Source organism: Micromonospora sp. NPDC051543, assembly GCF_044454415.1.
Classification (GTDB): Bacteria; Actinomycetota; Actinomycetes; order Mycobacteriales; family Micromonosporaceae; genus Micromonospora.
The window spans coordinates 1-111764 of sequence record NZ_JBITDT010000007.1 but is presented as its reverse complement, the minus strand read 5'-3'; the positions used below and the strand labels follow the sequence as shown (position 1 = coordinate 111764).

At 71.6% G+C, this 111764-nt stretch carries 106 protein-coding genes, 1 tRNA gene and 1 other RNA gene (1 of these 108 running past the window's edge); 48 read left to right on the top strand and 60 right to left on the bottom strand.

What is annotated here, in order from left to right; genetic code table 11:
- The 3 genes from ACIA3K_RS14710 to ACIA3K_RS14700 form a co-directional block, all read right to left on the bottom strand.
- A protein-coding gene (locus tag ACIA3K_RS14710; protein WP_396801444.1) for a glycoside hydrolase family 15 protein crosses the window boundary here: on the bottom strand, positions 1-1761 show its 5' portion. It extends 36 nt beyond the left edge of the window; 1761 of the gene's 1797 nt are visible here — the first part of the coding sequence; its start codon is at positions 1759-1761; the stop codon falls past the left edge of the window.
- A gap of 42 nt (positions 1762-1803) precedes the next feature.
- Positions 1804-2196, bottom strand: a complete 393-nt coding sequence (locus ACIA3K_RS14705; protein WP_355051904.1) for a cupin domain-containing protein — start codon at positions 2194-2196, stop codon at positions 1804-1806.
- 321 nt (positions 2197-2517) lie between these two features.
- The gene (locus tag ACIA3K_RS14700; protein ID WP_396801442.1) at positions 2518-3411 is read right to left on the bottom strand and encodes a sulfotransferase domain-containing protein; all 894 of its coding nucleotides are present in this window, start codon (positions 3409-3411) and stop codon (positions 2518-2520) included.
- Between the two features lie 92 nt (positions 3412-3503).
- Between ACIA3K_RS14700 and ACIA3K_RS14695 the strand changes: the two genes are divergently transcribed.
- The gene (locus ACIA3K_RS14695) at positions 3504-4574 is read left to right on the top strand and encodes a hypothetical protein (protein ID WP_396801440.1); all 1071 of its coding nucleotides are present in this window, start codon (positions 3504-3506) and stop codon (positions 4572-4574) included.
- Between the two features lie 6 nt (positions 4575-4580).
- Here ACIA3K_RS14695 and ACIA3K_RS14690 read toward each other — a convergent pair whose 3' ends face one another.
- Positions 4581-4862 carry an adhesin gene (locus tag ACIA3K_RS14690; RefSeq protein WP_396801438.1) on the bottom strand — a complete coding sequence of 94 codons (282 nt, stop codon included), beginning with the start codon at positions 4860-4862 and terminating at the stop codon, positions 4581-4583.
- Between the two features lie 273 nt (positions 4863-5135).
- Here ACIA3K_RS14690 and ACIA3K_RS14685 point away from each other — a divergent pair, with 273 nt between their 5' ends.
- Both ACIA3K_RS14685 and dacB read left to right on the top strand, forming a co-directional pair.
- Complete coding sequence (locus ACIA3K_RS14685; RefSeq protein ID WP_396801436.1) at positions 5136-5870, top strand: MIP/aquaporin family protein; 735 nt, start codon at positions 5136-5138, stop codon at positions 5868-5870.
- Between the two features lie 51 nt (positions 5871-5921).
- The gene (dacB, locus tag ACIA3K_RS14680) at positions 5922-7505 is read left to right on the top strand and encodes a D-alanyl-D-alanine carboxypeptidase/D-alanyl-D-alanine-endopeptidase (RefSeq protein WP_396801434.1); all 1584 of its coding nucleotides are present in this window, start codon (positions 5922-5924) and stop codon (positions 7503-7505) included.
- A 12-nt stretch (positions 7506-7517) separates the two neighbouring features.
- Here dacB and ACIA3K_RS14675 read toward each other — a convergent pair whose 3' ends face one another.
- The 3 genes from ACIA3K_RS14675 to ACIA3K_RS14665 form a co-directional block, all read right to left on the bottom strand.
- Positions 7518-7841 (bottom strand): hypothetical protein, encoded by a 324-nt coding sequence (locus ACIA3K_RS14675; RefSeq protein ID WP_355051910.1) that lies wholly within the window; start codon positions 7839-7841, stop codon positions 7518-7520.
- Positions 7842-7927: 86 nt separating this feature from the next.
- The gene (locus tag ACIA3K_RS14670; protein ID WP_396801432.1) at positions 7928-8893 is read right to left on the bottom strand and encodes a hypothetical protein; all 966 of its coding nucleotides are present in this window, start codon (positions 8891-8893) and stop codon (positions 7928-7930) included.
- A gap of 176 nt (positions 8894-9069) precedes the next feature.
- Positions 9070-9663 (bottom strand): pentapeptide repeat-containing protein, encoded by a 594-nt coding sequence (locus ACIA3K_RS14665; RefSeq protein WP_396801430.1) that lies wholly within the window; start codon positions 9661-9663, stop codon positions 9070-9072.
- Positions 9664-9746: 83 nt separating this feature from the next.
- Between ACIA3K_RS14665 and ACIA3K_RS14660 the strand changes: the two genes are divergently transcribed.
- Complete coding sequence (locus tag ACIA3K_RS14660) at positions 9747-10979, top strand: serine hydrolase domain-containing protein (RefSeq protein ID WP_396801428.1); 1233 nt, start codon at positions 9747-9749, stop codon at positions 10977-10979.
- Positions 10980-11025: 46 nt separating this feature from the next.
- On the opposite strand, the gene ACIA3K_RS14655 is transcribed toward ACIA3K_RS14660, so the two are convergent.
- Positions 11026-12072 (bottom strand): hypothetical protein, encoded by a 1047-nt coding sequence (locus ACIA3K_RS14655; RefSeq protein WP_396801427.1) that lies wholly within the window; start codon positions 12070-12072, stop codon positions 11026-11028.
- Between the two features lie 133 nt (positions 12073-12205).
- Here ACIA3K_RS14655 and ACIA3K_RS14650 point away from each other — a divergent pair, with 133 nt between their 5' ends.
- Positions 12206-12847, top strand: a complete 642-nt coding sequence (locus ACIA3K_RS14650) for an NAD(P)-dependent oxidoreductase (RefSeq protein WP_396801426.1) — start codon at positions 12206-12208, stop codon at positions 12845-12847.
- Positions 12848-13129: 282 nt separating this feature from the next.
- On the opposite strand, the gene ACIA3K_RS14645 is transcribed toward ACIA3K_RS14650, so the two are convergent.
- Both ACIA3K_RS14645 and ACIA3K_RS14640 read right to left on the bottom strand, forming a co-directional pair.
- Positions 13130-13594 (bottom strand): PPOX class F420-dependent oxidoreductase, encoded by a 465-nt coding sequence (locus ACIA3K_RS14645; protein WP_396801425.1) that lies wholly within the window; start codon positions 13592-13594, stop codon positions 13130-13132.
- A gap of 45 nt (positions 13595-13639) precedes the next feature.
- Positions 13640-14278, bottom strand: coding sequence for a DUF6642 family protein (locus ACIA3K_RS14640; protein ID WP_007456059.1), 639 nt, complete (start codon positions 14276-14278; stop codon positions 13640-13642).
- Positions 14279-14582: 304 nt separating this feature from the next.
- On the opposite strand from ACIA3K_RS14640, the gene ACIA3K_RS14635 reads away from it, so the two are divergent.
- Positions 14583-15371, top strand: coding sequence for a D-Ala-D-Ala carboxypeptidase family metallohydrolase (locus ACIA3K_RS14635; protein WP_396801423.1), 789 nt, complete (start codon positions 14583-14585; stop codon positions 15369-15371).
- A gap of 112 nt (positions 15372-15483) precedes the next feature.
- Here the strand turns inward: ACIA3K_RS14635 and ACIA3K_RS14630 are convergent, their stop codons facing one another.
- From ACIA3K_RS14630 to ACIA3K_RS14620, 3 genes are all read right to left on the bottom strand, one after another.
- Complete coding sequence (locus ACIA3K_RS14630; RefSeq protein ID WP_355051918.1) at positions 15484-15975, bottom strand: hypothetical protein; 492 nt, start codon at positions 15973-15975, stop codon at positions 15484-15486.
- A 145-nt stretch (positions 15976-16120) separates the two neighbouring features.
- Positions 16121-16891, bottom strand: a complete 771-nt coding sequence (locus ACIA3K_RS14625) for a response regulator (protein ID WP_396801743.1) — start codon at positions 16889-16891, stop codon at positions 16121-16123.
- Entirely contained in the window at positions 16870-18123 is a 1254-nt protein-coding gene (locus tag ACIA3K_RS14620; protein WP_396801422.1) for a sensor histidine kinase, read from the bottom strand. The genes ACIA3K_RS14625 and ACIA3K_RS14620 overlap by 22 nt, the downstream gene beginning before the upstream one ends.
- 132 nt (positions 18124-18255) lie before the next feature.
- Here ACIA3K_RS14620 and ACIA3K_RS14615 point away from each other — a divergent pair, with 132 nt between their 5' ends.
- Genes ACIA3K_RS14615 through ACIA3K_RS14600 form a run of 4 tightly spaced genes read left to right on the top strand, consistent with a single transcriptional unit; the run spans position 18256 to position 21281 of the window.
- Entirely contained in the window at positions 18256-19152 is an 897-nt protein-coding gene (locus ACIA3K_RS14615; RefSeq protein WP_396801421.1) for an ABC transporter ATP-binding protein, read from the top strand.
- The gene (locus ACIA3K_RS14610; protein WP_396801420.1) at positions 19149-19946 is read left to right on the top strand and encodes an ABC transporter permease; all 798 of its coding nucleotides are present in this window, start codon (positions 19149-19151) and stop codon (positions 19944-19946) included. The genes ACIA3K_RS14615 and ACIA3K_RS14610 overlap by 4 nt, the downstream gene beginning before the upstream one ends.
- A gap of 2 nt (positions 19947-19948) precedes the next feature.
- Positions 19949-20677 carry a hypothetical protein gene (locus ACIA3K_RS14605; protein WP_396801419.1) on the top strand — a complete coding sequence of 243 codons (729 nt, stop codon included), beginning with the start codon at positions 19949-19951 and terminating at the stop codon, positions 20675-20677.
- A 40-nt stretch (positions 20678-20717) separates the two neighbouring features.
- Entirely contained in the window at positions 20718-21281 is a 564-nt protein-coding gene (locus tag ACIA3K_RS14600) for a heme-binding protein (protein WP_355051924.1), read from the top strand.
- A 28-nt stretch (positions 21282-21309) separates the two neighbouring features.
- Here ACIA3K_RS14600 and ACIA3K_RS14595 read toward each other — a convergent pair whose 3' ends face one another.
- On the bottom strand, positions 21310-23739 hold the full coding sequence (locus ACIA3K_RS14595; RefSeq protein WP_396801418.1) for an FtsX-like permease family protein: 2430 nt from the start codon (positions 23737-23739) through the stop codon (positions 21310-21312).
- Positions 23733-24482, bottom strand: a complete 750-nt coding sequence (locus tag ACIA3K_RS14590; protein WP_396801417.1) for an ABC transporter ATP-binding protein — start codon at positions 24480-24482, stop codon at positions 23733-23735. The genes ACIA3K_RS14595 and ACIA3K_RS14590 overlap by 7 nt, the downstream gene beginning before the upstream one ends.
- 169 nt (positions 24483-24651) lie before the next feature.
- Between ACIA3K_RS14590 and ACIA3K_RS14585 the strand changes: the two genes are divergently transcribed.
- From ACIA3K_RS14585 to ACIA3K_RS14575, 3 genes are read left to right on the top strand one after another with little or no spacing between them, the layout of a single operon-like run.
- A complete protein-coding gene (locus ACIA3K_RS14585) occupies positions 24652-25809 on the top strand; it encodes a sensor histidine kinase (RefSeq protein ID WP_396801416.1) in 1158 nt (385 codons plus the stop codon).
- On the top strand, positions 25806-26474 hold the full coding sequence (locus ACIA3K_RS14580) for a response regulator (protein WP_396801415.1): 669 nt from the start codon (positions 25806-25808) through the stop codon (positions 26472-26474). Before ACIA3K_RS14585 ends, ACIA3K_RS14580 begins: the two co-directional genes overlap by 4 nt.
- A gap of 29 nt (positions 26475-26503) precedes the next feature.
- Positions 26504-27043, top strand: a complete 540-nt coding sequence (locus tag ACIA3K_RS14575; protein ID WP_396801413.1) for a DUF1697 domain-containing protein — start codon at positions 26504-26506, stop codon at positions 27041-27043.
- A 33-nt stretch (positions 27044-27076) separates the two neighbouring features.
- Here the strand turns inward: ACIA3K_RS14575 and ACIA3K_RS14570 are convergent, their stop codons facing one another.
- A complete protein-coding gene (locus tag ACIA3K_RS14570) occupies positions 27077-28051 on the bottom strand; it encodes an MBL fold metallo-hydrolase (protein WP_396801411.1) in 975 nt (324 codons plus the stop codon).
- Between the two features lie 153 nt (positions 28052-28204).
- Positions 28205-29089, bottom strand: coding sequence for a serine hydrolase (locus ACIA3K_RS14565; RefSeq protein WP_396801410.1), 885 nt, complete (start codon positions 29087-29089; stop codon positions 28205-28207).
- 48 nt (positions 29090-29137) lie between these two features.
- Here ACIA3K_RS14565 and ACIA3K_RS14560 point away from each other — a divergent pair, with 48 nt between their 5' ends.
- Together ACIA3K_RS14560 and ACIA3K_RS14555 are read left to right on the top strand one after the other, a co-directional pair.
- Positions 29138-30097 carry a LysR family transcriptional regulator gene (locus ACIA3K_RS14560; RefSeq protein WP_396801409.1) on the top strand — a complete coding sequence of 320 codons (960 nt, stop codon included), beginning with the start codon at positions 29138-29140 and terminating at the stop codon, positions 30095-30097.
- Between the two features lie 97 nt (positions 30098-30194).
- Entirely contained in the window at positions 30195-31046 is an 852-nt protein-coding gene (locus tag ACIA3K_RS14555) for an aldo/keto reductase (protein ID WP_396801407.1), read from the top strand.
- A gap of 57 nt (positions 31047-31103) precedes the next feature.
- Here the strand turns inward: ACIA3K_RS14555 and ACIA3K_RS14550 are convergent, their stop codons facing one another.
- Complete coding sequence (locus ACIA3K_RS14550; RefSeq protein WP_396801404.1) at positions 31104-31946, bottom strand: helix-turn-helix transcriptional regulator; 843 nt, start codon at positions 31944-31946, stop codon at positions 31104-31106.
- Positions 31947-32049: 103 nt separating this feature from the next.
- Between ACIA3K_RS14550 and ACIA3K_RS14545 the strand changes: the two genes are divergently transcribed.
- Positions 32050-32802 carry an SDR family oxidoreductase gene (locus ACIA3K_RS14545; protein ID WP_396801403.1) on the top strand — a complete coding sequence of 251 codons (753 nt, stop codon included), beginning with the start codon at positions 32050-32052 and terminating at the stop codon, positions 32800-32802.
- Positions 32803-32826: 24 nt separating this feature from the next.
- On the opposite strand, the gene ACIA3K_RS14540 is transcribed toward ACIA3K_RS14545, so the two are convergent.
- Positions 32827-33342 (bottom strand): GNAT family N-acetyltransferase, encoded by a 516-nt coding sequence (locus ACIA3K_RS14540; RefSeq protein ID WP_396801402.1) that lies wholly within the window; start codon positions 33340-33342, stop codon positions 32827-32829.
- A 175-nt stretch (positions 33343-33517) separates the two neighbouring features.
- Here ACIA3K_RS14540 and ACIA3K_RS14535 point away from each other — a divergent pair, with 175 nt between their 5' ends.
- The gene (locus tag ACIA3K_RS14535) at positions 33518-34531 is read left to right on the top strand and encodes an ATP-binding cassette domain-containing protein (RefSeq protein ID WP_396801400.1); all 1014 of its coding nucleotides are present in this window, start codon (positions 33518-33520) and stop codon (positions 34529-34531) included.
- The gene (locus ACIA3K_RS14530) at positions 34528-35391 is read left to right on the top strand and encodes an ABC transporter permease (RefSeq protein ID WP_396801399.1); all 864 of its coding nucleotides are present in this window, start codon (positions 34528-34530) and stop codon (positions 35389-35391) included. The genes ACIA3K_RS14535 and ACIA3K_RS14530 overlap by 4 nt, the downstream gene beginning before the upstream one ends.
- A gap of 426 nt (positions 35392-35817) precedes the next feature.
- Here the strand turns inward: ACIA3K_RS14530 and ACIA3K_RS14525 are convergent, their stop codons facing one another.
- Positions 35818-39234 (bottom strand): ATP-binding protein, encoded by a 3417-nt coding sequence (locus ACIA3K_RS14525; RefSeq protein WP_396801397.1) that lies wholly within the window; start codon positions 39232-39234, stop codon positions 35818-35820.
- A gap of 103 nt (positions 39235-39337) precedes the next feature.
- On the opposite strand from ACIA3K_RS14525, the gene ACIA3K_RS14520 reads away from it, so the two are divergent.
- The 5 genes from ACIA3K_RS14520 (at position 39338) to ACIA3K_RS14500 (ending at position 43296) form a co-directional block, all read left to right on the top strand.
- Positions 39338-39877, top strand: a complete 540-nt coding sequence (locus ACIA3K_RS14520; protein WP_396801395.1) for a PadR family transcriptional regulator — start codon at positions 39338-39340, stop codon at positions 39875-39877.
- Complete coding sequence (locus ACIA3K_RS14515; RefSeq protein WP_396801394.1) at positions 39874-40590, top strand: ABC transporter ATP-binding protein; 717 nt, start codon at positions 39874-39876, stop codon at positions 40588-40590. The genes ACIA3K_RS14520 and ACIA3K_RS14515 overlap by 4 nt, the downstream gene beginning before the upstream one ends.
- Before the next feature lie 2 nt (positions 40591-40592).
- Positions 40593-42377 carry an FtsX-like permease family protein gene (locus tag ACIA3K_RS14510; protein ID WP_396801393.1) on the top strand — a complete coding sequence of 595 codons (1785 nt, stop codon included), beginning with the start codon at positions 40593-40595 and terminating at the stop codon, positions 42375-42377.
- A gap of 105 nt (positions 42378-42482) precedes the next feature.
- On the top strand, positions 42483-42935 hold the full coding sequence (locus ACIA3K_RS14505) for a helix-turn-helix domain-containing protein (RefSeq protein WP_396801391.1): 453 nt from the start codon (positions 42483-42485) through the stop codon (positions 42933-42935).
- On the top strand, positions 42928-43296 hold the full coding sequence (locus ACIA3K_RS14500; RefSeq protein WP_396801390.1) for a DUF4180 domain-containing protein: 369 nt from the start codon (positions 42928-42930) through the stop codon (positions 43294-43296). Before ACIA3K_RS14505 ends, ACIA3K_RS14500 begins: the two co-directional genes overlap by 8 nt.
- A gap of 5 nt (positions 43297-43301) precedes the next feature.
- On the opposite strand, the gene ACIA3K_RS14495 is transcribed toward ACIA3K_RS14500, so the two are convergent.
- The 3 genes from ACIA3K_RS14495 to ACIA3K_RS14485 all read right to left on the bottom strand — a co-directional run bounded on the left by ACIA3K_RS14495 (position 43302) and on the right by ACIA3K_RS14485 (position 45576).
- Positions 43302-43937, bottom strand: coding sequence for a hypothetical protein (locus ACIA3K_RS14495; protein WP_396801389.1), 636 nt, complete (start codon positions 43935-43937; stop codon positions 43302-43304).
- A gap of 170 nt (positions 43938-44107) precedes the next feature.
- The gene (locus tag ACIA3K_RS14490; RefSeq protein ID WP_396801388.1) at positions 44108-45013 is read right to left on the bottom strand and encodes a hypothetical protein; all 906 of its coding nucleotides are present in this window, start codon (positions 45011-45013) and stop codon (positions 44108-44110) included.
- 215 nt (positions 45014-45228) lie between these two features.
- Positions 45229-45576, bottom strand: coding sequence for a beta/gamma crystallin domain-containing protein (locus ACIA3K_RS14485; protein ID WP_396801387.1), 348 nt, complete (start codon positions 45574-45576; stop codon positions 45229-45231).
- Positions 45577-45706: 130 nt separating this feature from the next.
- Here ACIA3K_RS14485 and ACIA3K_RS14480 point away from each other — a divergent pair, with 130 nt between their 5' ends.
- Positions 45707-46585 carry a fibronectin type III domain-containing protein gene (locus ACIA3K_RS14480; protein WP_396801386.1) on the top strand — a complete coding sequence of 293 codons (879 nt, stop codon included), beginning with the start codon at positions 45707-45709 and terminating at the stop codon, positions 46583-46585.
- A gap of 207 nt (positions 46586-46792) precedes the next feature.
- Here the strand turns inward: ACIA3K_RS14480 and ACIA3K_RS14475 are convergent, their stop codons facing one another.
- On the bottom strand, positions 46793-47899 hold the full coding sequence (locus tag ACIA3K_RS14475) for an FAD-binding oxidoreductase (RefSeq protein ID WP_396801385.1): 1107 nt from the start codon (positions 47897-47899) through the stop codon (positions 46793-46795).
- A gap of 215 nt (positions 47900-48114) precedes the next feature.
- Between ACIA3K_RS14475 and ACIA3K_RS14470 the strand changes: the two genes are divergently transcribed.
- The 6 genes from ACIA3K_RS14470 to ACIA3K_RS14445 all read left to right on the top strand — a co-directional run bounded on the left by ACIA3K_RS14470 (position 48115) and on the right by ACIA3K_RS14445 (position 55771).
- A complete protein-coding gene (locus ACIA3K_RS14470; protein WP_396801384.1) occupies positions 48115-48633 on the top strand; it encodes a flavoprotein in 519 nt (172 codons plus the stop codon).
- 108 nt (positions 48634-48741) lie between these two features.
- Positions 48742-50259, top strand: coding sequence for a helix-turn-helix domain-containing protein (locus tag ACIA3K_RS14465; RefSeq protein WP_396801382.1), 1518 nt, complete (start codon positions 48742-48744; stop codon positions 50257-50259).
- Positions 50259-50798 carry a GNAT family N-acetyltransferase gene (locus ACIA3K_RS14460; protein ID WP_396801381.1) on the top strand — a complete coding sequence of 180 codons (540 nt, stop codon included), beginning with the start codon at positions 50259-50261 and terminating at the stop codon, positions 50796-50798. Before ACIA3K_RS14465 ends, ACIA3K_RS14460 begins: the two co-directional genes overlap by 1 nt.
- 17 nt (positions 50799-50815) lie before the next feature.
- The gene (locus ACIA3K_RS14455) at positions 50816-51505 is read left to right on the top strand and encodes a DUF4433 domain-containing protein (protein WP_396801380.1); all 690 of its coding nucleotides are present in this window, start codon (positions 50816-50818) and stop codon (positions 51503-51505) included.
- On the top strand, positions 51502-52581 hold the full coding sequence (locus tag ACIA3K_RS14450; RefSeq protein ID WP_396801379.1) for a macro domain-containing protein: 1080 nt from the start codon (positions 51502-51504) through the stop codon (positions 52579-52581). The genes ACIA3K_RS14455 and ACIA3K_RS14450 overlap by 4 nt, the downstream gene beginning before the upstream one ends.
- Before the next feature lie 106 nt (positions 52582-52687).
- Positions 52688-55771, top strand: coding sequence for a DUF3427 domain-containing protein (locus ACIA3K_RS14445; RefSeq protein ID WP_396801377.1), 3084 nt, complete (start codon positions 52688-52690; stop codon positions 55769-55771).
- A gap of 177 nt (positions 55772-55948) precedes the next feature.
- Here the strand turns inward: ACIA3K_RS14445 and ACIA3K_RS14440 are convergent, their stop codons facing one another.
- Positions 55949-56713 (bottom strand): alpha/beta fold hydrolase, encoded by a 765-nt coding sequence (locus ACIA3K_RS14440; RefSeq protein ID WP_396801376.1) that lies wholly within the window; start codon positions 56711-56713, stop codon positions 55949-55951.
- A gap of 93 nt (positions 56714-56806) precedes the next feature.
- Here ACIA3K_RS14440 and ACIA3K_RS14435 point away from each other — a divergent pair, with 93 nt between their 5' ends.
- Positions 56807-57244: a VOC family protein gene (locus tag ACIA3K_RS14435; protein WP_396801375.1), complete on the top strand. Its 438-nt coding sequence runs from the start codon at positions 56807-56809 to the stop codon at positions 57242-57244.
- A gap of 35 nt (positions 57245-57279) precedes the next feature.
- Here ACIA3K_RS14435 and ACIA3K_RS14430 read toward each other — a convergent pair whose 3' ends face one another.
- From ACIA3K_RS14430 to ACIA3K_RS14410, 5 genes are all read right to left on the bottom strand, one after another.
- Positions 57280-58500 carry a hypothetical protein gene (locus ACIA3K_RS14430; RefSeq protein WP_396801374.1) on the bottom strand — a complete coding sequence of 407 codons (1221 nt, stop codon included), beginning with the start codon at positions 58498-58500 and terminating at the stop codon, positions 57280-57282.
- 96 nt (positions 58501-58596) lie between these two features.
- Complete coding sequence (locus ACIA3K_RS14425; protein ID WP_396801373.1) at positions 58597-58992, bottom strand: VOC family protein; 396 nt, start codon at positions 58990-58992, stop codon at positions 58597-58599.
- On the bottom strand, positions 58989-59738 hold the full coding sequence (locus ACIA3K_RS14420) for a MarR family transcriptional regulator (protein ID WP_396801372.1): 750 nt from the start codon (positions 59736-59738) through the stop codon (positions 58989-58991). Before ACIA3K_RS14420 ends, ACIA3K_RS14425 begins: the two co-directional genes overlap by 4 nt.
- A 39-nt stretch (positions 59739-59777) precedes the next feature.
- On the bottom strand, positions 59778-60323 hold the full coding sequence (locus tag ACIA3K_RS14415; protein WP_396801371.1) for a hypothetical protein: 546 nt from the start codon (positions 60321-60323) through the stop codon (positions 59778-59780).
- A 45-nt stretch (positions 60324-60368) separates the two neighbouring features.
- The gene (locus ACIA3K_RS14410; protein ID WP_396801370.1) at positions 60369-61517 is read right to left on the bottom strand and encodes a hypothetical protein; all 1149 of its coding nucleotides are present in this window, start codon (positions 61515-61517) and stop codon (positions 60369-60371) included.
- Positions 61518-61655: 138 nt separating this feature from the next.
- Between ACIA3K_RS14410 and ACIA3K_RS14405 the strand changes: the two genes are divergently transcribed.
- A complete protein-coding gene (locus ACIA3K_RS14405) occupies positions 61656-63206 on the top strand; it encodes a gluconokinase (RefSeq protein ID WP_396801368.1) in 1551 nt (516 codons plus the stop codon).
- Positions 63207-63380: 174 nt separating this feature from the next.
- Positions 63381-64796 carry a serine hydrolase gene (locus ACIA3K_RS14400; RefSeq protein WP_396801366.1) on the top strand — a complete coding sequence of 472 codons (1416 nt, stop codon included), beginning with the start codon at positions 63381-63383 and terminating at the stop codon, positions 64794-64796.
- A 7-nt stretch (positions 64797-64803) separates the two neighbouring features.
- Here ACIA3K_RS14400 and ACIA3K_RS14395 read toward each other — a convergent pair whose 3' ends face one another.
- From ACIA3K_RS14395 to ACIA3K_RS14360, 8 genes are all read right to left on the bottom strand, one after another.
- On the bottom strand, positions 64804-65562 hold the full coding sequence (locus ACIA3K_RS14395) for a MerR family transcriptional regulator (RefSeq protein ID WP_396801365.1): 759 nt from the start codon (positions 65560-65562) through the stop codon (positions 64804-64806).
- Between the two features lie 50 nt (positions 65563-65612).
- Complete coding sequence (locus tag ACIA3K_RS14390) at positions 65613-67868, bottom strand: putative bifunctional diguanylate cyclase/phosphodiesterase (RefSeq protein ID WP_396801363.1); 2256 nt, start codon at positions 67866-67868, stop codon at positions 65613-65615.
- 207 nt (positions 67869-68075) lie between these two features.
- Positions 68076-68249 carry a hypothetical protein gene (locus ACIA3K_RS14385; protein WP_396801361.1) on the bottom strand — a complete coding sequence of 58 codons (174 nt, stop codon included), beginning with the start codon at positions 68247-68249 and terminating at the stop codon, positions 68076-68078.
- Positions 68250-68256: 7 nt separating this feature from the next.
- Positions 68257-68490, bottom strand: a complete 234-nt coding sequence (locus ACIA3K_RS14380) for a zinc-ribbon domain-containing protein (RefSeq protein ID WP_355051967.1) — start codon at positions 68488-68490, stop codon at positions 68257-68259.
- 169 nt (positions 68491-68659) lie between these two features.
- On the bottom strand, positions 68660-69529 hold the full coding sequence (locus tag ACIA3K_RS14375) for an SRPBCC domain-containing protein (protein WP_396801359.1): 870 nt from the start codon (positions 69527-69529) through the stop codon (positions 68660-68662).
- Positions 69522-70079, bottom strand: a complete 558-nt coding sequence (locus tag ACIA3K_RS14370) for a helix-turn-helix domain-containing protein (RefSeq protein ID WP_396801357.1) — start codon at positions 70077-70079, stop codon at positions 69522-69524. Before ACIA3K_RS14370 ends, ACIA3K_RS14375 begins: the two co-directional genes overlap by 8 nt.
- A gap of 116 nt (positions 70080-70195) precedes the next feature.
- Complete coding sequence (locus tag ACIA3K_RS14365) at positions 70196-71539, bottom strand: class I SAM-dependent methyltransferase (protein ID WP_396801355.1); 1344 nt, start codon at positions 71537-71539, stop codon at positions 70196-70198.
- Positions 71536-72933 carry an FAD-binding oxidoreductase gene (locus ACIA3K_RS14360; RefSeq protein WP_396801353.1) on the bottom strand — a complete coding sequence of 466 codons (1398 nt, stop codon included), beginning with the start codon at positions 72931-72933 and terminating at the stop codon, positions 71536-71538. The genes ACIA3K_RS14365 and ACIA3K_RS14360 overlap by 4 nt, the downstream gene beginning before the upstream one ends.
- Positions 72934-73026: 93 nt before the next feature.
- On the opposite strand from ACIA3K_RS14360, the gene ACIA3K_RS14355 reads away from it, so the two are divergent.
- On the top strand, positions 73027-73497 hold the full coding sequence (locus ACIA3K_RS14355) for an aminoacyl-tRNA deacylase (RefSeq protein ID WP_396801351.1): 471 nt from the start codon (positions 73027-73029) through the stop codon (positions 73495-73497).
- Positions 73498-73558: 61 nt separating this feature from the next.
- Positions 73559-74269 carry an RICIN domain-containing protein gene (locus ACIA3K_RS14350; RefSeq protein WP_396801349.1) on the top strand — a complete coding sequence of 237 codons (711 nt, stop codon included), beginning with the start codon at positions 73559-73561 and terminating at the stop codon, positions 74267-74269.
- On the opposite strand, the gene ACIA3K_RS14345 is transcribed toward ACIA3K_RS14350, so the two are convergent.
- Complete coding sequence (locus ACIA3K_RS14345) at positions 74266-75621, bottom strand: MFS transporter (RefSeq protein WP_396801347.1); 1356 nt, start codon at positions 75619-75621, stop codon at positions 74266-74268. The two genes, ACIA3K_RS14350 and ACIA3K_RS14345, sit on opposite strands and share 4 nt — an antisense overlap.
- Before the next feature lies 1 nt (position 75622).
- Between ACIA3K_RS14345 and ACIA3K_RS14340 the strand changes: the two genes are divergently transcribed.
- Positions 75623-76630, top strand: coding sequence for a GlxA family transcriptional regulator (locus ACIA3K_RS14340; protein ID WP_396801346.1), 1008 nt, complete (start codon positions 75623-75625; stop codon positions 76628-76630).
- 116 nt (positions 76631-76746) lie between these two features.
- Here ACIA3K_RS14340 and ACIA3K_RS14335 read toward each other — a convergent pair whose 3' ends face one another.
- From ACIA3K_RS14335 to ACIA3K_RS14305, 7 genes are all read right to left on the bottom strand, one after another.
- A complete protein-coding gene (locus tag ACIA3K_RS14335) occupies positions 76747-77250 on the bottom strand; it encodes a hypothetical protein (RefSeq protein WP_396801344.1) in 504 nt (167 codons plus the stop codon).
- A gap of 77 nt (positions 77251-77327) precedes the next feature.
- Positions 77328-79280, bottom strand: a complete 1953-nt coding sequence (locus tag ACIA3K_RS14330; RefSeq protein ID WP_396801342.1) for a VWA domain-containing protein — start codon at positions 79278-79280, stop codon at positions 77328-77330.
- 2 nt (positions 79281-79282) lie between these two features.
- Positions 79283-80734: a magnesium chelatase gene (locus ACIA3K_RS14325; RefSeq protein WP_396801340.1), complete on the bottom strand. Its 1452-nt coding sequence runs from the start codon at positions 80732-80734 to the stop codon at positions 79283-79285.
- Positions 80735-80799: 65 nt separating this feature from the next.
- Complete coding sequence (locus ACIA3K_RS14320; RefSeq protein WP_396801339.1) at positions 80800-81876, bottom strand: hypothetical protein; 1077 nt, start codon at positions 81874-81876, stop codon at positions 80800-80802.
- 72 nt (positions 81877-81948) lie between these two features.
- Positions 81949-82599, bottom strand: a complete 651-nt coding sequence (locus tag ACIA3K_RS14315) for a response regulator transcription factor (protein WP_396801337.1) — start codon at positions 82597-82599, stop codon at positions 81949-81951.
- Positions 82596-83840 (bottom strand): histidine kinase, encoded by a 1245-nt coding sequence (locus ACIA3K_RS14310; protein WP_396801336.1) that lies wholly within the window; start codon positions 83838-83840, stop codon positions 82596-82598. The genes ACIA3K_RS14315 and ACIA3K_RS14310 overlap by 4 nt, the downstream gene beginning before the upstream one ends.
- 55 nt (positions 83841-83895) lie before the next feature.
- Positions 83896-84393, bottom strand: a complete 498-nt coding sequence (locus tag ACIA3K_RS14305) for a hemerythrin domain-containing protein (RefSeq protein ID WP_396801335.1) — start codon at positions 84391-84393, stop codon at positions 83896-83898.
- Between the two features lie 103 nt (positions 84394-84496).
- Here ACIA3K_RS14305 and mgrA point away from each other — a divergent pair, with 103 nt between their 5' ends.
- Positions 84497-85492, top strand: a complete 996-nt coding sequence (mgrA, locus tag ACIA3K_RS14300) for an L-glyceraldehyde 3-phosphate reductase (RefSeq protein ID WP_396801333.1) — start codon at positions 84497-84499, stop codon at positions 85490-85492.
- Here mgrA and ACIA3K_RS14295 read toward each other — a convergent pair.
- Positions 85386-86579 (bottom strand): lytic polysaccharide monooxygenase, encoded by a 1194-nt coding sequence (locus ACIA3K_RS14295; protein ID WP_396801741.1) that lies wholly within the window; start codon positions 86577-86579, stop codon positions 85386-85388. The genes mgrA and ACIA3K_RS14295 overlap by 107 nt on opposite strands.
- 153 nt (positions 86580-86732) lie before the next feature.
- Here ACIA3K_RS14295 and ACIA3K_RS14290 point away from each other — a divergent pair, with 153 nt between their 5' ends.
- Both ACIA3K_RS14290 and ACIA3K_RS14285 read left to right on the top strand, forming a co-directional pair.
- Entirely contained in the window at positions 86733-86855 is a 123-nt protein-coding gene (locus ACIA3K_RS14290; protein WP_091591861.1) for a 50S ribosomal protein L36, read from the top strand.
- Positions 86856-87062: 207 nt separating this feature from the next.
- Entirely contained in the window at positions 87063-88304 is a 1242-nt protein-coding gene (locus tag ACIA3K_RS14285) for a hypothetical protein (RefSeq protein ID WP_396801332.1), read from the top strand.
- 56 nt (positions 88305-88360) lie between these two features.
- Here the strand turns inward: ACIA3K_RS14285 and ACIA3K_RS14280 are convergent, their stop codons facing one another.
- Positions 88361-89734, bottom strand: a complete 1374-nt coding sequence (locus tag ACIA3K_RS14280; protein WP_396801330.1) for a class I adenylate-forming enzyme family protein — start codon at positions 89732-89734, stop codon at positions 88361-88363.
- Positions 89724-91262 carry an NAD(P)-binding domain-containing protein gene (locus tag ACIA3K_RS14275; RefSeq protein ID WP_396801329.1) on the bottom strand — a complete coding sequence of 513 codons (1539 nt, stop codon included), beginning with the start codon at positions 91260-91262 and terminating at the stop codon, positions 89724-89726. Before ACIA3K_RS14275 ends, ACIA3K_RS14280 begins: the two co-directional genes overlap by 11 nt.
- A gap of 63 nt (positions 91263-91325) precedes the next feature.
- Here ACIA3K_RS14275 and ACIA3K_RS14270 point away from each other — a divergent pair, with 63 nt between their 5' ends.
- From ACIA3K_RS14270 to ACIA3K_RS14240, 7 genes are all read left to right on the top strand, one after another.
- Positions 91326-92843 carry an aromatic amino acid ammonia-lyase gene (locus ACIA3K_RS14270; protein ID WP_396801328.1) on the top strand — a complete coding sequence of 506 codons (1518 nt, stop codon included), beginning with the start codon at positions 91326-91328 and terminating at the stop codon, positions 92841-92843.
- Positions 92836-94398 carry an FAD-dependent oxidoreductase gene (locus ACIA3K_RS14265; protein ID WP_396801740.1) on the top strand — a complete coding sequence of 521 codons (1563 nt, stop codon included), beginning with the start codon at positions 92836-92838 and terminating at the stop codon, positions 94396-94398. Before ACIA3K_RS14270 ends, ACIA3K_RS14265 begins: the two co-directional genes overlap by 8 nt.
- A 1-nt stretch (position 94399) precedes the next feature.
- On the top strand, positions 94400-95401 hold the full coding sequence (locus ACIA3K_RS14260; RefSeq protein WP_396801327.1) for an alpha-hydroxy acid oxidase: 1002 nt from the start codon (positions 94400-94402) through the stop codon (positions 95399-95401).
- Entirely contained in the window at positions 95398-96651 is a 1254-nt protein-coding gene (locus ACIA3K_RS14255; protein WP_396801326.1) for a cytochrome P450, read from the top strand. The genes ACIA3K_RS14260 and ACIA3K_RS14255 overlap by 4 nt, the downstream gene beginning before the upstream one ends.
- Positions 96648-97907 (top strand): cation:proton antiporter, encoded by a 1260-nt coding sequence (locus tag ACIA3K_RS14250; RefSeq protein ID WP_396801325.1) that lies wholly within the window; start codon positions 96648-96650, stop codon positions 97905-97907. The genes ACIA3K_RS14255 and ACIA3K_RS14250 overlap by 4 nt, the downstream gene beginning before the upstream one ends.
- 70 nt (positions 97908-97977) lie before the next feature.
- Positions 97978-98634 carry a response regulator transcription factor gene (locus tag ACIA3K_RS14245; RefSeq protein ID WP_396801323.1) on the top strand — a complete coding sequence of 219 codons (657 nt, stop codon included), beginning with the start codon at positions 97978-97980 and terminating at the stop codon, positions 98632-98634.
- Complete coding sequence (locus ACIA3K_RS14240; protein ID WP_396801321.1) at positions 98631-99866, top strand: sensor histidine kinase; 1236 nt, start codon at positions 98631-98633, stop codon at positions 99864-99866. Before ACIA3K_RS14245 ends, ACIA3K_RS14240 begins: the two co-directional genes overlap by 4 nt.
- A 59-nt stretch (positions 99867-99925) precedes the next feature.
- Here ACIA3K_RS14240 and ACIA3K_RS14235 read toward each other — a convergent pair.
- A tRNA-Ala gene (locus tag ACIA3K_RS14235) sits at positions 99926-99998 on the bottom strand.
- Positions 99999-100085: 87 nt separating this feature from the next.
- Positions 100086-100676 (bottom strand): YqgE/AlgH family protein, encoded by a 591-nt coding sequence (locus ACIA3K_RS14230; RefSeq protein ID WP_396801320.1) that lies wholly within the window; start codon positions 100674-100676, stop codon positions 100086-100088.
- 172 nt (positions 100677-100848) lie between these two features.
- On the opposite strand from ACIA3K_RS14230, the gene ACIA3K_RS14225 reads away from it, so the two are divergent.
- Both ACIA3K_RS14225 and mdlC read left to right on the top strand, forming a co-directional pair.
- Positions 100849-101649 (top strand): S-methyl-5'-thioadenosine phosphorylase, encoded by an 801-nt coding sequence (locus ACIA3K_RS14225; RefSeq protein WP_396801318.1) that lies wholly within the window; start codon positions 100849-100851, stop codon positions 101647-101649.
- 123 nt (positions 101650-101772) lie between these two features.
- Positions 101773-103368, top strand: coding sequence for a benzoylformate decarboxylase (mdlC, locus tag ACIA3K_RS14220; RefSeq protein ID WP_396801317.1), 1596 nt, complete (start codon positions 101773-101775; stop codon positions 103366-103368).
- 19 nt (positions 103369-103387) lie between these two features.
- Here the strand turns inward: mdlC and ACIA3K_RS14215 are convergent, their stop codons facing one another.
- The 9 genes from ACIA3K_RS14215 to pruA all read right to left on the bottom strand — a co-directional run bounded on the left by ACIA3K_RS14215 (position 103388) and on the right by pruA (position 111483).
- Positions 103388-104341, bottom strand: coding sequence for a hypothetical protein (locus ACIA3K_RS14215; RefSeq protein WP_396801316.1), 954 nt, complete (start codon positions 104339-104341; stop codon positions 103388-103390).
- 69 nt (positions 104342-104410) lie between these two features.
- Positions 104411-105052, bottom strand: a complete 642-nt coding sequence (locus tag ACIA3K_RS14210; protein WP_396801314.1) for a hypothetical protein — start codon at positions 105050-105052, stop codon at positions 104411-104413.
- Between the two features lie 82 nt (positions 105053-105134).
- Positions 105135-105510, bottom strand: a transfer-messenger RNA (tmRNA) gene (gene ssrA / locus ACIA3K_RS14205).
- Between the two features lie 103 nt (positions 105511-105613).
- On the bottom strand, positions 105614-106093 hold the full coding sequence (gene smpB, locus ACIA3K_RS14200; RefSeq protein WP_387112079.1) for an SsrA-binding protein SmpB: 480 nt from the start codon (positions 106091-106093) through the stop codon (positions 105614-105616).
- A gap of 140 nt (positions 106094-106233) precedes the next feature.
- A complete protein-coding gene (gene ftsX, locus ACIA3K_RS14195) occupies positions 106234-107109 on the bottom strand; it encodes a permease-like cell division protein FtsX (RefSeq protein ID WP_396801313.1) in 876 nt (291 codons plus the stop codon).
- Between the two features lie 68 nt (positions 107110-107177).
- Positions 107178-107858, bottom strand: coding sequence for a cell division ATP-binding protein FtsE (ftsE, locus tag ACIA3K_RS14190; RefSeq protein WP_007455859.1), 681 nt, complete (start codon positions 107856-107858; stop codon positions 107178-107180).
- Between the two features lie 118 nt (positions 107859-107976).
- Positions 107977-109098, bottom strand: a complete 1122-nt coding sequence (prfB, locus tag ACIA3K_RS14185; RefSeq protein ID WP_396801312.1) for a peptide chain release factor 2 — start codon at positions 109096-109098, stop codon at positions 107977-107979.
- 64 nt (positions 109099-109162) lie between these two features.
- A complete protein-coding gene (locus ACIA3K_RS14180) occupies positions 109163-109678 on the bottom strand; it encodes a PadR family transcriptional regulator (protein ID WP_266249116.1) in 516 nt (171 codons plus the stop codon).
- Positions 109679-109854: 176 nt separating this feature from the next.
- A complete protein-coding gene (pruA, locus tag ACIA3K_RS14175; protein ID WP_396801311.1) occupies positions 109855-111483 on the bottom strand; it encodes an L-glutamate gamma-semialdehyde dehydrogenase in 1629 nt (542 codons plus the stop codon).
- Between the last annotated feature and the right edge of the window lie 281 nt (positions 111484-111764).

Sequence of the window (111764 nt, the reverse complement as noted above, 5' to 3'; positions counted from 1 at the left end):
GTTGATCAGCCCGATGTGGGACAGCGCCTGCGGCATGTTGCCGAGCTGCGCCCCGGTGGTCAGGTCGATCTGCTCGCTGAACAGGCCCACGTCGTTGGCGCGACCCACCACGCGCTCGAACAACTCCTCGGCCCGCCGCGGCTCACCCGCCATCGCCAGACACTCCACCAGCCAGAACGAGCACAGCAGGAAGCCGGCGGGGTCGGTCGTCCAGCGCCGGACGAGGCCGTCCTCCGTGCCCAACTCACGCTCCACCATCTCGATGGTCGAGCGCATCCGGGGATCGGTCGCCGGCAGGAAGTGCGCCACCGGCAGGGCGAGCACCGAGGCGTCCAGCTCGGCCGAGCCGAACGAGCCGGTGAACGCGCCGATCCGGTCGTTCCAGCCTTCGCGCAGCACCGTCTCACGTATCTCGTCGCGGATGCCGGTCCAGCGGCGTGGGTCGGCCCGCTCACCGAGCCGGTCGGCGAGCCCCACCGCCCGATCCATGGCCAACCAGCAGGAGACCTTCGAGGAGAGGTAGTGCCGCTCGTCGTCCCGGGTCTCCCAGATGCCCCGGTCCGGCAGGTGCCAGGTCGCGGCCACCTGCTCGGTCAGGCCGAGGACCATCTCCCGCAGCTCCGACTCGAACGTCGCGCCGAGGTAGTCGCGCAGCCGCCACACCGCCGACAGCACCTCACCCGGCACGTCGAGCTGCCGCTGCTTCCAGGCGTCGTTGCCGACGCGCACCGGGCGACTGTCGTGGTATCCGCGCAGGTGGTTGCAGTGGTGCTCGGAGAGGTCGCGTTCACCCTCCAACCCGAAGAGCACCGGCACCGGCTCGTCGCCGAACTGACCGATCGACCGGGCCACCCAGGCGAACAGCCGCGACGTCTCGTCCGGACAGGCGGCCACCCAGAGCGCCCGCATCGTCAGCGAGAAGTCCCGCAACCAGGAGTACCGGTAGTCGTAGTTGCGGTCACCGCCGATCTGCTCCGGCAACGAGCTGGTCAACGCCGCCGCCACCGCGCCACTGCGGGCGTACGTGAGGCCGGTCAGCACGGTCGCGCTGTGCCGCACCAGCTCCGGGTACCGGCCCGAGTACGTGTGCGTGTCCCGGAACGCCTCCCAGGCCCGTGTCGTGTCGGCGAGGGCGGTCAGCGGGTCCATCTGGACCGGTGGCTTGCCGTACGTCTGCCCGAACGCCACGTCGATCCCCACCACCTGACCGGAGGAGACCTCGAACTCGTGGGTCACCCGGTCCCGGCCCGCCCGCAGCGGCATGCCCCCGGCCCGCAGCACCAGCCCCACCGGGCCGGCATCGGCCACCACCGCGCCGTCGGGCTGCTCGTGCAGGTACGGCGTGAGCAGGCCGTACTCCGGGCGGGGGGCGAAGTCCAGTGCCATCCGTACCCGCCCGGACAGGCCCTCGACCACGCGGACGAGTACGGCGGGCGAGTTCATGCCCAACTCGTGCGCGCGGGCACCGGGCTCGGCGGCGAGCGCGTCCGTCACCGCCACGCTGCCGTGCGGCGTGTGGTGCACCGTCCGCAGGATGAGCGTGTCCGGTCGGTAGGCGCGCTCGACCCGGTAACCGGGGCCACCGGCGTCGGCCGGCGCCAACCGGAAGTGCCCGCCGTCCGGGTCGAGCAGCCTGCCGAAGACGGAGGCGCCGTCGAACCGGTGCGGACACCACCAGTCGATCGAGCCGTCGACACCGACAAGCGCTCCGGAACGGGAGTCCGAGAGGAACCCGTAGTCGGAGATCGGCGGCTGCGTCACCAGCCGGGCGTACCCGGATCGGCCCGATTCAGGCCAACGCCGTCACGCGGTCGGCGGTTCGTCCTCGCCGGCCTCCTCGGCCCGGTCGGCCTCCTCCTTGGTGTGGTGCACCGCCTGGTCGGCGTGCTCCGGAGGGCCGTAGACGGTGTAGAGCACCAGCGGATTCGGACCGGTGTTGACGAAGTTGTGCTTCGTGCCGGACGGGACGACGACCAGGTCACCCGCGACGACCTCCCGCTTCTCGCCGGCGACCCGGGCCTCACCCGTCCCGCTGACGAACGTCAGGATCTGGTCGATGCCCTCGTGCACCTCCTCGCCGATCTCCCCGCCCGGCGGAATCGTCATGATCACCAACTGGGTGTGCTCGCCGGTCCACAGCACCCGCCGAAAGTCCGGGCTCTTCTCGGCGACGGTCGCGATCGTGAAATGCTCCATGGCCCGCTCATACCCCGTTCGGTCACGCGTCACGCCGGGACTGGCAGATGGTGGAATTCCCCACGGTCGGCAGGTTTGGATCCGCCCCGAGCGGGGATCGACAACGCTGACCGGCGCGAACGGCCGGTCGAGCCAGGTCCCCGCTGGCGTACCGCCGAACGGCTGCGGTGGTGGGAGACGGCCAGAGCGCGGCGACGTTGCGATCACGATCGCAGCGGCGCCGCGCGCTCGTTTCCGCGTACGGCGTCGCGGGGTGCGCCGCCAGCGTCGCGGTACGTCGCAGATGTCGCGGGGTACGCCGCCAGCGTCGCGGTGTACGTCTCAGATGTCGCGGTGCAGCCAGGCGAGCAGGTCGGGCGGGGTCAGCGCCCGCGCCCGCCGCTCGTAGCGGGCCAGCGCAGTCGAGTCGAGCAGGTCACGCCCCTGCCCCGAGCCGCCGCGCCGGAAGAACGCCTGACGGTCCCGCAAGACGCCGAGCGTGTCCGGGGCGAGTTGGTCGGCGCGTTCGCGCATCCGGTCGAACGTGGCCGCCTCGACCAGTGCGGGCCACCGTCCGGCGGGCACCTCGACACCCCAGCGGTCGGCCAGCAGTCGCATCTGTGCGCCCAGGTCGGCGCGGAGGTCGTCGTAGTGCACCAGCGCGATGTTCGGCTCGTGCCGGCGGGCCCAGGCGTCGCGCAGGTGCCAGAACACCCCGGGCAGCGAGTCCAGCTCGACGCGCGGGTCGACCTCGTGGTCGACCCAGCTCGCCAGCCATTGCCCGAGCGATGGACGGTCACGCGGCGGTCCCGCCGGCGCGGGTTGGCCGGTCAGCTCCGCGACTCGGGTCCGGTCCAGGTTTCCCGCCTGGTGGTAGAGGGAGACGGCCATGTCCAGTGGATGCCGCGCCACCACCACATAGTGCGCCCGAGGATCGAGCGGTACCCCGTCCAGCGGGGTGTGCGTCTTGATGAACCGGCGGTGCGGCTGCGCGGCCAACCGCTCGTACACCACGTCCCGGGGCTCGCCCAACCAGTCCAGCCAGGGCGACAACTCGGACAGCGGCGCCGGCAGCTCCGGACTGCCCAGCACCAGCAGCGCGCAGATCATCTGCATCCAGGTGGTGCCGCTCTTGGAGCGGGTGCTGATCACGATGTCGCCGTCGCGAAACGGAAAGCCGAGCCAGCGGGCGCTGTCCTCGTCGGTGGAGCGGTAACGGTACGGCGACGCGGACATCGGGCGAGCGTAGTCGCCGAACCGACAGCCAGGCAGCGGATTTTCGGTACCAGAAAGTGGGGAGGCATGCGAATGCCTGACTAGATTGAAGTATGGTGCCCGCCCACGGGGGCCGGGCGCTGGAGCCGGTCTACCGCCCCATCCTCGCCAGCCGCCGACGCGGCGAGCTGGAAGCCCTCACCCACCTCGATCCCGCAGCCGCCCCGCTCGTCGCGCCGATCCTGGAGGTCGACGCCGTCGACCGTTCCACGAGGGACGGCCTGCGCCGACTACCGGTCGGCCTGCTGCCGGCCGTCGACGTGACCGCCCAGGCCGACTCGGTCGACACGGAGTTGGTCCGGTGGGGCGTACCGCTGATCCCGGTCATCGGCCTCGCGGAGAGTGAGCGGCGGCTCGTCGCGCACGGCGCGGCGGCCCGGGCCTACGCCCGACGGGCGCTGATCCGGGTGCGGGTCGCGCACGACCGGGCGGGCCCGGACGCGGACACGACCGCCGTCGAGCGGATCTGGCGGTACACCGGCCTCGCGCCGGAGGAGTGCGACCTGCTGGTGGACGCGGGTGACGTCTGCTGCCCGGCCGACGTACGGGTGGCCGAGCCCCGGGTACGGCGGCTGCTGGACTGGGCCCGTCGCCACGCCTGGCGCTCGGCGACGGTGGCGGCGGGCGGCATGCCGCCGACGCTGTCCCGGTTGCCCACCGACGAGCCGGTCCGGTTGGAACGCTGGGACTGGCAGCTCTGGCAGCGGCTGGCCGACGTCGGAGTCGACTACGGCGACTACGGCGTCGGTTCGGCGCTGCCCGACTCGGGAGACCCCGCCGACCGGCTACCCACCGTGCGGTACACCGCCGACGACGGCTGGTGGGTCTACCGCTGGTCGCGCCGGGGCGGCCGGGGCGACGACCGCTTCGCCGACCTGTGCCGAACGCTGGTGACGGCACCGCACTGGTCGGGCGTCGGCGCGGCGTTCTCCTGGGGCGACCACGAGCTGCTGCGCCGCGCACGGCGAGGAGCCGGGGCCGGCTCCGCCGCCAACTGGACGGCCTGGAGCACGTCGCACCATGTGGCGCACGTGCTCGCCGCACTGCTGCGACCCGACGACCCCGACCGGTCGGGTTGGGACTCCCGGCCGGGGCCACCGCAGCGGGGGCGACCGCCCCGGTGAGCGCCCCTACTGCTTCTCGGTGAAGCCGAACTGGATGATGCCCTCGTCGTCGACGGTGGCGTCCACCGCGGCGTCGCCGAGCAGTTCGGCGGCGTCCGGGTCGAGGAAGATCCGCGCGCCCTGGTTGTCGACGACCTGGTCACCCTGCTCCGGCTCGGGCACCAGCTCCACGGTGAGCGATCCGGCGTCGGTGTCGGCGGCGATCCGCACGCCACCGTCCTGGGCCACGTCCTGCTGGTTGGCGAGGTCGCGGATGACGAGCACAGCGTTGTCGGTCATGGTGAGCATTGGTGGAACTCCTCGTGGTTTCTCGGCTCGCGGTCGCTTCTCGCGCAGAGGCGGACGAACGGCCCGCGTACGAGCACGCGTGGGAGGCGACGGGAGATACGGACGGTCATCGCCGTCGCGTCGAATCGGGGCGACTGACGGCCCCTTCCAGCCCACGGTGCCCGCTACCGAGCGATACGTCAAATAGAGCCGGATCAGTCCCGCTCTCGCTTCCGCGCTGGTCACGGCGCTGTTTTGCCCACCTGCGAGCGGAACTATCCTTACGCTGGGTGAATGATGGATGACGCCCGCCGTGCGGCTGCCGAATTCCTCGGCACGCTGCTGCTGGTCTTCTTCGGCGTAGGCGCCGCCGTCGCCGCGCGGGTCCAGGGCGGCGTGGTGGTCGTCGCGCTGGCCTTCGGGTTCGTCATGCTGGCCCTCGTCTACACGATCGGCCCGCTCTCCGGCAGCCACGTCAATCCGGCGGTGACGCTCGGCGTCCTGCTCTCCGGCAAGATCTCGGTGATCGGCGCCGTCGCCTACTGGATCGCCCAGTTCGCCGGAGCGACCGTGGCCGGCTTCCTGCTCTGGGCACTGACCCGGTGGGGTGACGTCGCGGACCAGACCGGGGCGCTGGGCTCGAACGGGTACGGCGCGCACATCAACCGGGGTGGCGCGGCCGTACTGGAGATCGTGCTGACGTTCCTCTTCGTCCTGGTCGTGCTCGTCGTGACCAGTCGCAGCGAGAACCCCGGCATCGCGGGAGTTGCCATCGGTCTGGCCCTGGCCGCGACCCAACTCGTCGGCGTGACGCTGACCGGCGCGGCGGTCAACCCGGCCCGCGCCTTCGGTCCGGCCGTCTTCGAGGGCGGGGTGGCGCTCCGCCAACTCTGGGTGTTCATCGTCTTTCCGCTGCTCGGTGGGGCGCTCGCCGCGTTGGTGGCACCGCTGGTGATGGGCGGACAACGGCACTACTGGGGCGGCCACGAACGGTCGCTCGGCCGCCCGGGACATCGCGAAGGGCAATAACCTTCGTACGAGAGTCTTCTCCGGCGATTATCTTCATGGCAGCATCGGCGCATGCATCGTCGTCTCTTTCCGCGCGCCGTCGCCCTGCTCGCGCTGGTCGCCGCCGTGGCCACCGTGGGCGCGTCCGGCGCCACCGCCGAGTCGCCCACCCCCGCGACGACCCGACTGCGCGCCACCATCGACGCGATCCTCGCCGACAGCCGGCTGGCCGGCGCACAGACGTCGGTGGTCGTCGTCGACACCAGCACCGGGCAGACCCTCTACGACCGCAACGGTGACCGGCGGCTGATCCCGGCCTCCAACACCAAGCTGCTGACCTCGACCGCCGCTCTGGGGCTGCTCGGTCCCGGCCACCACTTCCGCACCGACGTGCAGACCACCGGCCCGCGCCGCGGCGGGCTGCTCTCCGGCGATCTCTACCTGCGCGGCGGCGGCGATCCGACCATGCTGGCGGCCGACTACGACGCGCTCGCCGCGCAGGTCGCCGCCGCCGGTGTCCGGGTCGTCACCGGCAACCTGGTGGCCGACGACACCCGCTACGACCGCGCCCGGTTGGGCCCGGACTGGACGTGGGACGACGAGCCCTACTACTACGCGGCGCAGGTCTCCGCGCTGACCGTCGCCCCGGACACCGACTACGACGCGGGCACCGTGATCGTGCACGCCGCGCCGGCCGACCGGACCGGCGCCCGGCCGGTGGTCACCACCACACCACCCACCAGCTACGTCCGCATCGACAACCGGGCCGAGACGGTCAGCGAGGGCGAGACCTCGATCTCCATCGAGCGTGCGCACGGCGGCAACACGGTCGTGGTGACCGGCCAGATCGCCGTCGGCGACGAGCCCACCAGCGACTGGGTGACCGTCTGGGAGCCCACCGGCCTCGCGGCCGAGGTCTTCCGGGCGGCGCTGCGTCGGCACGGCGTACGGGTGCTCGGCCGGACCGTGCTCGGCGAGCCCACGCCGGAGACGGCCAACCCGGTGGCCAGACACGACTCGATGAGCCTGGGTGAGCTGATGACGCCCTTCCTCAAGCTCTCCAACAACGGGCACGCCGAGGTGCTGACCAAGGAGATCGGCCGGGTGCTCTCCGGCACCGGCACCTGGTCCGCCGGTCTCACCGGGATCAGCGAGTACGTCGCCGACACCGGAATGGACACCGGAACGCTGCGCCAGCGCGACGGCTCGGGCCTGTCCCGCCGCGACCTGGTGCCAGCGGCGGAGTTCGTCGACCTTCTGGCCGCCGTGCGAGCCCAGCCCTGGTTCCCCACCTGGTACGCGGCGCTGCCCATCGCGGGGCAACCGGAGCGGTTCGTCGGCGGCACGCTGCGCAGCCGGATGGCCGGCACCCCGGCGGCGGGCAACGTCCACGCCAAGACCGGCAGCCTGACCGGCGTATCGGGGCTGTCCGGCTACGTCACCAGCGCCGACGGCCACCTGCTCGCGTTCTCCATCCTGCTCAACAACTACCTGACGGCGTCGGTGAAGGCGCTGGAGGACCAGATCGCGGTGACGCTGGCCGGCCACCGCGAGGACGGCGCGAGCACGGCCCGGGTCGCAGCGCCCGAGGTGCCCCAGGCTCCGCGTACGCCGGAGGGTGTGGAGTGCTCCTGGGTCAAGCCGATCACCTGCTGATCAGCAGGCGGGTCAGGCGGGTCGCTTCGGTGTGGGGGGTACCGCCGCGGGGTCGCCGCGCTCGATGAGCGCGGCGATCTCGGCGGCGTGCAGGCCGCGGAGCGTCAACACCCGGGTGCCCCACCGGTGCAGCCGGCACGGGTGGGGGCTGGCGTCGTTGCGACAGACCACCCCACCGGACCAGCGCCGGGGCGCGTGTACCACCACCGCGCGTACCGCGAACTGGGCATCCTCGCCCGTCACGTACGGCGGCAGGGGGATGTCGCGGAGCACCTCCGGCTCGTCGACGCCGGGAGAGACGGCAGGACGGACGCGGTGGGCGGTACTGCTGCTCATCTGAGCTGCCTCCACAGTGGAAGGTGGACGGGGACAGCAGAAAGTTACGTCGTCACCGACGGAGGGCGACGGACAAACTGTCCCGCTCAGCGCAGCGCGACGGCTTGGAGGCCGACGTTCCCGCAGTGCTCGGTGTAGACCTTCTCGACCGTCCAGCTCACCACCAGCCGGGCGTCCTTCGGCGCCGCGAACCGGATGACGAACTGGGCGCTCTGACTGGTGTACGGGTCCTCCAGGCGGAGGGTGCTGACCGGCCCGCCCGTCGACAACCGCACGTCGAGCCGGCCACGCGCCATCCAGATTCCGGCGTACACCTGCACCGTGCGCGGCGCACCGCTGCCGACGACCGTCAGGCTGAACCCGTTGCCCACGCCGCAGGTGTAGACACCGTCGGAGCTGCCCCGGTCCCACCGGTCGGGCGCGCCGTCGGACCAGCGGACGACCTCCTGGTTGCCGTCCCAGCCGATCCGGCGACCCTTTCCGCCCCCGTCGACGATCTCCCCGGAGCCGGACTGCTTGCGGACCGTCGAGTTGCCGCCGCCCGGCCCCCAGTGCATCCAGTCCCGGGTACCCACGGCGGTCAGGTCGACCTCGGCGGGCACCTCGGCGCGGGTCACCGACAGCAGCGACGCGGCCGGCTTCTCCGACACCGGGGTGGGTGGGCTGGTCGACGGGGTCGGCTCGGGTGAGGGTGGCCGCTGCCGGGGCCGCAGACCCGGCAGCGCCGGGCCGGCCTCGCCGGTACGTCCGTCCGCGCCCGGCAGGCCCGTCGGACGGGCGGCACCGGCGGGCACGCCGCCCGGGCCGCCGACCGTCGCGTCACCCGAATCCGGGCCGGACCGCGAACCGAGGTACGCCACGAGCACCACGAGGCAGACGACCGCGCCGACCCCTTCCAGCGCCCAACGCCGCCGCTGGCGGGCGCGGGCGAGCCGGCGCAGCGCTCGGTGACTCAGTCCGGCCGCGGCGGATCGCGGCCGGTGCGACGCGGGTCGCGTGGCCGGCTCGTCCCCGGCCCGCGAACCATCCCGCGTACGGTCCTCGTCCGCCACCGACTCCTCCACGTTGCCGCCCGACCGCCACCGCACGGGACGGATCGACCGTCCACTGTGTCTCGTTCACGATTGCACCGGCGTGGTCGACACGCTAAATCGGGACAGCATGACGTGTCCAGTCCGGATCGGGACGGTATGGGGCGGCCGTCTCACCGTCCGGTGGTCACCCCGGGTCAGCCGATGCGGAAGCCGAGCGCCTGCGCGATGACGAGAGCCTGCTCGGCGTCCACGAGCGCGCCGGCTCGCTCGACCGACGTCGGGTCGAGCGCGGTGAGATCACTGCGCCGCAGGTCGGCGCCGCCGAGGCGGCAGCGCTGGAGTTGCGCCCCGGAGAGGTCGACGCCGGTCACGGTGGCGCCGGTGAGGTTCGCCCCGGTCAGGTCGGCCTCGCGCATCCGCACGTCGGTCAGCCGGACGGCACGCAGGTCCGCGCCGGGTAGCGCGACGAACGACCAGTCGCCGCCGTCGACGCGCAACGGGCGCAGCTCGCACTGGACGAAGGTGCTGCCCACCAGCTTGCAGCCGGTGAACTCGGCCTCGAAGAAGTTGCAGCGCTTGAAGGCGCAGCGGGTGAACGCGGAGTCGAGGTGCCGGGACGCGTTGAACCGCACGTTGCCGAACGTGCATCCGGTGAAGACCGCGCCCCGGGTGACCGCCTCGGTCAGGTCCACGTCGAAGAACTCGCAGGCGACGAAGTGACGGTCGGCCAACTCCTCGCCGTACCAGTCCTCGTTGCGGAAGGTCACGTCCTCGGTCAACTCCGGCATTCGGCCAGGCTAGTGCCGCCGACCGACACCACCGGGAACCCGCCCCTTCCGGTAGCGGCGTACCGGCGAGTAGTTTCGGCGGCGTGAGTGTGGCGCGGAGCAAGGACCCGGATGAGATCGGCTTCGACCCGGAACGGCTGGCCCGGATCGACGAACACTTCGGCAGGTACGTCGACGACGGCCGGCTCGCCGGGTGGCAGGTGGTGGTCACCCGCCGCGGCGAGGTGGCGCACTCCTCGACGTACGGCCTGCGGGACCGCGAGTCGGGTGCGCCGGTCGGGGCGGACACGCTCTGGCGCATCTACTCGATGACCAAGCCGATCACCTCGGTCGCGGCGATGATGCTGTGGGAGGAGGGCCGCTTCGAGCTGACCGACGAGATCAGCCGCTGGCTGCCCGAGTTCGCCGACCTGCGGGTCTATTCGAAGGGCTCGACGCTCAAGCCGTACACGGTGCCGGCGACCGAGCCGATCCGGGTCTGGCACCTGCTCACCCACACGGCCGGCCTGACGTACGGCTTCATGCAGACGTCGGTGGTCGACGGGCTCTACCGGGCCGCCGGCTACGACATGTACCCGCCGGCGGGCGTCGACCTGGCCACGGCCTGCGCGGCCTTCGCCGAGTTCCCCCTGCTCTTCGAGCCCGGCACGGCCTGGGGTTACTCGGTCGCCACCGACGTGCTCGGTCGGCTGGTCGAGGTGATCTCCGGGCAGAGCCTCGACGCCTTCTTCGCCGACCGGATCTTCGCCCCGCTGGGCATGACGGACACCCGCTGGTGGGTGGAGGGCGACGAGGCCGAACGACTGGCCGCGCTCTACGCGCCGGATCCGCGCACCGGGCAGGCGTTCCGCTACGACCGGCTCGGCGCTCTGGCACACCACAAGCCCGCCTTGTTCTCCGGTGGCGGCGGCCTGATCTCCAGCGCCGCCGACTACCACCGCTTCACCCAGATGCTGCTGCGTGGCGGCGAGTTGGACGGCGTACGTCTGCTCGGGCCACGCACGGTGCGTTTCATGGCCCGCAACCACCTGCCCGGCGGGCAGGACCTGGGCACCCTGTCCACCGGCGGCTTCGCCGAGAGCACCCTGGACGGGGTCGGCTTCGGCCTCGGCTTCGCGGTCGTCGAGGACCCGATTCCGAGCCGGGTGCCGAGCAGCGTCGGTGAGTACTACTGGGGCGGGGTCGCCAGCACCGCCTTCTGGGTGGACCCCACCGAGGAGATCACCGCGATGCTCTTCACCCAGCTCCTGCCGTCGAGCACCCATCCCCTCCGCTCCCAGCTGCGCCAACTCGTCTACGCCGCCCTCATCGACTGAGGGTGTGGGGTCCGTCGCCCACGGCTGACGGACCCCACACCGCAGCTCAACCGAGCTGCTGCGCCTGGAGCGCGCGGATCTTCGCGGGCTTGCTGACGGAGAGGTTCGAGATCAGGTACGCCCGCACGCTGCCGTCGGGGAACACCGCCCACAGGTCGGCCACACCGTCGGCGTTCAGGTCGGCGGCGAGGAGACTGCTGACTGCCACGCCGGTGTTCCAGCCCGAGGCGAGCCGATACTGGGTGTAGGCGAGCGCGCCGGTCCCGTCGCCGTTGTCGGTCATCGTCACGCCCTGCCACAGGTACAGGTCGCCGGTCGTGGCGTTGCGCAGGACCAGGGCCACGCCCGACGCCAACTGGGTGCTGGCCAGGGTCCAGTTCTGCCAGTCACTGCCGCCGGTCGGGGTGGCGGTGTTCAACGAGACTCGGAAGTAGAGTCCCGCCGCCCAGACGCTCGGGTAGTAGGACAGTCGGTAGCCGTTCGTCGTGTCGCCGACGATTCCGATCAGGTCAGGGATGTAGTCGCCGACCCCGTCCGCCACGTACCCGTTGACGAGCTGGATCGGGGAGTTGTCGTGGTCGTCGGCCAGGAATTCGCGCGCGAGGCTGACGTTGGCGTTGTAGGGCCTGGACATCGTACCGTCGCCGAGACCCTTGATGATGACGCCGCCACCGGCGTTGTCGCCACCCGGGTAGTAGGCCAGGAAGTCCTGGTTGGCGGTGCCCCAGAACGTGCCGGTGATCATCTGGGCGCCGTCGAAGTCGGCCGGCGATTCGTTGCCGGTGACGCCGTTGCCGTAGATGCCGATGTTCACGGCAGGGACCTTCACCCGGCCGGTGCCGACGCCGGTGGTCGCGTTGATCCGGCCCCGCGCTGTCCAGACGCCGGAGTCGAGGCCCGTCGTGGTGCCGCCGGCGGTCACCAGGTCCGGTACGCCGTCACCGTTGAGGTCCTTGTCGACCGGGCCGGCGACGGCGGTGGTCGGCGTGTTGACCGGTGCGGCCTGGGCCGGCAGGGCTGGGACGACGGCGAGCGCCAGGGTGGCCGGCACCGTCCAGGCGAGCAGCCGGCGACGGGCGGAGAGGTGCTTCATGGATTCCCCGTTCAGTCAATGGATCTTGTTCGGCTCACCGTAGTGGACCCATGCCAGTCGGCCGCTGCCCTGAACGCCCGACCGGGTTCGTCATAACGGCATCTCCAGGGCGAGCCGGCCCTAGCCTGGGCTGGTGAGCACCATCGTCGTGTTTGGCGCGGGCGGCACCGCCGGGTCGCGGATCGCCGCCGAGGCCGTCGACCGGGGACACCGGGTGATCGCCGCGGTCCGTCGTCCGGAGGCGACCTCGTACCTGCCGGACGGGGTGCGGACGGTCACCGGCGACGCCACCAGCGAGCGCAGTGTCCGGGACTTGGCGCCGGACGCGGACGCGCTGGTGGTGGCCATCGGCGGCGGCGAGCGCGGGCTCTGGCGCACGGCCGCCGAGACCCTGGTGACCACCCTGCGGCCCATGCCGGCCGCGCCCCGGATCATCCATCTGGGTGGCGGGTCCACCCTGCTCACCCCGCGCGGCACCCGCTTCCTCGACGAGCCGGACTTCCCCGAGCAGTACCGGGACTCGGCGATGGGCCAGGCCGACGCTCTGGACTACTACCGCAGCTCCGCCGACGGGGTGCGCTGGACCTACGTCTCGCCGCCGCCGCTGGAGTTCCACCCCGGCGACCGCACCGGGCACTACCGCACGGGCACCGATGAGCCGGTCACCGATGACCAGGGCCGGTCGGTGCTCACCTACGAGGACCTCGCGGTAGCGATCGTCGACGAGATCGAGCAACCCCGATACCTGAACACACGCTTCACCGCCGCGTACTGACCGGCGCGGCGGTCGGCGGTCGACCTACCCCTCAGCCCCTGTCGAGCTGCTCCAGATATGGGGCAGACGCCGCGAGAGGCGCAAGGAGAGCTTGCGGTAGACAGCACCGCACCCCCGCACCCTCGCACCCGGCGGATGGCGGATGGAACGGCACCGTCGTCGCCCGCCGCCCCGCATCCGGGGCAGCTCGACAGCGCACACCACCGCGACCGCCCGCCCCACATTCGGGGCAGCTCGACAGCGCAACCACCTGGCGGGTGCGAACGCGTTCGGAGCGCGCGCTCAGTCGGCGAGGCGGGCCGGGAAACCGCCGGTGGCGATCGGACCCCAGGCGTCGATGGTCACCCGGATCAGCGACTTGCCCTGGCGCACCATCGCCGCCCGGTAGTCGTCCCAGTCCGGGTGCTCGCCGGAGATGCTGCGGAAGTACTCGACCAACGGCTCCAGCGCCTCGGGCAGGTCCAGCACCTCGGCCGTGCCGTCGATCTGCACCCACGGGCCGTTCCAGTCGTCGGAGAGGACGCACGCCGAGACCCGGGGGTCGCGGCGGATGTTCGTCACCTTCGCCCGCTCGGGATACGTGGACACCACCAGCCGACCCGCGCCGTCGATGCCGGCGGAGACCGGAGAGGACTGCGGCCGCCCGTCGGCCCGGGTGGTCATCAGCACGACACGGTGTCGCGGCCGGAGGAAGTCGAGCAGGGTGTCCCGGTCGACCCGGGTGTTCTTCGCGATGCTGCGTGCCATCACTCGTTCCTACCAGGCCGGCGGCGGGTCCGCGGGCGGTGGGGGTCAGCGGGGGTCGGCGGCCGCCCGGTGCACCGCCTGGGTGGGCACGCGAGGCCGGCCGGCCGGGCGCCACGCCCGGCCGTTGGCATAGATCACCCGAAAGCCGAGGTACGAGGCGAGTGGCGCCCAGTGCGCCGAGCCCATCCGCAGTTCGGCGGCGTTGTGCCGTTGCCCGTTGGCCAGCACGTCGAGCAGGACGGTTTCGAAGGCGGCCGATTCAACCCAGTCGACGTCCCGGGTGAAACCGCAGATCAGGGCGGCGCCGGTGACCTCCAGGAACTCGCGCAGCACCGCGTCCGACGCGCGCAGCACCGAGCAGCTGCCGAAGTAGAGCCGCCGCCCCTCGCAGCGGCCGGCCATCAACTCGGCCACCTCGTTCAGCTCCACCGACTGCCAGTCGGTCAGGCAGAGCCGGCTCGGCTCGCCGTGCATGGCGAAGAAGCCGACACGGTGGTCGGCGTACTGCTTGAGCAGCCAGCGGTCCAGGAAGTAGAACAACTCGTCGCGGGTGGCGGCGTCCTTGTGAATGAAGCGGATCTTGCCGAGTCGTTCCAGCAGTTCGAGGGTGGGCAGCACGGAACCGCGTTCGTTGAGGTCACGGTGCCACTGACCCTCGACACAGAAGACGCCACCGCGTGCCACGTGCACCTCCGCCAGTTCGCCGCCCGGGCCTGACGTTACCGCCCGCCCAGCGGGGAGCAACATCACCCTGGGTGCGACCGAATGCGACGTTCGGTGCCGTTCCCGCGTTCCCGGGCCGATCGGGAGAAATGGCTGTTTCGCAAATCAGCCGAATTCACAGACGGTGCCCAGGAACGGGCTAATCATGAGGACAATTCTCGTTATTGCCGCCAACCGCACTGATCAGTGCGATGGTGGAAATCGCGGGACGTCCCGGTCGATGTCCCAGAGCCACCCCAATCGCTCTCCTACCGGGAGGACTTCTGTGCGCGTAAACACCTTGAAGCGAGTTGCTGTCGCTTTCGCCCTGGCGTTGCCCGGGGCAGCGATCGCCTCGGTGGTCGCCGCGCCGGCAGCGTACGCGGACGGCTGTTACACCTGGAACCGCAACCTCTACCAGGGGCGCTCGGGCGACGATGTCCGTCAGCTGCAGATCCGGGTCGCCGGCTGGGCCGGCTCCCGGGACATCGTCGAGAACGACGGCCGCTACGGACCGAAGACCGCCGCCGCGGTGAAGCGGTTCCAGCAGGCGTACGGGTTGCGCGCCGACGGCATCGCCGGCCCGCAGACGTACGCGAAGCTGTACCAACTTCAGGACAACGACTGCACGCCCGCGCATTTCAGCTACAACGAGCTGGACAACGGGTGCGGGGGCAGCGGGTATAGCGGCGGTCCGCTGTCGGCGGCCCAGACCAAGCAGAACGCGCTGCGCACCATGTGGAAGTTGGAGGCGTTGCGCAAGAGCCTCGGCGACAAGCCGCTGAACGTGACGAGCGGTTTCCGCAGCCGTGCCTGCAACAACCAGGTCGGCGGCGCGTCGGACAGCCAGCACCTGTACGGCCACGCGGCCGACGTCACCTCACGGACGTCGTCCCTGTGCACGGTCGCGCGGGACGCCCGTAACCACGGGTTCAGCGGGATCTACGGGCCCGGCTACCCCGACCACGACGACCACGTGCACGTCGACTCGCGGCGCGAGAACAACAGCGACAGCAGTTCGAACACGACGAACTGGTCCGCGCCGGACTGCGGGATCGGCGCTGGCAACGACTGAACCAGCCGGTCGGCGTGACGTCGGCCCGGCGCGGTGGGGAAACCCTCCGCGCCGGGCCGACGCCCTGTCGCCCCGGGCAGAGCGGGCCGAGCGGGCCGTGGGGTGACGCCGCTCAGCTCGCCCGGGGCCAGCGCGGCGCGGTGACACCGGGGCTCACCGGGCGGCTGGCAGGCGCGGGTCGTACCCCCGTGGGGGTGGCCCGCGCGGCCTGGTGTCGCGAGGGCAGTCCGGCCCGGCCGGGGGGCGGCGCCGGATAGCCGGCAGGCGTGGCCGGCCGGACGCCGGCGGGACGCGCGGACGACGGCCCGGTCGCGGTGAACGGGAACGGCACGTGCACGAACGGGTTGCCGTGCCGGATCAGCGCCTCGATCTGCCGCTCGTTGAGCCCGTGCGCCTCCAGGACCCGACGCCCCCAGCGGTGCAGGCGGCACGGGTATGACGCGCCGTCGTTGCGGCACAACGGTCCGGTCGGCCACTCCTCGGCGGTGTGTACGACCACCGCCCGGACCGCGAGCCGGACATCCTCGGGGGTCAGTGGCGCCGGCATCGGCACCTCACCCAGCACCTGGTCGATGGGATCCGTCGACTGCTCACCAACACGCACGGCAGGCCTCCCGCAGCTCGGCAGCGGTACGGCGGACTGACCGCACCGACATCCTCGGGCATTGGTACGGCCGGCATCGGACGAAGGTTCAATTCCGGTACGCGGTAAGCAGATCCTCTGGAACAAGCACCCCTACGGTCGACGCTCAGACGAGATCGGCGTCGTGCACGAGCAGGGCCACCTGCACCCGGTTGTTGAGGTCGAGTCGGGTCAGCAGCCGGGACACGTACGCCTTCACCGTCGCCACGCTCATGAACAACTCCCCCGCGATCTCGGCGTTGGTGTAACCCCGACCCAGGGCGATGGCGACCTGCCGTTCCCGCTCGCTGAGCGCGGCGAGCAGGCGCAGCGCCCGTTCGCGTCGCGGATCGGGGCCCGACGGGCCCGGGTTGGCGGCGGTCACGTGATTGATCAACGTACGCGTCACCGACGGGGAGAGCATCGCCTCGCCCCCGGCGACCCGGCGTATCGCGTGCACGATGTCCACCGGCGGGGTGTCCTTGAGCAGGAAACCGGCCGCTCCGGCGCGCAAAGCCCGGAGCACCTGCTCGTCGGCGTCGAAGGTGGTCAGCACCAGCACCTCGGGCGGGTTCGGTTGCCCACGCAACGCCTCGGTGGCGGCCAGCCCGTCCACCCGGGGCATCCGGATGTCCATCAGCACCACGTCCGGGGCGTACGCGGCGACCGCGGCGGGAACCTGACCGCCGTCGGCCGCCTCGCCAACCACCCGCAGGTCCGGCAGGCCGCCGAGGATCATCGAGAGCCCCGCCCGGACCAGCGCGTCGTCGTCCACGATCAGCACCCGCACCGGCTCCGGCCCCGCCCCGCCGGTCGGACCGGCGCCGTCGTGGGCGCTGGGCACGTCCGGAGAGCCAGGCCCGCTGTGCGGCGCGGTCACGCCGGCCACGGCAGCCAGGCCGCCAGCCGGAAGTCGCCGGTGTCGTCCCGCCCGTAGGCGAGCCGGCCGCCGGCCAGAGCGACCCGTTCGCTGATGCCGACCAGGCCGGTGCCCGCGCCCGGGAGCGTGCCGCCGACCGGAGTGCCCACCGGCCACCGGTTGGCGATCGCCACGGTCAGCCCGGCGCCCGGGCCACCGGTCACGTCCACGGTGACGGCCGCGCCGGCCGCGTGCTTGCGGGCGTTGGTCAGACCTTCCTGCACGATCCGGTAGGCGGCCCGGCCCAGCGCCGCCGGCACCTCCGCCGGCCGGCCCACACTGTCGCTGACGTTGACCCGCACTCCGGCCGTCCGCGACTCGTCGATCAGGGCCGGCAGGTCGGCGAGGGTGGGCTGGGGCGGCTCGGGCGCGTCGCCGGTGCCGTCGCCCTCGGCCCGGAGCACCCCGATGACCTCCCGCAGGTCCTGCAGGGCCGCGTGGGCGCTGCCCCGGATCACCCCGGCGGCGCGCGCCACCTCGTCGGCGGGTGCGTCGGGACGGAACTCCAGCGCTCCCGCGTGCAGGCTGAGCAGGGAGATCCGGTGGGCCAGCACGTCGTGCATCTCGCGGGCGATGCGGGTGCGTTCGAGGTGGCGGGCCTGGGCGACCCGCAACTGCTGCTCGGTCTCGGCCCGTTCGGCGCGTTCGCGCAGCGAGACGATCAACTGTCGCCGGGCCCGCACGAACATCCCCCAGGCCAGCACGGCCAGGGTGATCACCACACCCCAGGACACGGTGAGCCAGTACGGCATGGCCGGATCGGGACGCGCCCAGCTGAAGACCAGGTTGGTGAGCAGGCCGACACCGGTCACCGCCACCGCGACGGCGGTCCGGCGGTGCACCACGACGGTGAAGTACACGATCAGCAGCGGGATCGCGGCGGCCATCGAGAACGTGCTCAACGGCAGGGTGGCCAGTGCCAGCCCGAGCGGCCACCGCCGACGTACCCAGAGCAGGCCGCAGCAGACCAGCCCGATCAGCGCGTCCACGCCGACCATCCAGTCGTGCGGAAGCGGGACGGCCGCCTCAGGAGTGGGCGAGAGGCTGTCGACGGTGGCGAACAGCACCCAGAGCAGGCTGATGAGGAAGGCCAGGCTGTCCACCACCCAGTCGCGGGTGGTGCGACGCGGGCGGGAGCGCTCGGGCTCCGCCGGCACCACCAGCTCCCCGGGCAACAGCCAGGGGTGCTCGGGGACGGCGATGCTGGTCACGCGCCCATGCTAGGCAGCTACCGGCCCGGACAACCAGCTACCAAAGTCTCGACCCGGGCGTCGACCAAGGTAGCTGCAGCACCGACCAGCGGCCGCAGCGGATGGCCGGGCGGCGGCGGCAGGCTCGACCGCATGATCACCGTGGACAACCTCACCAAGCGGTACGGGCCGCACCCGGCGGTGGACGACGTGTCGTTCCACTGCGAGCCGGGCACCGTCACCGGCTTCCTCGGCCCCAACGGGGCCGGCAAGTCGACCACCATGCGCATGATCTGCGGGCTGACCACGCCGACCGCCGGCCGCGCCACCGTCGCCGGGCACCTCTACCGCGAGCTGCCCAACCCGGGACGGGAGGTCGGTGTGCTGCTGGACGCCTCCGCCCAGCACGCGGGCCGCACGGGCCGCGAGGCGTTGACGCTGTCCGCGTACACCATGGGTTTGGACAAGCGCGAGGTCGCCGCGAAGCTCGACCTGGTCGGGTTGAACGCGGTGGCGGCGAAGCGTCGGGTACGGGCGTACTCGCTGGGCATGCGTCAGCGGCTCGGCCTGGCGCAGGCGCTGCTCGGTGACCCCCGGGTGTTGATCCTCGACGAGCCGGCGAACGGCCTGGACCCGGAGGGGATCTTCTGGATGCGGGGTCTGCTGCGCGACTTCGCCGACCGGGGCGGCACGGTGCTGCTCTCCTCCCACCTGCTGCGCGAGGTGGAGGCGGTCGCGGACCGGCTGGTGGTGATCGGGGGTGGCCGGATCGTGGCCCAGGGCCGCAAGGACGAGCTGCTGGCCGGCGGCGGCACGGTGGTGCGGGCGCGTGACGACGTGGCGCTACGTCGGGCGCTGGAGGCGGCCGACCTGAGCCCCACCGACAGCCCCGACGGCCTGCTCGTGCAGGCGGACGCCGAGACGGTCGGCCAGGCCGCGGCCGACGCCGGCGTCGCGCTGGCCGAGCTGCGTCCGGCCGGCAGCGGCGGCCTCGAACAGCTCTTCCTCACCCTGACCGCCGGCGAATCCACCCGAGAGGCCGTCCGATGACCACCGCCACCGCACCCACCGCCGGCGTCGTCGCGCCCCGGCACCATTCCCCGGTACGCCGACCGTCACTGCTCCGGCTCACCGCCGTCGAACTGCGCAAACTCGTCGACACCCGGGCCGGCCGCTGGTTGCTGATCACCATCGGCCTCGTCGTCGTCGCGGTCGTCACCCTCCTGCTGATCTACGCGGAGGACGCCGAACAGACCTTCGGCACCTTCTTCGTGACCTCGCTGCTGCCCGCCAACGTGCTCCTGCCGGTGCTGGGCATCCTGTCGATCACCAGTGAGTGGTCCCAGCGGACCGCCCTCACGACGTACGCGCTGGTCCCCCGCCGGGAACGGGTGGTGACCGCGAAGCTGATCGCGGTGGTGCTGGCTGCGGTCGCCTCCGTGCTGGTCGCCCTCGCCGTCGCCAGCATCGGGACGCTCGTGGCATCGGCCACGGGCGGTGCGGGCACCTGGCAGGTCGGCGCGACGCTGATCGTCAACGGGGTGATCGTCCAGGTGGCCGTGGTGCTGATGGGTGCCGCCTTCGGCCTGCTGCTGCTCAACACGCCGTTGGCGATCGTCGGCTACCTGCTGCTGCCGACGCTCTGGTCGGTGCTCGGCGGAATGGTCCGGCCCCTGCGCGGTCCGGCCGGGTGGCTGGACACCAGCCGGACCATGGACCCGTTGTTCAGCAGCGATGCGCTCACCGGCGAACAGTGGGGTCGGCTGGCGGTGTCCCTGCTCGTCTGGATGGTCGTTCCGTTGGCCGCCGGCCTGGTCCGGACGCTGCGCCGCGAGGTGTCCTGACCATGGATGCGGCCGACTACCGCCCCCGCACAGTGGTCACCGGTGGTCCGCTGGAACTGGTCGTCCTGTGGGGTGGCTTTCCGCTGCTCGGCGCGGGCGCCGGTTGGCTCCTCGCCGCGTCGACGGGGTGGCTGGCCCGGTTGTCGTGGGTGCCGTTCGGCGACCTCATCAGGTGGTTGGACCGGCTGCCCGAGCCGCAGGCGACCCTCGGCGCGGTGGCCGTCGGCGTCCTGGCCGGCCTGGTCGTCGCCGGGGTCGGCACCGCCGAACGGCTGATCGTCACCGTGGACTCCACGCAGGTCCGGCTGCGCCGCGCCGACCAGGTACGCACCGTCGCGCGGGCCGACACCCGGGTCGCCTTCCTGGCCGACAAACACCTGGTGCTGCTCGACGGCGACGGCGCGGAACTCGTCCGGGAGTCGACGGACCTCCCGGCGGCCCACCTGGCGACGGCGTTCCGCGCGCACGGCTGGGCCTGGACGGACGACGACCCGCACCGCTCGGCGTACCGGCTGTGGGTGCCCGACCTGCCGGGGCTGCCGGTCGGCGCGGACGCCCTGCTGCGCGCCCGCGAGCGGGCTCTCGAACGGGACCGCCGCGACGACGTACGGGAGCTGCGCCGCGAACTCGGCCGGCTCGGAGTGGTGCTGCGCGACGAGGGCAGACGCCAGTACTGCCGGACCGTCGCCCGGCGGGCGGGACGGCCGACTTCGACCGGGCGGGAGCCGTAGGGGAGGTAGCGTCAGTCCCAGGAGATCCTGGGAGCGCGCGATGACCGAGCAGCAGCCGTACCGGGTGGTGTCCCGACACCCCGGCTTCGAGCTGCGCCGCTATCCGGCTCACCTGGTGGCCGAGATGCGCATCCAGGCGTCGTTCACCCGAGCGCCGATGGAAGCGTTCCGGCCGCTGGCCGCGTACGTCGGGGGTGCCAACCGGGCCCGCCAGCCGGTCGGGTCGGCGGTGCCGGCGACGTCCACGGCCGACGGCGCGGCGAAGATCCCGATGACGCTGCCGGTCGTCCAGGTCGAGGGCGAGCGGCCGGGCGCGTACCTGATCCAGTTCGTTCTGCCGGCCACCGTGACCGCCGCGACGGTGCCCGAGCCGGTGGACGCCCGGGTACGAATCCACGAGGTTCCGGCCCAACTGGCGGCGGCGATGCGGTTCTCCGGCCGGTGGACGGAGCGGGCGTTCAGCCAGCGGGCCACCATGCTAGGCCGGTCGGTGACCGCCGCCGGGCTGCAACCCACCGGCGCCATCCGGTACGCGCGTTTCGACCCGCCGTGGAAACCGTGGTTCCTGCGCCGCAACGAGGTCGTGCTGCCGGTCGTGGAGTGACCGGCCACGAGGCCGATCCTGCGCGCGGTCATCCGACCGAGCCGAGCGGTGCCCGCGTGGGGCCGAGCCGCAGCGAGCGCCACGTCGGCAGGACGCTGGCAAGCACGGCCAGCAGCAGGCACAACCCCACCACCACGCCGACGACCGTCCACGGCACCACCAGGTCGACCGGGGCACCGACCTGCTCGGCGAGGCCGGCGCGGATGCTGAGCAGGCCGACGAACGCGACCGCGCCACCGAGCAGCGCGCCGATCAGCACCACCAGGGCGGATTCCGCCGTGACCAGCCAGACGACCTGCCGTCGGGTGGCCCCGGCCAGCCGGATCAGCCGCAGGTCCGCGGCCCGACCGGCGGCGGCCAGCAGCAACGTGTTGGCGACCGCGATCGCGCCGTAGCCCGCGGACACCCCGATCAGCAGCACCGTGAACAGCCAGACCAGGCGGTCCTCGGCGGCGTCCGCCTCGGCGGCCCAGGTGGCGACGTCGACAACCCGCGCGCCGAGGGGCGGTGCGATCCGGTCCCGGACGTAGACCGTGGACGTCAGGGCCGAGGGGTCGTGCGTCCGCACCACCTCCCGGGGCAGCAGCAGGTCGCCGGGGAGCGAGTCGTTGGTGACCACGGCCACGACGCGCAGCGACACCGCCGTCCCGTCCGCGAAGGTCGCTCCGTACGACGCGGACGGGCGCAGGTTCGTGGCGGCGGTGACCACCACCGTGTCGTCGCCCCGCAGGTCGTCCAGCGAGCCGGCGACGACGGTGAGCACACGGTTCGCGGCGGCGAAGCCCACCGGGTCCACCCCGAGGGCGGTGAGTGGACGGTTCGCCGGCAGCCTTCCCGGGTCGGTGCGGTAGACCGTGGTCGGCAGGAGGGCGGTGCCGCCGGTTTCGGCGACCGCCGCGTCCGACAGACCGGGCCCCGAATCGGGCACGACGATCCAGCCGGCGTTGACGTTGTCCGCCCGACCTGCCGCGTACGCGGCGCTGGTGGTGCGCACCATTCCGGACACCAGCACCGCGAAGGCGACCGTGAGCAGCACCGGCGCGGCGATGGCGGCGGTCCGTCGGGTGGCGGTCAACGCGCTGCCCCGGACCAGCATCCCGATGGCTCCCCCGCGTCGTCGCACCGGGAAGCGTAGGAGCCGTACGACCGGCCGGACCACCGCTGGCGCGAGCACGGTGGCGCCGGCCACCAGGGCCATCACGGCGTACAGGGCGTACTGCGCGGCGATCCGGGCCTCGTCGGCGGTCGCCGTCCCGACGCTGAGCGCGATCCCCGTGGTGACGAGCAGCGCCCCGGTGCCGACCCGCGCCCGCCCGATCGGCCGCTGCTCCACCGCTGCCTCGCGCAACGCCTCCAACGGGCGGACCCGGGCCGCCCGGCGGGACGCGGACCAGACGGCCAGCAGCGCGACCACCGGCCCGGTGACGAGCGAGACCACGATCGGCCAGAGGTTGTAGTGGACCGCGTAGGTGGCCGGCTCCAGACCGGTGTCGACCAGCAGCCGACCCAACGCCGGGGCGAGCGCCGCACCGACCAGCAGGCCGACGACTCCGCCACCGGCCCCGACGGCGAGCGCCTCGGCGTACACCAGGCGGCGGACCTGGCGGCCGGTGGCGCCCACCGCGCGCAGCAGGCCCAGTTCGCGGCGGCGCTGCGCGATGCTGAACGCGAACGTGGACGCCACCACGAACACCGTGACGAAGCCGGCGAGGGCGGCCGTGGCGGTGAGCACCTGCATGCCGATCCACCGGCTTCGGGCGTCAGCGCGAGGCTCCAACGCCCCGCGCGCATCGCCGGTCAGCACCCGCCCGTCGTCGCCGACGATCCCCCGCGCCGCCACGGCGACCCGTTCCGGGTCGGCGTCGGGTGCGAGCAGCAGACCGATCGCCCGTACGCCGGGGGCGAGGTTCGCCGCGACCTCGTCCGCGACGTGGACGCCGGGCGCGTCGACCAGACCGCTCACGGTGTACGGCTCCGGACCCGAGGCGGTGAGGAGGGTGACCGACTTGCCGATCGGCAGCCCGAGCGCACGGTCGACGACCACTTCGCCGGCCCTGCGGGGCGGACCGCCGGCCGTGGTGCGCAGTGCACCGAGTTGGGCGCTGGACCAGCCGTGCCCCTGGTGGGCGTCCTCGCGCCGACTGTCGACGGCCACGGGGTGACCGTCGACGAGCGGCTGGGCGTAGAAGGTCCGGTCCGGAACCGCCGCCACGACGCCCGGCAACTCGGTCAGCTTGCCGACGAGGTCCGCCGCGACCTCGGCGGACCAGGGGCGGGTCGGCACGAACGAGTCCGGGGAGGCGCCCGCCTCCGGGCTCTGCACCACCACGGCCGTCCGCGCCAGCCGGTCCGGCACCTGCGGCCGTCCGGAGGCGAGCAGCAGACTGGCCGCCGCGACCAGCGTGACCCCGATGGCGACGGCCACGAACGCGCTGGCCGAACGCCGGATGCTCACCACGACGGCTCCCCGGCGGTCTCCCGCTCGGCGATCCGGGCCGCGACAGCGGTGGCGGTGATCCCGTCGGTCATCTCGTCGACCACCCGCCCGTCGGCGAGCAGCAGGACCCGGTCGGCGTACGCGGCGGCGCTGGGATCATGGGTCACCATCACCACGGTCTGCCCGTGGTCGTCGACCAGCCCCCGTAGGAGCCGCAGCACCTGCCGGGACGCCGCACTGTCCAGCGCTCCGGTGGGCTCGTCGGCGAAGAGCACCGCAGGGCGGGTGATCATCGCTCGGGCCACCGCGACGCGCTGCTGCTCGCCACCCGACAGCTCACTGGGTCGGTGCCCGGCCCGGTCGGCGAGGCCCACGGCGTCGAGCGCGGCGACGACGTCCCGAGCCGGTGGACGGCGGCCGGCGAGGCGGGACGGCAACTCGACGTTCTGCGCGGCGGTCAGCGTGGACACCAGGTTGAACGCCTGGAACACGAAGCCGATCCGGTCCCGCCGTAGTCGGGTCAGCTCGTCCTCGCCGAGGTCGTTCAGACGTACGCCGGCGATCGTGACGACACCCTCGGTCGGGCTGTCCAGCCCCGCCGCGCAGTGCAGCAACGTGGACTTTCCCGAGCCGGAGGGTCCCATCACCGCCGTGAACGTGCCGCTCGCGAAGCTGGTCGTCACGCCGTCAAGCGCCGTCACCGGCCGGCCCGCAGTGCCGTACACCGCGCGCAGCCCCGTCAGGGTCACCGTGTCTGTGGTCATGGCCGTCACAGTGCCGCTTCTGGCAGGTGTCACGCGTCGTGCCAGCGCCGACACTTTCCGGCCCGCCCCTGGGCGGACTTCGGGCGCGGCAACCGACCCGCAGTCGTACCCGGGGATGACGGCCCACGGGTGGACGCGCCCGCCGCCGCTGGTCGATACCGTTCGTGGCGTGATCGCTCACCTGCTGTCCCGGCGACTTCGGCCGGCGGACCTGTACGTCCTGGACGCCGTCCTGGCCGCGGCGGTCGGCGGGCTGCTCTGCCCGTACGCGGCGTTGGAGTCACCGCTGCACGGCGGTGTCCGCGAGCCGCTCTGGATCTCCGTGCTGGTCGGAATGGCCCTCGGGCTGCCGTTGGCCGTCCGGCGACGCTGGCCGGTCACCGTCGCCGCCGTCATCAGCGCGGTCACCACCGTCGCCCTCATCACCGGCGTGATTCCCAACTTCGCCGCTGCCGCGCCCGCCCTCGCCATCGGTCTGTCCTTCTACACCGTGGCCGTGTCGGCGACCACGCGCCGGTCGATACTCGCCGCCGGTTGTTGCCTCGCCCTGGTCAGCGTCGCGCTGGTGTTCACGGCGGGCGACCTCTGGTCGCGCACCGGGGCGGTCGCCTACGCCCTCGTCATGATCGCGCCGGCCTGGCTGATCGGCTGGCTGATCCGGGAGCGGCGTGCCCTGGCCGCCCGGCAGAGCGACCACCTGGTCCGGCAGGCGGCCACCGAGGAGCGCCTGCGGGTGGCCCGGGAGCTGCACGACGTGGTGGCCCACACGCTGAGCCTCATCGTGGTGCAGGCCTCGGTCGCCAACCACGTCGCCGAGGCGGACCCCCGACAGGCGGGCGCCGCCCTGCGGGTCATCGAGGAGACCGGCCGTGGCGCGTTGACGGACGTGCGTCGGGTCCTCGGCGTCCTGCGTGAGGGAACCCCGTACGCCCCGACACCCGGCCTCGACGAGCTGCCCGTGCTCGCCGAGCAGGCGGCGATCGGAGGTGTCGACGTGCGGCTCGACGTACGGCGGGAGGAGCCGGTCGGCGCGGTCCCGGAGTCGGTGGGCCTCGCCGTCTACCGGATCGTGCAGGAGGCCGTGACGAACGTGGTGAAGCACGCCGCGCCGGCCGCCTGTCGGGCGACGGTGACCGTCCTGCCCGACGAGGTACGCGTGGAGGTGACCGACGACGGCCGGCGACCGGTGTCGACCGTTGGCCACGGGCACGGGTTGATCGGCATGCGGGAGCGGGTGGCGCTGCACGGCGGCGAGTTCGAGGCCGGTCCCGGTTCCGACGGTGGCTTCGCGGTGACGGCCCGCCTCCCCTACCGGGTGACCGCGTGATCCGGGTACTGATCGCCGACGACCAGGCCCTGCTGCGCGGCAGCTTCCGGTTGCTGGTGGACCTCAGCGGGGACTGTACGACCGTGGCCGAGGCCGGCAACGGCGTCGAAGCCGTCACGTTGACCGGCCAGCACCGGCCGGACGTGGTGCTGATGGACATCCGGATGCCGGAGATGGACGGCATCGAGGCGACCCGACGGATCTGCGCCGAACCGGCCACGGCCGGCACCCGGGTCATCATCCTGACCACTTTCGACCTGGACGAGTACGTCTACGGGGCGCTGCGCGCCGGGGCGAGCGGGTTCCTGCTCAAGGACACCCCGCCGGCGGACCTGTTGACCGGCATCAAGGTGGTCGCCGCCGGTGAGGGGCTGCTCGCGCCCACGGTGACCCGCCGGTTGATCGACGAGTTCGCCCGGCGGCCGGAGCCGAGCCGACCGCTGCCCCGGCAGCTCGACGGGGTGACCGAGCGGGAACGCGAGGTGCTCACGCTGATCGGCCGTGGCCTGTCGAACGCGGAGCTGGCGGGACACCTCAATCTCAGCCCCGCCACGGTCAAGACCCACGTGGGGCGGTTGCTGACGAAGCTGGCAGCGCGCGACCGGGCGCAACTGGTCATCGTCGCGTACGAGACGGGCCTCGTCGGGCCGGGCGGCCTACGCTGAGCCGGTCCGCCGTACACCCAGGAGGAGCCATGACCCGGTACGTCGCCCTGCTGCGCGGGGTCAACGTCGGCAGCACCCGCCTCGCGATGGCCGACCTGCGCCGGATCGTCACCGACCTCGGCCACGACGACGTCACGACGTACCTGCAGAGCGGCAACGTGGCCTTCGGTAGCACGGTGGGCGACGCGGAGAAGCTCGCCGCCGGCATCGAGCGGGCGCTCACCGACGAGCTGGGGCTCACCGTGCCGGTGCTGGTACGCAGCGGCCGGGAGTTGGCGGCGGTGGCCGGCGGAAACCCGTACGCCGAGATCGACGACGACCCGAAGAGGCTGCTGGTCGCCTTTCTCGCGACCGCTCCGAAGAAGTCCCTGGTCGACGCGCTCACCGTGCCCGGTGGCGAGAACGTGGCGTTCACGGTGACCGGCCGCGAGGTCTTCCTGCACTTCCCCGACGGCGGCTACGGGCGGACGAAGTTCACCAACGCGTACCTGGAGAAGCAGCTCGGCGTGGTGGGCACCACCCGCAACTGGAAGTCGGTGCGCACGCTGGCGGAGTTGGCCGCCGGCTGACCGGGCGGGCGCGCCGCGCCCGCCCGGCACCGGTCAGAAGTGGTACGCGGTCTCGTAGTCGGGGACCAGCACCCGGCTGCGCGGCGAGATCCGACGCACCGCCGCGATCATGTCGTCGAGCCGGGCCCGGTCAGCCGGCGCGACGACCGGCGGGTTCCGCAACGGCGTCTCGAAGTTGTCCCAGTGCACCGGCACCACGACCTTCGGGTAGTCCAGACCGGCCAGCAGCCGGGGCAGGTAGTCGGCGGTGGTGGTGGCGCTCTGCATGGCCACCATCGCCACGTCCGGCGCCAGGCCGGTGAGGTTGCGCTCGGCGACGTCGCTGGCCCCGGTGAAGTAGACCGACGGGCCGCCCGCGACCCGCAGCAGGTAGCCCAACGTGTCGCCCTCCGGCAGGTCCGCGATGGTCGCCGGCCGCGCCGGCTGACTCACCCGCACCCCGGGAAAGGCCACCGAGTACGACGCGTTGCGGCTGTGCAGCGAGCCGACCACCTCGACGGTGTGGTCGCCGAAGTCGAGCACCTCCCCGCCCTTCACGGCGCTGAGCTGCGCCGACGGCACCCCGTACGCCAGTCCCAGGTGGTACGCGGTGAGGGTGCCGAAGACCCGGGCGCCGGTACGTCCGGCGATGTACGGCACGTCCATGTAGTGGTCCCAGTGCGTGTGCGTGACCAGCACGGTCGTGGCCTTCTCGACGCGCCGGTCGATCACGTCGGTGCGCACGGTCAACGGGGTGTCCGTCTTGAACGCGCCAGCGAACAGGCCGGTGTCGATCCGGCTGAGGAAGGGGTCGACCAGGATGGTCCGGTCGGCGATGTCGATGCGCCAGCCGGCCGTACCCCACCAGCGGAAGCTGACCGCGCCCTTCGCACGGACGGTCGGCGTGGGCGCGGCGGCCGGGGGCGCGGCCTGGGCCGGGGTGGTCGAGGCGGCGAGTCCGCCGGCCGAGACCAGGGCGGTGGTGGCTGCGGCGTCGCGCAGGAAGCGACGGCGGTCGAGGTGGGACATGTGGATCTGCTCCCCGTGTCGGTTGATCGGTCAGCAACGAGCCAACCAGCGCCGTCGGGCCCAGGTCCAAGATCGAACGCTGTCGCCTCCGATACGCCACCGCATATCGGGCCTGCTCGACGGTGGTGTCCCGTCGCTCGGCAGTGCGGAAAATCAGTCGCCGCGCAACGCCTCCACCGCCGTACGGGCGGCCCGCCCGACGGCCAGGTCCACGTCGATCCGGCGCGGGGCGAGATCCTCGGCGCGGGCGAAGACGGCGATCGCGTACCGACCGCCGTCGGGGTATTCGGCGACTCCGGCCTCCAGGTGTAGTCCGGGCAGGGTGCCGGTCTTGCCGGACACCCGCACGGTGGGCGGGAAACCCGCGGCCAGGCGGGTCCAGAAGAGCTGCCGGGCCATCCAGGCGCGGACCATCGCGCACGCCGACGCCGGCCCGGCCTCGTCCCGCCAGATCAGGGTGAGCAACCGGGTGATGTCCCGCGCCGTACTGGAGGTGGTGCGTTGCGGGTCGAAGACCCGCATGGCCCGGACCTGGTCCGCCGGCAGGGTCGGGAAGATCCGCGCGAACTCCGCCTCGGTACGCGCCCCCACGTCGGCGAGCATGATCTCGACCAGCTCCCGTGGGCCGCCGAGAACGCGGGTTCGGCCGAGGCCCAGCTCGGCGGCGAGCATCGGCAGCAGGTCCGGACCGACCCGGCGCAGCAGCAGGTCGGCGGCGGTGTTGTCGCTGACCGACATGGCGAAGTACGCGAGGTCCCGCAACGACACCTCGGCGTCGTCGGCGCAGCCGGCCAGCCCCCATCCGCCGAGCCGGTCGGCGGCGGTGACCAGGACCCGTTCGGTCGGGTCGACCTGGCCCGCCTCGACCTGCCGGGCGAACTCCAGCACCAGCAGGATCTTGAAGATCGACGCGATCACCACCTGCTCGTCGGCCCGCAGCCCGACCTCCCGGCCCGCCGCGTCCAGGTCCACGACGTGCAGGCTGCCGGTCACCCCGACGTCGGCGAAGATGGCCTCGATCCGCTCCCCCACGTCCACCCCGGCACGGTATCCAGTGACACTCCGTCGCTGCCGTAGGGTCCGGCCGTGGACCTGCTCCGACATCTGCGGCACTTCGTGGTGGTCGCCCACGAGCTGCACTACGGGCGGGCGGCCGAGCTGCTCGGAATGGCCCAGCCGCCGTTGAGCCAGTCGATCCAGCGGTTGGAGCGGGAGCTGGCCGTCGAGCTGTTCGACCGTTCCCGCCGTCAGGTGCGGCTCACCACGGCCGGCGGTCTGCTGCTCGCCGAGGCCGAGGATCTGCTTGCCGGCGAGGGTCGGCTGCGTAACCTCATGGCCCAGGTCCGTGCGGGCGAGCTGGGCGTCCTGCGCGCCGGGGTGCCACCGGAGACACCGGCGGTGACGCTGCGGGCGCTGCTGGACCAGCTCGGCACCCGCGCGCCCGGCCTCGACGTGGAGCTGCACGAGCTGACCACCGCCGAGCAGGTACGGATGCTCACCGAGCGGAGCCTCGACGTGGGGCTCGTGCACCATCCGGTCGAGGCGGACGGTCTGCGCTTCGGCGCCCCGGTCGACGTACCCCTGGGGGTGTTGCTGCCGCGGACCTCGCCGCTGGCACGTGGCCGGGAGGTGCCGCTCGCCGCGCTCGCCGGCCTGGACCTGGTGACCGCACCCCGGGCCACCGCGCCGGGCTGGCACGACCACCTGCTCGGGGTGTGTCGGGAGCACGGGTGGCGGCCGGCGCGGGTGCGGCCGGCGCGCAACCCGGAGTTCCTCTTCGGGTTGGTGCTGGCCGGCGGCGGCGTCGCCGTGGAGCCGGCGGCCCTGGCCCGCCGGGAACCACGGATCGCCTGGCGACCGCTCGCCGACGCGGCTCTGACCAGGCGCACGTCGGCGGCGTGGCCGCAGCGGTCGGCGCACCCGGCGGCGGCGATGGTCGGGCAGCTCGCCGCCGAGGTGTTGGCCGCCGCCGAGCCGGTGCCGCCCGCGCCGCCCTCGGTGCCGGCGGCGCGGCCCTGGCCGGTGTTGTTCGACACGACCGGGTGAACCAGATCGCCGTTGCGCTCGTCACCTCGTTTTGGGCGGTGAATCGTCCACCTGCCCGGGTATGGATGACGGGTAACGAAGACGCGAAGGAGCCGCAGTGGCACTCACGATTCCTGACATCAGCCTGAACGACGGCACCACGATTCCGCAGCTCGGCTTCGGGGTGTTCCAGATCGAGCCGAAGGACACCGCCGCGGCGGTGACCACGGCGCTGGAGGTGGGCTACCGGCACATCGACACCGCCGAGATGTACGGCAACGAGGCCGAGGTCGGCGAGGCGGTACGCACGTCCGGCCTCGACCGCGGCTCGGTGTACGTGACCAGCAAGCTGAGCAACGCCTTCCACCGCCCGGACGACGCCCGCAAGGCGTTCGACTCGACGCTGTCGGCCTTGAAGATGGACTACATCGACCTGTTCCTGATCCACTGGCCGCTGCCGACCCTGTACGACGGCGACTACGTCTCGACCTGGAAGGTGTTGGAGGAGTTCCAGCGCGACGGCCGCGCCCGCTCGATCGGCGTGTCGAACTTCCAGGTGTCGCACCTGCGGCGGCTGGCCGACGAGGCGAGCGTGGTGCCGGCGGTCAACCAGATCGAGGCGCACCCGTACTTCACCAACGACGAGGTCCGCGCCTACGGCCGCGAGCACAACATCCTCACCGAGGCCTGGTCGCCGATCGCGCAGGGCAAGGTGCTGGACGACCCGACGGTGGTCGACATCGCCGACCAGGTCGGCCGCACCCCGGCGCAGGTGGTGCTGCGGTGGCACGTGCAGCGCGGCGACATCATCTTCCCGAAGTCGACCACGCCGAAGCGGATCGAGGAGAACACCGGGATCTTCGACTTCGAGCTGGACGACACGGCGATGGAGCGGATCACCGGACTGGACAAGGGCGAGGCCGGGCGGCAGGGCCCGAACCCGGACACCTTCGCCTACCTGCCCAACTGACCTGCGCGCGCTGCCCCGGGGTGCCGACTCCGGGGCAGCACGCTGTTCGCGGGCGGGTCAGCTGTCGACACGCTCGGCGAGTCGACGGAACACCGCCTGGGTCGGCGAGTCGGGCGTGGCGACGTAGACGATCAACCGCTGCTCGGTCTCCGGCACCAGCAGCACCCGGCACTCGAACTCCAACGGCCCCAGCTCGGGATGCGCCACCCGCTTCACGACCGGACGGCGCTCCCCGACCTCGTGCTCGGCCCACAGTTGGGCGAAACGCGGCGAGGTGCCGAGCAGTTCGGTGACCAGCTCGCGGATCGCCGGATCGGCCGGGTAGCGGCCGTAGGCGGCCCGCAGGTCCGCGACCGTGGTGTGCACGAACCGACGCGTGTCGGCATCGGACCAGTGCGCGTCGGAGAACGACTGTCGGAAGGTCCAGCGGATCATGTTGCGCTCGCTGTGCGGCACGGCCGCGAGATCCCCCACGAAGTGCGTGGCCAGCCGGTTCCAGGCCAGCACGGTGTACGCGGCGTCGACGAGGTAAGCCGGGGTCTCCGTCATGGCGTCGAGCAGGTGCCGCAGCCCGGGCGGCACCTCGCGGCTCGGGCCGACGGCCGAGGGTGGGTTCTCCCCGGCGATACGGAACAGGTACTCCCGCTCGTCGCGATTGAGCAGCAGCGCCCGTGCCAGAGCGGCCAGCACCTGCCGGGACGGGTGCGGGCCCCGGCCCTGCTCCAACCGGATGTAGTAGTCGATCGACATGCCGGCGAGCTGGGCGACCTCCTGCCGACGCAGCCCGGGCGTACGCCGCCGTACCCCGTCGGGGAGGCCGACCTCGGCGGGCCGCAGGCGGGCACGGCGGGCGCGCAGGAACGCCGCCAGTTCGTCACGCCGCAGACCGCTGCTCGTCATGCCTCCCAGCATGCCGCCTGTCGGGTCGGCCAGGGTGGTACCGCTGGTCCCAGCCTCGCGGCGTCTCTTTCCACCGGCCGACGGCGGGCACAGGCTCGACGGCATGACGAACATGATCGCCCTGGTCACCGGGGCCAACAAGGGAATCGGCCTCGCCACCGCCCGGCAGCTCGGCGCACTCGGGATGACCGTCCTGGTGGCCGCGCGGGACGCCGAGCGGGGCCGCGCCGCGGAGCGGGAGCTGCGCGACGGCGGCGCGGACGCGGTGTTCGTGCCGCTGGACGTCACCGACGCGACGTCGGTGGCCGCCGCGGCGAAACTCGTCGAAGCCGAGTACGACCGGCTCGACGTGCTGGTCAACAACGCCGGCATCGTGCTCGCCGACGGTGCGCGGGGGCTGCCCAGCGAGACGACCGTGGCGACGATGCGCCGGCTGTACGAGACGAACGTCTTCGGCCCGGTGGCGGTCACCAACGCGCTGCTCCCGCTGCTGCGCCGGGCACCGGCGGCACGGATCGTCAACGTCTCCAGTGAGGTCGGCTCGATCGCCGTGATGACCGACCCGGACGGCGCGCTCTTCGCGCTGACCTCCGTGCCGTACCCGTCGTCGAAGGCGGCGCTGAACATGCTCACCGCCATGTACGCCAAGGAACTCCGGGACACCCCGATCAAGGTGAACGCGGCGAACCCCGGCTACTGCGCCACCGACCTGAACGGCAACAGCGGCTTCCGTACGCCGGAGCAGGGCGCCGAGGTGAGCGTGCACCTGGCGACCCTGCCGGCGGACGGGCCGAGCGGACTGCTCTGGGGCTTCCAGATGGACGCCGGCGGCGGGTACGGCGTCCTCCCCTGGTGACCTGCGACGGCCGTCCCGCCGGCCTCACCCGTCGGCCGGCGGGGCGGTCAGGTCGAGCTGCCAGTCGTTGGCACGCATCAGGTGCCCGGGCGGGTACTCGAAATTCGTCTCACCCAGCAGCGTGAAGCCCGCCTTGCGACAGACCGCGTTCGAGGCGGGGTTGTCGACGGACGGGTAGGCGTGCGCGTACCGCCGGTCCCGTCGGGCGCGAGCCACGTCGAGAGCCGCGCGCACCGCGGCGGTGGCCAGCCCCTGCCCCCGGTACGCGGGCAGCACCGCCCAGCCCAACTCGTACACCGGTTCGTCGCGCCACTCGCGACGCCAGTAGCCGACGCTGCCCGCCCGCGTGCCGTCCGGCAGCACCACCGTGAACATGCACCCCTGCCCGCCCTCGGCGAAGTGCACGTACCGGTCGTGCCGGGCGAGCACCTGCTCGTCGGTCTCCGGGCCGCCGGTGTGTCGGCGCGTGTCCGGTGAGTTGAGCTGCCGCAGCAGGTCGAGATCATTCTCGTGCCACGGCTCGATGCGTACCTGCGTCATTCCGTCCCCCTCGTCGACTCCAGTCAAGCCGGTCCCACCGACATCCGGTCCCGGAACGGGGCTCGCTAGTTCCGATCTAGCGGGCGGGCGGTCGACACCTCGCGCCTGTAGGACGGCGGGGTCGTTGGTCACACCGACCACGACGTCGCCGGCCATCGGACGAGAGGTATGAATGATGAACAGACGCGCCACCGGCCTGGCCATCGAGGCCGAAGGGCTCACCCGCACGTTCGGGGAGACCCGGGCGCTGGCCGGCATGGACCTGCGGGTGCCCGCCGGCACCGTCTACGGCCTACTGGGCCCGAACGGGGCGGGTAAGACCACGGCGGTCCGGGTGCTGGCGACGCTGCTGCGTCCCGACGGCGGTAGCGCGCGGGTCTTCGGGCACGACGTGGTCACCGAGGCCGACAAGGTCCGCAGCCGGGTCAGCCTGACCGGCCAGTACGCCTCGGTCGACGAGGACCTGACCGGCACGGAGAACCTGGTGCTGCTGGCCCGCCTGCTGGGCCTGCGCAAGCCGGAAGCCCGCGACCGCGCGGCGGCGCTGCTGGCCGCGTTCGGACTGACCGAGGCGAGCGACCGCCAGGTGAAGAAGTACTCGGGCGGCATGCGACGACGCATCGACATCGCCGCGAGCATCCTGAACACTCCCGACCTGCTCTTCCTCGACGAGCCGACGACGGGCCTCGACCCGCGCAGCCGCAACCAGGTGTGGGAGATCGTCCGGGCCGTGGTGTCGCACGGTACGACCGTGCTGCTGACCACGCAGTACCTCGACGAGGCCGACCAGCTGGCCGGGCGGATCGCGGTCGTCGACCACGGCCGGGTGATCGCGGAGGGCACGCCGGGCGAGCTGAAGTCGTCCGTCGGCTCCGGCACCGTCCACCTGCGACTGCGCGATCCCAGCCAGCGGCCCCAGGCCGAGCAGGTGCTCCGGGAGGCGCTGAACGTGCCGGTGCAGCTCGCCGCCGATCCGGTGGCGTTGACGGCCCGCGTCGGCGAGGCCGGCACCGACCTGGACGCCAGCGCGCAGGCGGCGCGTGCGCTCGCTGACCTGGCCCGCGCCGGCATCGTCGTCGACGACTTCTCCCTCGGCCAGCCCAGCCTGGACGAGGTCTTCCTGGCCCTGACCGACCACCCGGCCGTGTCGGCCGACGAGCGCGACGACGAGCTGGAGGCAGCCCGATGAGTGACACGACCACGACCGCCGGTACGGCCGAGCGGGCGCCGTCGGTCTACGTACCGTCCGCCGAGGCGCTGGCGACCGTCCTCGCGCCGGGTGCCCGACCGGCCCGGCCGAGCGCGTTGGGCGCGTCGCTCACCTTCGGCTGGCGGGCCCTACTCAAGATCAAGCACGTGCCGGAGCAGCTCTTCGACGTGACCGCGTTCCCGATCATCATGGTGCTGATGTTCACGTACCTGTTCGGTGGCGCCCTCGCCGACAGCCCCCGTGACTACCTGCAGTTCTTCCTGCCCGGCATCATGGTGACGAGCGTCGTGATGATTACCATGTACACCGGGGTCGGCCTCAACACCGACATCGAGAAGGGCATCTTCGACCGCTTCCGGACGCTGCCCGTCTGGCGGCCCGCCGCGCTGGTCGGCATGATCTTCGGCGATGTGCTGCGCTACATCCTCGCCGCCCTGGTCATCCTCGGCGTCGGACTGGCGCTCGGCTTCCGGCCCGCCGGCGGCGTCGCCGGGGTGGCCGCCGGGATCGGGCTGCTGGTGGTCTTCTCGTTCGCGTTCTCCTGGGTATGGACGTTCTTCGGCCTGATCCTGCGCAGCGAGAAGTCGGTGATGGGAGTCAGCATGATGGTGCTGTTCCCGCTGACCTTCCTCAGCAACGTCTTCGTCGAGCCGAGCACCATGCCCGGTTGGCTCCAGGCGTTCGTGAAGGTCAACCCGGTGACGCAGCTGGTGGCCGCGGTACGAGCCGTCATGTCCGGCAACTCGGACGCGTCCGCCACCATGTGGCTCCTGGTGTGGAGCGCCGGCTTCGTCATCGTCTTCGGCACCCTGACAATGCACCGCTACAACCGCCGCTAATCCCACCCCCGCCCCCCACCCCCGCCCCCGCTCCCACCGCGCCCCACCCCGCCCCGTCGAGCCCTGCCCTGCCCTGCCCCGTCGAGCCCCGCCCCGCCCCCGTCGATCATGAAGTTGTGGTGGGCGACAAAGTTCCCGGAAGACCCCCAAACCGGGCACCACAACTCCATGATCGACGAGAACTGGCGACGACCGCCCCGCGATCTTGCGCTTTCTGTGGCGACATAAGCCACGAGAGCGCCTAAATCCACAACCGAAAGTGCAAGATCGCCGAGGCGGGGAGGGCGCGGGGGCGCGGGGAGGGCGCGGCGGCGCGGGGAAGTGCGGGGCGCGGGGGCGCGGGGAAGTGCGGCGCGCGGGGGCGCGGGGGCGCGGGGAAGTGCGGGGCGCGGGGGTGCGGGGCGCGGGAGGGGCGCGGGGTGGGGGTTAGAGGTGCCAGGGGAGGCGGGTTTGCGGGAGGTAGCGGCAGGTGGTGCCGGTGGAGACCGCCTCGCGCAGGTGGTCGGCCAGCGCGGGATGGTTGTCGTCGAGTTTGCGCAGGGTGTCGCGGATTCGCGCGGTGACCGTCTTGCGGGCGCGTTCGGCCTCGTCGCCGAGCCGTCGACTTCGACCGGCCAGCCCCACCGCGGAGCGCAACTCCTCGATCAACGCGCCCCGCTCGGCGTCCAGCGCGCCGACCTTCGCCGTGTCGCCACGTGCGGCGGCCCGGTCGATCTCGTCGTCGAGGCGGGTCAGGTGCCGCCGGTAGCGGGCCTTCCCCTCGTCGTCGAGCACCGGGTCGCCGCCCATCCGACGGGCGGCCACCAGCACCGGCCCAGCGGTCGGGTCGAGTAGTTCCACCGCCGGCACGTCACTGCCGGGGCGGCCCAGCAGCAGGTGCAGGTCGTGCAGGCCCTTGGCGTCGGGCAGGTGCGCCACCACTCCCGCGTACGCGAGGCGCCAGACAGGCCCGTCGCGTCGGAAGGCGTACCCCTCGATGGTCGGGTCGGACGGCGTCACCGGACGCCGACCCACGCCTTGGCCTCCCCCGACGACCTGGCCTCCCCCGCCTGCCTGGCCCCCGAGCGCGACATTGCCCAGCCCGTTGCGCTCGGCCCGGCCAACGGCGGGCCCCGACACGGCGGGCCCCGACACGGCAGGCTGCCCCGACACGACAGGCCCCGACACGACGGGTCCCGACACGACGGGCCCCGGCGCGGCGTGGCCCAGCCCGTCGTGGCCTGGGTCCGAGTCGGCGAGCCGGAGGAGCACCTGCCTCATGCCGAGGGCCGCGGCGTCCCGGACGGTGGTGGCACGCAGCTCCGCAGCCCCGGCGGTGTCGCCCGGCTGGTCGCGGCCGGCGAGGGCGTTCACCAGACCCGCGCGGGCGATGAGTGACCAGGGTCGGGAGCCCATCCGGTCGGCGGCGTCGCGGGCCGCCGTGAACCCGGAGACAGCGTCGTCCCAACGCTCCTGGGCAGCGTCGACCACGGCGAGCCAGTGGTCGATCGGCCCGCTGATGTCGCAGCCGAACAGCCCCACCGCCCACTGCCCACGGTGCGGGATCAGCGCGGCCCGCGCGTCGTCGCAGCGCCGCGGATCGCGGGAGGCGGCGGCGGCCTGGGCGCGCAGGCGCAGCCACAGCGGCGACACCGGACGCGGGTAGTGGATGCCGGCCGCCTCGATGCCGGCGGTCAACCGCACCGCCTGCTCGTCGTCGCCACGCTCGGCCGCCGTGATGGCCGACAGCAGCTCCCGGTACGGGTAGTCGGTCGGCGCCCACTCGTGCAGCAGCGTGTCGATCTCGTCGAAGCGCCCCTGCAACAGCAGCCGGGCCCAGCGCAGGTGGTGGCCCATGAAGGCGAACTCGGCGTGCCCCGGGTCGGACAGCTCGGCGATGACGGTGAAACGCTCGTCCGCCTCGGCGAAGTCGCCCCGGAACGCCGCGATGATCCCGCCGTCGACGGCCGCCGCCATTCGGGGACGAGCCAACTCACCCTGTTGACCCACGGTGACGAAGGCGGTGAACTCCTCCATGAAGCGCGGGTCGCCCAGTTCAAGCAGCGCCACCCAGCGCAGCGACGTGGCCCACAGCTCGGTCTCCCGGTCGCCCGCGCGACGGGCCACGTCCCGGATCTCGGCGGTGAGCGCGGCCCGTGCCGCCGCGGTGCCCAGCCCCCAGGTGGTGTCGTGGCGGGCCCACAGGCTGAAGGTGAGCGCCTCGTCGTCGCGACCACGACGGGCGATGGTCTCCGTCGCGGTGATCAGGTCCGCCACCAGCGCGCCCGTCGACGCGCTGGGGGCAGGCTCGCCGATCAACCGCTGGTACGCCTCGCGCACCAGGTCCGTCGTGTCCACGGCGACAGTGGTGTCCACCTGACGGGCGCGGTGCACGGTGAGCGCGACGCGGGCCAGTGGCACCGGGTCGTCGAGCGTACGGGCGAGAGTCGCGGCTTCGGCCAGCAGGCGTGCGGCCTCGGCTCGGCCGGCGTGGTGGTACTGCACCTCGCCGAAGTCGACGAGCAGGCGAATCCGCCGCGCGGGGTCCTCGACGACCTCCAGTGCCCGGCGGAAGTGCACCCCCGCCTCGTCGGCCGCGAGCCGGGCGAACGCGTCCCGCCCGGCGGCGACCAGCAGCTCGCCGGCCCGGGTCCGGTCCAGCGCGGCGCCGGCCAGGTAGGCGTGGCGGGCCAGGTCCGCCGGGATGAGCCGGTCGGTGAGCGTGGTCGGCGGATCCACCGCCCGGACCACCGCGGCGTGCCGGGCCTGCCGGTCGTCGAGGGTGAGCCCGTCGTACAGGGTCTCTCGGACCAGGTCGTGGGCGAAGGTGAACCGGCCACCACCCCGGGCGACCACGAGCCGGGCGGTCACCGCGTCGTCGAGCAGCCGGTCGACTGACGCCACCGGTAGCGCCGCGCTGGCCGCCAGGACCTGTCGGTGGAACTCACGCCCCAGCACGGCGGCGACGGTCAGCGCCTCGACCACCGGGGCGGGCAGCCGGGCGAGCCGCTGTCGTACCGCTTCCCGTACGCCGGGCGGGATCGCGCCGGTGGTGCCGTCGGCGTGCCACAGCCGCGCGGTCTCCTCGACGAAGAACGGGTTGCCACCGGTGCGGCGGTGCACCTCGTCCGCCAGCTCGGGGGCGGGCTCCCGACCGGCGGTACGCGCCATCAGCGCGGCCACCTCGTCGCGGGCCAGGCCGGTGAGGGTGATCGTGGTGGCCTTGGCGACCAGGGGCAGCAGCAGCGGGCGCAGCGGGTGGTCGCCGGCCTCGACCTCCGCGTCGCGGTACGTGCCGATCAGCAACAGGCGTTCGAACCAGGTGTGTTGGGCGGCGAACCCCAACAGACGCAGCGAGGCCGGGTCGGCCCAGTGCAGGTCGTCGAGGACGACCACCACCGGCCGGTGCGCGGAGACGGCGACCAGGGCGGCGGTCACGGCGTCGTACAGGGCGAACGCCTCCCGGTCGGCCACGTCCTGGCCGTCGCGGGCCGACCAGGCGGCGGTGAGGCCGGGAACGTCACCGGTGCCGCTCTCGCCGAGCAGGGCCGCGAGGGCGGGTTCGGCGGCCGGGCGGGCGAGCGCCCAGTCGTCGGCGGAACGCCGCAGGGAGCGCAACACCTGCACCCACGGCCAGTAGCCGGGAGCGCTGTCGGAATCCCAGCAGGCCGCACCGAGCACGAGCGCGCCGCTTCGGCGGGCTTCCCGCGCCGCCGACGTGACGAGGGTGGTCTTGCCGATGCCCGGCTCACCGGTGACCAGGACGAGACCGCCGTGGCTGGTGGCGGCGCGGTCCAGCTCAGCGCGCAGCAAACCCGCGGGGTGATCCCGCCCGATGATGGCGTCGCCGGCCCGCGCGTCCATGGTTTCCAGACGGTACTGGACCCCTCCGACGACCAGTGTCGAGATTTGACAGCAGCATAGCTAGCGGTTATCTATTAGCGATCTATTCGAGGGGTGTGCCGGAATGCAGGACGTGGTGCTGGCCCTGCTGGCCAAGGAGCCGGCGCACGGGTACGAGCTGCGCAGCCGCATCCGCCACGCGCTCGGCCCGCTCGGGGAGTCGATGAACGCGGGGCAGGTCTACGTGACCCTGGCCCGACTGACCAAGGCTGGCCTGGTGACCTCCGAGCAGGCCGAGGGCCTGCCGGACCGGCCCGACCGACGGGTCTACGCGTTGACGCCGGCCGGACAGCAGCGGGTGGCCGGCTGGCTTACCGAGGTGAGCTGGCCGAAGCCGGACCTCACGGAGTTTCACCTGAAGCTGGTGGCCGCCGCGGCCGCCCGGTTGGCCGATCCGGTGGCGTTGGTGGACGCGCAACGACGTGAGGTGCTGCGCCGGCTGCGTGACGCGCAACGGGCGGCGTTGGAGCGGTCGGTGGATCCGGTCGCCGGGTTGTTGTTGGAAGGCGTCGTGTTGCGGCTGCGAGCGGATCTGGAGTGGCTGGAGGCGTGCGAGCGCATCTGGTCCGAGCGTGATCGAGCTGGACGGAAGGCGGGGGCATGACCGGGTCGATGGCCGTGCGGACGCGTGGGCTGAGCAGGTGGTACGGCTGGGACAACGCGCTGGTACGCGCGGTCGACGAGGTCGACCTGGATGTGCCCGCCGGCCAGACGTTGGCGATCATGGGGCCGAGCGGCTGCGGCAAGTCCACCCTGCTGCATCTGCTGGGCGGGCTGCAACGGCCCACCGACGGCGAGGTCTGGCTGGCCGACCGCCGGATCGACACGATGAGCGAGCGTGCCCTGGCCCGACTCCGGCGCGACACCATCGGTCTCGTCTTCCAGTCCTTTCATCTCATGGACGAACTCACCGCCGTGGAGAACGTCGAGATGGCCGCCCTGCTCGCCGGTTGGTCGCCGGGTCGCGCTCGGCGGCGCGCGCTGCACCTGCTCGACCAGGTCGGGCTGGCCGATCGCGCCACTCGTCTTCCCTCGGCGCTGTCCGGCGGCCAGCGCCAACGCGTCGCCGTCGCCCGTGCGTTGAGCAACGAGCCGCAGGTCGTTCTGGCCGACGAGCCGACCGGCAATCTGGACACGGCCGCCACCCTGGAGGTTCTACGACTGTTCGAGGAGTTGCGCACCGGCGGTCAGACTCTCGTGGTGGCCACGCACGACGCCCGCATCGCGGCGGTCGCCGACCGGGTGATCTCCATGCGGGACGGGTTCTTCACCGACGACAGCCTCCTCGCCGGCAGCGTCCACGGCGGGGTGCACTGAAGATGGCTGGTCGTCTGCTGCTCATGTGGCGACTGCTGATACGGGGCCTGCGTCAGCACCGGACCGAGAACGTGCTGCTGCTGGTTGCCATCACCGCCGCGACCGCGACGTTGACTCTCGGCCTCGCCCTCAACGAACTCGTCACCCGCCCCTACGAGCGCACCCAGGCCGCCACCGCCGGGCCCGACCTGGTGGTGGAGTCTGGCCTCACCGGTCCGCGGGCCCTCGACGCGCTTGCCCCGCTGGCGACCCTGCCCGGCGTCACCGAGCACAGCGGCCCCTTCCCGCTGGCCTTCCTGACACTGACTGCGCGCGACACCACCGTTCGGGTCATCGTCGAGGGCCGCGACGAGGCACCCGCGGCCGTCGACCGACCTGCGGTGACGGACGGCACCTGGATACGTTCCGGCGGCGTCGTCGTGGAACGCACCTTCGCCGAGGCCCTCGACGTACACACCGGCGACACGGTCGCCATCAACGGCCACCCGTTGCAGGTAACCGGCTTAGCGGTCACCGCCGCCCGTGCGGTGTACCCACAGGTTCACTGGCACCTTCCGGGCGGAAACCTGGTGGAGAAGGGCGGCCTGGTCTGGGTCGATCAACGCGACATCACCACCCTCGCCAGCGACCAGCGGCTGTCGTACACCCTGAACCTCAAGCTGGTCGACCCACAGGCCGGCGCCCAGGTCGTCGGACGGCCGGCCGACGATCCCCGCTTCCGCGGCTGGATCTTCCGGTCGGCGGGCGATATCGCCGCCAGCAGCGGCCGGCAGAACAGGCAGGCGGAGACGGCTCTGATGGTCGGCAGTTGGTTGCTGACCGGCCTCGCGGTCGTCGGCGTCGCCGGCATCGTCGCGGGCCGAGTCATCGCTCGGCGTCGCCGGGTGGGGCTGCTCAAGGCCGTAGGCGCCGGGCCGGGCGTGATCGCTGCCGTGCACCTGGCCGAATACCTCGTGCTCGGGCTCGTCGCCGCCGGGGCAGGACTGGCTACCGGATGGTTCGCGGCGCCCCTGCTGTTTCGTCCCAGCCCTGGATTCATCGGCTCCGTCGACGTGAACCCACCGCTTCGCATGGTGGTCACCGCCACCACGTTCGCCCTCGCGATCGCCGTCGCGGCGACCCTGGGACCGGTGCTACGCGCCGTGGCCACCAGCACCGTCCACGCGTTGGCCGATGCTCCTACGCCAGCGCGCCGCAGACGGTGGCTCATCTGGCTGTCGCGCCGGCTGCCCACCGCGCTCCTGATCGGCGTACGCATCAATGCGCGACGGCCGCACCGTGCCCGACTCGTCACCATGAACACCCTGATCACCACGACCGCGATCGCCGCGGTCCTCTCGATCCTGGCGCAGGACGACGACCCACTGAATCTCGGCTACTCGCAACTCCCCGACCCCCGCAACGAGCGAACCCTCCAAGCCATGCTCATCGTCGCCGGGGTGGCCTGTTTCCTCGCGATGCTCAACGCCATCGTGAGCACCTGGACGGCGGTGCTCGAAACTCGGCACCCGCTGGCGGTCGCCCGCGCGCTCGGCGCGACACCTACCCAGGCCGGTATGGGCATGGCAGTGGCGCAGCTCCTACCCGCCGTGCCTGGCGTCGTCGCAGGGATTCCCGTCGGCACCGGGCTGTACCTGTTCTTCGACGGCGAACGATATCCACCCGCTTCCTGGGCCCTCACCGCGGCACTCGGAGTCCTGCTCGCGGTGGCCCTGATCACCGCCATTCCCGCGCTGGCCGCCGCCCGCAGACCGGTCGCGGACACCCTCCGGGCCGCAGCGACCTGACCGAGGCCGTGCAACCAGTCGAGTGGCGGTCCTGTGGAGCTGACGTCGTCGACGAGTTGACCCCATCGTTACTCAAACTTCCCTCTCGCGCTAAGATAGGGAACGATGACGGAAGAAATGTACTCGGTTGAACAGATTGCCGACCGGCTCGGCCTGCACGTGCGCACGGTGCGCGGCTACATCCGCTCCGGCCGCCTGCGGGCGGTGCGGATCGGCAAGCAGTACCGGATCGCTGCCCGGGATCTCGACGCGCTCACCGGACAGGTTCCCGCGCCGGCGATCGTGCGGGGCCAGGCAGAGGTGTCCAGCATCGTGCAGGTCGACGGTGTCGACCGGGCCGCCGCCGATCGGCTCGGCACGCTCGTGCTCACCAGCGCCAACACCGGTCATGACCAGGCCAACCCCCTGCGGGTTCAGACGGTGTACGACGAGGAACGCCACCGGATGAAGGTCATCATCCTGGGTGACCCCGCCGCCACCGCCGAACTGCTGCACCTGCTCGACGCCGTCCTCAACGCCGACAACGGCTTACTCGACCGGGAGGTCCACGATGCCTGACGAACTTCAGGAACGCGCCGGGGTTCCGGTGCTGGTCTGCGACCCGACCGGCCCGACCGTTGCCACCGAGCAGGACGCACTTGACCTGATCGGCGCGGCGTTCCTCGGTGCGGAGGTGGTGGCCGTGCCGGCTCACCGGCTCGACGAACGGTTCTTCTCGTTGGGCACCCGCTTCGCCGGCGACGTGATGCAGAAGTTCGTCAACTACCGGTTGCGGCTGGCCGTCGTCGGCGACATCTCGGCGCAGCTCGCGGAGAGTTCCGCGTTGCGCGCGCTCGTGCACGAGTCGAACCTGGGCGGGCAAATCTGGTTCGTTCCCGATCTCGACGCTCTCGACGACCGCCTCCGCAGGGCGCGATAGCCACCTCAGCGGTCCGATCGAAGCGCGATCTCCACCGCGTCCGCCTCGATCCCCCGGATGTTGGCCTGCTCCGCCGCCCACCGCAGGTAGCCCAGCCACACCTCGGACGACCACCCGTCGCGGCGACCGACACCGGCCTCGGCGGGAAGGTGTCCGGCCACGACACGGTCCAGGATCAGGGGTTGCGGGCCGCCCACCCCGCGCCGGTAGCCAACAAAGTAGAGGACCTTCGTGAACAGGCCCGGCCCCAGCCAGGGCAACCGAGCGTGGTCGGGGTCGGCGAACCGGCGGTACGCCACGCCCAGCGCGGCCTCGTCGGACTCCGGTGTGGAGACCTCCTCCAGCGCGTACGCCAGGCGTTTGCCCTCTGGATCGGCGTCGAGCGACCGGGCGGCACGCCACGGGCCGTACCCGATGGGTCCGTAGGCCCAGACCAGCACGGCGGTGAGCAGTTGCCGTGCGCTCGTCACGCCGGCCCGGTACGCCTCGGCCACCGCGAAGACGTCGTGTCGCCAGATCTCGCCGCTCGCCGGCAGGCTGTCGGGCCATGCGTCCGGCGGCAGCCCGGCCCGCCAGCGGTCCACCCGCACCGGGACCGGGACGGACTCTCCCGGCAACACCACAACTCCGGCCGTCTGCATGACTGCCTCCCTCGGATCGAGCGCGTGGACCGTCGATCGGGACGCTACGGTCGGGCCCTTCCGCCCACCGTCCACCGACGCCATACCGGGGTATCGACCGCCGAGCGCAGGTCCGGAAGCGGCGTGGCCACCCGAGCGGTACGGGGTGGCCACGCCGGACCATCAGCCTGTTACGGCGTGGCGCAGATGGCGTACGCCGTGTCGGACCAGTTGCCGGCGAAGGCGTCCTCCTCGTACGCGCCGGACGCCGCCGACGTCGGGGCGGTCGCGGGGCCACCGTTGGGACGGAAGTCGTCAACGATGCCCTCGCCGGTCACGCCGTTCAGTTCGTAGCCGGCGCCGGTCAGCACCTTGCCGACCGGGCAGGTCGCCGTGACACTGCGGAAGTCGGCCGAGGTGCTGGCCCCCACCGTGGAGGCGCGCACCAGGCCCGCGAGGGGGTTGGCACAGATGGCGTACGCGGTAGCGGACCAGTTCAGGGTCGTGGCGTCCGACTCGTACGCGCCGACGGTGACCGCTGTGGGTGCCGTGGCGACACCGCCGTTGGGGCGGAAGTCGTCGACGACGCCTTCGCCGGTGACGCCGTTGAGTTCGTAACCGGTGCCGGTCAGCACCTTCCCGGCCGGGCACGTCGCCGTGACGCTGCGGTAGTCGGCCGAGTTGCTGACGCCGGCCGTGGTGACCCGGACCAGGCCGGGCAGCGGGTTGGCGCAGATCGCGTACGCCGTCACCGACCAGTTTCCCGCGAACGCCTCGGTCTCATAGGCGCCGACGGTGACCGCTGTCGGTGCCGTGGCGACACCGCCGTTGGGGCGCAGGTCGTCGACGACACCTTCGCCGGTGACGCCGTTCAGTTCGTAACCGGTGCCGGTCAGCACCTTCCCGGCCGGGCACGTCGCGGTGACGCTGTGGAAGTCGGCCGAGTCGCTGACGCTTGTCGCGGCGACCCGCACCAGGCCGGGGACCGCGGCGGACGCCGGGCTCGCCGGGGCGAGCACCGCTCCGGTCGCGAGAAGACCGAGCACGAGTACGGACGCGCGAGCGCCGATCCGGCGGGTCGTGTTCTGAGTACGCATGTGTTTCTCCCGTCTGAGGCCGGACGGGGCGGCAGTGCGACGCCGACGTCGAGGCCGTTCGTGATGACGGGTTCACGCTAGGTAGCCACCTGACCAGGCATTATCTCCAAGCCGACTACGTCGCGTAACGGACCGCGAGGGGCGTCCCCCGCCGCACTGACGTGCGGTGAGGGCGCCCCTCGATCACGGAAGCGGCCGGCGTGGTCGGCCGGTGGTCACCAGATCCGCACCTCGTACACCCTTACCGTGCGGCCGAAGTCCACTCCGTACCACTTGTCGACAGTGCTCGTGTGGTACTGGCCGCCGGCCTCGTAGTTGACAGTCACCTTGTTGTTGCCCGAGGTGTAGTGGTGGACGCCGCCGATGTTCACGGCCGTGACGCCCCGACTGGCGAAGCACCTGGACATGCCGACCGTGCCGAGCGTGATGTCGAGCTTGAGGAAGTCCGTCCGGGTGCCACAGGTGACCGAGTTGATGGCAAGGGCAGGGCTGGCCGGGAGCGCGATGGTCAGGGCGAGGCCCGCCACCGCACCGAGGGCGATCTTCTTGACGCGCGTCTTCATCTACGCGGGGTCCTTTCTGTTCCGGTGGGAGTGGTGCCGTGCGCGCCACCACTACGACCGGGACGACCCAGTGGTTCACCTCCGAGGAGGATATTTATTGATTCTGATGAATGGCGGTTACCATTCGGCCATGCCCGCTCGCCGCGTCACCGTCGCCGTCGCCCTTGCCGCGCTGGCGAGCCTGCTCGCCGTCGGCGTGGCCCGCGCCGACGGGCCGGCGATCAGCACCCCCGGCACTCCGACCGTGGTCGTCAACGAACCCCATCGGCTCACGCTCAGCTGGGCGCCCTCCGCCTGGGTGGAACCCGGCACGGAGCAGCCGATCAACTACGAGGTGCAGGTGCCGCTGGGGTCGTACACGTACCGCTTCCTCGGCTCCACCACCGACACCACGATCACTCTCACCGACCTCGCGCCCGGCACGACGTACCGGATCGCGGTTGCCGCCCGCGCGCTCGGCGGCTACTCCGACACCTCGCCCGCCACCACCGTGCGCACCGCCAGCGGCCGCGCGACGGTCAGCTACCTCAACCTCGACTGGTCACCGACGAACAACCAGATCCAGCACCTGCTGAAGGTCACCAACACCGGCACCGCGCCGCTGGACCTGAGCACGGTGCGGTTGCGCTACCACCTGCGCTTCGAGGGAGGCAACACCTCGCTGGTGCCGAACTGCGACTGGGCGGCACTGGACTGCCAGAGGATCCGGCAGACCGTGCAGTTCTTCGTTCCCCCAGGCGGGCCGGCGGTGCTGTCGACACCGGCGCCGCCGAATCCCCCGCCGGGCACTGCCGTTCCCGGCTGGGTGGAGCTGACCTTCACCGACGGCACGCTCGCGCCGGGCCAGTCGACCGGGCCGATCCAGCTACGGCACCACCGGCACAGTTGGAGTGACATCGACGAGCGCGACGACCCGAGCTGGCTCGCCGCCACCGGGCAGTGGACCGAGAACGGGCGGATCACGCTCGACGTCGACGGGGTACGCGAATTCGGCGACACCTACTCCTGACCACTCCCGACCAGCCGCCGCGCGACCGGCGTGCCCCAGGTCCGGCCGGCCTCGTCCCGACGAATGTGATGCCTGTGAGTCATCTTGATGACCCACAGGCATCACGCTTCAAGGGGCACTACTCCCAACCATCTGGCGCCCTGGGTGCTGAGCCGTTGGCTCCGCCGCACGGGCGCGGTATTCCTCACCGTTGCGCAGACAGAGCCATCAGCGGGTGAAGCCTTTGGGCAGATGGATGCGGGCGGCGGGGATGTCGAGGGCGCACAGCCGTGACCGCGCGTCGGCCACCATCGCGGATGGGCCGCAGACGTAGATGTCCTGGCCGGGCTGGTGATGGTCGAGGGCGATGGTCAAAGCGTCGCCCTGCTCGCCCGGCTCGGCGCAGGGGTCGGCCGACAACGCCGGCACGATCGTCAGCCAGTCGTGGGCGCACTGCAGCTTGTCGAGGGCGATCGCGTCGTACAGGTCGATGAACGCGCGCACGCCGACGACAAGGGTCACCCGCCGACCATTCGGTGTGGCGGCGACCTGCTCGACCAGGGCGCGCAGCGGCGCCAGCCCGGTGCCACCGGCCACGAGCAGCAGATCGTTCGTGCCCGCCGGGTCCAGGCTCAGCCCGGTGTCGACGGGTGGGCCGAGCCAGAGCAGCTCGCCGGGGCGTACCTGATGAACCAGGCGGTGGGAGACGGTGCCGGCGGGTACGGCGTGGACGTGCAGCTCGACGGTGCCGTCCGCGCGTGGGGCGTTGGCCGGCGAGAGCCAGCGCCAGTGCCCGGGCATGCGCGGTGTGCAGACCGGCACGGCCTGACCTGGCTGCAACGGCAGTCGCCGCATGGGACGTACCGTCAGGATGGCGATGTCGGGCGACGGCCGATCGTGGCCGATCACCTCGACGTGCCACCAGGCCCGGCCGTCGCCGGCGCGGTCGGCGGCGCGGCGGATGGCGTGCGTGGCGCGGCACAAAGCGCGCTCGGCAACGACGGTGAGCTGCGGCGTCCACACTGGCTGGGCGTGACGGGCCACGGTCGCGAGCAACGCGTCGCCAATGGTGGTGGCGTGCGGGAGCAGGTCGAAGTGACGGTACGCGCGGCCGAGCACCTGAAGCAGCGCCGCCCGGTTCGCGGGGGCGTCGCCGCCGACCAGGAGGCGGCCCAGCGCGGTGAAGAACAGCGGCGCGTCGCGGCGTGGGAGCAACCCGGTCCGGCGGTCTTCGACCGTGCACCAGAAGTCGGCGGCGGCCCGCACGTCGACCGACTCCCAGGCGGCGGCCAGGCTCACGCGGGCCGGGTGGTCGTCGTCGATCACGGTGGGCATACCGGCTCCAAGTCGTCGAATCGTGGGCTGGCACCGGGGCGGGAGGGGCTGCGCCGTTGAGGGCCGGCGCAACTCCGAGGCCGAACACCCGCCCCGGGCCAGGCACCGACTGTCGGGCCTGAGCAGGCACAACGGCATGCCACGGTGATCGTCGACGGCATACGCGATCGGTATGCGCTCCACGCCGCGACTGTCGAATCGGGCAGACTGCGGGCATGACGGAACGCCCGGTGCTGTACCTGGTCGTCTGCGCCGCGGGTCCGGCGGAAAATATCGACGAGCTGGTCGACCTCCTGATCGCCGACGGCTGGCGGGTCTGCATGATCGTCAGCCCGACCGCCGCGCCATGGCTCGATCGAGCGGCGTTACAAGAAAAAACCGGCTATCTGGTACGCGTGGAGTGGCGCATGCCCGGCGACCCCGAGCCCCACCCGCCCGCCGATGTGGTGGTGGCCGCCCCGGTCACGTTCAACACGGTGGCCAAGTGGGCGTTGGGCATCAACGACACGCTGGCGCTCGGCGTCCTCAACGAGTCGCTGGGCGCGGGGCTGCCGATCATCGCGTTCCCGCACACCAAGGAGGAGTTGGCCGTGCATCCCGCCTATGCGGGTCACCTGGCGGTTCTGCGCGCTGCCGGCGTGAGGGTGGCGGACGGAAAGCCGCTGAACTCGGTGAACGGGCCGGGGCGTTGGGGCGTGGTCGTCGAGGCGCTGCGGGCGTTACGCCAGTCCTGAGTTCGTTTATCCGGCGGCCGCTTGACGATATGCGTCGCGCGTATACCAGCGCTCTACAGAGCGTGTTCAATGGATACGCTCGATGAGGCGAGACGGACGGAGCCGCCGGTGACGCATGCGACCTGCCCTCGGTGCGGCGGACGACTGGCCCGGGACAACGACACCGGACGGTGTACGCCGTGCCAGGCCGCCGAACGGGACCGGCTCAGCACGCCGCCGGTGGTGCCGGCGAACTTCTGGGACCACGAGCCGGTGCGACTCGCGCTTGCCGAGCGGCATCTGGGGCGGGTGATCCGGGCGTACCGGTGCCATCCGTACCACGGGCGGGTCGCGTTGCCGCAGTCCGTGGTGGCGGGGTGGCTGGGGATCACGCAGGCGCAGTTGAGTCGAGTGGAGAACGGCCCACCGGTCGTGCACCTGGACCGACTGGCGCACTGGGCGAACCTTCTCGGGATACCGGCTTCCTGCCTCTGGTTCGGTCTTCCTGGTCAGCCTTACCGAGTCGACGACCGCGCCGCAGAGGGCACAGCGGACGATCCTTATGCGCATGGCGCGATAACTGAGCAGGGCAAACTGCCGGCCATGGTGGTTACCGTGGAGGGGGCATCAACCGGAGGGGGTGGCGCTACGGACCGGCGACGCTTCAACGCAATGGCCGCGCTCGCGGGACTCGCCGCAGCCGGTCACCCATACCTGATGACGGACCCAGCCGAAGTGCCCCGGAACATTGGCATGGAACAGGTACGGCTGGCCAGCTCGCTGGTTCAAGACTTCCGGCGAGCCGATGCGGCAGCCGGCGCCGTACAGCTGTGCGACATTGCCGTCCAGGCACACGCCAGGCTGTCGAATTGGGCGGCGAGGGCGCACTACAGCCGAGAGGTCGGCGATGCCCTTCAAAGCGCCCTCGCTGAACTCGGCATCCAGGTCGCATGGCTCGCTATCGATGCGGAACGCAGGCCCGAAGCCAGGCCCTACCTGAACGAAGCCATCACTCGTGCCCGCATCGCCGACGACCCCCGCATGGAAGTGCAGGCCCTGACTCAGCTGTCCATGCTGCTCCGCGAAAGCCAGCCTGGCGAGTCGCTGCATTGCGCCGAGGCCGCGCTACGCGTCTCGGCCAGATGGGCGACACCTCGGCTCACCACGCTTCTACATCTGCGGAGAGCGCACACGTACGCGGTGCTAACGGATGCGGGCGGCTTCAGCCGGGAAATGACCAAGGCTCGCCGCGAGTTGGAGCGCGGACCGCACGAGGACGATCTTGCATTTGTCAGCTTCGTGAACGAGCAAGAAGTAAACGGCATCCAGGGGCTTTCCTACCTCGCGCTGGAGCGGCCCGACCGCGCCGCCCAGTCGTTCCGCGCCCTCATCGCCAACCCGTCACCCGGCCACCGGCGCAACCAGGTCCTCTACACAATCGACCTCGCCGACGCCGCCTACCAGCAGGGTGACACCAACGAGGCGGCGCGCATCGCCCTGGACGTCCTGCCGGCGGTCAGGCAGATGAATTCTGGGCGAGTGAGCCGGAACCTTGCGCAGGTGCGGGCGAAGCTTGCGGCACTACGGGATGCCACCGCGACGACCCGCGAATTCGTCGACGCCTACGACCGAGCAGTGACCGTCTGATGGAGGGCGTGCAGCTCCGCCATCGCGATGCCGAAGAGGCCACGGAGATCCTGGACCAGCTCGTGAGTCTCTATCTGGAGGTCTACGCGGGTGGAGGCGAGTTCCACAGCGAGGACCGCTACCGGCGTCAGCTCGACCTGCACATGCAGCGAGTGGGGTGGGAGCTGGTCACCGCCGAGGTGGACGGGAGTCTGGTCGGCTACATCTACGGGTTCCCGCTTCCCGCCGAGACGCGATGGTGGGAAGGCATCCACGACCCGGTACCGCCTGGTTTCACTGACGAGGACGGGACACGTACGTTCGCGATAAGCGAGCTGATGGTCCAGCCGGCGTGGCGACGTCGGGGCATCGCGGCGGCGCTGCACGACGGGTTGATCGCGGCCCGCACGGAGCAACGAACCACGCTGCTGGTCCGGCCGGACAATGTCGCTGCTCAGGCCGCGTACCGCTCCTGGGGCTATAAGAAGGTAACCAGACTTCGGCCGGGGTGGGAGAACGCGCCGACCTTCGACGTCCTGGTCCGGGTCCCGAACGCCTGATCAACAAGGAATGATCTGTGACCGAATCAGCCATGCCGCCAACACCGATTCGAATCATGCACTTCACGCATGTTGATAATTTGCCAAAGATCGTGAAGGCCGGTCGACTACTGGCGGACAGCGGTGTAGGACGACAGCTTGCTATTAACGTCGGCGCAGTCGAGATCAAGGCCCGCCGACGAGAACGAACCGTGCCATGCCATCCCGGTGGAGTCGTAGCAGACTACGTGCCGTTCTACTTCGCCCCACGCTCGCCCATGATGTTCAGGATCGCCTGTGATCATCGAGCAGGAAAACCGGGCTGCTATCCAGGAGGAGATGATCCCCTCGTATACCTGGTCAGTTCGGTGGAGCGGGTGCACGCGGCCGGAATCGATTGGGTGGCAAGCGACGGAAACTGCGCAGTCGGCTTGACCAGATTCTCGGCTGAGCTGGCCGAGCTCACCGCCTTGGTCGACTGGCCGTTGATGGAGGCCCAGATCTGGAAGGACGTTCCCGACGACATGGACCGCATGCGCCGGCGAGCGGCCGAGTTCCTAGTACACCGGGAGTTTCCTCTCGACCTGCTCACCGGTTACGCCGTACGGACGACGGATCGGCAGGAGCAGGTGAGGCAGCTGTTCCGAGACGCTGGCATGATCGAGCCTTACGTTGGTGTCAGACCGAGCTGGTACTACGGGTACACACGGGGGGAGGTGCGCGAATGATCATCATCAGCCACGGGAACCTGCTGACCGCCGAGGCGGACGCGTTGGTCAACACCGTCAACACAGTGGGAGTCATGGGCAAGGGCATCGCTCTTCAGTTCAAGCGCGCCTACCCGGCAAACTACGCGGCCTACCGTACGGCATGCCATGAAAACCAGGTCACTTTGGGTCAAATGTTCGTGTTCGACTCGGCGCGTTTGGGCCCCCGTAGATACGTCATCAACTTTCCGACCAAGGGACACTGGCGGGCCAACTCGAAGTTGAAGGACATTGAGACCGGACTCGCCGACCTCGTCCGGGTGGTCCGCGAGCGGAAGATCACGTCCGTGGCGATGCCCGCCCTCGGTTGCGGCAACGGTGGACTTGACTGGGAGGATGTTCGATCGCTCATCGAAGGCGCCTTCACCGAGCTCCCCGACGTGCTAGTTCTGCTCTTCCCCCCGGAGGGGGCACCCGACCCGGCCGACATGCCGGTGGCGACGGAGAAACCACCGCTGACTCCGGGCCGCGTCACCCTGATCCAGGCCATCGATCGCTACCTGAGCCGAGCGCGACAGCTGGAACCGCGTGATGGTGTCACCATCCTGGAGATTCAGAAAATCGCCTATTTCCTCCAGGTGCTGGGGCAACCGCTGCGACTGGAGTTCAGCCGGGGCAGGTACGGCCCGTATGCCGAAAGCCTCAACCACGTGCTGGACCGTCTCGAAGGGCACTACCTGACGGGCTTCGGCGACCGCTCGGCACGGGTCGAGGAGCTGCAACCCATTCGGCTTACCCCCGGCGCTGCCGACGACGTCGCAGCGTGGTTGGAAGATCATGGCGCAGCAGCGCCTGAGGCATTGGATCAGTTAGCCCGGTTGACAGACGGATTCGAGTCCCCGTACAGCCTGGAACTGCTGGCGACCGTGCATTACGCGGCGGCAGCGCACCCGCCGACCGATGACCTCGACGAACTGATCGAGCGCGTTCGTTCCTGGAGTGGTCGGAAAGCCCGGCTTTTCACCTCCGCGCATATCGAGCTGGCCTACGAACGCCTGCAATCGGTCGGGCTGCTACCTGCGTTGCGCGTTGCATGAGTCGCCAGTCGGGTGAGGTCGCCTCGCCGATTGCGCGACAAGTTCTGCCGATGCGACCGGTCGCCGCGCCCCATCCATAGACGAAACGTGTGGTTAGGTAGCTCGAATGACGGATCTTGAGCGGGGTGTGTACGAGCACCTGATCACCCGTGAGCTGGCAGATCGCCTCCAGCACGTCGACCCCGCACTGATCCAACGCCACGACCTCGACCCGGCCGACGCGCACACCGCCCTCGCCCGGCACATCGCCGCCCTGGCCGCCCGAGCCCTCCAGTCCGTCCCCAACGGTGACGACAAGCTCCACCACCAGATCGCGATGGCGAACCAGATCGCTGACGCCATCACCACCCTCAGCCCGAAGGCAGCGACCGAGCAGGACCAGGTCACCGACGCCAAGCACCTGCTCCATGCCATCGCCGCCCCGCCCACACCACCAGCCCTGCCAGCCTTCCCGCAGCGGCCCACCACTCCCCTCTCCACCGGCGCGCTGCTGGTCAACGGCCGTCACCAGCCCCGGATCGGCCACGAGGTCAACCACGAGATGGCGTCGGCGGAGAGCGTCGACCTGCTCTGTGCCTTCATCAAGTGGTATGGCCTGCGCATCGTCGAGCCAGCCATCCGCGAGCTGATCGCCCGAGGCGGCAAGGTCCGCGTCATCACCACGACCTACCTGGGCGCGACCGATCAGCGGGCGCTGGACCGGCTCAAGGAGCTGGGCGCTGAGGTCAAGGTCTCGTACGAGACGCGGACCACCCGCCTGCACGCCAAGGCGTGGCTGTTTCGCCGAGCCAACGGCACCACCACCGCGTACGTCGGCTCGTCGAACCTGTCGAAGACCGCGCTGGTGGACGGCGTCGAGTGGAACGTGCGCATCTCGAACATCGAGCAGCCGCACGTCATCGACACGTTCACCGCGACGTTCGAGGACTACTGGAACGATCCGGCCTTCGAGGCGTACGACGCGACCAGGGACGCCGAGCGGCTGCAGCAGGCACTCACCGGGGAGCGCCGTGACCAGGCAGCCACCGAGATCTCGAACCTGGACGTGCGCCCGTACCCGTACCAGGCGGAGATCCTGGCCGACCTGGACGCCGAGCGCCTGGTGCACGGGCGTTGGCGCAACCTCGTCGTGATGGCGACGGGTACCGGCAAGACCGTCGTCGCTGCCCTGGATTACCGCCGGCTGCACAAGGCGAAACGAGCGGACTCGCTGCTCTTCGTCGCGCATCAGGAGCAGATCCTGCGGCAGAGCCTTTCGACGTTCCGGCAGGTCATGGGGGACGGCAGCTTCGGCGAGACGCTTGTCGCGGGCGAGAAGCCAAACGGTTGGAAGCACGTCTTCGCCTCGATCCAGTCGCTGCATCGGCGGGAAGCCGACCCCGAGGCGTACGACATGGTGATCGTGGACGAGTTCCACCACGCCGAGGCGCCCACGTACACGCGGCTGTTGGAGCGGCTGCGTCCCCGCGTACTCCTCGGACTGACCGCGACCCCCGACCGGGCCGACGGCGGCGATGTGCGCCGGTGGTTCGACGGGCGCGCGGCAGTTGAGCTGCACCTGTGGGACGCGTTGGAGCGGCAGTTGTTGTCGCCGTTCCAGTACTTCGGGCTGCACGACGACGTGGACCTGTCGCACCTCGCCTGGAAACGCGGCCAAGGCTACGACCCGGCCGACCTGGATGTCGTCTACACCGGCAACCACGCACGGGCGCGGTCGGTGTTGCGCGCCGTCAGCGACAAGGTGGACGTCGGGCGCATGCGGGCACTCGGGTTCTGCGTGAGCATCGGGCACGCCGAGTTCATGGCCAGGTGGTTCAACGACCACGGCGTCCCGTCTGCGGCGGTGACCTCCCGCGCAGGCACCGATCGGGCCGGGCTGTTGCGGGACTTCAAGGGTGGCAAGCTGCGGGTGCTCTTCACCGTGGACCTGTTCAACGAGGGCGTCGACCTGCCGATGGTCGACACGATCCTGATGCTGCGGCCCACCGAGAGCGCCACGATCTTCCTGCAACAGCTCGGCCGTGGCCTGCGCCTCGACGACGACAAGCCCTGCCTGACCGTGCTCGACTTCATCGGCGGACAGAACGCCAACTTCCGCTTCGACCTACGCTGGCGTGCCCTGACGGGGGTGAGCCGGCGGGCGATCACCGAGGCGGTCCGCGACGACTTCCCGAGCCTGCCCAGCGGCTGCCACGTCGAGCTGGACCGGGTGGCAAAGGATCTCGTCCTCGCCAACCTGAAGAGCGCACTGCCCACCTCGAAGGCCGGACTGGTCTCTGAGCTGCGGCAACTCGGCGACGTCACCCTGGCGACGTTCCTGCGCGAGACCGGCCTGGAGATCGAGGACGTCTATCGGTCGGCCAGCATCGGCGGCTGGACCGGCCTGCGGCGGCTCGCCGGCGTCGAGACGGCCGCGCCCGGCCCCGACGACCGCGAGCTGGGCCGGGCCATCGGTCGCATGCTGCACACCGACGACATCGACCGGCTGGAGCTACTGACGACGGTCGCGGCCGGACCGCCCACGCCAGGTCAGCAGGTGTACGCGGGCAGCGGCCGACTGCTGGACATGCTCCACTTCAGCCTCTGGGGGCCGAACGCCCCGCTGGCGACGCGCGACGAACGGCTGGCACGGCTGTGGAAGGAGCCGGCGCGGTGCGCCGAGCTACGGCAGGTCGCCGAGGTGCTGCGAGACCGCATCCACCGGGTCACGCCCGCGCTCGCTGCGGGGGCGGTGCCGTTGCGGGTCCACGCCCGCTATAGCCGCAACGAGGCGTGCGCCGCCTTCGGCATGACCAACCCGGGGTCGCTGCGCGAAGGGGTGAAGTGGTTACCGGACGCCCAGGCTGACCTGTTCTTCGTCACCCTGGTCAAGTCCGAGGCGCACTACTCCCCCACCACCATGTACGCCGACCGGGCCATCACCGACACGCTGTTCCAATGGGAGTCGCAGAGCACCACCTCGGCGGCGTCCGCGACCGGACAGCGCTACACGTCGGGTGGGTCGACCGTGCACCTCTTCATTCGGGAGACCCGTATTGCCGACCGCGACCTGGGCGCACCGCCGTACCTCTACGCCGGCACCATGACGTACAACTCGCATACTGGCGATCGCCCCATGCGCGTCCTGTGGCAGCTCCACCACGCCCTACCCGCCGACGTCTACGCGACCGCCCGAACAATCGCCGCCTAGATGAGCGAGTCCCGACCTGACCCGGCTTGGACTGCGGCGTGGCCGATGGTGACAGTCGGTCACCTCGTCGGGGTGGACGCGTTATTGAGCGGTATACGTCAGAGGGGCTGAATATGACTCCGAGATATACCGCTCAACAGCACATCGACCTGCCGGCCCAGGCTCAACCGACATGACTCAGTCGAGCTTGGACAGGAAGGCGCCGACCGCAGCGGCGAACTGCGCCTCAGCATCGTGATGCACCACGTGACCTGCTGGCAGCTCGACCAGCCAGGCCCGGCCGAGGCGACGGGCGACCATCTCGCGAGCATGATCGGCCGAGAGTTCATCACTGCGTGTGCCGCGGATCAGAAGGGTGGGGCCGGTGACCGCTGCCCAATCCGTCCAGTGGTCGCCGTTGAGCGCCTTCTGGGACGCCACCGTGTCATCGATGTCGAAGGAGAAGCCCCAGCCGTCTTCCGACTCCCGGAAGGAGCACTCCAGGTAGGGAGCCGCCCCACGCAGGGCCGAGGCCAGCGCGTCGCGGGATGGTGCTTGGCGAGGAAGGCTGGTCGTGAACGACCAGTCGCAGTTCACGAGCGCGCCGATGTCCTCGACGATCAGCGCGGTTACCAGATCCGGGTGCCGGCTGGCGTACTGGTAGGCGTTCACCCCGCCGAGTGAGTGACCCAGCACCGCAGCCGGGCCTACCTCGAGATGCCGGTGAAAGGCGGCGACGTCGGCAACGTAGTCGGCCCGCTCGTAGCTCTCGGCACGGTCGGACTCTCCATGCCCACGCTGATCGAGCGCGATCACCCGCCATTGCGGTGCCAGCGCCTCAGCCAGCGGCGCGAACGCCGAGGCTTCGTTGTAGTGCCCGTGCAGGGCCAGGAGAGGCATACCCGGACCGCCGAAGTCGAGATACGAGAGCCTCCGATCGCCAACCGTGAAGAACTCCCGCATGACCTAGAATCCTAGATCAACGTTCGTCGGCTCACGCTCCGTGCACAGCCTGCCTTCCAAGCCCTCGTGTGATCACGCGTTAGGTTGACAGCCATGGAGCAGCGGATCAGCCTCATCACCCTGGGAGTCGCGGACGTGGCCCGCGCGAAGGCGTTCTACGAGCAGCTCGGCTGGCGGGGCCAGGAGGTCGAGGGGACGGTCTTCATCCAGGCCGGCGGCCTGGCTCTCGTCCTCTGGGGCCGCGACAAGCTGGCCGCTGACGCGGGCATCGACGACCCGGCCAGCGACGGCTTCGGTGGGATCACGCTCGCCCAGAACGTCCGCTCCCGGGCCGAGGTCGACGAGGTGATCGCCACCGCGACCAAGGCTGGCGCGACGGTGACCAAACCGGCCGAGGAGACCTTCTACGGCGGCTACGCCGGCTACTTCGCCGACCCGGACGGTCATCTCTGGGAGATCGCCTGGAACCCGGGCTTCACGCTCGCGGAGGACGGCTCCCTCACCCTCCCCGACTTCAGCGCCATGAGCTGAGCGAACGGCAGCGCGCGAAGCAGCGATGACGCCGATTACGGCGCCGGAGACGGGCAGAGCAGCGGGTCCAGCACCGGCAGCTGACGAGCGTCCAGACAGATAGCCAGCACCTCCGGATCCGGCGTAGGCGTAGGCGTAGCCGTTGCGGTCGGGGTCGGCGTCGGTGAGGCCGACGCGACGGGCGGCGTCGGCAGGGCTGACGCGGGCGGATCCGTGGGTGGGACCGGCGTCGGCACCGCACTCGCCGAGGGGGTCGGGACGACGGGCGGCGCGGCGGCCGGCGGCCGGTCCACCGCGATGACCGGGGACACCACCGTAGCGACATCTGTCGGGGCCGACGGCCGGACAGTCGAGGCCGGAGGGGCGGTCGCTACGGCGCTCACGGCCGAGCCGATCCGCGTCCTGGGTGGCACCGGCCCGACGAGCCCGAGCGGCACGAGGGGCGCCCCGGCCCTCGGCAGGCCCAGCGCGACGATCTCCGCCGACGGCACCGGGCCGACGGAACCTGAAGCGCCAGGGCCCAGAGCGCCCGGTCCGAGCGTCGCGAACACCACTGCGGCGACGGCGGCAGCACTGACCGCGCGCCGGTCGGGGCGTACCGCCGTCAGCGGCGCGTCGTCGGGCCCCACCACCGGAGGAGGCGCTGGCGGGGCGGCTCGGTGGGCGGTCAGCAGCGCGTCGATCTGGGCGACGACGGCGGCGCGATCCTCGCTGGTCGCGAGGGTGAGATAGAAGCGGAAGTTCACCACGGCACCGGACGGGACCAGCAGCCCGTCAAGTCGACAGCGGTCCGGCAGCAGGGTGACCGGTACGTCGGGGTGGTGGGCGATGCCGAGCTGGTCCCCGTACCGCCACTCACGCCGGTGCTCCCGACCGTCGAAGGCCACCCGTCGACTGGTCACCACGGCCATGCCGGTGTCGACGGCCCGCAGGCCCGGCGGCAGCGCCTCGGAAGACGGCTCAGCGAAGGAACATGGGCCCGGTGTGGGCAGCCCGGGGACGTGCCGCGCCTCGGCCTCGACAAGCGTGGCGACGGGAAGGACGCGGAAGACGAGTTCGTCGTCGTCGAGCTGCACCGGTAGGCCGCTGCGGGGCTGCGTACACCCGAGGAAGCTCGCGGCTTCAATGCGGAGCCGGACCAGGTGGTCGTCGCGGCGCTGCCAGGCGTCGGTGGCGTCGCGGTACGCGAGCTGCCGGCGCTCGTTCTCGCGCTCGGCCCAGGCGAGCCGCCAGGAGGGAGGTGCCAGTGCGGTCACGGTCACACGCGGTACAACCGCTCACGTACGTGACAGGCAACGCGACCGGGATCAATGCATCCCGTTGCGCCCGAAAGGAGAGAATTTACGAACGGGTCAGGACGGGGCGGGCTCGAAGAGCTCGACCGGGTTACCGGAGGGGTCGTCCACAACGATCTGCCGGCCGCCCGGTCCGCTGACCACGTCGCTGCGCAAGGCGACACCGGCCGCCCGCAGCCGGGCAACCTCCGCGTCGATGTCGGAGACGATCAGGTGGATGCGGTTCCAGCCGCCCGGCTGCGGACGGCGGCCGTCGGGCAGGGCCCGGCCCGCCGAGCTGGCCGGACCGGAGAGCAGCAGCCGCAGGTTGCCGCGCCGCACGTCGGCGATGGCGGGCAGGAAGGCGCTGGCCGAGGTGAAGCCGAGGTGGACGGTGTAGAAGTCGAGCGCGGCGGCCACGTCGTCGACGAGGTAGCGCACGCTGACCGTGCTGTCATCGATGGGGCTGGTCATGATGCCCTCTCTCCTGGGGTGGCGAGCGTGTGCAGCAGGAAGTCGATCCGCTGGGCGAGGTCGTCGGCGACCCGTTCGAACGCGGGGAGCCCGCCGGGGTCCGCGGCCGGGTCCGGGATGCTCCAGTGCGCGCTGCGCGGGCTTGCCGGGAAGTCGGGGCAGACCTCCTTGACCCGGTCGCAGAGGGTGATCACGGCGTCGAACGGTTGACCGGTGAACTCGTCGAGGTGCGTGGGCCGGGCCGAGCCCAGGTCGATGCCGCGCGCCGACATGACGGTCACCGCGTGCGGGTGGACGGGCTTCGGTCGGCTCCCGGCGCTGTACGCCCGCACGGCACCGGCGGTGCGTTGCCGCAGCAACGCCTCGGCCATCTGCGAGCGGGCGCTGTTGCCGGTGCACAGGAACAACACCCGGCCGGTCACCGGGGTGGCCGGCGACGGCGGGGCGAGCCGCAGCCCGGGATGCAGGGCCGCGCCGGCGTCCGACAGCAGGCCGGCGCAGTGGGCCAGGGAGAGCGAGTAGTAGGTGTCCCGCCCGTCGGCGCTGCTGCGCCGGGCGGTCACGAGGGCGGCCTTACGGAGCTTGCCGAGGTGGTACGAGACGAGGTTCTGCGGCTGGCCGAGACGGGCGGTCAGCTCGCGTACGGCGAGGTCACCACGGGCCAGTTCGCTGAGCAGACCCCACCGAACGGGGTGCCCCGCGGCGGTCACGAACCCCGGTGGCGCGCTGGTGCCGGATGACCTCACTCCCGCAGATTACATCAAACCAGTTTGATGCAATAGGGATCAGCTCGCTCGTCGCCGACGCGACAGGGAGCCGAGCAGCGGGTCGTCGGCCGGGAACCGCGATCGCGTACGCGGCGGGTACGCCTCGCAGTGCCCGACCCACTGGGCGGCGGCGACGGCGAGGGCGTCGGCGGAGACGGTGAGCACCAGCGGGTAGATGGCGGTGGCCGGCCGGCGCATCCACGGGGGCAGCGACTCGGCGGAGAACTCGACGATCAGTTCCAGCCGACGTCGACGGATCACCCGGGTACGCAGCGCCAGGTTGGGTTCGGTGAAGCGGACCATCGCCGGTGGCGGGTTCGGACCGCCGGCCGCCGCCGCCTGGCCGTGCAACCAACTGCCCAGCGCGCGGGCCTCCTCGACGAGCAGGCTCGGGTAGTGGTGCGACCAGAGCTGACCGTCGGCGGTGCGGGCGTCCACCTCGATGAGCAGCCAGTCCTGCCAGCCCAGCGCGGCCACGTCGGGGTCGTCGGGCGGGTCGATGCCCGGCTGGTAGCCGACCGGGCGAATCCGTACCCGGGCACCGTCGTCGGATCGGATCTCCACTCGACCATTCTGACCGACCTAAACGATCGTTATGGTCAGAACGCGCTACTTCGTGACGGTCCGCCGGACGCCCCGGTGCTCGGCACACGCGCCCGCCCGGCCACCCGCGAGGCTGACCGAGCCGTCGCGGCACTGCACGAGGTAGCCCCGGCCCGCCCAGAACTGCGGCACGCAGTCGAACCAGTCGCACACCTCGACGGCGGGCCGGCGAATCCGCGTCCCGCCGCAGAAGTCGTACCCCAGGGGGTTCTCCGGCGCCCCGCAGCGCGGCCCGGACGTCGCGCTCGGCGACGGGCGTGGCGACGGCTTCCGCTTGGGCGTGGTGGTGGGCGCGGGCGGCGCTATCGCCGGCCGCAGCAGCGCGGGAGGCGCGCTGGCGGTCGGTGCCGGCGTGGCCGCCACGGCGACCTCCGGGCCCCCGGTCGGGTCCGACGGGTTCGATTCGAAGAGCGCCGCCGGTACGAGCAGCGCGACCGCCGCCGCCACCGCGATGGACCGGCGACCGCCGGGAACGAGCGCGGAGAGCCGGGCCTGCGCCGGGGTGGCCACCGCCGGCCGGAACGGTTTGAGCTGGTCGTGCTCCGCGATCAGCTCGTCGAGCTGGGCGAGCACCGCGGCGCGCTGCTCGATCGAGTCGGCGAAGGCCAGCGTCAGCTTGAACCGGAAGTCCGCCGCCGCGTCGGTGGGGAGCAACAGTCCAGAGGTACGCCGCCGGTCCAGCACCTGGATCAGGGTCACCGGCCCCACCGGGTCGTGGGCCAGCCCGGTGATCCGGCCGTACGCCCAGTCGCGCCGACCGCGCCCGCCCAGCAGCACCAACCGGCGGCTGGTGATGACGGCCATGCCGGCGTCGGTGACGCGTACGCCATCGGGCCGGCGCGGACGCAGCGGCACGGCCGGCACGGTGACCATCAGGTCCGGCGCGGGCAGCACGGCCGTGTGTCGCACCTCGACCAGTTGCGCGGCGGGCAGCGCCCACAGCACCACCTCGTCGTCGAGGAGTTCGAGTGGAAGGCCCGCGCCGGCCGCGGCGGAACCGTGGAAGTCGGCGGCCAGGGCGCGCAGCCGCCGTAACTCGTCGTCGCGTCGCCGCCAGGCCGTCTCCGCGCCGCGGTACGTGCTGATCCGCCGCACGTTCTGCCGCTGCGCCCAGCGGTACCGCCATGTGGAACCCGTCGAATCAGTCTTTGCCACGCCGACTCCTTCGCCGCGTAGGCCACCAATCTGGGGTGCACTCGGATTAACAGTTGTGACGGCCGGCCGGGACACGCCAGCACCGGCGAACTACCCGAACGGCGGACCAACCCGGACGATAGGGCGATACTGACGGTCATGCCGCCAGACACCCCGCCCGGTGTGGTGATCGGGATCGACATCGGCACCACGAGCACCAAGACCATGGCGTACGACACCGACGGGCGGCTGATCGCCAGCCACTCCGTCGGCTATCCCCTCGACGACCCACACCCCGGGTACGCCGAGCAGAACCCGGACGTGATCCTCGCCGCCGTCGTCGAATCGCTCCGGACCGTGGTGGCCGAGTTGGCCGCACCGATCTCCGGCCTCGCGTTCTGCTCGGCCATGCACAGCCTCATCGGCCTCGACGCGGCCGGTAACCCGCTCACGCCGTCGGTGACCTGGGCCGACTCCCGGGCCACCCGGCAGGCCGAGCGGCTACGGGCGGTGCCGTCCGGGCTGGCGCTGCACCGGCGCACGGGTACGCCCATGCACCCGATGTCGCCCCTGCCCAAGCTGCTCTGGTTCGCCGAGCAGGAACCCAAGCTCTTCGAACGCGTCACGCACTGGGTCGGCATCAAGGACTGGGTGCTGCTGCGACTCTGCGGAGAGCTGGTCACCGACCACTCGATAGCCTCGGCCACCGGCCTGATGGACATCCACACCCTCGAGTGGGACGCCGAGGCGCTGACCATCGCCGGCATCACCGAGGAGCGGTTGCCCCGACTGGTCGCCACCACCGCCGTCCTGCCCGGCCTCACCGCGCGGGCCGCCGACGCCATCGGCGTGCCGCAGCGCACGCCCGTGGTGGTCGGGGCGGGCGACGGGCCGTTGGCCAACCTGGGTCTGGGCGCGGTGCACCCCGGCATGGTCGCCTGCTCGATCGGCACCAGCGGCGCGATGCGGGTCATGGTCGAGCGCCCCGGCGTCGACCCGCTGGGCGGCGTGTTCTGCTACGCGCTGACCGAGGACCGTTGGGCGGTCGGTGGCGCGATCAACAACGGCGGCATCGTCCTCAAGTGGGCCGGCGCCGCGCTCGCGCCCGAGTTGGGCGAGCACCCCGAGGAGGACCTGGTCGCCCTGGCGGCCCGGGCGCCGGTCGGCTCGGGCGGGCTCATCATGCTGCCCTACCTGCACAGCGAACGCGCTCCACACTGGAGCGCCCTGCCCCGCGGCGCGTACGTCGGGCTCACCCACGGGCACCGCCGCGAACACCTCGTCCGGGCCGCCATGGAGGGGGTCTGCCAGCAACTCGCACTGGTCCTCACCTCGGTCCGCGCGGCCGGCAACGAGGTGCGCGAGATCCGGGCCGGTGGCGGCTTCGCCCGTAGTGGCCTGTGGCGACAGATGCTCGCCGACGTGCTCGGCATGCCGGTGAGCTTCCCCGCCGGCCGCGAGGGGTCGAGCTTCGGCGCGGCGCTGCTCGGCATGCAGGCGCTGGGCCTGATCCCCAGCATCAACGTCGCCGCCGACCTGGTCCAGATGGAGGAGACCATCCGCCCCGACCCGGCGGCCGCCGCCACCTACGCGGCGCTGCTGCCGCTTTTCGCCGAGCTGTACGAGGCGCTGGTGCCGACCTTCACGTCGATGCGCCGCCTGGCACCCGGCCTGCCCGCCGAGCCGCCCACCCCGGGACCGGCGATGTAGCCGGCGCGATCGGCGGCGGGTTCGGCGCGGGGCTGGCCGCTCGCTGTTGAGCGTGATGCCGGTGAGTCATCTTGATGCCACTGAGGCATCACGCTCTCGCGGGCGCGGCCTCCCGGACGGGTGACTCACGCCCCGGCAGCCCCATCCGCCGCCGAGGCTTCTTATCGTACAAACGTGAGGAAAAGGGACAAGAAGCGCTCATCTTCCCTGCTCGCGGCGGCGATCGCGCTGGTCGTCGCGGCGACGACCGGCCCGGCCACCGCCGACGGTCCCGGCCTGAACCACCAAACGACCCTGGGGTACGCGGCCGACGGCCTCGCCGCCGACAACGAGCCGAAGGACATGCACGGGCCGAACGACAACGGCGGGCCGAACGATGCGGACGGCCCGGACGATACGGACGGCCCGAACGACGAGGGCGGCCGGAGCGACGAGCCGGGCGTGGAGCCGACCCCGGAGCGGGCGCCGACCAGCGAGGTGTCCTGGCTGTCGTTCCCCGGCGGGGCGTTCGCGGTGGACTCGCTCGGGCACACCGTGCGCTACCGGGCCTGCGACGGCGACACCGGCCGGGTCGCCGACCCGGACATGCGGGTCGCCGCCGGGGTGGCCAGTGGGACGGTCGTCGTCGGGGGGACCGCCTACCGCTACCGGGTGCCGCTGGTCGGGCGCAGCGAGGGCACGCTTGAGGTGATCCAGCGGCACCGCCCGCCGACGACGCTCACCGGCGTCGTGGTCACCAGCCCGCAGCCGCCCACCGACCCGGTCGCGGGAGCACGGCTGTTCCCGCTCAGTGGGCAGCTCGCCCGGGTGGTCGCCGACGCCAACCTCAACCCCGCTGGTGCCACCGTCCGGGACCTCTCCGGCCGGTACGGCGACCAGCAGGTCTCGGTCAACGGGTCGCTGCGCCCCAAGGCCGCGAGCGTCATCAAGCTCTGGATCCTGGTCGAACTCCTGCGTCGGGTCGACTGTGGACAGGTCTCTCTCGACGACGGCGTGCTGGTCACCCCGGCCGACGTGGTGGGCGGCACCGGCCAGCTCCAGTTCGAGACGTTCCCGCAGGTGGTCACGCTGTACCGGCTCGCCCGGTACCTGATCAAGTACAGCGACAACGTCGCGGCCAACGTGCTGATCACCTACCTGGGTGGGTTCGCCCCGGTCAACGCGCTGATCGACTCGATGAACCAGCGCTCCACCATCCTGGCCCGGCGGATGCTCGACAGCGCGGCGGCGCAGCGCGGCGAGGAGAACTACACCAGCCCGGACGACGTCGTGTCGCTGCTCGGGGCGGTCTGGGACGGCGAGGTCCTCAACCCGGCCTCCCGGGACCTGATGATCGGCTTCATGCGCGAGCAGACCCTGAACACCAAGATTCCAGCGGCGCTGCCACCCGGCGTACCGGTGGCCCACAAGACCGGTGACCTGCCGGACGCCTCCCACGACGTCGGCTACTACCTGATCCCCGGCACGGAGACCGCCGTCGCGTTCCTCACCGCCGGGCCGATGGCGACCGGGGACGAGACCGTCCGCCGGATGGCCAGGACCGTCTACGACTTCCTGGTCCCCCCATCCGACGGAGCGGTCGAGGAGTGAGCCCCGGTCAGGCCCGGCTGATCGCGTTGGCGTGGATCGCCTCGTTCAGGTAGGCGGCCAGGCCGGGGGAGATGTTCTCGAAGTACGCGGTGAACCGCTCGTCGGCCAGGTACATGTCGGCCAGCCCGGTGTGGATCTCATAGGAGCACTCGTAGAACCAGCGGCTGATGAGCTGCCGGTGCTCCTCGGCCAGGTCCATCGCCTCCGGGCTGTCCGCCGGCACGCCCGAGGCCAGCAGAGCGACGATCCGCCGACCCCAGTCCTCGTTCTCCGCCTTGTTCCGGAGCCAGTCCTCCTTGGTGTACCGCGCGACCCGCCGGTTCGACTCCCGGTACGCGTCGGTGTTGCCCCAACGCTGCTCCGCCTCGGCCTCGTGCTCCTCCGGTCGGAAGTCACCGAAGACCTCGAACCGCTCCTCGGGTGTCAGCTGGATGTTCAACTTGCTCGCCTCCATCGCGAACTCGATCGCCGTGACCATCTCCTGCAACCGCTTGATCCGTACCGTCAGCAGTTCGTGCTGACGACGCAGGTGGGCGGCCGGATCGGCCGCCGGGTCGTCGATGATCGCGGTGATCTCCTCAAGCGGGAAACCCAGCTCGCGGTAGTACAGGACGAGCTGCAACCGTTGCAGGTCCGTGTCGTCGTAGCGGCGGTAACCGGTCGACGTCCGGCCGCTGGGCGAGAGCAGACCGATCTCGTCGTAGTGGTGCAGCGTCCGTACCGTCACGCCGGCGATCTTCGCCACCTGACCCACCGTGTACGCCATGGTTCCCCTCCCTTCCGGAAACCAGGCTCCTACCTGCCGCTACGTCAGGGTCAAGCCCGATTCTGACCCACCGTCGCGGGGCTGTCCGGGCGCCCGTACAGATAGCCCTGGCCGCGCGGGCAGCCGATGGCGGTGACCGCGTCGTGCTGGCGCTCGGTCTCCACCCCCTCGGCGATCACCGCCAGGTCGTACGCGCCGGCCAGCCGGGTGACCATCTCCACCGTCGCGTACGCCCGCTCGTCGGTGCCGAGGCGGGCCACGAACGAGCGGTCGATCTTCAACTCGGTGGCCGGGATGCGGTGCAGGTAGCTCAGCGACGAGTAGCCCGTGCCGAAGTCGTCGATGGCGATCTGGATGCCCAGTTCCCGGAGCTGGTGCAGCCGTTCCAGCACGGCGTCGGTCCCCTCGATCAACGCCGACTCGGTCAGCTCCAGCGTCAACGCCCGGGGCGCCAGCCCGGCGCCGGCGGTGGCCGCCGTGACCGTGGCGATGAGGTCGGGCCGGCGCAGGTGGGCGGCGGCGATGTTCACCGCGACCGTCGCCTCCGGCGCGCGGGCCCGCCAGGTCGCCGCCGCCCGGCACGCCTCGTGGATCACCCAACGGTCGATCGGGAGGATCAGGCCGGTCTCCTCGGCCAGCGGCAGGAACCGCGCCGGGGGCAGCATCCCCAGACGGGGGTGCCGCCAGCGCACCAGCGCCTCGGCGCTGCGGACCGCACCGGTGGCGAGGTCGACGATCGGCTGGAACTCCAGGTGCAGTTGCTCCTCGTCGACGGCCCGGCGCAGGTCCGCGATCAGCTCCGCCCGGGACACCGCCGACTCACGCAACACCGGGGTGCAGGTCCGGTACGCGGACTTGCCGGCGGCCTTCGCCGCGTACATGGCGATGTCGGCGTCGCGCAGCAGGTCGGAGTGGGAGGCGTGCTGCGGCCCGTACTCGGCGATGCCGATGCTCGCCGACGGGTGCACACCCACGTCCTCCTCCCCCTCGGACGGGCGCAGGGCGTCCAGCAGGCGTTCGGCCAGGCGCTCCGGTGACACCGGCCGGTCCCCCTCGACCAGCACCGCGAACTCGTCGCCGCCGAGGCGGGCGATCGTGCCGTCGCCGTCCACGGCGGCCCGCATCCGGGCCGCCAGCCCGGTCAGCAGGGCGTCGCCGGTGGCGTGCCCGAACCGGTCGTTGACCTGCTTGAACCCGTCGAGGTCGAGCAGCAGGACGGCCACCGGCCGACCGTCGCGCAGGGCCAGCCGCAGCAGTCGGTTGAACAGCAGCCGGTTCGGCAGCCCGGTGAGCTGGTCGCCGTACGCGAGCCGGCGCAGTCGCGCCACCAGGCGCAGGTTCTCGTTGGCCGCCAGCCCCTGACGTACGGCGAGGGCGGCGAGCAGGGCCATCATGGTCACGAATACCAGCGGCGGAGTCTGGCCGGTCGGCCGGCGGGCCAGCAGCACCGCGATGATCGCCCCGCCGACCGGCAGGTACGGCAGCGCCACCCGCCACCACGGCGGCAGCGGGGACTCGGCGGTCTCGTCGGTGCCGTCGCAGTCCGGCGGCGGACGGCTGCCGGTGGCCAGGCCGATCAGCAGGTAGCTCAGCGGCCAGCACAGGTCGATGGGGTGGCCGGCGGCGTAGTCCCCCCGGGCGACCAGCGAGACGTACACCACGTCGGCCACCACCCGGATGGTCAGGCTCGCCGCGAGCACGCGCATCGGCCGCCACCGGGGCCGCGCCGGACCGGCCACCGCCACCAGGATGGTGAGCTGCATCAGGTCGAACATCGGGTAGAGCAGCCCCAACGTGCGCGCCGGATCGGCCAGCTCGGCGGAGGCGACCCCACGGAACACCAGCACCCAGCCGACCGGCACCAGCGCCAGCGCGACGATCACGCCGTCCAGCAGCGTCCGGGCCCGCCCGACGGCCGTCCGTGGCCCGGACGGGGAGCTGAGCAGCGCGGCGGTGCCGGTGAGGATGCCGGCGCTGAAGACGACCCCGATCAGCGCGTTGTGCGGCAGGTCGTCGCCGACGAGCCGCTGCGCCGTCCAGATTCCCCGACCCAGCGCGGCGAGCGCCATGGTGACGGCGAGCAGGGTCCAAAACCTGCGCAAGGGGGCCGGATGTCGACGGGCCACGCCGGCGCAGGCGACTGTCGCCCAGCCGGCAACCAGGAGCGCGCCCACGTCGCTGACCAGCGCGGCGCCGGGCAGTGCGGCGGCCAACCAGCCGGCCTCCACGACCAGGACCGCGGTCGCGACGATCGGGCCGATGGGCTTGAGCTGCCCCGCGGCCTGCTTCACGTCCTGTCGCGACACGGTCGCTCCGGCTCTTCGTCGGGTGTGCACAGTCAGGCGGACCGGTCCACGGCAAACCTCGAAAGCCTAGCCAGCGCCCGGGAACGCCGCCAGGGCCGAACATCCAGGCCGATGCGGTCTCCCCGGGCTGTCCTGGCGGTCGGCGTCCGGTGCCGGCAGACAGGTCAGGTCAACGGCCAGTGTCCGCTGCCGGCCGACAGGGTCAGGTCAGCGGCCGGCGGAGCGGTTCCAGGGTGAGCGGGGCAGCGCGGTGCCGGCCAGCGGGCGACGGACCGGTCGACGTCGACGCCGCCCGGGGGTGCACGGCGGGCGGGCGGCGGTGTGCACGTCGGGTCCGGCCGACGAGGGTCGGCCGATCAGCCAGCACAGGAAGCGGGCCATCTGCGGCTCAGCCGACCGGGAGACGCTGGGCGTCGGACTTGGCGATCTCGTACTCCGCGCCGCAGAACGTGCACTGCTGCGCGTACCGGGTGCGGATCGGAATGAGTGGGATGAAGAAGAGGGTGAATTTCGTCGACCGGCGGGTGATCACCTGTGCGGCGTGGTTGCCGCAGTGACGGCAGACCTCCTGCACGACACCGGACCGGTCGACCTTGGTACGCAGACCAAAGATGAAGAACATCGCCCGGCAGTACCCACTCCACCCCGAAAAGTCACCGAACCCGCCCCACGGGCTGCAAGATCCGCACAAGTACAGGGAAACTGCTGCCTCAGCACGGCTTGAGGCAGCAGTTTCCCTGATGTTGTCCAGATCTTGGGCGCCTTGATCGAGCACGATCATGGCGGGACGGTCAGAGGGTGGGCTGGGGCTCCAGACCGGGGATCTCCTCGGCGATCCAGATCGGCTGCCAGGCCGTCATCTCGTGGAAGCGGCGCAGCTCGAACAGGCCGGCCACCGACCCGGACCAGGCGGCGTACGGCGGGTTGGTCTCGTCGAAGCCGCTCTGCACGAAGGTCAGCGTGGTGCGGCCACCGGATTCGGCCAGCTCCCAACTGGTGACGCCGGTCGGTCCCCAGTCGACGGACATCCGCCGGCCGGGCTCCAGATCGACGATCTTGGCGGCGTACCCCTGCTCGAAGCCGCCCATGGCGTACCGGCCGCCGACCCACGGCTCGATCCCGATGGGGTAGCCGAACCAGGCGCTGGCCTGCTCGGAGTCGGTCAGGGACTCCCACACCTTGTCGGCGGGGACGGCGATGACCAGCTCGCCGCGCAGGTCCGCCGAGGTGAAGTCGGTGCGCGGCAGCAGCGGCTTGCCCTCCAGGTGGGAGGCCAGGTTCGCGATGGACAGCGCCCAGTACGTCTGGAGCACGCCCCGGATGCTGGAGCCGTCCATCGCCTCGGCGAAGTCGAAGTGGCTCTGGGTCAGCGTGAGCACCGTGGCGTCCGGGCCGTCGGCGGCGAGCTGGAACCCGGTGGTGGTCTCGACCCCGTCGAGCAGCCAGCCGAAGCGCAGCGAGTCGTCGTCGGCGTGCAGGAGCCGCTGGTGCGGGGCGTCACCCTCGGGCGTGTAGCGGCCCCAGAACTCGTACCGCTCGGGCAGCTCGACCTCGGCGTGCTCGGCCAGCCAGAGGCGCAGCTCGGCCGGGTCGGTCAGGGCCTGGCGGACGCGCGCCACGGGCACGGCGAGGCGGGCCTGCACCTTCAACGGTTCACTCATTTTCGTTCCCTTTCGGATAGCAGGCGACGGCCAGCTTGAAGGCATCTCCCTCGCTGCCGCCGTAGCGGGTGAACAGGTCCTGAAGTGCGGTTTGCAGGTCGTGCAGGAACTCCTGGCGCTGCTCGGCGGGCACCCGGATCTCGCCGGAGACCCCGATCGAGGGCAGCTCGGGCGCCGCCCGGTCCAGGGCGGCGATGTCGGCCTGGACCTCCTCCATCAGGTCGAGCAGGTAGCCCAGGCTCAGCTCGTCGCGGGCCCGGCGCAGCCCGATGCGGCCGACCAGCCGCGGCGAGAGCCAGTAGGACCGGGCGGCGGCCTGGTAGATGCCCTCGGTGATGCCCCGGACCTTGCGCTCGTTGACCAGCTCGACCAGGCCGGCCGCGACGAGCTGCTTGACGTGGTAGTAGACGCGCTGTGGCGTCTGGTCGAGTCGGGCCGCGACCTCGGTGCAGGTGCGCGGTTCGGCCAGTTGCCGCAGCACCTCCACGCGCTGCGGCTTGAGCAGGACCTCGGCCTGCTCGATCTGCTCCAGGTACAGGACGTCTCTCATGGCAAAATCAGTTTGTACGTACAAAACTTGTTTGTCAATCGCTTCGCGAGAAGCCGCGCCGACTTCTCGACGCGGCTTCAGGCGAAGCTCACCCTCAGGCGACGCTCAGCGGATGATCAGGGCAACCAGTCCGGTCGCAGCGGGTAGCCGTTCACACCGTCCGGACCGTTGTGGGTGGCCAGCACCTGGTGCAGTTGGATGCCGTTGCGCTCGAACGCCATCCGCGAACCGGCCATGTAGAGACCCCAGACCCGGGCCGTGCCCGCACCGACCTCCGAGACACAGAAGTCCCAGTGCTCCACCAGGTTGCGGCACCAGGCAGCGAGGGTCAGCGCGTAGTGCTGGCGCAGGTTCTCCTCGTGATGCACCTCGAACCCGGCGTCGTGCACCTCGCTGATCAACCGACCCGGGCCGGCCAGCTCGCCGTCCGGGAAGACGTACCTGTCGATGAACGCGCCCGAGCGGTGCGGCGCCCGGTTGTCGGCGCGCGTGATGGTGTGGTTGAGCAGCCGTCCACCCGTCCGCAGGCGCGACCGCAGCGCCCCGAAGTACGACGGGTAGTTGCGCACGCCGATGTGCTCGGTCAGCCCGATCGAGGAGATGGCGTCGAACTTCTCCGCGGGCGCGTCCCGGTAGTCGAGGTGTCGCACCTCGGCCAACTCGGTCAGCCCCTCCCGCTCGATCGCGGCCTGCGCCCACTGCGCCTGCGCCTTCGACAGGGTCACCCCGAGCGCCTTGACCCCGTACTCGCGCGCGGCATGCCGGACCATGCCGCCCCAACCGCAGCCCACGTCCAGCAGCCGCATGCCCTTCTTGAGCGCCAGCTTGCCGGCGACCAGGTCGTACTTTGCCGCCTGGGCCTGCTCCAGCGTGTCGGTCGGTGACCGGTAGACCGCACAGGTGTACGTCATGGACGGGCCGAGCACCTTCTCGTAGAAGGCGTTCGAGACGTCGTAGTGGTGCGAGATCGCCGTGCTGTCGCGGACCCGGGAGTGCCGCAGCCCGTTCACCACCCGCTTCCAGCGCGGCTGGGCCTCCTGCGGAGGCGCCGGCGGCGGCAGCAGCCGCTCCCAGCCCAGCCCCCGCACCAGCGCGACTCCGTCGGCCACCGACGGCGGGCGCAGCCGCAACTCGTCCTTGAGCACCCGCAACGCCTCGTACGGGTCACCGGGGTGCACCCCCTGCAACGCCAGGTCGCCGCTCACGTACGCCCGGGCCATGCCCAGGTCACCGGGAGCGGTGAGCAGGTACGACAGGCCCCGCTCGGAACGGATCGCCAGGGTGATGCCGGCATCCGCCGGGCCGACGGCGCTGCCGTCGTACCCGGTGATGCGGATCGGCAACGGCCCGGCGGTGACCGCGCGGATGACGTCCGCGACGGTCGGACCGGTGCGCCGGCCCCACGCCGGCGGGGTGGCGGGGACGCTCGCCGCCCCCTGATCTCGGTCGGTCAGGCTCATGCTCGTGCTACCGCCTTTTCGTACAGTCCCGTCAGCCGGTGGTCCGGGTCGTAGCGGTCTTTCACCGCGCGCCAGGTCTCGCCGCCGTAGAGGCGATCGAAGGCGTCCCGGTCGTAGTACGCGTCGGAGTAGAGCGACTTGTGCCCACCCAGCTCCGACACCCTGCGTTCGATCGTGCGGTTGACGTCGCCGTCGGCGGCGCCGGACGCGATCGGCACGCTCCCCCAGAAACCAATGTTGACGTAGTCCTGCCCCGCGTGGAGCGGATACAGCGGCCACGTCTGCGCCGAACCGGGCCCCTCCGGCTCGCGCAACCGCAGCGGGCAGAGCCACACCGGGGTCATCCCCACGTCGGCCGCGAACCAGCGCAGGAAGTCGGTCATGCGGTCCAGTGGGATCTCCACGTCCTGCACGACCCGCTCCCGGGCCGGCTGGCCGCGCAGCCGGTCGATCCGGGCCGCCACCTGGTGCCGGTGTTCGAGGCGGACCAGTCGGTGGTAGACGTCGCTGCGCCGGTAGCGCGCCGGCCAGAGCCGGCGGACGACCGGGTGCTGCGCGCCGAACGCCGCCGAGCACCAGAACCAGTCGGTGTCCCAGCGCCACAGATAGTCGTACGCGGTCAGCACGTCGCGGGTGCGCTGGCGCAGCGACCGGTAGTAGATGGCCTGGCCGGTGTAGTCGCTGGGCGGATCGGCGGTGTCGGTGAAGGTCCCCAGCACCAGGTACGCCTCACCGGGGCTGAACACGACGCCGTCCAGCACGTCGACCGGCTGGCCGGCCCACGACCGGTTGGCGCTCACCTCGGCGATCGCGTCGGTGAGCGCCTCCAGTTGGGTGAACCGGATGTTGCGCAACGCCACGTACCGGCCGATCGGCTGCAACTCGATGCGCAGCCTCGTCGCGTAGCCGAGGCTGCCCAGCGAGTTGGGGAACGCGCGGAACAGGTCCGTGTGCTCCCCGTCCGGACGGGCGGTGACGATCGCGCCGGAGCCGGTGAGGATGTCCATCTCGCGTACCGACTCGTGGGGCAGGCCGTTGCGGAAGGACGTCGACTCGATCCCGAGGCCGGTCACCGCGCCGCCCAGGGTGATGGTGCGCAGTTGCGGCACCACCAGCGGCATCAGCCCGTGCGGCAGCGTCGCGTCGACCAGGTCCTCGTACGTGCACATGCCCTGCACATCGGCCGTACGCCCGGCCGGGTCGACCGAGAGCACCCCGTTCAGGCCACTCACGTCGAGGCCCGGGGTGCGGGGAGCGGATCGGGGGCGGAACAGGTTGGAGGTGCGTTTGGCCAGCCGGACAGGCTCGCCCGTGGGCACCGCGGCGTACGACCGCCGCAGCGTGTCCACCGCTTGATCATGGTCAATTGGGTGATCCACACGCTCAGCGCGCATGTGATCACCTTACGCCTGCACCCGGGAAATCGTGGGATGTCCTCGCCTGCGGTTTCCCGTCCGACGGCAGGCCTGGCGGTTACCGTGGCGGTCATGCCGTCGCCCGCGATCGCCGCCCTGGACTCCGCCGGACTGCCGTACCGATTGGTCAGTCACGGCGCGGTCGGCAGCCTCGCGGAGGCCGCCGCCGCCCGTGGGGTGGCCATCCCGGACGTGGTCAAGACGATTGTCGTCCGCCGTGGCGCGGACGACCACCTGTTCGTGCTCACCCCCGGTGACCGGGTCATCTCCTGGCCCAAGCTACGCGCCCTGCTCGGGGTGCAGCGGATCTCCATGCCGGACGCGGCGGGCGCGCTGGCCGCCACCGGGTACGAGCGCGGCACCATCACCCCGTTCGGCGCGAGCACGGCCTGGCCGGTGATCGCCGACGAGCGACTGCGCGGCCGGCAGATCACCCTGGGCGCGGGCGAGCGGGGTCTCGCCGTGGCGCTCGACGCCGACGCCGCGATCGCCGCCCTCGACGCCACTGTGGCCGACGTCACCGACCCGCAACCCACCCGCTGAACTCCGCCGCTGCCGTCGTCCGACTGGCTCCGGCGCGCCGCCGTGGGTGAGGATGGCGGCTATGCCCGCCCCCGAGGAACGCCCCGACCCCGTCGGCACCGTCTACGGCGGCCGACGCCGAGCCAGCTCGGGCCCGCTGGCCGACCCGCTGCTGCGGGTGGCGTTGGCGGTCGGGCTGGTGGGCGTACTCCTCGGGGTGGTCTTCGCCACCGGCCTGCTCGACGGTGACGACGAGCCGGTGGTGCCGGCGGCCGTCGGCACTCCGTCCAGCGCGGCCGAGCCGACCGCCCCGGCGGCCGAGCCGACCCCGACGCCCTCGGTCGAGCCGTCGCCGACCCCGTCGGCCACCCCGGCCGTTCCCACCAGCGGCGCCCACGTGCTGCGGTTGCCCTCCGGGCTCTGCCTCGGGCTCGACGGCGACGACGAGAAGGCCGAGGCCGAACTCGCCGCCTGCACCGGCGGCCCGGAGCAGCAGTGGGTGGTCAACCCGGTAGCGACGGGAGCGGTGACGCTGACCAACGCCGCCCACGGGCAGTGCCTCGATGTCGAGGGCGGCAGCGGTGACGACGGCGCGCGGCTGCAACAGTTCCCGTGCCACGGTCAGGCCAACCAGCAGTGGCGGCTGACCCCCACCGGCGCCGGCCCCCTGCTGCTGGTCGCGGTGCACAGCGGTAAGTGCGCGCAGGCCGACGACGACGGCGTCGAGGCCGGCAACGACATCCGGCAGCGACCCTGCGACGGCCGGCCCGCCCAACAGTGGACGGTCAGCTAACCCCGGAAGCTCCATGCCCTGGGGGCGGTCGCGGCGACGAGGACGGCCTCCGGCACCGGTCGACCCGGCCGTCGGCGCAGCAGCAGCGACAGCCCCGCCGCGCCGATCGACAGCGCGCCGGCCACGTACCAGGCGACCGCGTAGTCGCCGAGCTGGTCGCGGACGAGCCCCGCGCCGGTGGCCGCGAGCGCCGCCCCGAACTGGTGGGCGGCGAACACCCAGCCGAACACCACCGCGCCCGCGCCACCGAAGTACTCCCGGCACAGCGCCACGGTCGGCGGCACCGTGGCCACCCAGTCCAGGCCGTAGAAGACGATGAACACCAGCATGCTCGGCTCGGCGCTACCCGTGAACAGGCTGGGCAGCACCAGCAGCGACAGCCCGCGCAGCGCGTAGTAGGCGCCGAGCAGCAGCCGGCTGTCCACCCGGTCGGTCAGCCAGCCAGAGGCGATCGTGCCGACGATGTCGAAGAGCCCCACCAGCGCGAGCAGTCCCGCCGCCGTGGTCTCGGCCATCCCGTGGTCGTGCGCGGCCGGCACGAAGTGCGTACCGACGAGGCCGTTCGTGGTCGCGCCGCAGATCGCGAACCCGCCGGCCAGCAGCCAGAACGGCCGCGTCCGGGCCGCGGCGGCCAGCGCGCCGAGCGCCCGCGTCGCCGCGCCGCCGGTCGGCGGCGGCGCCGCGACGACCTCGGTCGCGCCGTAGGCGGGCAGGTCGAGATCCGCCGGGTGTTCGCGCAGCAGCCACACCACCAGGGGTACGACAGCCAGGGCGGCTCCGGCCACGACGAGTGCCGCCGTGCGCCAGCCGTGGTCGCGTACCAGCACGGCGATCAGCGGCAGGAAGATCAGTTGCCCGGCGGCCCCGCCCGCGGTGAGCACGCCGGTGACGAGGCCCCGACGGCGGACGAACCAGCGCCCGGTGACGGTCGCCACGAAGGCGAGCGCCATCGAGCCGGTGCCCAGACCGACGAGGACGCCCCAGCACAGCAGCAACTGCCAGCTCGCGGTCATGAACACCGTCAGACCGCTGCCGGCGGCGACCAGCAGCAGCGCCACCGAGACGACCCGGCGGATGCCGAACCGGTCCATCAGCGCGGCGGCGAACGGCGCGGTGAGCCCGTAGAGGAGCAGGTTGACCGAGACGGCCGCGGAGATGGTGGCGAGCGGCCAGCCGAACTCCGCGTGCAGCGGGTGCAGCAGCACCGACGGGGTGGCGCGGAACCCGGCCGCGCCGACGAGCGCCACGAAGGCGACGGCGGCGACGAGCCAGGCGGGATGCAGGCGACGATTCTTGCTCACGCGACCAGTCTGGGGTGCACCCTGGACCGCGACGAGTGGCCGGAAAGCCATCATGCGCAATAATCGGGCCATGAGCAGTGGCCCGCACCGGATCGCCGTCCTCGCCCTCGACCAGGTCGTCGGCCTGGACCTGGGCACCCCGTCCCAGGTCTTCAGCACCGCCCGGGGCGTCGACGACGCGTACCGCTACGACGTACGGGTGTGCACCCCGGGCGGCAGGCCGGTCCGCAGCACCGCCGGCTTCCAGGTGCTCCCGGACCACGGGTTGGAGCTGGTCGACACCGCTGACACGGTGATCGTCCCGGGCATCCACGACAGCGCCCTGCTGACGTCCGGCACCGTCGAGCCGGAGGTGGCCGAGGCGCTACGGTCGGCGTACGAGCGGGGCGCCCGGATCATGTCGATCTGCACCGGCGCGTTCGTGCTCGCCGCGGCCGGCCTGCTGGACGGACGCCGAGCGACGACCCACTGGGCGTACGCCGAGCAGTTCCGCCGCCTGTACGGCCGGGTGGACCTCGACCCGGACGTGCTCTTCATCGAAGACGACCGGGTGTTCACCTCGGCCGGGGTGGCCGCCGGCATCGACCTCTGCCTGCACGTCATCCGCCTCGACCACGGCAGCGAGATCGCCAACCGGGCGGCCCGCCGCTGCGTGATGCCCCCGTGGCGCGACGGTGGGCAGGCGCAGTACATCGAACAGCCGGTGCCCCGGGCCACCGATGCGAGCACGGCGGGCGCCCGGGAGTGGGCCCGCCAGCGCCTGCACGAGCCGATCGCCCTGCGCGACCTGGCCGAGCAGGCCCGGATGAGCGTCCGCACCTTCACCCGACGTTTCCGGCTGGAGACGGGCCTGAGCCCGGCGCAGTGGCTGCTGCGGCAGCGCACCGACCACGCCCGACTGCTGCTGGAGACGACCGACCTCACCGTCGACCAGATCGCGCGCCGCTGCGGCTTCGGCACAACGGCCGCCCTGCGCCAACAACTGCACCAACGCATCGGCGTGGCCCCGACGGCGTACCGCCGCACCTTCCACCCCCGCGAAGAGCTGACCCGCGCCTGACCCGCGCCTGACGCCTGACCCCCGCGATCTTGCACTTACTGTCGTCGAGATGCCCGTTACGCGCGCCTTTGTCGCCACCGAAAGTGCAAGATCGACGAGGGCCGTGGGGTGTGGGGTCAGGTCCGGAGCAGGTGGAGCTGGGCCTGGTGTTTGGGGAGGTGGACCCTTGCGTGCAGGTCGAGCGTGCGGGACCAGGGCAGCGGCTCGTCGACGATCAGGTCGAAACCCTCGCGCAGGTGGGTCTCCACCGGTGCCTCCGCCGCCAGGCCGAGTTGGTCGACCAGCCCGCACAGCCGTTCGCTGGTGCCGTGCAGCAGCGCCGCCAGGCCGCGCAGACCGCCCTGCTCGGCGGCCAACGCGTCGAGCTGCGGACGGTGGATGTCCTCCTCCAGCTCGTAGTAGGCGAACGGCGACCCCGCGAGCAACGCCTCGCTGGCCTGGATCATCAGCTCGTCGTTGGCCACCAGGTGCGCCACGATCTGCTCGGCGCTCAACTGCCCCGGGGCGGAAGGGCCAAAAGAAGCCCCGTCAATCTCCCTGAACACCGAGTCATAAGCCCGCCGCAACCCGCCACTCGCCGCCACCACACCCCCACCCCACCGCCCCACCCCGTCGATCATGGCGTTGTGGTGCCCGATTCACCCGGACGAGCGGCATTTGCCACCCACCACAACTCCATGATCGACGGGAAGGGCGTTCAGCGGCGGGACTGGCGGGAGCGGAGGTAGTCCGAGACCACGTACTCGCCCAGGTCGTCGGTGTCGGGCGTGAACATGCGGCCACGGCTGCGTCTCGCCACCGCGTCGATGAAGCGGCGCAGGCCCTCGTCGTCGCCGAGCATGAACAGGTTGAGGGTCGCGCCGTAGCGGCTGAGCCGGTCCACCTCGCGGACCGTCGCCTCGATCGTCTCCGGCAGCGGCGGCCAGTGGAACAGCGCCTCCCCGTCGTCCGGATCGAGGTGGGCGGTCGGCTCCCCGTCGGTGACCACCAGCACCACCGGCTCGGCATCCGGATGGCGGCGCAGGTGCCGAGCGGCCAACCGCAGCGCGTGTTGCAGGTTCGTCCCCTGTTGCAGGTCCGGCTCCACGGCCGCCAACTCCTGCTGGGTGAGCGTCGTCGCCTCCCGACCGAAGCCCACGATCTGCAGGGCGTCCTGTGGAAAACGGGTCTCCATCAGGTGCGCCAACGCCAGCGCCGTCTGCTTCATCGGCCCCCAACGACCCTGCGAGATCATCGAGTACGACAGGTCGACGCAGAGCACCACCGCCGCCGAGGCACGCTTCTCGGTCTCCACCACCTCGAAGTCGTCCGCTTCGAGTTGCAGCGGGACCGTCGGCCCGGCCCGGCGCACCGCCCGGGTGAGCGTGCGGACCACGTCCAGCGGTTGCTCGTCGCCGTACTCCCAGGGGCGGGACGCGCCGCTGACCTCGCCAGCCGCACCCGCCGAACGCAGGTCGTGCTGACCGCGCGGACCGGCCGTCAGGTCGGCGAAGACCCGCCGCAGCGCCGTACCGCCGAGCCGGCGCAGAGCCTTCGGGCTGAGCGTGAGCCCATCCGCGTCCCGACCCACCCAGCCCTGCCGGCGTAGCTCGCGTTCCAGCTCGCGTAGCCGGCGGACGTCGTCGGCCGCGTCCCGGCCCAGGGTCCGGGCCACCGCGTCGACGTCCACGTCGTCAAGCGTGGCCCCGGGGTGCTCCTGGTCGAGCTGGTCCAGCAGATCGTCCAGCTCGCCGATCTCGCCGAGCGCGCCGGCCGCGTCGGCGTAGTCCAACGGCTGGTCGCCCCGGACCCGCTCGCCGCGTCCCCAGCGCAGATCCGGCCGCAGCGCCCGCAGGTTCGCGTCGAGCGCCGACAGCTCACCGGCGAGCCGGTCGCCGAGGGACTGCTGCATCAGACCGGCCAGCTCGGCGCGCTGCCGCTCGGACAGCGAGTTCATCAGCCGCTCGCCGGCCGCCGAACGGCGGGCCAGCACGTCGATCAGCTCGTCGACCGTCTCCGGCTGCTCCGGGAAGAAGTCGCCGTGCCGGCGCATGAACTCGGCGAACGCGTCGGTGGTGTCCTCGGCGCGGCCGTGCCGGGCCAGCAGGTCGTTCAGGTCCCGCATCATCTCGGCGAGCCGCTGCTGCGCGGCCGGATCGGCGGACGCGCGCACCGCGTCCCGCAGACCCGCGAACCGCTGACCGAGCACGTCGTCCCGGAGCTGGTCGAGGATCTGCTGGTACGAACGACGGGCATCCTCGCTGGCCCACTGGTAGCCGGACAGCTCCTCGACCGCCCGGGCCGTGGAGCGGGGCAGATTGTCCAGCACCGACTCGGCGAACCGCGCGTCGTCGTCGTCGCGGCTGCGCAGCTCGTCACGTTCGGCGGCGAGAGCCTGGTCGAGCAGGGCCTGTGCGCGGGTCACCGCGCCGTCGAGATCGCCGCGACGAAGCGCCTCGCGGCGCAGCCGTCGCGCCCGGGCGGCCAGGTCGTCCAACCCGCCGCGCCCCTGGGGGCCACGGCGCAGCAGATCGCGCAGCGCCTGCCGCAGGCTGCCGCCGGCCAGCACCTCGGCGCCGACCGCGTCCACCGCCTCACGCACGTCGTACGGGGGTGCCAGCGGGTCGGGCCCGCCGTTCCACTGGCCGTACCGGAACCGGTTGCCGGCCACGGTCAGCCCCGGCCGCCGTAGACGGTGCGCCCGGACTCGGTGACGTCCTTGCCGAGCCGGCGGGTCAGATGCAGCCCCTCCAGCACGAACTCGACGGCCGCGGCGGCCTCCTCCGGGGTGGGCGCGTCGCCCAGGCCGAGCCGGTCGAGCACCTTGGCCAGACCGGGCACCGTGCCCACCTGCCGCAGCAGCTCGGCGGAGCCGACCAGCTCGCCGGTCTCGATCGCCGTCCCGTCCTCGACGAGAGCCGTGAACCCGGACAGGTCGAGGCCGGCCAGGTGGGCGCGGAAGGTCTCGGCGGTCGCGGTCCGCAGCAGGTGGGCCAGGATCTCGATCTCCCGTCCCTCCTCGCCGCTCTCGAACTCCACCTTGCCGCGCAGCGTGCTGGTCACCGACACCGCGTCACCGACCCGGGCCACCGCCGTCTCGGGCCGACCGTCCGGGTCGACGGAGGCGGCGAGCAGGCCGGCACGACGCAGCGCGGCGCCGGCCACCGTCTCGGCGGCGGCGATCGCGAACCGGGCGGAGACTCCGGAGCGCGGGTCCACCGACGGGGATTCCCGCACCGCACGGGCGAAGCGGGCCAGCACCTCCAGCACGTGCTCGGGGACGGCCGCGACCAGATCCGCTTCCTGGCGGATCAGCGCCAGCTCCAATTCCAGGTCGACCGGGTAGTGGGTGCGGATCTCCGCGCCGAACCGGTCCTTGAGCGGCGTGATGATCCGCCCCCGGTTGGTGTAGTCCTCCGGGTTGGCGCTGGCCACCAGGAGCAGGTCCAGCGGCAGTCGGAGCTGGTAGCCGCGGACCTGGATGTCGCGCTCCTCCAACACGTTGAGCAGCGCCACCTGGATGCGCTCGGCCAGGTCGGGCAGCTCGTTGACGGCGAAGATGCCCCGGTTGGTACGCGGCACCAGCCCGAAGTGGATGGTCTCCGGGTCACCGAGGGTGCGGCCCTGGGCGATCCGGATCGGGTCGACGTCGCCGATCAGGTCGCCGACGCTGGTGTCCGGGGTGGCGAGCTTCTCGCCGTAGCGCATCGAGCGGTGCAGCCAGCCGATCGGCAGGTCGTCGCCGGCCTCGGCGACCTGGGCGACCGAGGCGGGGGTGAGCGGGCGCATCGGGTGCTCGTTGAGGACCGAGCCCGCGATGACGGGGGTCCACTCGTCGAGCAGTGAGCCCAGGGCGCGGATCAGTCGGGTCTTGCCCTGGCCGCGCTCGCCGAGCAGCACCATGTCGTGCCCGGCGAGCAGAGCACGCTCGACCTCGGGCAGGACGGTGTCGTCGTAGCCGACGATGCCGGAAAAACGGGTCTCGCCGGAGCGCATCCGGGCGAGGAGGTTGTCGCGGAGTTCCTGCTTGACGGTGCGGTACTGGTGACCGGCCGCCCGTAGCGCGCCGAGCGTGCCGGGCAGGTCGGCCGGTGGAACCGGGATTACCGGGGTAGGCGCAGTCACCCGAGTAACGCTAGCTCACATTTTCGGGGGCGCCTCCGGCTTCGGTGGCACCCCCACGGCCACCCTCAGCCCCGGCCGCAGCTCCGGCAGGCGCCCCGGCGGCGCAGGTGGTACGCGTACGTGGCCGCGCCGAGCGCCACGCCCCACAGCGGCCAGAGCAGCATCGGCGCCCCGGTCAGGCTGGTCCCACCGGTGAGCTCCCAGAACTGGGGGTTGCTGAGCAGGCCGAGGCTCGCCGCGGTGACGGAGATGGCGACCAGGGTCGCCGGCACCACGGCCAGCTTCACCGGCACCCGACGACCGGAAAGCCCGACCATCCAGCGGGGGAACCGCTCACCCCAGCGCTGCACCAGCCCGAGGGTGAGGATCGCGCCGGCGGTGGCGAAGGCGGCCAGCCCGAACCCGGCCCAGACCAGCCCGCTGTCCTGCATCTCGGTCAGGAACTCCCGGGAGATGCCCAGTGGGATGCCGGCCGCCCAGGCGAACCGGATCGCCGCGTACGTCAGCGGGATGATCGCCGCGATGCCGGCGGCCCACCGACCCCAGCGGGCGGCGGCGGCCGGGGTGCTCCAGCCACGGTCGGTGCCGTCCCGCCCGCAGGAGACGCAGCTTGCGGCGGTACGGCGTTGCCAGGCGAGCACCGCCCCGGCCAGCAGCAGCCCGCCGAGCAGCGCGGCGAAGCGGCCGAACAGGGCCCAGTTGAAGATGTCGGCGTAGTCGACCGGCGGCCAGCCGAACGGCGCGCCGACGATCAGGATCGGCAGGTAGCCGAGGATGACCAGCACGCGGACGTCCGGCACGACCACGGCGAGCAGGAACGCGACCGCCCAGCCGTAGCCGGCGAGCAGCGCCCGCAGCGGGCCGGGCGGGCGGACCGCCGGGCGGCTCATGGCGAGGGCGGCCACGGCGGCGGTCAGCAGGACTCCGGCGAAGAGCGGGGTGGCCACGTCCGCCGGCACCAGGCGCAGCAGGCTGACGTCACCGCCGTGGGGGTCGTTCGGGCCGAACGGGTAGCCAGCGCCGGTGAGCGTGCCGAGCAGGGCGAGTACGCCCCACAGGCCGAGCCAACCGGCGGCGAGCGGGGCGAGTCGGTCGGGCCAGCGGGATTCGGTACGGGCTCGAAGGTCATTGATCGTCGTCATGCTCTCAGCCTCGACCGATCGGCGACCGATCCCCTCCCGGGCGGCGGTGAACCCGGTCCCCCGGCCGAGGGATCAGCCGGACGGGGTGACGAAGCCGGACTCGTACGCGGCGATGACCGCCTGGGTACGGTCGCGCACGCCCAGCTTGGCCAGCACGTTGCCGACGTGCGTCTTGACCGTCTCCACCCCGACGACCAGGTGCGCGGCGATCTCCGGGTTGGACCGGCCGGTCGCCATCAGCCGCAGCACCTCGGCCTCCCGCTCGGTGAGGCGTGCGGCCTTCAGGCGGTCCCCGCCCACCGGCCCGTACGCCCCGACGAGCTGGCGGATCGCCGCCGGGAACAGCAGCGACTCCCCGGCCGCCACGACCCGGACCGCCTCGACGACCTCCGCCGGGCGGGCCCGTTTGAGCAGGAAGCCGGACGCGCCGGCGCGCAGCGCCTCGTAGACGTACTCGTCGTTGGCGAACGTGGTGACCACCAGCACCCGGGGCGGGTCGGCGGAGGTGGCCAGCAGGTGGCGGGTGGCCTGGATCCCGTCGATGCCGGGCATCCGCACGTCCATCAGCACCACGTCCGGGCGGTGCCGGGCGACCAGGGGCGGCACCTCGGCCCCGTCGGCGGCCTCGGCGAGCACCCGCAGATCCGGTTGCGCGTCGATGATGGCCCGCAGCCCGACCCGGATCAGCTCGTCGTCGTCGACGATCAGCACGCCGGTGCTCATCGGGCGTCCTCGTACGGCAGGCGGGCGCGGACGAGCCATCGGTCGCCGTCCGGGCCGACGGTGAGCCGGCCGCCGAGCAGCAGCACCCGTTCCCGGATGCCGTCCAGGCCCCGCCCACCCCGACCCGGATCGGAGCGGCGCTGTCGGCCGAGGGCATTCTCCATCTCCAACTCCAGGGCATCGCGGTGCAGGTCCAGCCGCAGCGTCACCGGCCCGTGGCCGTGGCGAGCGGCGTTTGTCAGTCCCTCCTGGACGATGCGGTAACCCTCCCGGGAGACGACGGCGGGCACCGCCGTGGGATCGCCGGCGCGGCTGTCGTAGACCGTCAGCCCGGCCGCCCGGGCGTCGGTGACCAGCCGGTCCAGGTCGGCGAGCGTACGCTGTGGCGCCACCGACGGCCGGCCGCCGCCGGTCTCGCGGAGCAGCCCCAGCACGTGGTCCAGCTCGTCCATCGCGGTCCGGCCGGCGTCCTCGATGGCGGTCAGCGCGCGCCGGACGAACTCCGGGTCGGTGTCCAGCACCTCACGGGCCGCCCCGGCCTGGAGGGTCGCCACGGTCAACGCGTGACCGACGGAGTCGTGCAGCTCGCGGGCCAGCCGGTTGCGTTCGGCGAGCCGGGTGGCCCGCGCCTCCAGAGCGGCGATCCGCTCGGCCTGGGCGGGGCCGAGCAGCACCGGAGCCATCGACACGGCGAGCGCGCCGAGCCCGGCCACGGCGTAGCCGAGGCCCACCAGCAGGGCGACCCCGGCCAGCGTGAGCCAGCCGCTGTCCCGCCCGTCCAGCGGCCCGAAGCGCTCCCGGCTGGTCAGCTCGTCGCCCACACCGAACTGCTGCGCGATGAACGCGAGCGCCATCGGCAGGGCGCTGAACAGCGCGGTCATCACCAGCGCGCCGACGATGAGGTGTGTGGCGATCCAGAGCGCGCTGCGCAGGCGGCTCTCCCGGTCGCCCCGGTGTCCCGGGGCCGGGTCGGGCAGGTCGACGCCGAGCAGCGCCCGTACGGCGGCGATCTCCAGGGCCCGGCTGCCGTCCAGCAGGAGCGGCACCACGGCGATCAGCGCCGCAACCACCAGCAGGACGTACACCAGCGGGCGGGGGATCTCCGAGTCGGTGAGCATCTGCGCGAAGGTCACCGCGAGGACCCCGTACGGCAGGGCCAGCACGCCGCCGAGCAGCAGGAACACGCCGCGTCGCCAGGTGCTGCCGGCGACCAGCGGGGCCAGCGCCGCGCGGAGGGTCATCCGGTCATTCTGCTGGCGTGGACCGGGTGCGCGACTCCCCCGCAGCGGGGAGATCTCAGCGGTGGTCGGCCACGTACCCCTGCGGGTCCTTGTCGCGGAACGGCAGGTTGCGGCCGTTCTTGTGCTCGCCGTAGAAGGTCAGCCAGCGCTGCCCCAGCTCGGCGCGCAGCTCAAAGCTCGCGTGCCGGCGAAAGTCGGGCAGCGCCTCGTCCTCCTCCTCGGCCAGGTGCTCACTGTTCTCCCGGCGGGCCGTACCGACCGCCTCCCACCAGGGCTTCGAACCGACCGGGTGCAGTTTGGACTCGGCGATGGCGTCCCGGATCTTGTTGTGGTCGCCAATCGCGTCGGCGGTCTCGTCCTCGCCGTCGTCGCCGTGCTTGACCAGGTGCGGGTAGAGGATCGCCTCCTCCGCCTCGGCGTGGATGTCCAGGTGCAGGGCGAGGGCGTCCCAGATGGCCAGCAGTTCCTGCTCGTCGCGGGCGTCGTCGAGGCGGGCGAAGCCGCGCCGGAAGGCGGCGTGGTCGTCCAGGATCAGTGCGGTGATGTCGTCCACGTCGCTCACTTTCCGCGGTGCTGGGCCGGTCGTCGGGTCGAAACTACCCCGATGTCCGGCTTTCCACGCCCGATCTCAGGCACGGCGGACCGGGGTTAGGCTCATGATCGTGACCTACCTCGCCGCGGAAGACCGCTACGACACCATGACCTACCGGCGCAGCGGACGCAGTGGCCTGCGGCTGCCCGCCGTCTCTCTCGGCCTGTGGCACAACTTCGGCCCGGACCGCCCGTACGAGCGACAGCGCGACATCGTCCGGCGCGCGTTCGACCTCGGCGTCACCCACTTCGACCTGGCCAACAACTACGGCCCGCCGCCCGGCTCGGCCGAGGAGAACTTCGGCCGGATGCTCGCCACCGACCTGAAGCCGTACCGGGACGAGCTGATCATCTCCAGCAAGGCCGGTTATCTGATGTGGCCCGGCCCGTACGGCGAGTGGGGCTCGCGTAAGAACCTGATCTCGTCGTTGGACCAGTCGCTGGGCCGGATGGGCCTCGACTACGTCGACATCTTCTACTCGCACCGGTTCGACCCGGACACCCCGCTGGAGGAGACGATGGGCGCGCTGGACGCCATCGTCCGCTCCGGCAAGGCCCTCTACGTGGGCATCTCCAACTACAACTCGGAGCAGACCACGAGGGCCGCGGCGATCCTGCGCGACCTGGGCACGCCGCTGCTGATCAACCAGCCGTCGTACTCGATGCTCAACCGCTGGACCGAGGACGACGGCCTGCTCGACACGCTGGAGCAGGTCGGCGCCGGCTGCATCGCGTACAGCCCTCTCGCGCAGGGCCTGCTGACGGACCGCTACCTCAAGGGCATCCCGGCCGACTCGCGGGTGCGGACCAGCGTCTTCCTCAACGAGAGCGACCTCGGCGACGAGAAGATGGCCACCATCCGGGGGCTCGGCGCGGTCGCCGAGCGGCGCGGTCAGTCCCTGGCCCAGCTCGCGCTGGCCTGGGCGCTGCGCGACTCACGGATGACCAGCCTCATCATCGGGGCGAGCAGCGTCGAGCAGTTGGAAACCAACATCGCCGCCGTACACAACCTCGACCTCGACGCCGACGACCTGGCCGAGATCGACCGCCTGCTGGGCTGACCGCCGGATCACGGGCGGGCCGGGTCACCAGATCCGGCGCCGCCCGGCCCGGTGGTTGCGCACCCCGCACCGTGGTCCCGTGGGCGCGGCGGGGGGGCGCCCCCCCCGCCCCCCCCCCACCCCTAACGCCCGGGCCCCCACCCCGGCCGGGCCCGGCCGCCCCGGCCCACCGGCGGCCGGGGGGGCGCCGCGCCAAAACCCCCCGGGCGCCCCCCGGGCGGGGGGGGCCCCCCCCCCCCCGGGGGGCCGGGGGGGCGGGGGGGGCCCCCCCCCCCCGCCGACCCACGCCGACCAGTACCGCCAGGACCAGCACGACGGCCGCGCCGGCCAGCACCGGCCACCGGCCGTCGAGGTCGCGCACCGACGCCACCGGCACGCCCGGGTCGGCCGCCGCCGCCACCGGCGACTCGCTGGCGACCGGCCGGCTCGCGGGGGTACGCGCGGAGGCCTTCGTCGTGGCGGCCCGCTTCTCGGTGCCGGGCGGGGCCGCGAAGACCACGTCGGAGCAGGAGTAGTAGGTGTCCGGGGTGTTGGAGTTCTGCCAGATCGTGTAGATCAGGTGACGGCCGGTACGGCCCGTGGGCAGCCGCCCGGCCAGTTGGTACGCGCCGGCCCGCACGGGCGGGTCGGTCCGCGTCAGGAACGGCCGCGGCTCCAGATCTGCCCAGGTGAGCCGTTTGCGCGGGTCGTAGTCGGGCGTGGTGACGTAGAGCCGGAAGGTGCCCCGGTGCTCGATGGTGGTCCGGTACCGGAAGGTGAACGTCGTGCCGGTGGTCAACCGGGTGCTCGGCCAGTCGGTCCGGGGCAGGTCCAGCCCCCGGTACGCGGAGAGCCCGCCGCTGCACAGCTCCCCGTCCGGGATCCGTTCCCGGTCCCGACCGTTGATGGCCGCCACGCGTACGTTGTCCCATTCGCGCACCGCCGCGCCGGCCGCCACGGCCGCCTGGCAGGCGTTGGTGGACGCGTACCGGCCCTCGGGCCCGCAGGCCGCCGCCCGGCTGACCGGATCGGTGGGGGCGCCGTGCGCCCAGCCGGGCACCGCTGGAAGCGGTGCCGCCGCCACGACGACGAGCACCACGACGAGCATCCGACGCACCCTCATGGCTTGACCTCCTGCCACTGGTACGGGCGCGGGAGGTCAAAGGTTCGACGCCCGGGGGCGCGGGAATCGCGCGGCGGTCCCCGGCGTTCCGATAACCGGTACCGATACAGGCCAGACCCCCAGGCCGAGGAGGCAGACATGAAGGTACGTAGCTCATTGCGTTCCCTGAAGCAGAAGCCCGGTTCGGTGGTGGTCCGCCGTCGTGGCCGGGTGGTCGTGGTGAACCGCGCGAACCCGCAGTGGAAGAGCCGCCAGGGCTGATAAGCCCCCTAGCGGACATAGCGTCGAGAACGCCCCGACCGGGACCATCCGGTCGGGGCGTTTCGCGTTCCGGTTCTCGCCGCGCGGTGCGGCCGGGTCGATGGCATCATGCCCCTTCATCAAGCATGTTCATCGATCGAGGGGGCGACGGTGCACGGAGCAGACAGAACATCGACCCTACGGCGTACGCGAAAGTTCGCCGCGGGTGTGGTCGGAGCGCTGGCCATGCTGGCCGCCGTTCCCACACCCGCGTGGGCGGCCACCTGGTCGCCGATCCAGGTCGTGTCGGAGGCCGGTTGGAGCGGGCAGGACCAGCCCTTCGTGGCGGTCGACCGGCAGGGCGACTCGCTGCTGGCCTGGGCGGGGTGCGACAACAACGCGAGTAGCTGCAACGACCAGGTGAAGGCGCAGCTCGTCTCGGTCGACGGCACAGCCGGCCCGATCCAGACGCTCTCGCCACTCGGCCCGTCCGCGCTCTGGCCGAAGGTGGCGTCCGACGACGACGGCGACTCCGCAGTGGTGTGGACACAGGACGGCATCGTGGCCGGCCGGCGGGTCTCCGCCACCGGCGAACTGGGTCCGCTACAGATGATCGCTACATGGCACGGGGCCAGTCCGGCCGTCGCGGTCGACCCGTCGGGGCTGGCGCTGGTCACCTGGACGGAGATCCGCGACGGCGCGTACACGACGAAGGCCCGCTACTTCGGCACGGACAGCTCCCTCGGCCCGGAGCTGACCCTCGGCGTCGGCGTGGACCAGCCCGTCGTGGGCATCGACCGCGCCGGGACCGCCGTCGTCGCCTGGACGGAGAGCTACGAGCGGGTCGTCGCGCGCCGGGTCAGTCCGCAAGGCGTCGCGCCGCTGCGCGTCATCGCCGGGCGGGCCACCGACGTGCGGTACGCCAGCGTCTCGCTCGCCGTGGACCGGGACGGCGACGCGGTGATCAGCTACCGGTGGTCCAAGTCGGGCGAGCCGCCCCGCCTGCGGGCACGGCACTTCAGCCACACCGACACGCTGGGCAGCGTCCTCAGCGTCTCGCCGGCCGCCCACGAGCTGAGCCTCTTCGACGAACTCGCCGGCGACCTCGACGGTGACGCGGTGCTGACCTGGGGCCGCTGGACTCCCGAGGGTATCCAGGTCTTCGCCCGCTCGATCTCCTCCACCGGCGTGCTGGGCACGGTCACCCGGCTCGGCGTCGGCGACTGGCCGAAGGTCGCCCTGGACGACGACGGCGACGGCCTGGTCACCTGGCAGGCCTGGGGTCCGGACGTCTCCACCACCCAGGTGCACGCCCGGACGATCGGCCAGGACGGCACGCTCGGGGCGGACGAGATCATCGCCCCCGACGGGCGGTACGCGCAGCCGGCGTCCAGCCCGACCGGCCGCTTCTCGGTGATCTGGCAGAAGGCGTCCTACGTGTACGACATCCGGGCGCGCTTCGGCCAGTAGCCCGACGGCGAGACGCCCTGACCGCCGCCTCGGTCAGGGCGTCTCGGACAACCCCGCTACCGGAGTTGACTCTTGTCGGGTTTGCCGCTGGCGGCGAGCGGAACCCGGTCGATGACCGTGACGGTACGCGGCACCGCGAGGTCGCCCACCTGTGCGGCCACGAGCTTGCGCAACAGGTCCGGATCCGGGGTCCTCCCGGCCGCCGGCACCACGAACGCGTGCACGGCCTCGCCGGTCGCCTCGTCCGAATCGCCGACGACGTACGCCTCGGCGATCGTGGGGTCAGCGGCGAGCGCCCGCTCCACCACTCCGGCGTGGACCAACTGCGCGTTGACGATGATCACGTCCCGGGTGCGTCCGAGCAGCCGCAGGTAACCGTCGGCGTCGAACTCCCCCAGGTCACGGGTCCGCACCCAACCGTCCACGAACACCTCGGCCGACTCGGCCGGATCCTGCCAGTACGACGATGCCTGCGCTGGCGTGCGGACGTAGATCTCCCCGTCGCGAAGAGCGACCTCCACGGCCGGGCGGCCGACCGTGGCGAGTGTGGCGGGGTCGGTCAGCATCTCGGCGGGGGTCACCATGGCGATCATCGAGGTCTCGGTCTGGCCGTAGCCGTGGAAGAGCACCGGACCCAGCACGTCGAGCGCCTCCGCCAGTCGGCCCGGCGCGAGGGGCGACCCGGAGACCATCAGCGCCCGCAGGTGACGCAGGTCCACCGGGTGGGAGCGCTGGTCCCGGATCAGCTGGTGCAGCTTGCCGACCGTGATCACGCTCGCCGTGGCCCGGTGCTCGACCAGGGCATCCGGGAAGACCGGCCGGGGTGCCACGACGAGGGTGCCGCCCGCCACGAGGGCGAGGATGCCGTACTCCAGCATCACCTGGCTGGCCAGCGACCCGAAGACCAGGTAGCGCTGCATCCGGGTGGCGAGTTCGGCGACGGCCGGTGGCCACCGGTCCGGGTGGGGGACCCAGGACGCCGACATGGCGGCATAGGTCTGCACCACACCCTTTGGTGTTCCCGTGCTCCCGCTGGTCCAGATGATCCGTGCGGGATCCTCGGCCCGTCCCGCCGCGACGAGTGGCAGCCCGTCGTCCGGCTGCTCGGTGAACGAGGCCAGCCGAGTCGGGTCGACCACGAGGGAGCCGGACAGCTGTGCGGGGCTCAGGTCCGCCCGCCACCCGGACACCCGCGCGCCAACGGCGAAGGCGGCGATGGTCGCGGCGAAAGCAGTGGCGGTGACCGGCAGGTCGAGCGTGACACCCACCCCGGGTCCCGCGCCGCACGAGCGCAACCCGGCCGCGACGCGCCGGATCAGACCCGCCATCTCCGACGCGGTCGTGACGACCGGCCCGTCCTCGAAGACCGGCCGGTCCCCGCCGGCGCTCAGGAGGTCCAGGACCGGCTGCGGCCAGACGTCAACGGGCATCGGCGAGGACACCCTTGACGAAGACCTCAAGGGGTTGCTGATGCACGGTCGGCAGGTCCCAGGTGTTCTCCAGGTTCTCCGCCAGGTGGTGCTCGGCGACGACCTGCCCGTCGCGCCACACCCGCACCACCGGATGGAGGTAGGTGGCGTCCTGGGCGGCCGTCGCGTCGTTCTCGGCCGGGCGCGGCACGGTGATGTCGAACGGGTCGACGTGGTCGTGGTCGGGGCCGTACTCGAGGGTGATCACGAACGCGAACACGTCCGGCTCCGCGTCCCGCAGATAGGCGACCGGCACCTCCTCCCGGTAGCGGGCGGCCTCGCCCTGCACAGTGATCACGTCGCCGAGCACCGAGAACTGCTGCCACAGCGCCGAGGTCACGTTGATCCGGGCGATGATCGAGGCGGCGATCGCCTCCGGCGTCAGCGCGACCTGCCGGGACGGCCAGGGCTCACCGTGGTGCCGCTCGCGGATGATGTGGTGCAGGGCCCGGGTGGCGTAGCGGAAGCCGTGGATGAAGCCGTTCGTGGACTTCTTGAAGTCACGCTGCTGGCTGAGGGTGCCGGCGAAGTAGAGGCCGGGAACGTTCACCGACTCGAAGGCCGGGGTCTGCGCCGGGAACCGATCGTTGATGACCAGCTCCGGCCGGGCCGACTCGGCGAAGAGGGAAGCGTCGAAACGGAACCCGGTGCAGAGGATGACCCGGTCGTACTCGAGTTCGCGCAGATTCTCGACCGTCCGGGCGTACCGGAAGAGCACGCGGTACCCGCCGCCCTCCCGCTCACTGATCCGCTCCACCGTGCCGTCCAGGACGGCGTTCTGCGACTTCAACTGATAGGTGTCCAGGAAGTTGTTGTTCACCGCGCGCAGGTGCCCGACGTAATGGGTCTGCCAGGCCAGCCTGATGGAGTGCGGTCCGGCGACGTGAATCGTCGCGGCGGTCTCGATCAGCGCGTCAGCGGTCTCGAACGCCGAGTTGCCCTTACCGACGATCAACACCCGCTGGTTGACGAAGTCGGCGGGGTCGACGGAGACGGTGTCGTAGCGCTCGGCCAGCTCCACGCCCTCGATGGGCGGCACGTAGAGCTGGGAGACGCCGGTGGCGACGACGACCCTGCGGGCCTCGAAGACCTGGTCGCCCGCCCGCACCGTGAACACGTCACCGGTCTTCGACACCGCCGTCACCCGGGTGTCGTAACGGACGCGCAGACCCCGCGCGAAATCGGCGAGATAACGCACCAGATCCTCGGCGGCGGGGAAGTAACGCGTGCTGTAGTTCTTGAACAGCAGCGCCGGATCGTCGGACAGCAGCGAGTTCCAGTCCGACCGTAGATTGAACTCGGGGTCCTCCGAGCCGGTCCACACCTTGTTGATCGAGATCAACTGGCGGTGCCGGGGATAGGTCTCAAAGAACATGCCCGGACGAGGGCCGCCCTCCAGCACCACATAGTCGTGACCGTCGCGCTCAAGCAGGGCCGCGAGCTGCAAACCCGCCGGCCCGGCTCCGATGATCAGGCAATCGTGCGTCATGCGGCGAAATGTACTGAGGCGATTTCAGAGCGCTCTGAGAAACTGTTTCTAACATCCGCTTCCATGACGATTCAGGTGGATCTGGCAGCACCGCTGCACCCCGCCGACCTGCGCCTCGCGGCCGGCCCGGTCACGCTCGTGATCAGTGACGAGGTGCGCGGCCGGGTGACGAGCGGCCGGACGTTCCTCGGCAAGGCACTCGGCGACGACCGGGCCATCTACGGCGCCACGACCGGCTTCGGGGCGCTCGTGGGGTACGCGGGCCGCGCCGACCAACGCGACCAGGCCGACAACACCCTCGCTCACCTCGGCGCGGGTCAGGGACCCGACCTCGCCCCGGATGTCGTACGCGCGACGCTGCTGGTCCGCGCCTGGTCCCTGGCCCGAGGCACGTCCGGGGTCTCGCCGCACGTGATCGACGCGCTCGCGGCCATGCTCGGCACGACGTTCACGCCGGCGATGCCCCGGCTCGGCTCGGTGGGCGCCAGCGGCGATCTGATCCCGCTCGGTGCCGCCGCCCAGGCGCTGCGTGGCCGTGGACACGCCTACGTGGACGGCGTACGGATGCCCGCCGGGGACGCGCTGACGAAGGCCGGGCTGGAGCCGCTGCCGCTCGACGGCCGGGACGCGCTCGCGCTCGTCAACGGCACGTCGCTGACCACCGCGGCGCTGACCCTCGCCCTGGACCGGGTCCGCGTCGCGCACCGTGTGGTGCAGATGCTGACGTGCCTCCTCGCCGACCTGCTCGGCAGCGACCCGCAGTTCCTCGACCCCGCCCTGCTGGCCGCCTACGGTCACTCCGGCGCCATCGACGTCGGCGCCATGATGCGGGCGACCTGCGCCGGGCTACGGCCGTCCGGCAGCAGACCCCTGCAGGAGCCGTACAGCATCCGCTGCGCGCCGCAGTTGCTCGGGGCAGCCGAGGACGCCCTGCGCTACGTGGACGGCGTCGTGGCGGCCGACCTCGGCGGGGTGAGCGACAACCCGCTGTTCTTTCCCGACGACGACAAGGTCGTGCACGGCGGCAACTTCTTCGGTCAGCCCGCCGCGTTCGCCGCCGACGTCCTGTCCATGGTGATCGCCCAGATCGGCAACCTCGCCGAACGCCAGCTCGACCTGCTGGTGGATCCGGGTCGCAACGGCGGACTGCCGCCGATGCTCGCGGCGGGGCCGGGGCAGCAGCACGGGCTACAGGGCGTCCAGCTCGCGTCGACGGCGCTCATCACCGAGATCAGGCGGGACACCGTGCCCGCGAGCGCGCAGAGCCTCCCCACCAACCTGCACAACCAGGATGTCATCCCGCTCGGCACGCAGGCCGCGCTCCGCGCCCTGGACCAGGCGGAACTCCTGCGCCTGATCACCGGCTCGCTCGGGCTGGGGCTGCGCCAGGCGGTGCACGTGGGGGCACGCCGTCCCACGGCGGCGGGCTGCGACCGCGCTCTCCAGGCCCTGGAAGAGGCAATCGCACCGATCGATCCGGATCGACCACTCGACGGTGACGTACGAACAGTGGTCGCGATTCTGGAAAAGCTTGAAAAATCTCTGATTTCCCGCTCGTACGGTGAGCGCCGTGATGCTTGATTACCTGATCATCGGGGCCGGGCCGGCCGGGCTTCAGCTCGCGGCCCTGCTCGAGGCCGACGGCAAGCGCGACTATCTGGTGCTGGAGGGCGCCGACGGGCCGGGGGCCTTCTTCGCCACCTATCCGCGGCACCGGACACTCATCTCGATCAACAAGCCGCACACCGGCACGGACGATCCCGAACTGAACCTGCGGCTCGACTGGAACTCCCTCCTCACCGACGATCCGGCGCTGCTGTTCACGCAGTACACCGAGCGGTACTTCCCGGACGCCGACGTGATGGTGCGGTACCTCGCCGACTTCGCGGCGAAGACGGGCGTCAAGGTCAGGTACGGCACCCGGGTGACCCGCGTGTCCAAGCGCGACGACGTCTTCACGGTCGAGGCCGGCGACCGACGCTGGGAAGCCCGCGCGGTGATCGTCGCCACCGGCGTCTCGAAGACCTACGAGCCGGACATCGCCGGATTCGAGCTGGCCGAGGGGTACGACGTGATGAGCGTCGAGCCGCGTGACTATCTCGACCAGAAGGTCCTGATCATCGGCAAGGGCAACTCCGCCTTCGAGACCGCCGACAGCCTCATGGAGACCACGACACTGATCCACGTCGCGGGGCCCAGCTCGGTCCGGATGGCGTGGCGTACCCACTACGTCGGGCACCTGCGCGCGGTCAACAACAACTTCCTGGACACCTATCAGCTCAAGTCGGCGAACGCGATCCTCGACGGCACGATCAAGAGCATCGAGCGCGACGGTACGGGCTACAAGGTCACGTTCAGCTTCTCCCGGGCCAACGAGGTCGTGAAGGAGCTGCACTACGACCGGGTGCTGGCGTGTACGGGGTTCCGATTCGACGACTCGATCTTCGATTCCTCGGCCCGACCCCAGCTCGCCATCAGGGACCGTTTCCCGGCCCAGACCGAAGCGTGGGAGTCGGTGAACGTGCCGGGGCTGTTCTTCGCCGGAACGATCTCGCAGGAACGCGACTTCAAGAAGTCCACGAGCGGCTTCGTGCACGGCTTCCGCTACGCCGTCCGCGCTCTGCACCGGATCCTCTCCCGCCGGTACGACGCCACGGACTGGCCGTCGGACAAGCTCGCCGCCGAGCCGGCGACCATGACCGCGGCCGTCATCGCGAGGGTCAACCGCAGCTCGGCCCTGTGGCAGCAGTTCGGGTTCCTCGCCGACGTGCTCACCGTCGCCGGAGACGAGGCCCGGTACCACGAGGAGGTGCCGGTGGACTACCTCGTGTCGACGGGCCTGCACACCGCCGACCACGAGTACGACCAGGCGTTCGTCGTCACGCTGGAGTACGGGCCCGACCACGACCAGGTGGACCCGTTCGACATCACCGTGTCCCGCATCGCCCAGGATTCCATCGGGCAGGCGCACGACGCGGCGTACCTGCACCCGGTGGTCCGTTACCGCCGCGCGGGCCAGTTGATCAGCACCCACCACCTCGCCGAGAACCTGGAGAACCGGTGGGATCGGCCCGACGTCCACGTTCGGCCGCTCGAGGAGTTCCTCCGCCGTTGCCTGTCCGGTGCCGAGGGCTGACATGGACCCCGTCCACCAGGACTTCTTCGAGGGCGGCGCCGGGCGGGAGCGCACCCTGGCCGCCAACGAGGAGGCCTTCGCGCGACGGTGGCTCGTGCCACGGGTGCTCCGGGCGACCGGCGAGCGCGACCTGCGGACCACGGTGGCCGGTACGTCGTTGGCCGCACCGGTGCTGGTCGCCCCGACGGCCTTCCATCGGCTCGCGCATCCGCAAGGGGAGGTGGCCACCGCGCGGGGGGCTGCGGCGGCCGGCACCGCGATGGTGGTGAGCATGGCCGCCACCCAGCCGGTCGAGGAGATCGCGGCGGCGGGCGGGACGCTGTGGTTCCAGCTGTACCCGCAACCCGACCTCGACTTCACGGAGTACGTCATCAAGCGCGCCGAATCGGCGGGCTGCCAGGCGCTGGTGGTGACCGTGGACTCCCCGGTGTTCGGGCGACACGAGCGTGACCTGCGCAACGGCTTCACGGACCTGCCGCCCGGCTACGCCTGCGAGAACATGCGGGACGCGACGGGCCGGGTGCGTTCGATCACGATGGACGCGACGGCGGGGTGGGACCGGATCGCGTGGCTGCGCGGTGTCACGGGACTACCGATCCTGCTCAAAGGAATCCTGCATCCCGCGGATGCCCGCCTCGCGGTCCAGCACGGTGCCGCCGGTGTGATCGTGTCCAACCACGGCGGACGACAGCTCGACGGGACGGTTCCCACGCTCGACGCGCTGCCTGCGGTGGTGGCAGCCGTGCGAGGGCAGCTTCCGGTGCTGCTCGACGGGGGTGTGCGCGGCGGCACCGACGTGGTGATCGCGCTGGCGCTCGGGGCGCGGGCGGTGCTGGTGGGGCGTCCGGTGGTGCGAGGGCTCGCGGCGGGCGGGTCGGCGGGCGGGTCGGCGGGCGTACGAGAGGTGCTCGAACGACTCACCACCGAGCTGGATCACACCCTCGCCCTGGCCGGAGCGCGGCGACCGGCCGACCTGACGCCCGATCAGGTGGTGACCCGGTGAAGGCCGTGGTCGACCTCCGGGAGTGGATCTTTCAGCGGGTCAACGGGAGCGAGGGCATCGCGGTGCCCGGGCCGCTGGTGGGGCCGGAGGACTTCGAGCGGGTCTACAGCGACCCGGCCGCCGACGGGCGCAGCCGCGGAGCGGGCCTGTCGGACCTCTTCTGGTACTGGCTCGCGCCCGGCCCGCACATGCACCAGGAGCACCTCGAACCCGGCGAGCGGTACCGGACCGTCGCACGGACGACCCGGCGGGCGCTCGCCTCCTCGCACCCGCGCTCCGAAGAGCTGGTCACAGCCGCGACCCGGCGGATCCTCGACGCGCTCCCGGCCGACCGGATCAGCCACGTACGGCTCCGTGACCTGATGATGCCGATCTGGGCCGAGGTCTCGTACGAGGTGGTGTTCGGCGCACCCTGCCCGCGCGACGTCCGCGATCTCATCGTGGCGAACGCGGACGACGTGGCCACCGCCCTGAAGGGTATGAGCCTTCGGCACATGACCCGGCGGCTTCGTCTGACGCGCTATCTGCTGGACCGGATCGACGCGGGCACCTGCCCGGTCGTGCTGCCGCCGCCGTTCACCGCGCAGGAGTCCGCGTGGTACGTGCACGGCACGTTCTTCACCACGGCGGTGGTGCAGATGTCGGAGGCCATGACGCACATCCTGCTGTGCGCCGGGGCCGTCACGGACACGTCGGACTCATCACTCGAGCGGGTCATCGACGAAGCGCTCCGCGTGTACCCCCTCTTCGGCATCGCGCACCGGATCACCTCCGCACCCATCACGGTCGGCGACCACGTCCTGCGAACCGGATCGGTGCTGCTCTTCAACTACCGGGCCTACCAGCGCACCGGTCCCGCCGCCGACGAGGAGTTCGACCCGGACCGCTGGCTGTCGTTGCGTCGGCAGGACGCGCACTTCATCCCGTACGGCGTGAACGCCAACCGGGCCTGTCCGGCGCGCGGCTCGGCACCGGTCCAGCTCCGCGCGGCGACCCGGGAGGTGCTGCGGCGCTTCTCGGTCGCGTCGTCGGTAGCGCACACCCGTTCGCTGCCCAGTCGCGGTCCGGCATACCTGACGCCCCGGGGCCTTGCCGGGCCCGGCCGCAACCGGCTCGCTCTCATGCGGCAGCGCGACCGCCTCTTCGACGTGGGCCGCTCGATCAAGCAGCTGGTCTGCGGGACGTGGATGGTCGTCGACGCCCGACGACAGAAGTTGTGCACCCGATACTTCGAGGAGGTCGGCTCGTGACGCCCACTCAACTCGCTCCGCGGTTCTTCATCGCGGTCGCGGTCATTCTGCTCTTCTGCAAGCTGGTCGCCTGGCTCCTCGGCAAGGTGGGCCAGCCCGCCGTCGTGAGCGAGATGCTCGCCGGGGTGTTGCTCGGCCCATCGCTGCTCGGCCTGCTCTGGCCGGGCGCGCAGGCCACGCTCTTTCCCGCGCCGCTGCTGCCGATCCTGTACGTGGTCGGCCAGGTCGGCCTGGTGCTGTTCATGTTCCAGGCCGGGTACGCCTTCACCTCCCACCGGCTGACCAATCTCGCCGGCACGGCGGGAGCGGTGTCGCTCGCGGGTGTCACCGCGCCGCTGGTGTTGGGCATCCTGCTGGTCCTGGGCGTGGCGGGCTTCGTACCGATCCATGCGGACGACGTGTCGCTCGGTGTGTCGGCGGCGTTCGTCGGCGTGGCCCTGGCGATCACGGCCTTTCCGATGCTTGCCCGGATAATCACCGAGCGCGGCCAGACCGGTACCCGGCACGGGATGGTCGCCCTGGCCAGCGGCGCGATCGACGACATGGTCGCGTGGATCATGCTGGCGGTGGTGCTGGCGTTCGCCTCGGGCGAAGCTGGCCCGGCCGTGGTCACCGCGGGTGGCGCGGTGCTGTTCGGGGTGGCGCTGTGGCTGGGTGGGCGGCGGGTGACCGGCTACGTGATGGGGTTCCCGAGCGACCGCGCGCGGCTGCTCGGCACGGTGGCGCTGCTCTTCCTGGTCGCCTGGTACACCGACGAGATCGGGCTCTACGCGGTCTTCGGCGCCTTCGCGGTCGGTGTGGTGATGCCGCGCTCCGAGCAGACCGACAAGGTGGTCGACACGCTGTCGCCGATCGCCGCGACGGTGTTCCTGCCGCTGTTCTTCACCTACTCCGGGCTGCGCACCGAGTTCGCGCTGCTGGGCAATCCCGCCGTCCTCGGATTCGCCGCCGCGTGTGTGGCCGTGGCGATCGTCGGCAAGTACGGCGCCTGCTGGGCCGCAGCCCGGATGCGCGGTGAGCCGAACGGGGTCGCCCTGCGCGTCGGCGCCCTGATGAACGCCCGTGGTCTGATGCAGCTGATCGCGCTCAACGTGGGTCTGGAGGCGGGCATCGTCAACCCGTCGCTCTTCACGGTGTTGGTGCTGGTCGCGCTCATCACGACGCTGATGACGACACCGCTGCTGAGCTGGATCGAACGGCGCGAGGCCCGCACTCGCGCCGCCGAGCCCTCGCTTGTGACCGCCGGAACCCCGTAGATTGTTGTTTGCGACGACAAGTTTTCCGGAATATAGAGACATGTCGATGAGTCGGTGTCACTATCTACCCATGAACCGACTCCTGCTCGTCGAGGACGACTCGGAGCTACGCGGGATGGTGGCCGAGACGCTGACCGGCGAGGGATACGTCGTCGACCAGGCCCCCGACGGCCAGCGCGGTCTGCACCTGGGGCTCACCCGGCCGTACGACGTAATGGTGATCGACCGACGCCTACCCGCCCTCGACGGACTGGACCTGGTCGTCCGGCTGCGCGCCCGGGCGGTGGCCGCCCGGGCGCTGCTGCTGACCGCGCTCGGCACCGTCGAGGACCGCGTCGCCGGCCTCGACGCGGGCGCCGACGACTACCTCACGAAGCCCTTCGACCTGGACGAGCTGAGCGCCCGCATCCGGGCACTCTGCCGCCGGGTCACCGACTCCACCGAGGTGCTGCGATTCGGGTCGGGCCAGCTCGACCTCTCCGCGCGCGACGCCGTCCTGCCCGACGGCACCCGGATCGCCCTCTCCGCACGCGAGTTCGAGCTGCTCCGGGTGCTCGCGGCCCGGCCGCTCACCGTCCACTCCCGCTCCGAGCTGCGCAGCCGGGTCTTTGACGAGGCTGCCGCGGCGTCCCTGGTCGACACGTACGTCTACTACCTGCGTCGCAAGCTCGGCCGCTCGGTGATCCGGACCGTCCACGGTCTCGGCTACAAGCTGGGTACCCTGTGAGTTTCGAGGACACCATGCTGCGCCGGGCCAGGGCGCGGGTCAGCCTGCTCGTCGGGCTCACGATGACGGCGCTGCTCGCCCTGGGCGCCGCCATCTCCTACGTGGCTCTGCTGCACAACCAGCAGGAACAGATCGAACGCGAGCTCAGCTACGGCGTGGTCCACGGAACCATCAACGGACCGCCGGCCTGCAGCTGGATCATCCTGTACGACGGCGGCCGCATCGACCTGGGCCGGAACCCGCCCCCGCCGGGTTTTCCCCTGCGGTCCGCCATCGACGCGGCGGCCCTCGACGGTCAGGTCCACAGCGACAAGATCGAACGCAACGGCACGACCTACTACGTCCGCACCCAGCCCCGCGGCACGGGAGTCGTGCAGGCGGTGTTCGACGCACGTTTCCAGATCTCCGACCGGCGTCACCTGCTCGCCGCCTTCCTCCTCGCCGCGATCGTCGGCCTCGCCGCGGCGGCGCTCACGGGCATCGCCGTGGGCCGCCGAGCCGTGGCGCCGCTCGCCGAGGCGCTCGGCCGGCAACGCCGGTTCGTCGCCGACGCCAGCCACGAGTTGCGCACCCCCATCGCCCAGGTACACACCCGCGCCCAGATCCTGGCCCGCCGTGCCGGCACCGACCGCGCCGACTACGACCGCCTGATCGAGACCACCGGCCGGCTCGGTGAGATCGTCGACGAGCTCCTGCTCTCCGCCCGCCTCGCCGCCACCCCGGTCGACCGCCACCCCTCCGAGCCCGTCAACCTGGCCCTCCTCACCGCCCAGGCCGTCGACTGCGAGGCCGATCGCGCCGCGGAGCAGGGCGTCCAGCTGCACATGACCGTCCCGGACACCCCGATTCTCGTCTGCGGCATCGCCTCGGCCCTGCGCCGCGTGGTCGGCGAACTGCTCGCCAACGCCCTCACCCACACCCCGAGGGGCGGTCGCATCGACGTCGCACTGCACACCTCCCGCCGGAGCGCGGACCTGGTGGTCATGGACAGCGGAGCCGGCTTCGACCCCGCCGACGCGCCACACCTCTTCGACCGTTTCCACCGTGGCGCCGGGGCCGCGGATCGCCGCTTCGGTCTGGGCCTCGCGCTGTTGAAGGAGGTGGTCACCAGCCACGGCGGGACGATCTCCACCGACAGCCGACCCGGCGCCGGGGCGACCTTCATCGTGCGGCTACCGACAGTTCCGCCCCGGGCTGTCCTGACCGCCTCGGTGGGGAGAGGTACGACCTGAAACAGGTCAGCGGCCTGACCGGAATTCCCGATCAAGCCGCTGACCTGCACAAACAAGGGTGGAGCCGAGGGGACTCGAACCCCTGACCCCCACACTGCCAGTGTGGTGCGCTACCAGCTGCGCCACGGCCCCTTGCTGTCGTCCCGGTCGCCCGGGCACTGGGAAACTATACACAGACCCGCCCGCATGGTCATCTCGCGGGGTCCTCACCCGGCCGGGTCAGTTCAGCGCCACGTCCGGCGGGAAGTGGGCGACGGCGGCCATCATCCCGCCCTGCCGGCGCAGCACCATCGGCCACAGGTCGTCGGGGCGGTCGACGAAGGCGTCGCCGGGCAGGGCGTCCAGCACGAACCAGGACCCGTCGGCGATCTCCTGCTCCAACTGGCCGCTGCCCCAGCCGGAGTAGCCGGCGAACACCCGGATGCCTCCGATGCTCTCCCGCAGCTTCTCCGGGTCGACGGAGAGGTCGATCGTGCCGACCGCCCCGGACACCTGGTGGAAGCCCTTGAGTCGCCGTAGCGGTTGCCGCATCCGGGCCAGGCAGATCGCCGAGTCGGGTTGCACCGGGCCGCCCTCGAAGAGCACCGCCGGGTGGCGAGCCAGGTCGCTCCAGTCGCCCAGCACCTCGGCCACCGGCACCTCGGTCGCCCGGTTCAGGACGACGCCGAGTGCGCCGCCCGGCTCGTGGGCGACCAGCAGCACCACCGTACGGTCGAAGTTCGGGTCCTTGAGCGCCGGAGTCGCGACCAGCAGCCGCCCGGTCATCGACTCCATCGCTCGTCCGCCGATCGCCTGGCCCTCTCCCTGCATCCCACCTACCCGTCAGCCGTGAGCCCGCGCCCGGGATCCGTCATCCGCCGCCTCCGCACGGTGCATCGGGGTCAGCCGCGCTGTCAACGCCATGCCTGGCACCATAGCCTGCGTCCCGGGCGCTGGCTAAGGTCTGAGCGGCGGGTGATCGGACAGTTGCGACGGAGGTTCCATGGCACCGAAGGCGGACCTCGCGGTGATCGGCGGCTCGGGGCTGTACGCGCTCCTCGACGGCACCCCCCATGAGCTGGGCACCCCTTACGGTCCACCGTCGGACGCGGTGACCATCGCGGAGGTGGCCGGGCGCCGGGTCGCGTTCCTGCCCCGGCACGGCTCCGACCACCGCTACCCGCCACACCGGATTCCGTACCGGGCCAACCTGTGGGCGCTGCGCTCGCTCGGCGTACGCCAGGTGTTGGCGCCGTGCGCGGTCGGCGGGCTGCGCCCGGAGCTGGGCCCGGGCACGTTCGTGGTGCCGGACCAGCTCGTCGACCGCACCAGCGGACGGGTGCAGACCTACTACGACGAGGGCGCGGTGCACGTGCCGTTCGCCGACCCGTACTGCCCGAAGGGCCGCCACGCCCTGCTCGCCGCGGCGGCCGGGCGGGACGTCACGGCGGTGGACGGCGGGACCGTGGTGGTGGTCGAGGGCCCCCGGTTCTCCAGCCGTGCCGAGTCCCGCTGGTACGCGTCGATCGGCGGCACTGTCGTGAACATGACTGGCCATCCGGAGGCGGTTCTCGCCCGGGAGATGGCGCTCTGTTACTCCTCCATTGCGCTGGTCACCGACCTGGACGCCGGGGTGCAGGCGGGCGAGACGGTGACCCAGGACGAGGTGTTCCGGGTGTTCGCGGCCAACACCGACCGACTTCGGGACGTGCTGCTGGACGCGTTGGCCGCGCTCCCCGCCGAGCAGGACTGCGCGTGTGGTCGGGCGTTGGACGGCATCAAACTGCCCTTCGCGCTCCCCTGAGCGCTTCCGGACGACCTCCCCGGACGCCGGAAAAGCCCGAAAGGTCTGTCACATCCCGATAGATTCGGCTGATCGGGAGGGCGGCCCACGGTCGCCCCTGCGCGCGAGCGGAGGCAGGCGACGATGGCAACGGTCCGGGACGCGACGTACGACGTGCTCCGCACCCTGGGCATGACCACCGTCTTCGGCAACCCCGGCTCCACCGAGGAGCCGTTCCTGCAGGACTTCCCGGCCGACTTCCACTACGTCCACGCGCTGCACGAGGCCACGGCCGTGGCGATGGCCGACGGGTACGCCCAGGCCGCCGGCCGGCCCGCGCACGTCAACCTGCACACCGCACCGGGCCTGGGCAACGGCATGGGCAACCTGGTGACCGCCTGGCACAACAAGACGCCACTGATCGTCACCGCGGGTCAGCAGACCCGGGAGATGCTGCTGCTGGAGCCCCGGCTGACCAACCGACGGGCCGTCGAGCTGCCCGAGCCGTACGTCAAGTGGAGCTACGAGCCGGTCCGCGCGCAGGACATCCCGGCGGCGCTGCTGCGGGCCCACGCGACCGCCGTACAGCCCCCGGTCGGGCCGGTCTTCCTCTCCCTGCCGATGGACGACTGGGCCAAACCCGCCGAGCCGCCGCCCGCGCCGCGCTCGGTGGCGACCCGCTTCGGGCCGGACCCGCAGCGGTTGGAGATGTTCGCCCGGGTGCTGGCCGACAGCCGCGACCCGGTCCTGGTGTTCGGCCCCGGCGTGGACCGCTCCGGCAGCTGGCCGGCGGCCGTCGCGCTGGCCGAACGACTTGCCGCACCGGTCTGGTCGGCACCGGCACCGGAGCGGGCCGTCTTCCCGGAGGACCACCCGCAGTTCCGGGGGGTCCTGCCGTTCGCCATCGGGCCGCTCGCCGAGGCTCTGCACGGGCACGACACCGTCCTGGTCGTCGGCGCCCCGGTGTTCCGCTACTACCCGCACGTGCCGGGCAGCCACCTTCCGGAGGGCGCCCGGCTGCTGCACGTCACGGACGACCCGGACGAGGCCGCCCGAGCGCCGGTCGGGGACAGCCTGCTCGGCGACCCCGGACTGGCCCTCACCGCCCTGCTCGACCTGCTTCCGGCCGCCGGTCGGCAGCCGCCGGCACCCCGGGCCGTCCCGCCGCCGCCGGAGGTCACCGTGCCGCTGAGCGCCGACGCGATGTTCGCCGCGTTGGCCGCGCACTGGCCGGCCGACGGCGTGCTGGTCCAGGAGTCACCGTCCAACCTGGCCGCGCTACGCCGCAACCTGCGCATCACCCGACCCGCGTCGTACTTCACGATGGCCAGCGGGGGCCTCGGCTACGGCCTGCCGGCGGCGATCGGCGTGGCGCTGGCCGAGCGGGACACCGGGCGCGGCCGACCGGTGGTGGCGGTGATCGGCGACGGCTCGTTCCACTACTCGGTGCAGGCGCTCTGGACCGCCGCGCGCCTGTCCCTGCCCGTCGTGATCGTCGTCCCGATCAATCAGCAGTACGCGATCCTCAAGGCGTTCGCCGAGCTCAAGGACACTCCGGGGGTGCCCGGGCTGGACCTGCCGGGCTTGGACGTCACGGCGATCGCGGCCGGCTACGGCTGCGCCACCGAGGTGGTGCGAACCCCCGACGAGTTCGGCGCGGCCCTCGCAGCCGGGCTGCGCGCCGGGGGTCCCACCGTGCTGCCGGTGCCGATCAGCACCGACGTGCCCACGATCCTCTGACCGATGTACGGGGCCGTCGTCACCGTGCGGCGATCGACAGCGGAGCGCCGTCGACGACGTCCAGCACGGGCCGCGCCCCCAGCGGCGCGTCCAGGGTGACGGTGACCGGTTGCAACTTGAGCATGGCGTTGCAGACGCCGGTGGCCCGGGTGACCGTGCCGCCGACCACCACCACGTCCGGCCGTTCCGACACCAGCGGGGTGATGCCCGTGTCGCAGGAGCCGACGCCCAGGTGGATGGTCAGCCGTGCGCCGTCGACCGCCACGAGGTCCGGTGCGGCGACCACGCCGTCCGGTGGCGGCTGCGTCGGCGGGGACACCGAGGGGACCGGTGTGACCGCCGTCGGCGCGACGGCGAGCCGGGCCACCGGGGTGGCCAACTCCTCCACCGTGAACAGCCACGCCGGGACCTGCGCCTCGCCCCGACTCGTACGGACCGGCACGGCGCCGAGGGTCACCCCGGTGACGGTCAGCGGGAGGCAGGCCGTCTGCGTCGTGCTGGTGGCCCAACCGTCCGGTCCGGGCTCGACCGTGGGACCGCCGGGGCTCGGCAGTCCGGGCCGCTTCGGCCGACCCGGGCACGGCAGCGGATCACCCTGAGCGAGCTGCCGGTACGCCTCGACGGCGCTGACCAGCGGCAGGGTCAACCGGCCGTCCGGGAAACGGATCTCGCCACTGACACCGGTCGACGGAATGGCGACCTGCGCGCGGTACCAGCCGGACCGGAAGGCCGTCTCGGTGTCCGGGGTGAAACGCGGATCGCCGGTGAGCACGGTCGGGCCCTGGAGGGGGACGTACCCGTCACGCCAGCCGGGACCGGGCCGCCAGGCCGCGGCGACCGCGGCGGCCCGGTCGTCGAACGCACGATGGGCCGACGTGGTGGGACCGCGACCGGGGGCGGGGTCGGCGACGGGAGCGGCGCAGGCCGCCACGGACAGCAGGGGCAGGACGAGCAGCAGGACCGGTCGACGCATGACGGGTTCGACGGTGTCGCCGCGGCGTCGGTTCCGGTATCGGCTTCAGGTCTCGCGCCGGCTGTCGCCTCAGCGGTGTCCGTCGGCCAGTCGGCGCAGTTCGGCGGCGACGGCGCGGGTGTCGGACGCGGCGTCCGGTCCGGCCACCGAGAACGCCTCGGCCAGGGCGCGCAGCTCGGACGGTGGCAGGACGGGCAGACCCATGCCCCGCAGCGGGATCGTGACCCGCTGCGCGTCGACTCGGTCGGTGACGACGATGGCAGAAAGACCACCACGGCCCTCCGGGTCGCGGTACGACGCGGGGTCGACGCGGGCCGTGGCGAGATCGACGGTACGGCTGCGAAGCGCACCTCGTACCAGCACCCGGGTGCCGTCCAACCAGGCGGCCGTCCGCAGCACCCGCAGCACGAGGTAGATACCGAGCAGCACGAACGGGAGCCCACACAGCCCGAGGAGGAGTCCGGGTTGCTCCGCGCCGCTGGCGGACTCCCGCAGGGCGGGCGGCCGCATTCCCGGCGGCAGGTCGCGGGCCTCCTCGTAGGAGGCGAAGCCGTCACCCGGGCCGGTGAGGCGACGCAACAGCCCGCCCGCGAGCACCGGCCCCAGCACGAAGGCCGCACCCACACCCGCGACGAGCACCCCCGTCACCACCGCGAGCGCACGGTGACCGGCTGAGGCGCCGACCGACAGGCGTAGTCCCTGGTTCGTCACAGCGGCAGCGTAGGCGGCGGCGACCCACTCGTCACATACGACGATGCGCCCCGGCCGGTGGCCGGGGCGCATCGCTTCGAGGTGGTGGAGGTGCCGGGAATCGAACCCGGGTCCTTCGCCGGTTTGTCAGGGCTTCTCCGAGCGCAGCTCGCTGTGCCTCTACTCGGCCCCACCGCTCACGCGAGCAAGTTGGTGTGACGGGCCCAGTCGCTGATTGATCTCGCCGCACGGACCCCGCGACCGGGTCCGATTGGCCAGCCTTCTAGCTGATGCCGGCTACTGGGACGAAGGCGTTCCCAGGCCGACAGACTTAGCTACTCGCCTCAGGCGGCGAGAGCGAAGTCAGCGCGATTGTTCTTGGCGCTTATAAGTTTCCGACGACCGATTCTCGAGACGACGTCGGCTTCCTCGGCTCGCTTCCCCTGTCGCTGCGTACGAAGTCGAAACCAGTCACCCCCTCGACAGGCCACCTTGTGGCGGCACTGACAAGACTAACGCCTGCCGCAACGGCTTTCATCCCGAGGCCCGGTCCGGCACGCCGACCCGGACAAACGGGACGAATCAGTCGGCCATCCCCTTGCCGCGCCGACCGGACACCCGGGCGATCTCCCGGTCCGCGTCGCGCTTGGCGAGGTCCTGGCGCTTGTCGTACGACTTCTTGCCCTTGGCCAGGGCGATCTCCACCTTGGCCCAGCCGTCGGAGAAGTAGACCTGCAACGGGACGATGGTCAGACCGCCCTCGCGGGTCTTGCCGACCAGCTTGTCGATCTCACCACGGTTGAGCAGCAGCTTGCGGGTACGCCGGGGCTCGTGGTTGGTCCAGGTGCCCTGGGTGTACTCCGGGATGTGCATCGCGTGCAGGTACAGCTCGCCGTCGCGCTCCTGGGCGAACGCGTCCACCAGCGACGCCCGCCCGGCCCGCAGCGACTTGACCTCGGTGCCGGTCAGTGCCATGCCCGCCTCGTACGTGTCGAGGATCGAGTAGTCGTGGCGCGCCTTCTTGTTGGAGGCGACCACCTTGCGCCCCTTTTCCCGTGGCATCGGCGCCACCCCCTTTCCCTGGTTGGTCCGATCGCGGGTCACCCCGGCCGGACAACCGATCATGCTACCGGAGTAACAAGGACCCTCCCGCGCCGTTTATTTCCGGCTGCGGGAGGGTCCTTGTCAGCGGACTGACCTGACTAGACCCGCAGGTAGAAGCGCAGGGTGATCCAGGCGGTGGCGGCGCTGACCAGGCCACCGACGAAGGCCATCAGCGGGAAGATGACCAGGATGTCGCCCCAGCTGATCGGCGACAGCAGACCCTGCAACGCCTTGAGTGACCCGTCGAAGAGCAGATATTTCGCTGCCACCAGGGCCACCAGACCGAGCAGTGCGCCGATCAGACCGGCTACCACGGCCTCCAGCACGAACGGCGCCTGGATGAACCAGTTGGACGCGCCGACCAGTTTCATGACCGCCACCTCGCGCCGCTTGCTGTACGCGGCGACCTGGATGGTGTTGGCCACCAGGAGCAGCGCGGCGATGGCCATCACGATCGCGGCGGCCAGCGCGATGTTCTGGATCGCGGTGAGGACGTCGAAGATCTTGTCCAGGAGCCGGCTCTGGTCGACGATCTCGTCGACCCCCTCGGTCTCCTTGTACTGGTCGTAGATGTTCTTGTACTGCTCCGGGTTCTTCAGCTTGAGCCGGAACGACTCCGGAAGCTGATCCGGCTTGACCGCGTTCACCAGGTCCGGCGCGTCCTGGTACATCTCCTGGAACTTCTTGTACGCCTCGTCCTTGTTGACGTAGATGACGTCCTTGACCAGGGGGTCGTTCTTCAGCTTGTCGTTCAGGTCGGTGCGCTGCTGCTCGCTCACCTCCTGGGTCAGGAAGATCGAGACCTCGATGTTCTTGTAGTAGAGGTCCTTCATGTCGTCAACCTGGCGGTACATCAGACCGCTGGCGCCGAGCATGGTCAGCGAGACCGCCATCGTGATGATCATCGCGATGGTCATGGTCACGTTGCGCCACAGTCCGACCAGTACCTCGGACAGGACGTATTTCACGCGCATCGGGATTTCCTCCGGGTCTCCGGCATGAGGTGTTCGTCGTCAGGCTGCGTAAGGGGTGAAGCGCCGGCTCACCCGTAGACGCCGCGGGCCTGGTCACGCACGATGCGACCGCTCTCGATCTCGATGACGCGGCGGCGCATCTGGTTCACGATGTTGGAGTCGTGGGTGACCATCACGACGGTCGTGCCGGTGCGGTTGATCCGGTCCAGCAGACGCATGATCTCGATCGAGGTGTCCGGGTCCAGGTTTCCGGTCGGCTCGTCCGCCAGCAGGATCAGCGGACGGTTCACGAACGCCCGGGCGACGGCGACCCGCTGCTGCTCACCACCGGAGAGCTCGTGCGGATAGCGGTGCTCCTTGCCACCGAGCCCCACCAGCTCCAGCACCTCCGGCACGACCCGGCGGGCAACCGCCTTGGTCTTGCCGATCACCTCGAGAGCGAATGCCACGTTCTCGTAGGCGGTGCGGTTCGGAAGCAGCCGGAAGTCCTGGAAGACGCAGCCGATTGAACGCCGGAAGTGGGGTCGCTTCCAGGAGCGCATCGACGTGACGTCCTTGCTGTTGACGATGACGCGTCCCTTGTTGGGGGTCACCTCGTGCAGCAGCATCTTGATGATCGTGGACTTGCCGGAGCCGGATGGACCGATGAAGAAGACGAACTCGCCCTTCTCGATCGAGACGGACACGTTGTCGAGCGAAGGCCGGGACGCCTTCGGGTACGTCTTCGTCACTTGCTCAAGCTGAATCACGGGTGGTGAGTCTACGCGGTGTAACAACTGAGCCAAGCCCCACGCCCCGCAGATGGGGCGCGCGTCGTCGAATCAGGCTCTCACCTGGAGATCGACGACGCGCTCCGCCCACGCATCGTCACGCACTGTCGCTGGCGAGCTGCCGCTGCTTACGCCAACGGATACCGGCCTCGATGAAACCGTCCAGTTCGCCATCGAAGACGGCGCTCGGATTGCCGGTCTCCTGCTCGGTTCGGAGATCCTTCACCATCTGATACGGGTGCAGGACGTACGAGCGCATCTGGTCGCCCCACGAGCCGGCGGCGTTCTCCTTGAGGCCCTCCAGCTTGGCCTGCTCCTCCTGGCGCTTGCGCTCCAGCAGCCGAGCCTGCAGGACCCGCAGCGCGGAAGCCTTGTTCTGCAGCTGGGACTTCTCGTTCTGGCAGGTCACCACGATGCCGGTGGGGATGTGGGTGAGTCGGACGGCCGAGTCGGTGGTGTTGACGCTCTGCCCACCGGGGCCCGAGGAGCGGTAGACGTCGGTCCGGACCTCGTTCTCCGGGATGTCGATGTGGTCGGTCTGCTCGGTGACCGGCAGCACCTCGACGCCCGCGAAGCTGGTCTGCCGGCGGCCCTGGTTGTCGAACGGACTGATCCGGACCAGCCGGTGGGTGCCCGACTCGACGCTGAGCGTGCCGTAGGCGTAGGGCACCTTGACGGCGAAGGTGGCCGACTTCAGGCCCGCCTCCTCGGCGTACGAGGTCTCGTAGACCTCCGTCGGGTAGCCGTGCCGCTCGGCCCAGCGCAGGTACATCCGCAGCAGCATCTCGGCGAAGTCCGCCGCGTCCACACCGCCCGCGCCGGCGCGGATGGCGACCAGCGCCTCTCGGGAGTCGTACTCGCCGGAGAGCAGGGTGCGGACCTCCATCTCCTGGATGGCCTTGGTCAGCCCGGTGATCTCCGACTCGACCTCGGTCAGCACACCCGGGTCGGACTCGGCCTCGGCCAACTCCAGCAGCACCCGGGCGTCGTCGAGCTGCGAGCGCAGGCTGCCCAGCTTGCTGATCTCGCCGTTGACGTACGACAGCTGCGAGGTCACCTGCTGAGCCTTGGCCTGGTCGTCCCACAGGTCCGGGGCGGACGCCTCCTGCTCCAGGCGGGCCTTGTCCTCGTGCAGCCGGTCCAGATTGAGGACGGCCTCGATGTTGCGCAGGGTCGCGTCGAGTTCCTTGAGCTGTTCGGCGTAATCGGCAGCGGTCACGACAGACAAGCGTACTGTGCCGGCAGCGGCGCAGCTCGTTCCGTGCCCGTGAACCCGCCGACGATCACCCGGCGGGGGCGGACTTCAGCCAGGACAGGGCCGCCCGATGGTAGGCGACGGCGAACTCCAGCGCGCTGGCGTCGTACGTCTCGCCGTCCCGTTTGGCGTTCTTGACCTGCTCCCGCACCTGGGCGAGGGCCTCGGTGTGGTATTCGTTGGCCGAGGCGTACAGGCTCTTGAGCTGGCTGGACGAGTGGAGGTTGCCGAAGGCCATCCGGAGCGCGATCGGGTTGCGGATCGTGTCCCGCCCCGGGTTCTCCGCCAGCCAGCGGGAAAACGTCCGTTTCCCGCTGGCGGTGAGCGCGTACGGCTGGCTCATTCGGGGGCCCGGCTTGCCGAGCCGTACGTAGCCCCGCTCGGCCAGGACCGGCAACTCGCGGTAGACCTGACTGCGGGTCATCGACCAGTAGGGCGCCAGCCGGCGCTCTGCGGCGGCCATCAACTGACCGCCTGTCATGGGACCCTCGTGGAGCAGCCCGAGAAGGGCCGCCGCCGTGGGGTTGACTCCGGATTCCGCCATGCCCGTTACGCTGCCACTTTGCGCTGCCGGCGTCCAGGATTTGGCGGTTTGCCACCCAAGAAGGACTTCCTAAGTGCACTGTCGGCGACAGACTGTCCGTTGAGGACTATCGATGGATCTCCGCCCTCGGCCGACCGCCGGCGGCGCTACGCACGCCGCCGGCGGGTCACCGCAGGTCACCCCATGTGGGGGTACATGTGGTCGGTCGGCGGCACGAAGGTCTCCTTGATCGTGCGCGGCGACACCCAGCGGACCAGGTTGAGCCAGGAGCCCGCCTTGTCGTTGGTGCCGCTGGCACGGGCCCCACCGAACGGCTGCTGCCCGACGACCGCGCCGGTCGGCTTGTCGTTGATGTAGAAGTTGCCGGCCGCGTACCGCATGCGCTCGCCGACCGCGTCGACGACCCGGCGGTCGGTCGCGAACACCGACCCGGTCAGCGCGTACGGGGCGATCGACTCGGCCTGCGCGACCACCTCGTCGAAGCGTGCGTCGTCGAACACGTGCACGCCGAGGATCGGCCCGAAGTACTCGGTGGTGAACGTCTCGTGCGCGGCGTCGGAGCACTCGAAGAGCGTCGGCCGGACGAAGTAGCCGACCGAGTCGTCGGCCGTGCCGCCGGCCAGCACCCGGCAGCTGTCGTCACCGTTGATCAGCTCCAGCGCCGCGGTGTGCCGGGCGAACGCCTTGTCGTCGATCACCGCGCCACCGAAGTTGCCGAAGTCGGCCACGTCGCCGTAGGTCAGCGAGTCGGCGGTCGCCGCCAGACGGTCACGCAGGCCGCCCTCCCAGATCGAGCGCGGCACGTACGCACGGGAGGCGGCCGAGCACTTCTGGCCCTGGTACTCGTACGCGCCGCGGATCAGCGCGGTGTGCAGGGCGTCCACGTCCGCGCTGGTGTGCGCGACCACGAAGTCCTTGCCGCCGGTCTCGCCGACCAGCCGCGGGTAGCCCCGGTAGCGCGCGATGTTGTCGCCGACGGTCTTCCACAGGTGCTGGAACACCTTCGTCGAACCGGTGAAGTGGATACCGGCCAGGTCCGGATCGGCGAGCACGACATCGGAGACCTCCTCGCCCCGGCCGGTCACCATGTTGATCACGCCGGGGGGCAGGCCGGCGGCCTCGAAGAGCCGCATGGTGAAGTGCGCGGCGAACTGCTGGGTCGGGCCCGGCTTCCAGATCACGGTGTTACCCAGCAGCGCCGGCGCGGAAGGCAGGTTGCCGGCGATGGCGGTGAAGTTGAACGGGGTGACCGCGTAGACGAAGCCCTCCAGCGGCCGGTGGTCGAAGCGGTTCCACACGCCGGGCGACGACGCCGGCTGCTCCTGGAGCAGACGCCGCGCGAAGTGCACGTTGAAGCGCAGGAAGTCGATGAACTCGCAGGCCGAGTCGATCTCCGCCTGGATCGCGGTCTTCGACTGGCCGAGCATGGTGGCGGCGTTGAGGGTGTCCCGCCACGGGCCCGCGAGCAGTTCGGCGGCGCGCAGGAAGATCGCGGCGCGCTCCTCGAACGGCAACGCCCGCCACATCGGCGCGGCGTCCTTGGCCGCCTTGATCGCGGCCCGGGCGTCGTCGTGCGAGGCGTGCGCGGTCACGCCCAGCACGTGCGCGTGCTTGTGCGGCTGCACCACGTTGATCGGGTCGCCCGCCGCCATCCGCTGCTCCCCGCCGATGGTCATCGGCAGGTCGATGCGCTCGGCGGCCAGCTCGGTCAGCCGCCGCCGCAGCCGCTCCCGGTCTGCGCTGCCCGGCTCGTAGTTGCGAACCGGCTCGTTGCGCGGCTCGGGAACGGAGAACACGGCATCCATCAAGGCTCCTGGCGATCTCGACAGCAGTGGCGAAACCGGACCCGCGGGCACCGACCGGATAGTCGGACACCGGACGCCGCGCGGGGTAGCCGAGCAGCGGCGGGACCTCCCGCGATTGTTTCACGCGTCGGTGCTGGCCCTGCCGCCGCCGTCACTGCCTGGCTCAGGACCGACTGGCTCTTCTCTCCTTACCGGTCGCGGCTCGCCGTGTGGCTCGCCGTGGTGGGCTGGGGCGAGCGTCCCCGGCTCCGGGCGGTCAGGCTTGATCCCTCCGCCGGGGA

Bases quoted from the DNA above. Each gene is read 5' to 3' on its own strand.
- ACIA3K_RS14475 (WP_396801385.1), bottom strand. From the start codon at position 47,899: ATGCCCACCGTGATCGACGACGACCACCCGGCCCGCGTGAGCCTGGCC.
- mgrA (WP_396801333.1), top strand. From the start codon at position 84,497: ATGATCGTGACCTACCTCGCCGCGGAAGACCGCTACGACACCATGACC.
- ACIA3K_RS14260 (WP_396801327.1), top strand. From the start codon at position 94,400: ATGGACCCCGTCCACCAGGACTTCTTCGAGGGCGGCGCCGGGCGGGAG.
- ACIA3K_RS14345 (WP_396801347.1), bottom strand. From the start codon at position 75,621: ATGGCTTTCCGGCCACTCGTCGCGGTCCAGGGTGCACCCCAGACTGGT.
- ACIA3K_RS14375 (WP_396801359.1), bottom strand. From the start codon at position 69,529: ATGAGTGAACCGTTGAAGGTGCAGGCCCGCCTCGCCGTGCCCGTGGCG.
- ACIA3K_RS14530 (WP_396801399.1), top strand. From the start codon at position 34,528: ATGAGTGACACGACCACGACCGCCGGTACGGCCGAGCGGGCGCCGTCG.
- ACIA3K_RS14675 (WP_355051910.1), bottom strand. From the start codon at position 7,841: ATGAGCAGCAGTACCGCCCACCGCGTCCGTCCTGCCGTCTCTCCCGGC.
- ACIA3K_RS14450 (WP_396801379.1), top strand. From the start codon at position 51,502: ATGATCATCATCAGCCACGGGAACCTGCTGACCGCCGAGGCGGACGCG.
- ACIA3K_RS14600 (WP_355051924.1), top strand. From the start codon at position 20,718: ATGACCGAGCAGCAGCCGTACCGGGTGGTGTCCCGACACCCCGGCTTC.
- ACIA3K_RS14440 (WP_396801376.1), bottom strand. From the start codon at position 56,713: ATGCGGGAGTTCTTCACGGTTGGCGATCGGAGGCTCTCGTATCTCGAC.
- ACIA3K_RS14550 (WP_396801404.1), bottom strand. From the start codon at position 31,946: ATGACGAGCAGCGGTCTGCGGCGTGACGAACTGGCGGCGTTCCTGCGC.
- ACIA3K_RS14385 (WP_396801361.1), bottom strand. From the start codon at position 68,249: ATGGCCCGCTTCCTGTGCTGGCTGATCGGCCGACCCTCGTCGGCCGGA.
- ACIA3K_RS14180 (WP_266249116.1), bottom strand. From the start codon at position 109,678: ATGGCGGAATCCGGAGTCAACCCCACGGCGGCGGCCCTTCTCGGGCTG.
- ACIA3K_RS14695 (WP_396801440.1), top strand. From the start codon at position 3,504: ATGGTGCCCGCCCACGGGGGCCGGGCGCTGGAGCCGGTCTACCGCCCC.
- ACIA3K_RS14575 (WP_396801413.1), top strand. From the start codon at position 26,504: ATGACCCGGTACGTCGCCCTGCTGCGCGGGGTCAACGTCGGCAGCACC.
- ACIA3K_RS14655 (WP_396801427.1), bottom strand. From the start codon at position 12,072: ATGAAGCACCTCTCCGCCCGTCGCCGGCTGCTCGCCTGGACGGTGCCG.
- ACIA3K_RS14370 (WP_396801357.1), bottom strand. From the start codon at position 70,079: ATGAGAGACGTCCTGTACCTGGAGCAGATCGAGCAGGCCGAGGTCCTG.
- ACIA3K_RS14295 (WP_396801741.1), bottom strand. From the start codon at position 86,579: ATGCTCGTCGTGGTGCTCGTCGTCGTGGCGGCGGCACCGCTTCCAGCG.
- ACIA3K_RS14510 (WP_396801393.1), top strand. From the start codon at position 40,593: ATGGCTGGTCGTCTGCTGCTCATGTGGCGACTGCTGATACGGGGCCTG.
- ACIA3K_RS14505 (WP_396801391.1), top strand. From the start codon at position 42,483: ATGACGGAAGAAATGTACTCGGTTGAACAGATTGCCGACCGGCTCGGC.
- ACIA3K_RS14700 (WP_396801442.1), bottom strand. From the start codon at position 3,411: ATGTCCGCGTCGCCGTACCGTTACCGCTCCACCGACGAGGACAGCGCC.
- ACIA3K_RS14690 (WP_396801438.1), bottom strand. From the start codon at position 4,862: ATGCTCACCATGACCGACAACGCTGTGCTCGTCATCCGCGACCTCGCC.
- ACIA3K_RS14365 (WP_396801355.1), bottom strand. From the start codon at position 71,539: ATGAGCCTGACCGACCGAGATCAGGGGGCGGCGAGCGTCCCCGCCACC.
- ACIA3K_RS14610 (WP_396801420.1), top strand. From the start codon at position 19,149: ATGACCACCGCCACCGCACCCACCGCCGGCGTCGTCGCGCCCCGGCAC.
- ACIA3K_RS14545 (WP_396801403.1), top strand. From the start codon at position 32,050: ATGACGAACATGATCGCCCTGGTCACCGGGGCCAACAAGGGAATCGGC.
- ACIA3K_RS14460 (WP_396801381.1), top strand. From the start codon at position 50,259: ATGGAGGGCGTGCAGCTCCGCCATCGCGATGCCGAAGAGGCCACGGAG.
- ACIA3K_RS14225 (WP_396801318.1), top strand. From the start codon at position 100,849: ATGGCACCGAAGGCGGACCTCGCGGTGATCGGCGGCTCGGGGCTGTAC.
- ACIA3K_RS14265 (WP_396801740.1), top strand. From the start codon at position 92,836: ATGCTTGATTACCTGATCATCGGGGCCGGGCCGGCCGGGCTTCAGCTC.
- ACIA3K_RS14515 (WP_396801394.1), top strand. From the start codon at position 39,874: ATGACCGGGTCGATGGCCGTGCGGACGCGTGGGCTGAGCAGGTGGTAC.
- ACIA3K_RS14290 (WP_091591861.1), top strand. From the start codon at position 86,733: ATGAAGGTACGTAGCTCATTGCGTTCCCTGAAGCAGAAGCCCGGTTCG.
- ACIA3K_RS14405 (WP_396801368.1), top strand. From the start codon at position 61,656: ATGCCGCCAGACACCCCGCCCGGTGTGGTGATCGGGATCGACATCGGC.
- ACIA3K_RS14355 (WP_396801351.1), top strand. From the start codon at position 73,027: ATGCCGTCGCCCGCGATCGCCGCCCTGGACTCCGCCGGACTGCCGTAC.
- ACIA3K_RS14470 (WP_396801384.1), top strand. From the start codon at position 48,115: ATGACGGAACGCCCGGTGCTGTACCTGGTCGTCTGCGCCGCGGGTCCG.
- ACIA3K_RS14525 (WP_396801397.1), bottom strand. From the start codon at position 39,234: ATGGACGCGCGGGCCGGCGACGCCATCATCGGGCGGGATCACCCCGCG.
- ACIA3K_RS14705 (WP_355051904.1), bottom strand. From the start codon at position 2,196: ATGGAGCATTTCACGATCGCGACCGTCGCCGAGAAGAGCCCGGACTTT.
- ACIA3K_RS14445 (WP_396801377.1), top strand. From the start codon at position 52,688: ATGACGGATCTTGAGCGGGGTGTGTACGAGCACCTGATCACCCGTGAG.
- ACIA3K_RS14230 (WP_396801320.1), bottom strand. From the start codon at position 100,676: ATGCAGGGAGAGGGCCAGGCGATCGGCGGACGAGCGATGGAGTCGATG.
- ACIA3K_RS14360 (WP_396801353.1), bottom strand. From the start codon at position 72,933: ATGCGCGCTGAGCGTGTGGATCACCCAATTGACCATGATCAAGCGGTG.
- ACIA3K_RS14570 (WP_396801411.1), bottom strand. From the start codon at position 28,051: ATGTCCCACCTCGACCGCCGTCGCTTCCTGCGCGACGCCGCAGCCACC.
- ACIA3K_RS14245 (WP_396801323.1), top strand. From the start codon at position 97,978: ATGAACCGACTCCTGCTCGTCGAGGACGACTCGGAGCTACGCGGGATG.
- ACIA3K_RS14605 (WP_396801419.1), top strand. From the start codon at position 19,949: ATGGATGCGGCCGACTACCGCCCCCGCACAGTGGTCACCGGTGGTCCG.
- ACIA3K_RS14665 (WP_396801430.1), bottom strand. From the start codon at position 9,663: ATGCCGGAGTTGACCGAGGACGTGACCTTCCGCAACGAGGACTGGTAC.
- ACIA3K_RS14535 (WP_396801400.1), top strand. From the start codon at position 33,518: ATGAACAGACGCGCCACCGGCCTGGCCATCGAGGCCGAAGGGCTCACC.
- ACIA3K_RS14500 (WP_396801390.1), top strand. From the start codon at position 42,928: ATGCCTGACGAACTTCAGGAACGCGCCGGGGTTCCGGTGCTGGTCTGC.
- ACIA3K_RS14340 (WP_396801346.1), top strand. From the start codon at position 75,623: ATGCGCAATAATCGGGCCATGAGCAGTGGCCCGCACCGGATCGCCGTC.
- ACIA3K_RS14280 (WP_396801330.1), bottom strand. From the start codon at position 89,734: ATGCCCGTTGACGTCTGGCCGCAGCCGGTCCTGGACCTCCTGAGCGCC.
- ACIA3K_RS14485 (WP_396801387.1), bottom strand. From the start codon at position 45,576: ATGAAGACGCGCGTCAAGAAGATCGCCCTCGGTGCGGTGGCGGGCCTC.
- ACIA3K_RS14495 (WP_396801389.1), bottom strand. From the start codon at position 43,937: ATGCAGACGGCCGGAGTTGTGGTGTTGCCGGGAGAGTCCGTCCCGGTC.
- ftsX (WP_396801313.1), bottom strand. From the start codon at position 107,109: ATGCGCGTGAAATACGTCCTGTCCGAGGTACTGGTCGGACTGTGGCGC.
- ACIA3K_RS14540 (WP_396801402.1), bottom strand. From the start codon at position 33,342: ATGACGCAGGTACGCATCGAGCCGTGGCACGAGAATGATCTCGACCTG.
- ACIA3K_RS14685 (WP_396801436.1), top strand. From the start codon at position 5,136: ATGATGGATGACGCCCGCCGTGCGGCTGCCGAATTCCTCGGCACGCTG.
- ACIA3K_RS14215 (WP_396801316.1), bottom strand. From the start codon at position 104,341: ATGCGTCGACCGGTCCTGCTGCTCGTCCTGCCCCTGCTGTCCGTGGCG.
- ACIA3K_RS14350 (WP_396801349.1), top strand. From the start codon at position 73,559: ATGCCCGCCCCCGAGGAACGCCCCGACCCCGTCGGCACCGTCTACGGC.
- dacB (WP_396801434.1), top strand. From the start codon at position 5,922: ATGCATCGTCGTCTCTTTCCGCGCGCCGTCGCCCTGCTCGCGCTGGTC.
- ACIA3K_RS14315 (WP_396801337.1), bottom strand. From the start codon at position 82,599: ATGAGCACCGGCGTGCTGATCGTCGACGACGACGAGCTGATCCGGGTC.
- ACIA3K_RS14425 (WP_396801373.1), bottom strand. From the start codon at position 58,992: ATGACCAGCCCCATCGATGACAGCACGGTCAGCGTGCGCTACCTCGTC.
- mdlC (WP_396801317.1), top strand. From the start codon at position 101,773: ATGGCAACGGTCCGGGACGCGACGTACGACGTGCTCCGCACCCTGGGC.
- ACIA3K_RS14335 (WP_396801344.1), bottom strand. From the start codon at position 77,250: ATGATCGACGGGGTGGGGCGGTGGGGTGGGGGTGTGGTGGCGGCGAGT.
- ACIA3K_RS14590 (WP_396801417.1), bottom strand. From the start codon at position 24,482: ATGACCACAGACACGGTGACCCTGACGGGGCTGCGCGCGGTGTACGGC.
- pruA (WP_396801311.1), bottom strand. From the start codon at position 111,483: ATGGATGCCGTGTTCTCCGTTCCCGAGCCGCGCAACGAGCCGGTTCGC.
- ACIA3K_RS14275 (WP_396801329.1), bottom strand. From the start codon at position 91,262: ATGACGCACGATTGCCTGATCATCGGAGCCGGGCCGGCGGGTTTGCAG.
- ACIA3K_RS14435 (WP_396801375.1), top strand. From the start codon at position 56,807: ATGGAGCAGCGGATCAGCCTCATCACCCTGGGAGTCGCGGACGTGGCC.
- ACIA3K_RS14480 (WP_396801386.1), top strand. From the start codon at position 45,707: ATGCCCGCTCGCCGCGTCACCGTCGCCGTCGCCCTTGCCGCGCTGGCG.
- ACIA3K_RS14380 (WP_355051967.1), bottom strand. From the start codon at position 68,490: ATGTTCTTCATCTTTGGTCTGCGTACCAAGGTCGACCGGTCCGGTGTC.
- ACIA3K_RS14310 (WP_396801336.1), bottom strand. From the start codon at position 83,840: ATGACCCTCCGCGCGGCGCTGGCCCCGCTGGTCGCCGGCAGCACCTGG.
- ACIA3K_RS14615 (WP_396801421.1), top strand. From the start codon at position 18,256: ATGATCACCGTGGACAACCTCACCAAGCGGTACGGGCCGCACCCGGCG.
- ACIA3K_RS14490 (WP_396801388.1), bottom strand. From the start codon at position 45,013: ATGCGTACTCAGAACACGACCCGCCGGATCGGCGCTCGCGCGTCCGTA.
- ACIA3K_RS14320 (WP_396801339.1), bottom strand. From the start codon at position 81,876: ATGACGACGATCAATGACCTTCGAGCCCGTACCGAATCCCGCTGGCCC.
- smpB (WP_387112079.1), bottom strand. From the start codon at position 106,093: ATGCCACGGGAAAAGGGGCGCAAGGTGGTCGCCTCCAACAAGAAGGCG.
- ACIA3K_RS14520 (WP_396801395.1), top strand. From the start codon at position 39,338: ATGCAGGACGTGGTGCTGGCCCTGCTGGCCAAGGAGCCGGCGCACGGG.
- ACIA3K_RS14645 (WP_396801425.1), bottom strand. From the start codon at position 13,594: ATGGCACGCAGCATCGCGAAGAACACCCGGGTCGACCGGGACACCCTG.
- ACIA3K_RS14270 (WP_396801328.1), top strand. From the start codon at position 91,326: ATGACGATTCAGGTGGATCTGGCAGCACCGCTGCACCCCGCCGACCTG.
- ACIA3K_RS14395 (WP_396801365.1), bottom strand. From the start codon at position 65,562: ATGGCGTACACGGTGGGTCAGGTGGCGAAGATCGCCGGCGTGACGGTA.